85 protein-coding genes, 1 tRNA gene and 6 pseudogenes (2 of these 92 cut by a window edge) are annotated in these 115,343 nt (G+C 46.6%); 50 read left to right on the plus strand and 42 right to left on the minus strand.

Annotated features, from left to right (window positions below; all coding sequences use genetic code 11):
• The 3 genes from pal to nadA all read left to right on the plus strand — a co-directional run.
• Nucleotides 1-187, plus strand: partial view of a peptidoglycan-associated lipoprotein Pal gene (pal, locus tag MKS89_RS06310; protein WP_072961107.1) — the end only. The gene continues 356 nt to the left of window position 1, outside the view; only the last 187 of its 543 coding nucleotides appear in the window; its start codon lies beyond the left edge, outside the window; the stop codon is at nt 185-187.
• Nucleotides 188-207: 20 nt separating this feature from the next.
• On the plus strand, nt 208-990 hold the full coding sequence (gene ybgF, locus MKS89_RS06315; protein WP_072961109.1) for a tol-pal system protein YbgF: 783 nt from the start codon (nt 208-210) through the stop codon (nt 988-990).
• 203 nt (nt 991-1,193) lie between these two features.
• Entirely contained in the window at nt 1,194-2,255 is a 1,062-nt protein-coding gene (gene nadA, locus MKS89_RS06320; RefSeq protein WP_072961110.1) for a quinolinate synthase NadA, read from the plus strand.
• Between the two features lie 75 nt (nt 2,256-2,330).
• Here nadA and MKS89_RS06325 read toward each other — a convergent pair whose 3' ends face one another.
• Nucleotides 2,331-2,903 (minus strand): UPF0149 family protein, encoded by a 573-nt coding sequence (locus MKS89_RS06325; RefSeq protein ID WP_072961120.1) that lies wholly within the window; start codon nt 2,901-2,903, stop codon nt 2,331-2,333.
• A gap of 294 nt (nt 2,904-3,197) precedes the next feature.
• Here MKS89_RS06325 and MKS89_RS06330 point away from each other — a divergent pair, with 294 nt between their 5' ends.
• The 5 genes from MKS89_RS06330 to MKS89_RS06350 all read left to right on the plus strand — a co-directional run bounded on the left by MKS89_RS06330 (nt 3,198) and on the right by MKS89_RS06350 (nt 7,573).
• Entirely contained in the window at nt 3,198-3,644 is a 447-nt protein-coding gene (locus MKS89_RS06330; protein WP_072961111.1) for an L-alanine exporter AlaE, read from the plus strand.
• A gap of 155 nt (nt 3,645-3,799) precedes the next feature.
• A tRNA-Ser gene (locus MKS89_RS06335) sits at nt 3,800-3,887 on the plus strand.
• 557 nt (nt 3,888-4,444) lie between these two features.
• Nucleotides 4,445-5,440, plus strand: coding sequence for a ribonuclease T2 family protein (locus tag MKS89_RS06340; protein WP_072961112.1), 996 nt, complete (start codon nt 4,445-4,447; stop codon nt 5,438-5,440).
• Between the two features lie 292 nt (nt 5,441-5,732).
• Nucleotides 5,733-6,611 carry a HEPN domain-containing protein gene (locus tag MKS89_RS06345; RefSeq protein ID WP_072961113.1) on the plus strand — a complete coding sequence of 293 codons (879 nt, stop codon included), beginning with the start codon at nt 5,733-5,735 and terminating at the stop codon, nt 6,609-6,611.
• Between the two features lie 278 nt (nt 6,612-6,889).
• Nucleotides 6,890-7,573 carry a response regulator gene (locus MKS89_RS06350; RefSeq protein WP_072961114.1) on the plus strand — a complete coding sequence of 228 codons (684 nt, stop codon included), beginning with the start codon at nt 6,890-6,892 and terminating at the stop codon, nt 7,571-7,573.
• 546 nt (nt 7,574-8,119) lie between these two features.
• Here the strand turns inward: MKS89_RS06350 and MKS89_RS06355 are convergent.
• Nucleotides 8,120-8,487: pseudogene (locus tag MKS89_RS06355) on the minus strand (transposase); the annotation flags it as partial.
• 15 nt (nt 8,488-8,502) lie between these two features.
• Here MKS89_RS06355 and MKS89_RS06360 point away from each other — a divergent pair.
• Nucleotides 8,503-8,767, plus strand: a pseudogene (locus MKS89_RS06360) (transposase); the annotation flags it as partial.
• Here MKS89_RS06360 and MKS89_RS06365 read toward each other — a convergent pair.
• Nucleotides 8,759-9,032 (minus strand): annotated as a pseudogene (locus MKS89_RS06365) (transposase); the annotation flags it as partial. The pseudogenes MKS89_RS06360 and MKS89_RS06365 overlap by 9 nt on opposite strands.
• A gap of 75 nt (nt 9,033-9,107) precedes the next feature.
• Between MKS89_RS06365 and MKS89_RS06370 the strand changes: the two are divergent.
• The 7 genes and pseudogenes from MKS89_RS06370 to MKS89_RS06400 all read left to right on the plus strand — a co-directional run.
• Nucleotides 9,108-9,812 (plus strand): annotated as a pseudogene (locus MKS89_RS06370) (DDE-type integrase/transposase/recombinase); the annotation flags it as partial.
• A gap of 227 nt (nt 9,813-10,039) precedes the next feature.
• Nucleotides 10,040-15,049: a beta strand repeat-containing protein gene (locus tag MKS89_RS06375; protein WP_165614833.1), complete on the plus strand. Its 5,010-nt coding sequence runs from the start codon at nt 10,040-10,042 to the stop codon at nt 15,047-15,049.
• Nucleotides 15,050-15,069: 20 nt separating this feature from the next.
• Nucleotides 15,070-16,812 (plus strand): ShlB/FhaC/HecB family hemolysin secretion/activation protein, encoded by a 1,743-nt coding sequence (locus MKS89_RS06380; protein WP_077316194.1) that lies wholly within the window; start codon nt 15,070-15,072, stop codon nt 16,810-16,812.
• A 73-nt stretch (nt 16,813-16,885) separates the two neighbouring features.
• The gene (locus MKS89_RS06385) at nt 16,886-17,482 is read left to right on the plus strand and encodes an invasion associated locus B family protein (protein WP_072963309.1); all 597 of its coding nucleotides are present in this window, start codon (nt 16,886-16,888) and stop codon (nt 17,480-17,482) included.
• Between the two features lie 82 nt (nt 17,483-17,564).
• Nucleotides 17,565-17,663 (plus strand): annotated as a pseudogene (locus tag MKS89_RS06390) (transposase); the annotation flags it as partial.
• 187 nt (nt 17,664-17,850) lie between these two features.
• Nucleotides 17,851-18,369 carry a phosphoribosyltransferase gene (locus MKS89_RS06395; protein ID WP_072963306.1) on the plus strand — a complete coding sequence of 173 codons (519 nt, stop codon included), beginning with the start codon at nt 17,851-17,853 and terminating at the stop codon, nt 18,367-18,369.
• 317 nt (nt 18,370-18,686) lie between these two features.
• Complete coding sequence (locus tag MKS89_RS06400; protein WP_021020181.1) at nt 18,687-19,640, plus strand: LysR family transcriptional regulator; 954 nt, start codon at nt 18,687-18,689, stop codon at nt 19,638-19,640.
• Between the two features lie 22 nt (nt 19,641-19,662).
• On the opposite strand, the gene acuI is transcribed toward MKS89_RS06400, so the two are convergent.
• Nucleotides 19,663-20,643 carry an acrylyl-CoA reductase (NADPH) gene (acuI, locus tag MKS89_RS06405; protein WP_072963303.1) on the minus strand — a complete coding sequence of 327 codons (981 nt, stop codon included), beginning with the start codon at nt 20,641-20,643 and terminating at the stop codon, nt 19,663-19,665.
• A gap of 607 nt (nt 20,644-21,250) precedes the next feature.
• Between acuI and MKS89_RS06410 the strand changes: the two genes are divergently transcribed.
• Together MKS89_RS06410 and MKS89_RS06415 are read left to right on the plus strand one after the other, a co-directional pair.
• Nucleotides 21,251-24,265 carry an NADH-dependent flavin oxidoreductase gene (locus tag MKS89_RS06410; protein WP_072963300.1) on the plus strand — a complete coding sequence of 1,005 codons (3,015 nt, stop codon included), beginning with the start codon at nt 21,251-21,253 and terminating at the stop codon, nt 24,263-24,265.
• A 71-nt stretch (nt 24,266-24,336) separates the two neighbouring features.
• Entirely contained in the window at nt 24,337-25,290 is a 954-nt protein-coding gene (locus tag MKS89_RS06415; protein WP_072963297.1) for an FAD:protein FMN transferase, read from the plus strand.
• Nucleotides 25,291-25,320: 30 nt separating this feature from the next.
• Here the strand turns inward: MKS89_RS06415 and MKS89_RS06420 are convergent.
• Nucleotides 25,321-25,422, minus strand: a pseudogene (locus MKS89_RS06420) (transposase); the annotation flags it as partial.
• Between the two features lie 430 nt (nt 25,423-25,852).
• On the opposite strand from MKS89_RS06420, the gene MKS89_RS06425 reads away from it, so the two are divergent.
• The 3 genes from MKS89_RS06425 to MKS89_RS06435 all read left to right on the plus strand — a co-directional run bounded on the left by MKS89_RS06425 (nt 25,853) and on the right by MKS89_RS06435 (nt 30,564).
• A complete protein-coding gene (locus MKS89_RS06425) occupies nt 25,853-27,082 on the plus strand; it encodes an MFS transporter (protein ID WP_072963295.1) in 1,230 nt (409 codons plus the stop codon).
• Between the two features lie 250 nt (nt 27,083-27,332).
• Nucleotides 27,333-28,970, plus strand: coding sequence for a sensor histidine kinase (locus MKS89_RS06430; RefSeq protein ID WP_159439561.1), 1,638 nt, complete (start codon nt 27,333-27,335; stop codon nt 28,968-28,970).
• A gap of 151 nt (nt 28,971-29,121) precedes the next feature.
• Complete coding sequence (locus MKS89_RS06435) at nt 29,122-30,564, plus strand: DASS family sodium-coupled anion symporter (RefSeq protein ID WP_077316192.1); 1,443 nt, start codon at nt 29,122-29,124, stop codon at nt 30,562-30,564.
• 239 nt (nt 30,565-30,803) lie between these two features.
• On the opposite strand, the gene MKS89_RS06440 is transcribed toward MKS89_RS06435, so the two are convergent.
• Together MKS89_RS06440 and MKS89_RS06445 are read right to left on the minus strand one after the other, a co-directional pair.
• The gene (locus MKS89_RS06440; RefSeq protein WP_072963289.1) at nt 30,804-31,490 is read right to left on the minus strand and encodes a response regulator; all 687 of its coding nucleotides are present in this window, start codon (nt 31,488-31,490) and stop codon (nt 30,804-30,806) included.
• A 607-nt stretch (nt 31,491-32,097) separates the two neighbouring features.
• Nucleotides 32,098-33,156 carry a 4-oxalomesaconate tautomerase gene (locus MKS89_RS06445; RefSeq protein WP_072963287.1) on the minus strand — a complete coding sequence of 353 codons (1,059 nt, stop codon included), beginning with the start codon at nt 33,154-33,156 and terminating at the stop codon, nt 32,098-32,100.
• 421 nt (nt 33,157-33,577) lie between these two features.
• Between MKS89_RS06445 and MKS89_RS06450 the strand changes: the two genes are divergently transcribed.
• Both MKS89_RS06450 and MKS89_RS06455 read left to right on the plus strand, forming a co-directional pair.
• A complete protein-coding gene (locus MKS89_RS06450; protein WP_072963284.1) occupies nt 33,578-36,166 on the plus strand; it encodes a bifunctional aconitate hydratase 2/2-methylisocitrate dehydratase in 2,589 nt (862 codons plus the stop codon).
• Between the two features lie 787 nt (nt 36,167-36,953).
• Nucleotides 36,954-38,492, plus strand: a complete 1,539-nt coding sequence (locus tag MKS89_RS06455) for an alpha-N-arabinofuranosidase (RefSeq protein WP_072963281.1) — start codon at nt 36,954-36,956, stop codon at nt 38,490-38,492.
• Nucleotides 38,493-38,575: 83 nt separating this feature from the next.
• On the opposite strand, the gene MKS89_RS06460 is transcribed toward MKS89_RS06455, so the two are convergent.
• Nucleotides 38,576-40,669: a TonB-dependent receptor gene (locus MKS89_RS06460; protein ID WP_072963278.1), complete on the minus strand. Its 2,094-nt coding sequence runs from the start codon at nt 40,667-40,669 to the stop codon at nt 38,576-38,578.
• A gap of 196 nt (nt 40,670-40,865) precedes the next feature.
• Here MKS89_RS06460 and fes point away from each other — a divergent pair, with 196 nt between their 5' ends.
• The 3 genes from fes (at nt 40,866) to MKS89_RS06475 (ending at nt 51,011) form a co-directional block, all read left to right on the plus strand.
• Nucleotides 40,866-42,188, plus strand: coding sequence for an enterochelin esterase (gene fes / locus MKS89_RS06465; protein WP_072963276.1), 1,323 nt, complete (start codon nt 40,866-40,868; stop codon nt 42,186-42,188).
• A 29-nt stretch (nt 42,189-42,217) separates the two neighbouring features.
• Complete coding sequence (locus tag MKS89_RS06470; protein ID WP_021020197.1) at nt 42,218-42,412, plus strand: MbtH family protein; 195 nt, start codon at nt 42,218-42,220, stop codon at nt 42,410-42,412.
• 64 nt (nt 42,413-42,476) lie between these two features.
• Nucleotides 42,477-51,011, plus strand: a complete 8,535-nt coding sequence (locus MKS89_RS06475; RefSeq protein WP_072963273.1) for a non-ribosomal peptide synthetase — start codon at nt 42,477-42,479, stop codon at nt 51,009-51,011.
• A 79-nt stretch (nt 51,012-51,090) separates the two neighbouring features.
• On the opposite strand, the gene MKS89_RS06480 is transcribed toward MKS89_RS06475, so the two are convergent.
• From MKS89_RS06480 to MKS89_RS06490, 3 genes are all read right to left on the minus strand, one after another.
• A complete protein-coding gene (locus MKS89_RS06480; protein ID WP_205409092.1) occupies nt 51,091-51,828 on the minus strand; it encodes an ABC transporter ATP-binding protein in 738 nt (245 codons plus the stop codon).
• A gap of 118 nt (nt 51,829-51,946) precedes the next feature.
• Nucleotides 51,947-52,984, minus strand: a complete 1,038-nt coding sequence (gene fepG / locus MKS89_RS06485; protein WP_072963270.1) for an iron-enterobactin ABC transporter permease — start codon at nt 52,982-52,984, stop codon at nt 51,947-51,949.
• On the minus strand, nt 52,984-54,057 hold the full coding sequence (locus MKS89_RS06490; protein WP_077316190.1) for an iron chelate uptake ABC transporter family permease subunit: 1,074 nt from the start codon (nt 54,055-54,057) through the stop codon (nt 52,984-52,986). Before MKS89_RS06490 ends, fepG begins: the two co-directional genes overlap by 1 nt.
• Before the next feature lie 123 nt (nt 54,058-54,180).
• Here MKS89_RS06490 and entS point away from each other — a divergent pair, with 123 nt between their 5' ends.
• The gene (gene entS / locus MKS89_RS06495; protein ID WP_072963267.1) at nt 54,181-55,470 is read left to right on the plus strand and encodes an enterobactin transporter EntS; all 1,290 of its coding nucleotides are present in this window, start codon (nt 54,181-54,183) and stop codon (nt 55,468-55,470) included.
• Between the two features lie 137 nt (nt 55,471-55,607).
• Here the strand turns inward: entS and fepB are convergent, their stop codons facing one another.
• Complete coding sequence (gene fepB / locus MKS89_RS06500; protein WP_235862450.1) at nt 55,608-56,558, minus strand: Fe2+-enterobactin ABC transporter substrate-binding protein; 951 nt, start codon at nt 56,556-56,558, stop codon at nt 55,608-55,610.
• 341 nt (nt 56,559-56,899) lie between these two features.
• On the opposite strand from fepB, the gene MKS89_RS06505 reads away from it, so the two are divergent.
• Both MKS89_RS06505 and tnpA read left to right on the plus strand, forming a co-directional pair.
• A complete protein-coding gene (locus MKS89_RS06505) occupies nt 56,900-57,799 on the plus strand; it encodes an isochorismatase (protein WP_072963261.1) in 900 nt (299 codons plus the stop codon).
• 202 nt (nt 57,800-58,001) lie between these two features.
• Nucleotides 58,002-58,463 carry an IS200/IS605 family transposase gene (tnpA, locus tag MKS89_RS06510; RefSeq protein ID WP_252518336.1) on the plus strand — a complete coding sequence of 154 codons (462 nt, stop codon included), beginning with the start codon at nt 58,002-58,004 and terminating at the stop codon, nt 58,461-58,463.
• Between the two features lie 107 nt (nt 58,464-58,570).
• Here the strand turns inward: tnpA and MKS89_RS06515 are convergent, their stop codons facing one another.
• Both MKS89_RS06515 and MKS89_RS06520 read right to left on the minus strand, forming a co-directional pair.
• Entirely contained in the window at nt 58,571-60,250 is a 1,680-nt protein-coding gene (locus MKS89_RS06515) for a (2,3-dihydroxybenzoyl)adenylate synthase (protein WP_072957014.1), read from the minus strand.
• A 10-nt stretch (nt 60,251-60,260) separates the two neighbouring features.
• Nucleotides 60,261-61,442, minus strand: coding sequence for an isochorismate synthase (locus MKS89_RS06520; protein ID WP_072957017.1), 1,182 nt, complete (start codon nt 61,440-61,442; stop codon nt 60,261-60,263).
• 162 nt (nt 61,443-61,604) lie between these two features.
• Between MKS89_RS06520 and MKS89_RS06525 the strand changes: the two genes are divergently transcribed.
• Entirely contained in the window at nt 61,605-62,378 is a 774-nt protein-coding gene (locus tag MKS89_RS06525) for a 2,3-dihydro-2,3-dihydroxybenzoate dehydrogenase (protein ID WP_072957019.1), read from the plus strand.
• Between the two features lie 95 nt (nt 62,379-62,473).
• Here the strand turns inward: MKS89_RS06525 and MKS89_RS06530 are convergent, their stop codons facing one another.
• From MKS89_RS06530 to MKS89_RS06565, 8 genes are all read right to left on the minus strand, one after another.
• A complete protein-coding gene (locus tag MKS89_RS06530; protein ID WP_072957022.1) occupies nt 62,474-63,688 on the minus strand; it encodes an amino acid deaminase in 1,215 nt (404 codons plus the stop codon).
• Nucleotides 63,689-63,727: 39 nt separating this feature from the next.
• A complete protein-coding gene (locus tag MKS89_RS06535) occupies nt 63,728-64,480 on the minus strand; it encodes an IclR family transcriptional regulator (RefSeq protein WP_205409137.1) in 753 nt (250 codons plus the stop codon).
• A 62-nt stretch (nt 64,481-64,542) separates the two neighbouring features.
• Nucleotides 64,543-64,926 (minus strand): RidA family protein, encoded by a 384-nt coding sequence (locus MKS89_RS06540; RefSeq protein WP_072957026.1) that lies wholly within the window; start codon nt 64,924-64,926, stop codon nt 64,543-64,545.
• 22 nt (nt 64,927-64,948) lie between these two features.
• Nucleotides 64,949-65,722, minus strand: coding sequence for an amino acid ABC transporter ATP-binding protein (locus MKS89_RS06545; RefSeq protein WP_072957028.1), 774 nt, complete (start codon nt 65,720-65,722; stop codon nt 64,949-64,951).
• 24 nt (nt 65,723-65,746) lie between these two features.
• Nucleotides 65,747-66,406: an amino acid ABC transporter permease gene (locus MKS89_RS06550; protein ID WP_072957030.1), complete on the minus strand. Its 660-nt coding sequence runs from the start codon at nt 66,404-66,406 to the stop codon at nt 65,747-65,749.
• 2 nt (nt 66,407-66,408) lie between these two features.
• Complete coding sequence (locus MKS89_RS06555) at nt 66,409-67,134, minus strand: amino acid ABC transporter permease (RefSeq protein ID WP_072957033.1); 726 nt, start codon at nt 67,132-67,134, stop codon at nt 66,409-66,411.
• A 15-nt stretch (nt 67,135-67,149) separates the two neighbouring features.
• Nucleotides 67,150-68,004, minus strand: coding sequence for a transporter substrate-binding protein (locus MKS89_RS06560; protein ID WP_205409136.1), 855 nt, complete (start codon nt 68,002-68,004; stop codon nt 67,150-67,152).
• Nucleotides 68,005-68,580: 576 nt separating this feature from the next.
• On the minus strand, nt 68,581-69,609 hold the full coding sequence (locus tag MKS89_RS06565; RefSeq protein ID WP_072957035.1) for a LacI family DNA-binding transcriptional regulator: 1,029 nt from the start codon (nt 69,607-69,609) through the stop codon (nt 68,581-68,583).
• A 250-nt stretch (nt 69,610-69,859) separates the two neighbouring features.
• Between MKS89_RS06565 and MKS89_RS06570 the strand changes: the two genes are divergently transcribed.
• The 4 genes from MKS89_RS06570 to MKS89_RS06585 all read left to right on the plus strand — a co-directional run bounded on the left by MKS89_RS06570 (nt 69,860) and on the right by MKS89_RS06585 (nt 73,165).
• Nucleotides 69,860-70,303: a PTS sugar transporter subunit IIA gene (locus tag MKS89_RS06570; RefSeq protein ID WP_072957037.1), complete on the plus strand. Its 444-nt coding sequence runs from the start codon at nt 69,860-69,862 to the stop codon at nt 70,301-70,303.
• Nucleotides 70,304-70,345: 42 nt separating this feature from the next.
• Nucleotides 70,346-70,633 carry a PTS sugar transporter subunit IIB gene (locus MKS89_RS06575; RefSeq protein WP_072957040.1) on the plus strand — a complete coding sequence of 96 codons (288 nt, stop codon included), beginning with the start codon at nt 70,346-70,348 and terminating at the stop codon, nt 70,631-70,633.
• 10 nt (nt 70,634-70,643) lie between these two features.
• A complete protein-coding gene (ulaA, locus tag MKS89_RS06580) occupies nt 70,644-71,900 on the plus strand; it encodes a PTS ascorbate transporter subunit IIC (RefSeq protein ID WP_072957043.1) in 1,257 nt (418 codons plus the stop codon).
• A gap of 278 nt (nt 71,901-72,178) precedes the next feature.
• Nucleotides 72,179-73,165, plus strand: coding sequence for a trypsin-like serine peptidase (locus MKS89_RS06585; RefSeq protein WP_072957045.1), 987 nt, complete (start codon nt 72,179-72,181; stop codon nt 73,163-73,165).
• A gap of 248 nt (nt 73,166-73,413) precedes the next feature.
• Here the strand turns inward: MKS89_RS06585 and MKS89_RS06590 are convergent, their stop codons facing one another.
• The gene (locus tag MKS89_RS06590; protein WP_235862483.1) at nt 73,414-74,400 is read right to left on the minus strand and encodes a helix-turn-helix domain-containing protein; all 987 of its coding nucleotides are present in this window, start codon (nt 74,398-74,400) and stop codon (nt 73,414-73,416) included.
• A gap of 109 nt (nt 74,401-74,509) precedes the next feature.
• On the opposite strand from MKS89_RS06590, the gene MKS89_RS06595 reads away from it, so the two are divergent.
• The 4 genes from MKS89_RS06595 (at nt 74,510) to MKS89_RS06610 (ending at nt 78,967) form a co-directional block, all read left to right on the plus strand.
• Entirely contained in the window at nt 74,510-75,649 is a 1,140-nt protein-coding gene (locus MKS89_RS06595; protein ID WP_072957047.1) for an ornithine cyclodeaminase family protein, read from the plus strand.
• A gap of 78 nt (nt 75,650-75,727) precedes the next feature.
• Entirely contained in the window at nt 75,728-76,144 is a 417-nt protein-coding gene (locus MKS89_RS06600; protein WP_072957050.1) for a RidA family protein, read from the plus strand.
• A 58-nt stretch (nt 76,145-76,202) separates the two neighbouring features.
• Nucleotides 76,203-77,495 (plus strand): NAD(P)/FAD-dependent oxidoreductase, encoded by a 1,293-nt coding sequence (locus tag MKS89_RS06605; RefSeq protein WP_072957052.1) that lies wholly within the window; start codon nt 76,203-76,205, stop codon nt 77,493-77,495.
• 71 nt (nt 77,496-77,566) lie between these two features.
• A complete protein-coding gene (locus tag MKS89_RS06610) occupies nt 77,567-78,967 on the plus strand; it encodes an APC family permease (protein WP_072957054.1) in 1,401 nt (466 codons plus the stop codon).
• Nucleotides 78,968-79,100: 133 nt separating this feature from the next.
• Here MKS89_RS06610 and MKS89_RS06615 read toward each other — a convergent pair whose 3' ends face one another.
• Nucleotides 79,101-79,949 (minus strand): AraC family transcriptional regulator, encoded by an 849-nt coding sequence (locus tag MKS89_RS06615; protein WP_242656017.1) that lies wholly within the window; start codon nt 79,947-79,949, stop codon nt 79,101-79,103.
• A 61-nt stretch (nt 79,950-80,010) separates the two neighbouring features.
• Between MKS89_RS06615 and MKS89_RS06620 the strand changes: the two genes are divergently transcribed.
• From MKS89_RS06620 to MKS89_RS06640, 5 genes are all read left to right on the plus strand, one after another.
• On the plus strand, nt 80,011-81,408 hold the full coding sequence (locus MKS89_RS06620; protein ID WP_072957057.1) for an SLC13 family permease: 1,398 nt from the start codon (nt 80,011-80,013) through the stop codon (nt 81,406-81,408).
• 793 nt (nt 81,409-82,201) lie between these two features.
• The gene (locus tag MKS89_RS06625; RefSeq protein WP_072957059.1) at nt 82,202-84,403 is read left to right on the plus strand and encodes a type VI secretion system Vgr family protein; all 2,202 of its coding nucleotides are present in this window, start codon (nt 82,202-82,204) and stop codon (nt 84,401-84,403) included.
• 3 nt (nt 84,404-84,406) lie between these two features.
• Complete coding sequence (locus MKS89_RS06630) at nt 84,407-85,726, plus strand: hypothetical protein (RefSeq protein WP_072957062.1); 1,320 nt, start codon at nt 84,407-84,409, stop codon at nt 85,724-85,726.
• Nucleotides 85,727-85,741: 15 nt separating this feature from the next.
• Nucleotides 85,742-86,716 carry a PoNi-like cognate immunity protein gene (locus MKS89_RS06635; protein ID WP_072957065.1) on the plus strand — a complete coding sequence of 325 codons (975 nt, stop codon included), beginning with the start codon at nt 85,742-85,744 and terminating at the stop codon, nt 86,714-86,716.
• A 411-nt stretch (nt 86,717-87,127) separates the two neighbouring features.
• On the plus strand, nt 87,128-88,105 hold the full coding sequence (locus MKS89_RS06640) for a PoNi-like cognate immunity protein (RefSeq protein ID WP_072957067.1): 978 nt from the start codon (nt 87,128-87,130) through the stop codon (nt 88,103-88,105).
• A 129-nt stretch (nt 88,106-88,234) separates the two neighbouring features.
• Here MKS89_RS06640 and MKS89_RS06645 read toward each other — a convergent pair whose 3' ends face one another.
• Together MKS89_RS06645 and MKS89_RS06650 are read right to left on the minus strand one after the other, a co-directional pair.
• Nucleotides 88,235-88,429: a hypothetical protein gene (locus MKS89_RS06645; RefSeq protein WP_072957069.1), complete on the minus strand. Its 195-nt coding sequence runs from the start codon at nt 88,427-88,429 to the stop codon at nt 88,235-88,237.
• Nucleotides 88,430-88,848: 419 nt separating this feature from the next.
• The gene (locus MKS89_RS06650; protein ID WP_072957071.1) at nt 88,849-89,754 is read right to left on the minus strand and encodes a LysR family transcriptional regulator; all 906 of its coding nucleotides are present in this window, start codon (nt 89,752-89,754) and stop codon (nt 88,849-88,851) included.
• A gap of 88 nt (nt 89,755-89,842) precedes the next feature.
• Here MKS89_RS06650 and MKS89_RS06655 point away from each other — a divergent pair, with 88 nt between their 5' ends.
• The gene (locus tag MKS89_RS06655; RefSeq protein WP_072957073.1) at nt 89,843-90,625 is read left to right on the plus strand and encodes an NAD(P)H-dependent oxidoreductase; all 783 of its coding nucleotides are present in this window, start codon (nt 89,843-89,845) and stop codon (nt 90,623-90,625) included.
• Between the two features lie 198 nt (nt 90,626-90,823).
• On the opposite strand, the gene MKS89_RS06660 is transcribed toward MKS89_RS06655, so the two are convergent.
• The 9 genes from MKS89_RS06660 to MKS89_RS06700 all read right to left on the minus strand — a co-directional run bounded on the left by MKS89_RS06660 (nt 90,824) and on the right by MKS89_RS06700 (nt 99,547).
• Nucleotides 90,824-91,639, minus strand: coding sequence for a phosphodiesterase (locus MKS89_RS06660; RefSeq protein WP_072957075.1), 816 nt, complete (start codon nt 91,637-91,639; stop codon nt 90,824-90,826).
• On the minus strand, nt 91,633-92,718 hold the full coding sequence (locus MKS89_RS06665) for an ABC transporter ATP-binding protein (RefSeq protein WP_072957078.1): 1,086 nt from the start codon (nt 92,716-92,718) through the stop codon (nt 91,633-91,635). Before MKS89_RS06665 ends, MKS89_RS06660 begins: the two co-directional genes overlap by 7 nt.
• 27 nt (nt 92,719-92,745) lie before the next feature.
• Nucleotides 92,746-93,531: an ABC transporter permease gene (locus tag MKS89_RS06670; RefSeq protein WP_021018683.1), complete on the minus strand. Its 786-nt coding sequence runs from the start codon at nt 93,529-93,531 to the stop codon at nt 92,746-92,748.
• 3 nt (nt 93,532-93,534) lie between these two features.
• Nucleotides 93,535-94,347 carry an ABC transporter permease gene (locus MKS89_RS06675; protein ID WP_077316294.1) on the minus strand — a complete coding sequence of 271 codons (813 nt, stop codon included), beginning with the start codon at nt 94,345-94,347 and terminating at the stop codon, nt 93,535-93,537.
• Nucleotides 94,348-94,387: 40 nt separating this feature from the next.
• Nucleotides 94,388-95,392 (minus strand): ABC transporter substrate-binding protein, encoded by a 1,005-nt coding sequence (locus tag MKS89_RS06680; protein ID WP_072957081.1) that lies wholly within the window; start codon nt 95,390-95,392, stop codon nt 94,388-94,390.
• A gap of 5 nt (nt 95,393-95,397) precedes the next feature.
• Nucleotides 95,398-96,501 (minus strand): substrate-binding domain-containing protein, encoded by a 1,104-nt coding sequence (locus tag MKS89_RS06685; protein ID WP_072957084.1) that lies wholly within the window; start codon nt 96,499-96,501, stop codon nt 95,398-95,400.
• Nucleotides 96,502-96,876: 375 nt separating this feature from the next.
• Nucleotides 96,877-97,227: a bactofilin family protein gene (locus MKS89_RS06690; RefSeq protein ID WP_235862482.1), complete on the minus strand. Its 351-nt coding sequence runs from the start codon at nt 97,225-97,227 to the stop codon at nt 96,877-96,879.
• Between the two features lie 8 nt (nt 97,228-97,235).
• Nucleotides 97,236-98,189 (minus strand): M23 family metallopeptidase, encoded by a 954-nt coding sequence (locus MKS89_RS06695; RefSeq protein WP_072957090.1) that lies wholly within the window; start codon nt 98,187-98,189, stop codon nt 97,236-97,238.
• 317 nt (nt 98,190-98,506) lie between these two features.
• Nucleotides 98,507-99,547: a glycosyltransferase family 9 protein gene (locus tag MKS89_RS06700; RefSeq protein ID WP_072957092.1), complete on the minus strand. Its 1,041-nt coding sequence runs from the start codon at nt 99,545-99,547 to the stop codon at nt 98,507-98,509.
• A gap of 498 nt (nt 99,548-100,045) precedes the next feature.
• Here MKS89_RS06700 and MKS89_RS06705 point away from each other — a divergent pair, with 498 nt between their 5' ends.
• Together MKS89_RS06705 and MKS89_RS06710 are read left to right on the plus strand one after the other, a co-directional pair.
• On the plus strand, nt 100,046-100,321 hold the full coding sequence (locus tag MKS89_RS06705; RefSeq protein WP_072957095.1) for a DUF134 domain-containing protein: 276 nt from the start codon (nt 100,046-100,048) through the stop codon (nt 100,319-100,321).
• 370 nt (nt 100,322-100,691) lie between these two features.
• On the plus strand, nt 100,692-101,228 hold the full coding sequence (locus MKS89_RS06710) for a NifB/NifX family molybdenum-iron cluster-binding protein (RefSeq protein WP_072957098.1): 537 nt from the start codon (nt 100,692-100,694) through the stop codon (nt 101,226-101,228).
• Nucleotides 101,229-101,314: 86 nt separating this feature from the next.
• Here MKS89_RS06710 and MKS89_RS06715 read toward each other — a convergent pair whose 3' ends face one another.
• Both MKS89_RS06715 and MKS89_RS06720 read right to left on the minus strand, forming a co-directional pair.
• Nucleotides 101,315-103,099, minus strand: a complete 1,785-nt coding sequence (locus MKS89_RS06715; RefSeq protein WP_072957101.1) for an ABC transporter ATP-binding protein — start codon at nt 103,097-103,099, stop codon at nt 101,315-101,317.
• Nucleotides 103,096-104,835, minus strand: coding sequence for an ABC transporter ATP-binding protein (locus MKS89_RS06720; RefSeq protein WP_072957103.1), 1,740 nt, complete (start codon nt 104,833-104,835; stop codon nt 103,096-103,098). Before MKS89_RS06720 ends, MKS89_RS06715 begins: the two co-directional genes overlap by 4 nt.
• 579 nt (nt 104,836-105,414) lie before the next feature.
• Here MKS89_RS06720 and MKS89_RS06725 point away from each other — a divergent pair.
• The 3 genes from MKS89_RS06725 (at nt 105,415) to MKS89_RS06735 (ending at nt 108,583) form a co-directional block, all read left to right on the plus strand.
• Complete coding sequence (locus MKS89_RS06725; RefSeq protein WP_072957106.1) at nt 105,415-106,473, plus strand: FAD:protein FMN transferase; 1,059 nt, start codon at nt 105,415-105,417, stop codon at nt 106,471-106,473.
• 90 nt (nt 106,474-106,563) lie between these two features.
• Nucleotides 106,564-107,217 carry a potassium channel family protein gene (locus MKS89_RS06730; RefSeq protein WP_072957109.1) on the plus strand — a complete coding sequence of 218 codons (654 nt, stop codon included), beginning with the start codon at nt 106,564-106,566 and terminating at the stop codon, nt 107,215-107,217.
• 1 nt (nt 107,218) lies between these two features.
• Nucleotides 107,219-108,583, plus strand: coding sequence for a TrkH family potassium uptake protein (locus MKS89_RS06735; protein ID WP_072957112.1), 1,365 nt, complete (start codon nt 107,219-107,221; stop codon nt 108,581-108,583).
• Between the two features lie 32 nt (nt 108,584-108,615).
• Here the strand turns inward: MKS89_RS06735 and MKS89_RS06740 are convergent, their stop codons facing one another.
• A complete protein-coding gene (locus MKS89_RS06740; RefSeq protein WP_072957485.1) occupies nt 108,616-109,545 on the minus strand; it encodes a 1-aminocyclopropane-1-carboxylate deaminase/D-cysteine desulfhydrase in 930 nt (309 codons plus the stop codon).
• A gap of 408 nt (nt 109,546-109,953) precedes the next feature.
• Between MKS89_RS06740 and fabV the strand changes: the two genes are divergently transcribed.
• Nucleotides 109,954-111,156 carry an enoyl-ACP reductase FabV gene (gene fabV, locus MKS89_RS06745; RefSeq protein WP_072957114.1) on the plus strand — a complete coding sequence of 401 codons (1,203 nt, stop codon included), beginning with the start codon at nt 109,954-109,956 and terminating at the stop codon, nt 111,154-111,156.
• A gap of 122 nt (nt 111,157-111,278) precedes the next feature.
• Here the strand turns inward: fabV and MKS89_RS06750 are convergent, their stop codons facing one another.
• The 4 genes from MKS89_RS06750 to panP all read right to left on the minus strand — a co-directional run.
• Entirely contained in the window at nt 111,279-112,961 is a 1,683-nt protein-coding gene (locus tag MKS89_RS06750; RefSeq protein WP_072957116.1) for an aspartate:alanine antiporter, read from the minus strand.
• A gap of 198 nt (nt 112,962-113,159) precedes the next feature.
• Nucleotides 113,160-113,426: a GrxA family glutaredoxin gene (locus tag MKS89_RS06755; RefSeq protein ID WP_072957119.1), complete on the minus strand. Its 267-nt coding sequence runs from the start codon at nt 113,424-113,426 to the stop codon at nt 113,160-113,162.
• Between the two features lie 177 nt (nt 113,427-113,603).
• Nucleotides 113,604-114,458, minus strand: coding sequence for a MurR/RpiR family transcriptional regulator (locus MKS89_RS06760; protein ID WP_027694049.1), 855 nt, complete (start codon nt 114,456-114,458; stop codon nt 113,604-113,606).
• 325 nt (nt 114,459-114,783) lie between these two features.
• On the minus strand, nt 114,784-115,343 hold the 3' end of the coding sequence (gene panP / locus MKS89_RS06765) for a pyridoxal-dependent aspartate 1-decarboxylase PanP (protein WP_072957121.1). It continues 1,093 nt past the right edge of the window; 560 of the gene's 1,653 nt are visible here — the last part of the coding sequence; its start codon lies beyond the right edge, outside the window; the stop codon is at nt 114,784-114,786.

Here is a 115,343-nt window from a genome sequence, read left to right on the forward strand (position 1 = left end):
TGGTACGCCTGAGTACAACATTGCTCTGGGTGAACGTCGTGCAGAAGCTGTATATAAATACCTTCAGGCTCTTGGTGTACAAACCAGCCAAATGTCAATTGTTAGCTATGGTGAAGAAAAACCATTAGTGCGCGGACATAACGAAGCTGCATACGCAAAAAACCGTCGTGCAGTGATTGTTTACTAATCTGAAGAGTTTGATTAAACATGTTCGGTAACTTAAAGCGACCAATGATGCTTATGTTACTGGTCAGTACAGCAAGCCCAGTGCTTGCTGTACCCGCTCCAGTATCGGACCTAAGTGAAGGCATGGAGCAACATGCAACTTCGGGGAGCCCTGAGACAAGAGTTGACCGTCTGGAACGTCTACTTCAAAACAGTAGTCTGTTGCGGGTGCAAATGCAGCAACAGATTGATGAAATGGCGACCGAGATTCAACACCTGCGTGGCCAGGTAGAGAAGAACTCTCACGATATGGGCAAGATGCTCGATCGACAGAGAGAGTTATTTGTTGAAATCGATAATCTTAGAGAAAAGCTCAATTCAAAGCGTAGTGATGGAGCACAGTCAGGTTCAACAACCAATGATCAGTCTGCATCCACTGGCACGTACAGCGAAAATGCTGATGAGCAAACGGCTTATCAAAATGCTGTTGATTTGATCCTAAAGAAAAAAGATTATTCTGGCGCGATTAATGCCTTCACTAAATTTCAGCGTGACTTCCCCAAATCTAATTTTGCGCCCAATGCACATTATTGGTTAGGTCAACTTTACTATGCCAAACGGCAGGATGATAAAGCGGTTGAAAGTTTTAAAGCTGTTTTGGATTTCCCTAAATCAAATAAACGTGCAGACGCATTAGTCAAATTAGGTGATGTTGAGAAACGTCGCAAAAATACAAAATTAGCAAATCAGTATTATCAACAGGTGATTGATGAATATCCTGATACCGCTTCTGCTGAATCTGCAAAACGGTCTATGGCAAAATAGCATGGGATAGATGTTGATGCTTTGCTAGCGAGCACTAAGGTCGTATCTTGAATGCACACAAAAGGAGAACCGAGGTTCTCCTTTATGCTCTCTGTCTTCCCGTTATCAATTGTTCTGTCAATGAATTGTCCGGCTGGCTTTTGACACGTTGTAAAGAGCGTGTAAAATGCGCTAATCACTGGAAATTGCGTAGAGCAGAAGCAATGAGCCATATCACAGAACAGATTGAAACCGTGTACCCATTTCCACCGAAGCCGGTACCACTCTCAAAAGAACAGAAAGAATTCTATATAGATGAGATAAAGCGCCTTCTGACTGAGAAAGATGCCGTCTTGATTGCCCATTACTATACAGATCCTGAAATTCAGGCATTGGCCGAAGCAACCGGCGGATTTGTCGGTGATTCACTGGAAATGGCGAAATTCGGTAATCGACATCCAGCCAAAACACTGCTGATCGGTGGTGTTCGTTTTATGGGTGAATCAGCGAAGATCCTGACGCCAGAGAAACGCATTCTCATGCCAACGTTAGAAGCCGAATGCTCTTTAGACTTAGGCTGTCCTGTGGATGAATTCTCCGCTTTCTGTGACGCTCACCCGGATCATACCGTTGTGGTGTATGCAAATACTTCTGCAGCGGTCAAAGCCAGAGCAGATTGGGTAGTGACGTCTAGTATCGCATTAGAAATTGTTGAACATCTGGATTCGGAAGATAAGAAAATCATCTGGGGCCCCGACCGACATCTGGGTGGATACATTGCGAATAAAACCGGTGCTGATATGTTGCTTTGGCATGGTGAATGTGTTGTTCATGATGAGTTTTCAGCCGATGCGCTGAAAAAAATGAAAGCGTTATATCCGGAAGCGGCTGTTTTGGTTCACCCGGAATCACCCTCCAGTGTTGTTGAACTGGCTGATGCAGTCGGATCAACAAGCCAATTAATCAAAGCTGCGAAAGCTTTGCCGCATCCACAAATGATTGTGGCAACGGATAGAGGCATTTTCTTTAAAATGCAGCAGCTTGTACCTGAGAAAGAGCTGATTGAAGCGCCTACGGCAGGTGCTGGCGCGACATGTCGAAGTTGTGCGCATTGCCCTTGGATGGCGATGAACGGGCTCCAAGCCATCGAGAAAGCCCTCAGAGACGGGGGAGAGGAACACGAAATCTTTGTAGATGAGTCGATTCGGGTTAAGTCTCTGATCCCGTTGAACCGCATGTTGGATTTCGCTGAGCAGTTGAATGTCTCTGTCAAAGGTAATGCCTGAGTGGGATGTGTATCCGATAATAAAAAAGAAGGCGATGTTCCCATCGCCTTTTTTGATGTGCGGACGATACTCCGTTTAATCATCAGATTCAGCAATCGCCAGTGTACGCTGGCTGAGTCCGGATAGCATGACGGGCACCGCCTGATAAATCTCTTCGAACTGAGCCATTGCATCCGCACCCGCTTCATTCAATGTTACCAGTGAGGTTTCTGGGTCATAAAGCATAGTAATGGACAGTAAAACACCGCCCAGTAGGGCACCATTTTCCGTTTCAGGCGGCATCAGTGTTTCCCAGTCATCTTTGGTCAACTGCCAGCCTTGTAACATGCCTTCGCAGAAGTCCCGCGTTGCCTGATTAACAATCTCTTCATCATCCAGCAGGCAGGAAGCCGGCCACTGCCATGAACCACTGAGTAATGATTCCCGGGCTGTATTCCAGTGTTGAACCACGTGTTGGCAATACATCTCAAGATGAGAGGACTCCGCGAACGGCGCAACATCACTCCCACCCCAAAGATAGGAGAGCCATTCTTCCGGTGAAATCAGATAAGGTGCTGCAGCGAGAGCAACAATAAATCCCGTCATCTGATGTTCATTGAGCAGTTGTTCGGGCTGTTCTACCGACGCAATAATTTCAGTTAGTGTCACATTCATGCTTCATTAATCGATTGAGTGGGTGGATCATTATGGTATTTGAAATTGGAATAAGTTGCGAGACATCCAATTTGTTTCTTTAAAAACGGCTGATTTTACAGACATTTGTTTTAATTTTGTTTCTTTGTTTACAAACGGTTAACTATTAATTTTTTGTAGTTTTTTATTCTGAAATTTAATTGATTATTTAGTTTTATATTCAGTATTTATTTAAATAATTGGTGATTAATTTTATAAATATTGTGTTTTAATGCGCACAAATATCGTTGTTTATCTGAGTGGAACAAAATGAAAAATAGTGCGCCTTTTTGTGTTCGCAATGCAGCTGCCGATACATTTGCAATGGTGGTATTTTGCTTTGTGACAGGTATGGTCATTGAGGTGTTTATCTCGGGTATGACGCTGGAGCAGTCATTATCTTCGAGGCTGCTTTCGATCCCGGTCAATATTGCTATTGCTTGGCCATATGGGCTCTTCCGTGATCTTATCCTGAGATCCGGACGGCGCCTTTCTCCCAGCGGATGGATGAAAAATATTTGTGACTTGTTTGCTTATGTCGCATTTCAATCACCCGTCTATGTCGGTATCTTATGGGCCGTTGGCGCAACATATGATCAGATCGTCACAGCCGTTTCTATCAATGCGGTGATTTCTTGTGGTATGGGTGTCGTTTACGGTTACTTTCTCGATTATTGCCGACGCTGGTTCCGGGTACCCGGTTATTATCATGTTTGATTCATGCACGGTTGCTGATTGTTCAGATAATCGGCCAATCAGTTAATTAATAACCATTTGATTGTCAAAGGGCGGTTTTTACGATTTTTCTCCTTGACCTTCTTCCGAAGAATCATTAAATTAGCGCCCCGTTGAAACAATAATTTCAACGATTCGGTGAGTTGTCCGAGTGGCTGAAGGAGCACGCCTGGAAAGTGTGTATACGGCAACGTATCGAGAGTTCGAATCTCTCACTCACCGCCACATTCAAGGCCGTAGACATTCGTCTGCGGCCTTTTTCGTTGCTGAAATCTATACCGGAAAATCAATGTTGCAGCATGAGAATACATTGATGTGAAGTGCCTCGGGAAAAGGCCGAGACATGGATTCAAACTGGTGAAAAACCATAGACTTTTGCGCAGCAGTCTCCTGTTGGTTGTTGATCTGCCGAGATCAATCAACAGGAGATACACCGCGATCCCTTCAACACATACACCAGAAATCACTACATCTCTTTTTTGTGTCCGTATACCTTTCTATAACACTTGTATCTAAACCGGATAAAAGAGATGGCATCAGGTCTGAATTATCCGCTCTGGCTGGGAGCTTTAAGGGGCAGTCCTTCCAATGATTTTTACCCCATGAACTGGAAGACTAAACCGGGATTGACCCGGTTATTGCGGCATGTCCGGTGAAAAAACAGTGTCATGATTATTTCGCAAAAATAATATGACACTAAGTTTTATTTAACTTCTTTCTTATTTAATTTGATATGTTTAATATTGCGACGCTTACACATACTTATACAGGAAATTTGTTAAATGAAACTAAAAACTCTGTTGGCTGTTTTTTCTGCCCTGGCACTGTTGTTCGGTGTTGTCGGGCAGAGTTCCGCGGTGACTTTCTCTGGTACTTTTTATGCCAGCCAGTCATGTCCGGCTTATCAATCAAAAAACAAGAAAACCAATCCTGGTAACATCTATCTGGTTTCCGGGCAGTCTTACCAAATTCGTGAGGCGAATAAAAATGACGCCACCTGGTACCGGGTGGTGGTTGAAAATGCTAATCCGCAGTTGCGTTGGGTCTCTGTCAGTTGTGGTGAGGTAAAAGGTGATGATTCTTCTTCATCTGGCAGCTCGGGTTCTGGCAGCTGTTCAACGGCAGGTCAGGAAGACAGTTATGTCTTTGCTCTCAGCTGGCAGCCAGCTTTCTGTGAAACACACACGTCAAAGCCTGAATGTAAGGTCACGGATTCCAGCGCTTATCAGGCCGGAAACTTTACCCTGCATGGTTTATGGCCGAATAAAGCTTCTTGTGGCACAAGTTACGGATTCTGTGGCAGTTATTCTCACTCGGTGAGTCCTTTTTGCAGCTATGATGCGGTTCCGATGTCATCATCGACGCTGGCATTACTGGGACAATATATGCCAAGTGCAGCCTATGGTTCTTGTTTACAACGTCATGAATGGTACAAGCACGGTACCTGCCAGACGCAAAGAAACGCGGATGAATATTTTAAAACTGCGATTCGTCTGCAAAAAGAATTTAACCAGAATGTCGCTTATTTCATGCAGGAGCATCTCGGTGAATCTGTCTCCACGCAGGACTTTTTTGATGTTGTGGATCAGGCGTTTTTCGACGGAGCGTATAAACGGTTACAGATTTCATGTAAGAACAGCAAATTAGTGGATGTCTATATTAATTTGCCGAAACAACTGGATGAAAATGCTTCCCTTGAAAGCTTAATGATGGATGCTGATCCGAAGTTTTCTAACCAATGTGGCAGCAGCTTCACTGTGGATGAAATCGGCTTTTAATCATCCGTTCTGACTGATAAAAAAGAAGGCGGTTTTCCCGCCTCCTTCTTGTGATTACATTGATATAAAACCCGGTTCAATCCGGGTTTTATTTCTGAAAGTTATCTAAATCAATCAAATTGAAAGATAAAATCCCGCTGAACTCAATGTTGCAGCATGAGAATACATTGATGTGAAGTGCCTCGGGAAAAGGCCGAGACATGGATTCAAACTGGTGAAAAACCATAGACTTTTGCGCAGCAGCTCGCCACACTGTGGGCATTGTTCACTAACCGATTCAAATCATTCAGGTATGAAGACTTCATTCGACCATCTTCCCGAACGTAAACAGCACGAGCTTGCGCTGATCTCGACCATTTTGCGCGATACGCTGGAAGAATACCTCGTTGGTAAGCAGGGGAGTAAAGCCGAGTTCCGGATCCTGAAAATCATTCTGTTCGGCAGCCACGCCAAAGGCGGTTGGGTGAGCGATATTCCCAACGGCTATGTCAGTGACTACGACATTCTGGTGATCGTCAACAAACCTTCGTTGGTGGAAGAGGATCTCGTCTGGCGTAGAGCCGAAGAGCAGATCGACCGCAAAGTCAAAAGCGCACCGCTGGGGCTGATTGTGCATACTTTGGAAGAGGTCAATGAACAGCTCAGACAGGGTCACTACTTCTTTAAAGATATTCGCGAAGAGGGCATCGAAATCTTTGCTGCGACGCCTAAAGAACTGGCCGAACCGGGGGATCTGAGTGATGAAGAACGCCGTCAAATCGCACAGCAGCATTTTGAGCAATGGTTTCAAAGTGCAGGAGAGTTTTTAGAATTCTCTCAGATTGCGATAGATAAAGGTTATGTGAATAAAGCCGCTTTTGAATTACACCAAGCAGCAGAGCGATTCTTCGCTTGCACCTTACTGGTTCTGACCAACTACCTACCCAAAACCCATAATATCGAGAAACTGAAAAAATATTGCGCCGAGCAAGACCTTGCCTTCGCTGATATCTTCCCGATGGACGACAAATTCCACCGCCGCAGCTTCCGCCGCCTGCAACGTGCCTACATCGACGCCCGTTACTCGATGCATTACGAAATCACCGAAGAAGAATTGGTGTATCTGCAAGGGGAAGTGGAGAAGCTGAAAGGGCTGGTGGAGCAAGTTTGCTTGGGGCGGCTTGAGGGGTAATTCCACTTATTCAGCATGCATCGAAAATGATGTGTGCTCCCGTATTTTCCTCTTTATCTCCATCCGCTAGCCAGATTGTTTTTATAGTCGATTCCCCATTTACCGTAGGCATCACCGTGACTCTTTGCTATAAATATATGCAATGAATTTATAATGTTTATACCCACATGGTGGTGAGTTGTGAGATTCAGTTTAGAAAAAGAATTAAGTTATACGGAAGTATTCTCATAGAGTGGTTCTGTATAAGAAATGTTAGCTTTATTAGGCAGAATTAAATTATGGAAAATTTAAGTAAATTACTTGAGTCCTTTGCAAGTTTACTCTGGCCGCTGTCGTTTGTTGCGATATTGGTTTATTTTCGTTCATCTATAGCGTCGGTAATTGAGTCCGCTAAAGGGCGTAAGTTCACACTCAAAGTCGCTGGCAATGAGCTAACGATGGAACAAGTTACCGAGCAACAGAGACATATCATAACTGACTTACAAGAAAAAATTGCTTCTCTTGAGGAGGGGCTTGAACGTCTTCAGTCTGGAGCCAGCCCTGAGTCAGATGTAAGAGATGACGGTAAAATAGATGTTTCTAAATTAAAAATCTTGTGGGTCGATGATAACCCCAAAAACAATAGCTTCCTTGTAGCAAGCTTGGGAGAACTAGGAGTGGATGTTCATATTGCAAAGTCCACTACTGAGGGCATTCAACTATTTAATTCCATCAAGTATGATCGTGTGATTAGTGATATGGGGCGTCCAGAAGGTGGTCAGGCAGGAATAGATCTTACAAAATTAATTCGTGAAAGCGGTTCAGATGTTCCTGTCTACATTTACTGTGGAAAATGGGCTGCAAGTAACTTCAAAGAGAGCGCTCTTGCGGCAGGTGTAACTGGTCTCACATCTTCAGGGACATCGTTGCTTAAAATGCTTCGTCTAAATCGAGCTAACAAACAAAGTAAAACGGACGCATAAATGAGCCGTTTCTTGTGGTGGTGGCAACGAAAGGAAATTTTGGTCCTGCTGTTAAATCATGGATGCAAACCATGATGTCAAAAGCAATTGATACAAGTTGGCAAATTGAGCTTGGTGTTTTACCCTTGTTCCCATGGTCCTCCGTGGGAATACATACCGAGCCCAAAATTACCATGATTGGCAGATATCAATTCGTCCTGTTTCGTTTTCATTTCATAATGACGAGCACTGGAATAACGCCAGTGAGTCACTTTATCGACCTAGCCTATTTTAACAGGGTTTTGGTAAATCAATTCAACCTTCTAATGCATCATTTCATCACTTTGTATTCATTCAGGGTGTACGCCTTCCTGCCAAAACTGATCGCTTATTGCGGATGATGCACTGGATGATAACCGGGGGTGGTACAAGCGCTGAACTTTGCGTGCCACTTCTAAGTTAGGTATGCATTCCCACGCGGAGCGTGGGAACGAGGTGCATCGATAAATCCAATAACTACAAGGCCCAGCTCCATAAACGAAATGAAGAGTGGCACCTGTTTTCAGTCTATACTCGTGCAATTGCCCAAATATAGGCAATCATTTTTCTGGCGATGGCCGTCACAACCAGGTTGTAATGTTTGCCCTTATGTATGAGTTTTTGATATCGACGACATAAACGAAATTGAGCTCGTCATGCAATATCAATGATATGCTTGGATAAGCCTTCTTGCCTTCGTTGTAAATCAGTAGAGATATTCGCTGAATATCGATAGGAATGGGCCCCTTCAATCAGCAAGCGTCGTGCCCGAGTATTCCCGCATTTGGTTATTGCGCCGATGTGGCGCTTTCCTCCACTGGAATATTCTGGTGGAACAATCCTAAATAGCTCATTAATTTTCTTGGATGGTTAAAGCGAGTGAGATCTCCTAGTTTAAGGGATGTTTACATATGGAGTTGGCGAAACATGCCGAGCTGACTAAAGAAATAGGAATTCCTGCTATTCTTGCGATCCTCAGTGCCCATGGCAAAGAGGTACTCACGGAAATACCAACAGCTTAATTCGACAATACTTCCCTCGGAAAACAGATTTATCACTCCACTCACAAAAAAGCTCAATGATGTAGCCATTCAGTTTAATGAACATCTCAGGAAAATATTGAAATATAAAACACCATTACACGTGATTGAAAAGGGTGTTGCGATGCTCTCTTGAATCTACAGCCGCCTTTTTTAGAATGGCTAAATCTTCAACTTTTTCAGTAAGTTGACGTTTAAGCCTTGCGACCCTCGGCAGCAAGTTCTGCTTCCCTAGACGTGGTGTTGGATTTCTTCTCGGCACTGGAGCGCCAATTGTAGAGCTGTGGCTCGTAAAGATTAAGCTTACGCGATGCGGCAGCTACGCCAATCTTCTGAGCGAGCTTCAGTGCTTCGGCTCTAAATTCTTGCGTGTGGATCTTGCGGGGGTTCTTTATTGACATATTTGACTATAATGGTTTAATGATTCTGGACACTAATTAAGATGGTAAAGTACGCGCCATAGCAAGCGGTGTTCTATGACAAAGAAGCGTCATTCATTTACAGCAGAGTTTAAGCTTGAAGCTGCATGTCTGATCTTTGACCAAAGTTATTCTATAGCCGTTCCCTTGATATCGGTGAAACGGTTCTCCGATGTTGGGTTAAACAGCTTGAACAAGAGAAAACTGGCGTAACGCCAGGCAATAAAGCGCTAACGCCTGAGTAGCAAAAAGTTCAGGATCTTGAAGCCAGAATTAATCGTTTGGAACGAGAAAAAGCCATATTAAAAAAGGCTTCTGCTCTCTTAATGGCGGACGAGTTAGAACGTACGCGCTGATAGACCAATTGGGGAATCATGAAGACACTGAACTGGTCTGTGCATCATTCGATATCGCCACACCTTGTTTTTATGATTGTTTAAATCGTCGTCAATCTATTGATTTAATTAGAATAAAATTACTTAGTGAGCCGAAACGGCTGTTTCGAATTAGCCGAGGCTCAGCAGGAAGTTGCATGCTCGTTTCGATGATGATCTTGATTTATACACGCGTCGAGTGGTCAGTTGGGCAATATCGGACAATCCCGATGCTGACTTAGTTGTTAAAGCACTAGATTTAGCTTATCAGCAGCGAGGTTGTCCAAGAGATGTTATGTTCCATTCTGATCAAGGTAGTCAATATGCGAGTCGCAAGTTCAGGCAACGACTTCGGCGGTATCAGATCCAACAAAGCATGTGTCGCCGAGAATCGGCCTAACCGTGTGTTCGGTTTTAGTTGACTTCTATACACCCCACTTAGCGAGATATCCAAAAGTATCGGATCAGGTCATGAAATAGACATTAAAAAAACGGATGATACTTTTATTAATATAGCTTTAAAATCAAACAAGTCATCGAGTTTACAACGCTTATACCCAAGCTTATGTGAATTACGTTGAACAAAATGAGCCGCTCATGACAACGGAGATGAAGATGAGCCATCAGAAATATAGGGATGTTATCCCCACCAGTCTAGCCACAAGATCGGCTATTGGCACTCTTATTTTGACATTAGTCATACAACCGACATGGGCTACCGAACCGTTGCCCTCCGCTGCGTCGGTTGCCGCAGGGCAAGTCACTATCGGCACCTCGGGCAATACGATGACCATCAAACAGGGCTCGAATAAAGCTATTGTGAACTGGCAAAGTTTTTCGGTTGGCAAAGGCGCATCCGTTCACTTTGTTCAGCCGGGCCGCACCTCGGCGATTTTGAACCGAGTCACAGGGGCAACCACGTCGACTATCGCCGGTTCAATTCATGCCAATGGCCAGGTCTTTCTGATTAACCCCAACGGCATCGCCATCACCCCGAATGGGGTGATAAAAGTGGGCGGTGGATTTGTGGGTTCCACACTAAATCTTTCTGACCAAGACTTTTTGAAAGGTCATTTCAATTTCAACGGAGATGGTGCATCGGCCGGCGTTAGTAACGCTGGTATCATTACCATCGGACGAGGTGGCTATGCAGCACTCATGGGTGGCACGGTGCAAAACAGTGGTGTGATTGCGGCGCCCCTTGGCAAAATAGGTTTAGGGTCGGGTGAAGAAGCCACGCTGAACTTATCAGGCGATGGTTTTTTGCAGGTGGCACTGCCGAGCAAAACGGATGCTAACGGTCAAGACGCTCTGATCGATAATTCGGGGACCCTGTCTGCACATGGTGGGACGGTACTGATCTCAGTGGCCAGCGCCCGTGATGTGGCCCGTCATGTGGTCAATTTATCCGGTGTCGTCGAAGCCAATAGTGTCTCAGGCCATGATGGCCGTATCATCATCGGTGGCGGGCAAGGTGGTAACGTCACCGTCTCGGGTCAGGTGACGGCCACGTCTGATACCGGAAAAGGGGGCCAAATTAGCGTTACCGGTCAACACATTGCCTTGAACGGCGCGACGATCGATGCTTCCGGTGCCACCGACGGCGGTTCGGTTAAGATTGGCGGTGATTATCAGGGCAAAGGCAACACACAACGGGCGCAGACCACGACCGTGGATGCAAACAGTGTGATCCGTGCTGATGCCAGCCAAAGCGGCACGGGCGGGCAGGTGGTAGTCTGGTCGAATGATTTGACCACCTTTGATGGCTTGATCACCGCCCGTGGTGCAAATAGCGGTAAAGGCGGGTCGGCGGAAGTCTCGGGCAAAGCGACACTGGCCTACAACGGCTTTACCGATTTAAGCGGCCCGGGTGGGTTTGGTACTCTGTTGCTGGACCCTTATAACATCACCATTTCTAATGGTACAGCGTCGAATTCCAACGGCACCAGCGCCACCGGTGATGACAGTGTGATTAATGTCACCACCTTACAAAACGCCCTAGGCAGTGCCAATGTCTCGATCACCACTGGCGGTTCCGGCTCTGCAGGCTCGCAAGCTGGTGATATCACGGTGGCCAACGATGTGACCTGGAATAGCGGCTCGACCTTGGAATTGTCGGCCTATCACAATATCAATGTCAATGCGGCCCTTACTGGCGGGACTGGGTCTAAAATCGTGCTGCGTTCGGATAATTCGGGCACCGGCACCGGTACGGTGACCTTTGGTTCAGGCATCACCGCCACGGCGCCAGGTGGGGTGGGCATTTATTACAACCCAAGCAGCTACACCGCCGCCACAGATTATTCTGGCAATATGGGCTCGGATACCACGGCCACCGCGTATATGTTGGTCAATACATTGGATAATCTTCAGGCCATTAACACCAACCTTGCTGGTACTTATGCCCTGAGCAAAGACATCGATGCCAGTGCGACATCGAGTTGGAACAGCGGTGCAGGTTTTGTTCCTTTGGGGGAAATTCCTGCTTCTTCGGATTACAATTCTGCCATTATGTTTATGGGCACCTTTGATGGTCAGAGTCATGTCATTTCTAACCTTACCATCAATCGACCTTCAACGGGTGGTGTTGGTCTGTTCGGTGGTGTGGGATCAAATGGAAGAATAAGTAATGTGGGTCTAGAGGGTGGAAGTATTATCGGTGACACTGCTGTCGGCGGTCTTGTGGGATTTAATACTGGCACCATCAGTAATGCTGCTTATGCCACCGAGGCGGGGGAAGTCAAGGGGGGGCGTACTGTCGGCGGCCTTGCGGGCAGTAATATTGGGACCATCCGTAATGCTTATGCAATGGCGAAGGTGACAGGGAGTGATTATTATATCGGCGGGCTCGTGGGGTTCAATAGCGGCACCATCAATAATGCTTATGCATCGGGGGCGGTAACTGGTTATAGCTCTGTTGGTGGCCTTGTGGGATACAACTATGATGACAGCACCATCAGCAATGCTTATGCAACTGGAATGGTAAGGGGGAGTGGAAACAACGTTGGCGGCCTTGTGGGGTACAACTATGAACGTTCTACTACCATCACTTCATCCTTTTGGGATACCGATACCACAGGTCAATCCAAAGGGATTGGCACCGACAACAACCCATCATCAACGACGGTGACAGGTCTGACCACAGCCGAGGCGCGTGATAGCAGTAATTATATCGGTTGGGATTTCACTGATAGTGGTATCTGGTATCAAGTGGCGGATATGCGACCTATTTTGCGTTCGGAAGCGGCCAGCCCCAATGCAGAGGGGGTTATCACGGTCTCCAACCTACACCAACTGGCATTAATCAACACCAATCTTTCCGGCAACTATACCCTGACGCGTAATATCGATGCCAGTGCAACCAGCAGCGCTGACTGGGGGAGCGGTGGCTTCGTGCCGTTGGGTAATGATTCGACCCAATTCACTGGCACCTTTGATGGTCAAAGTCATGTAATTTCCAACCTCACCATCAATCGGCCTTCGACGGATTATGTTGGCTTTTTCGGTTCTGTTAAGTATGGCTCTAGTATCCGCAATGTCGGCCTTGAGGCCGGTAGTATTAGAGGTAAAAATAACGTTGGGGCCCTAGCGGGAGAAAATGTTGGCAATATTAATAATGTCTATTCGACTGCCAATGTTGTTGGATCGAGCTCTGTTGGCGGCCTTGTGGGGAGCAATGCTGGTAACATCAGCAATGCTTATACTACTGGAGCGGTGACAGGAAACTACGTTGGTGGTCTTGTGGGGGATGATAGCGGCAGTTTAATTTATGTCTATGCCACTGGGGTGGTGAATGGAGAAAATTCTGGCGGCCTTGTTGGGTATAGTCGGAATGTTACCTCATCCTTTTGGGATACCGAGACCACGGGCCAAACCAATTCGGCGGGCGGTGCTGGTCTGACTACGGAACAGATGAAGACATTGTCGAGTTTCAGTGATTGGGATATTGATGACCAAGGCGGTACGGGCAAGGTCTGGCGCATCTATGATGGTCATAGCACCCCCTTGCTCCGCAGCTTTATGACCGGGTTGACCATCACCGGCGGTTCGGGCAGCAAGACCTATGATGGTAGCGCCACGTCAACAGATGTCGGGACCCTGACCTACAGTGATACCAATTATAATACCTCATTGGTGAAGGGCACTGGGCAATATCAGTATAAAGCGAACAGTGCCAATGCAGGCACGTATACCGGCTCAAACCTCGAAATGACCATAAGCGGATTGTATTCTACCCAACAGGGGTATGATATCTCCACAAAATCCGGTTCGTTTAAGATCAACAAGGCGAAATTGACGGTTACAGCGACAGACGTCACCAAAACCTATGGTGACGTCGTGACCCTCAAGGACACTGACTTCAAGGTCTCGCCAGATGGTCTGAAGAACAATGAGACGATTGGCAAGGTCACCCTGCGCAGTGACAGCGCGGCCGCCACGGCCAATGCACGTGATACTGCCTACGATATTGATATTTCTGACGCATCAGGCGGCACCTTTGACGCGGACAATTATGAGATTACTTATGTCGCAGGTAAGCTGACGGTGAATAAGGCCGACTTGACGGTCACGGCCAAATCGCCAGACGACAAAACCTATGGTACTGCCGTAAACTTTGCCGGAACTGAATTCACGGTTTCGCCAGATGGTTTGAAGAACGGCGACAAGATTGACGCAGTCACCCTGCACAGTGACGGCGCGGCCGCCACGGCCAATGCAAGTGATACTGCCTATGACATTGATATCTCTAACGCATCAGGCGACAGCTTCAAAGCGGCCAATTATGACATTAAGTATGTCAAAGGGACGTTGAAAGTGAATAAGGCCGACTTGACGGTCACGGCAGACAATGGCGATATGGTTTATGGCGATAACGTGCCGAACTTGACCTATAAGGTTACGGGCTGGAAGAACGGTCAGGGTAACAGCCTGCTGTCGTCTGTGAGTGTGGCGACGGATGCAACTCGCACATCTAATGTCGGGAAGGGGTACAAAACCACGGCAAGCGACGGGACTTTGAATGGTGTCGCGAATGGCAATTACACCTTGCACTATGTGGCTGGTAAATTTGAGGTAACCCCCGCGCTACTGACGGTCACGGCCAACGATGCGTCTAAGATGTACGATGGTCAGGCGTATAGCGGTGGTAATGGCGTGACCTACCAAGGCTTGGTGAACAATGAAACCGGTTCGGTTCTCGGCGGCACACTAACCTATAGCGGCAACGCCCAAGGCGCTATCGAGGTGGGGGACTATGATATTGAGGTCTCCGGTCTCACCTCAAATAACTACGATATTACTTACAATGCCGGGCAGTTAACTGTGACGACATCCCCAACCCCAACCCCAACCCCAACCCCAACCCCAACCCCAACCCCAACCCCTCAGCCCCCCGCTGCGTCACAAATCGAGGCGGGTCGTATTGTCAACAATATGCCGATAGTGAATGACTTTGTGCCAAATGTCAGAAACCAGTCAGTGCGTTATAACACCAATACAGGGCGTACGGCGACAGCAACCAATGGTGAGCCGTCAGATGAGGTAATGAGTACTCAAGACAGTCGCTTATCTGGCTCCATGTGTTTTGTCGGCAGTGATTTCGCTATTACTTGTAGCTCGAAATAAGGGAAGATGAAGATCAATTTATGATGAAATGTAACCAGTTTACTCTGATAGCCACCGCGCTTATCTTCGTTGGAATAACAGCATGTCCCTTACCGACATGGGCAGAAACCGCCAGCCAAGTAACGAAGTCAAGTTATGCGCCTAAGGTCACCCGTGCAGCTCAAGGCGGCGTCATACTGCCAGCCACCTCAAACCTAAAAGTGCCAGAGGGCGCTGATACCATTTTCGTGACCCCTTCTGGATTACAGATTGAAGGGGATACGCTCCCTGCGTTGCGCGCAACGGTCGCTCGCATTGAGTCATCCATTAAAGGGCAACGCGTTAGCGGAAGAGCGCTATTTGAGGCTGCGCAAGCCTTAGAAGATGCGTATATCCGAGCGGGCTACCTGCTAGCACGTGTCGCGCTTCCGCCACAGACGATTGAAGATGGCAAGGTCCTGACATTAATTGTGACGCTAGGGTACGTTGAGCGCATCGATGCCTCTGCATTTTCTGGCACCACCCGCTCGCGCATCGAGGCGATACTCACGCCGTTGGTGGGTAACCATGCCTTAACCAAAGCTGAATTAGAACGTCGCTTATTGTTCGCGGGGGATATTCCCGGCGTACTTCTGCATTCCACCCTCAAGGCCGGAGAAACCCCCGGTGCCACCATCATCGTCGTGGATGGACGCGATATCCCCGTATTGCTCAGCACCCAAATCAATAACGAGCGCAGTGATGAACTCGGCAACTACAGCGCTAGCATCAATGCCAATTTTAATAACCTCTTAGGCTTGGGCGAAGTCGGGTACCTACAAGTCGGTGGCTATCCTGGTGACCATAAGAGTATCTTCGATGATGAGCCGCGTAACCGACAACTCGTGGCCGGTATCACCGTACCACTATCGTTGGATGGATGGTGGATGAATGTTGAAGCCGTTGACAGTAAAACCAACCCTACCTCTAAGTTAGATTTTCCCCTGCGCGATGAATACCAACGCATTGCCACCAAACTGGGTTACAACTGGATCCGCAGCCGTAACTTCAATACCAGCTCGGAAATCAGTTTGGACATATCGAGCGAGACACAAAAATTCGTCGTCAACCAGAGTGAAGTGGAGTGGACCAAAGACTCGCTACGTGTCTTACGTCTGAGTCAAAATGCGGATTTATACACCTCAACAGAACAGTACCTCACAGGTAACATTACCGCTTCGTTTGGGATTGATGGCCTCGGGGCGCGCCAAGGCTCGGACACGCTTCCCATGTCTCGCAGTGGCGCCAAGCCCGACTTCCGTAAACTTGCTATCAGCAGTCGCTACTCACAAGGCTTTATGCTCGACCGCTTGCAGTGGTCGGTGTTAGGTAAAGCACAAACCGCCTTTGGCAACGCCATGCCTGCAACTGAGCAGTTCGATTTAGGGGGTGCGGGTGGCCTCTCTGGCTTTGATAGTGGTGAACTCGTAGGTGATTCAGGGATCATGATACGCACCGAATTGAGTTTTTCTATCACACTGCCGCCCGTTGATACCTTTCCGTCATTAGGTTCCGCCATCGCACCTTACGTGTTTGGCGCCCTAGGCTCGGTTGCCATTGAAGAAGCAACTGCGGTAGAGCGCTCGACCATCTATGCGAATGCTCTGGGACTAGGGCTCCGCTTTGGTGTTTCTCAACGCGATACCCCATCGCAAACCACACTGGCCTTAGAGTATGGCCATGGGGAGCAAAACTCAGGGCCATCCGATGACCGTTTCAGCATTCGTTGGACCACTCAGTTCTAAGTAGGACTATCACGATTAATCCCGGCGGTATCAGCCGGCGGGATATTTTTCAACACTAAGGAATAATGACACGATGTGCCGTCACTTTTGTTTCAAGTTTTTTTCTATCACGGTAGCGCTGTTAGCGACGACTATCACCTTTGGGGCATCACTTGCACTGGCCGCTGATGCTCCCCAGCCAAGTGAACCGCGCGATACCACGGCAACATATGGCGATTGGGTACTACACTGCATACAGCGCCCTAACGCTAATAATAAAAATAGCCAAAAAAATAGGGCTAATTGTGAAATCGTCCAGTCAGCGACGGTCAAAGGCCAGTCACGCCCAGTGATGCAACTAGCTGTTGGTCAATTACCCAACCAAAAAGGTTTTACCATCACCACTGTGCTGCCAACCGATGTGTCTATTCCGGGTCAGGTTAATGTTGTAGTTAACACTGAAAAAAAAGCAGCAGACAATAAAGACGACAGCTTGGCGTTGGCGCTGACCCGCTGCCTTCCTAATGGTTGTGTCGCCGTTGCAAAACTGACGAGCGCGCTACGTACTAAGATGGGTGCTGCTAAGGTGGGTCAGCTTCAATTCATCCGAGCCAATGGGCAAAAAGTGGGATTTCCATTGTCTTGGATGGGATTTACTCAAGCAATGGCCGCATTAGAAACCAAGGATTAGAGGCGTGCATTTGTCATTGCCTCGTTTAAATGAAAATGAGTACCTTAAATGAAAATTGAAGGTACTCAAAACCGTTGATAAATTAAAAGAGATGTTTCGTATTCATTGTATGCAGTAATGGTATAGCCTGAGTGATGAAGCAATGGAAGATGCGTTATATGAAATTACTTCAATGCGTCAAATAGGCGTCAAAATCTATGATGGGAGTCATCGCTTTAGCAAAGTCTAAGTAAATATAACGAGGTAAAGCACCGGACGCATAACGGTTGTCACGGCTTTTGCTCAAAACAAAAAGCTCGCAAAAACAGCGCCAACTTACGCACCAGTGTTTGCAGCGTTATGCTGCAATCAGAAAATAGGAAATAATTATGAAATCTCCACATATCGGTGAGTTGGTCTTGAGTGAGCAACAGATTCAAGAAGGTGTTGAAATTGTTGCTGATAAGCTGAATAGTCAGTTCAGTGATGCTGTGGTGATCACAGTTGTACCTGGTGGTATTTTGTTTACGGCTGATCTAGTTCGTAAGCTGAAGTTTGATATCAAAATGGATTATATTTCTTGTCCCCATACGCCGGGAGATAGCCAAAACCAATCGGCAATCGTATTCCATGAGAATATTTCACTTCATGGTAAAGATGTCATTATGATTGACGATGCCATTGAGTCAGGTGGAACAATGAAAAGGTTGATTGCTCATATTCAAGAAAACTATGCAGTAAAGTCACTCTCAATAGCGACATTGTTCGTTAAACCACATCGTGTAGACATCCCAGTGGCGCAAAACTATGCATATGAAATGGACAATGATGATTTACTTGTAGGTTACGGTTTGCCGTGGGGAGATAAGTTAAGAAATGTCCCTTATGTGTCTAAATTGGTGAGGTAGGCGGCCAGCAGCACAACAAAGCGTTAAAGACAGATTCGCAAAGCGTGGGAACGAGGTGCAATCACTGGCTAATCAGGAAAACCCGATACGTTTTCTAGTCATAATCTGCTCCACTATCACCGGTTATCATGGAAACAGATTAACCACTTGAAGCCGGTCTCTACATCTTCGGTATCGTTAAAATAGGATGACGATTTACACCGTGCGTTTTTGGCTATCAAGAATTTTATCTGCATAAAATGTTTCCAACTTAAAAAGATATTTTCCGTAATTTATTGGTTACACTATCGATATTGTTAGATCACTTAAGATTGGATATGGAAGTAGAAGAGATTTATCGCCGAGATTTAAACTTGTTAGTGGCGTTGCGGATTCTGGTTGAGGAGCGCAGTGTCAGCCGGGCAGCGAATCGTTTAAACCTGAGTCAGTCAGCAATGAGCCGGGTTCTAGGACGATTACGTAGTTTACTATCGGATCCTCTATTCACACGCCAAGGGCAATATCTTATTCCTACTGAAAAAGCGTTATCTGTGAATCGAGCTTTAGGGGAACCGCTTGAGTCTCTTCGACAACTTTTGTCCCCAATCGATTTCGATCCTAGGTCTTGTGATCAGACATTCACGATTGCGACGACTGACTATGCAATGCAAACCATTTTACCATTTGCTTTACCGCGTATTTATCAGGAAGCACCCAATGTTGCGTTTGAGTTTTTACCTCTACAAAATGAACATTTGAAAGATCAACTCACATACGGCAGAGCAGACTTAGCGATTTGTCGCCCAATCCACTCGATTGAAGCATTACATTATGAAATATTGGGTCGTGTCGGGGTGTTGTGCTTATTATCGAAGCAGCATCCGTTGGCGAATGAACAAATGGGGATCGATGATTATTTGAGGTTTCCCCATGCGATGATTGCCATTAGTGACGGGGTTAAATCACTCATTGAACAGGCATTAGAAGATAAACCTAAACGGCGTATGGTGCTGAGGGCATATCATTTAGAAGCTGCGTTAGCGATTGTCGATATGATGCCACTCATTATCACCGTCCCTGCCGATTTGGCATACTTAGTTTCCGAGCGTTATGACCTGATCGTCAAACCTTTACCATTTCATTTTACGCCGTTTGATTATTCAATGATTTGGCACCCTCGTTGTGAACATTCTCCTGCACAGGAATGGTTGAGAAGCATCGTAAAAGAAGAATGTGGCAGGTTAATCGCCAAGCGAGTAGAGGATATGGGGTTGGATGAAGTAAGGCCCTGAGTGGGCCTTACTCAATAGGGATTTAAAGCTTTATCACCACACGACCAGTCGTCTGACCCGTGGTAATTTTCTCTGCATATTGTGGCGCTTCATTTAATGTTATTTCAGTACACGCCTGCTCAAAATAATGCGTTGGTAATAGTTGGGCAATTTTTTCCCATGCTGCAATGCGTTTTTCACGTGGGCAACTGACCGAATCAATACCTTGCAAGCGGACATTACGCAAAATAAATGGCATGACCGTTGTTGGCAGATCAAACCCGCCAGCAAGGCCACAGGCAGCGACAGCGCTGTTATAGTCCATTTGAGCTAACACTTTTGCCAACATTTTGCTGCCAACCGTATCAATAGCACCAGCCCAAACTTGCTTTTCCAGTGGACGGGCTGGTTCTTCAAATTCACGACGATCAATGACTTGACTGGCACCTAATTTTTCTAATAGTGGGCCATTTTGTTCTACACGACCCGTGACTGCCGCGACTTTGTAGTTGAGTTGAGATAACAGCGTTACCGCGACAGAGCCGACACCGCCACTTGCGCCTGTCACCAGAATCGTTCCGTCTTCAGGTTTAATGCCTGCATCAATTAAAGCCTGAACACAAAGCATTGCCGTAAAGCCAGCAGTGCCGACCATCATAGCTTGTTTTGAGTTAAAACCCTGTGGAAGAGGGACAAGCCAGTCCGCTTTCAGGCTCGCTTTTTGTGCCATGCCTCCCCAATGGTTTTCTCCGACTCCCCAACCTGTCAATACAACAGCGTCACCTTCTTGATAACGAGAGTCAGCTGAACTGAGTACTTTTCCTGCCAAATCGATTCCTGGAACCATCGGGAAATTACGGATAATTTTGCCTTTACCTGTAATAGCCAAACCATCTTTGTAGTTCAGTGACGAATAATCGACAGCGACTAACACTTCACCTTCCGGGAGATGTGATTCATCGAGTTGTTCGATAGTTGCAACGGTTCTTTTATCTTCTTGATTCAGAATTAAAGCATCAAACATAGGGTTCTCCACAAATATAGTAATGATTAATTCATCGCAGTTTAGCGCTGATACTCCTATGAATTAAGTGAAGCTTTAGCATATATGGCTATGCATAATAGTCATACTGATTGTAGGGGTTGTTGACCTTTCGTGGTTGAATTTTGTTCAATCTGAACGGGTATTGCTCGCGGCGCGGGGCATGCCGCTTAGCTATCCTAAGCAAATGACCCGCAACAAAGAGCAAGACACGTTCAGATGAACCCTCTGGGCAGCATTTGTCGCTCATTTATCCAGCGTTAGGTCATGGTTCATGTAGATCGCTACACTTCACATGACCTGCCTTGACTAAATGCACGACAAATTGCTGCAAAAACCATCACGAAAGGTCAACAGCCCCTAAGTATATAGAATGGATGTGTATTGCAGTGAATCATGCTCCTGAGGACGGCTATGCACAACAGTCATGGCATAGATGTAAATAAGTCATTTTACTCATATATTGAATTCCATGATATTAATGCGGTTATTGAACCTGAAGTTTTCATATGAAACAGGCTACGAGAACCCGAAATCCTAGGTGGTTGGCGCGTTTGATATGAGAATTCACCGATTAGAGGAACAATTTATGACTAAGTTAACCGATGACATCGTATTCCAGTCAGGAGGCAAGCTACATAACCGAATCGTAATGGCACCAATGACGATTCAATCTGCTTTTTTCGATGGTGGTGTAACGGAAGAGATGATCAATTATTACGCTGCTCGCTCGGGTGATGCTGGTGCTGTCATCGTCGAAAGTGCGTTTGTTGAAAAATATGGTCGAGCATTCCCTGGTGCACTCGGTATCGATACAGATAGCAAAATCACGGGTTTACGTAAGCTCGCTGAAGGCATTAAAGCAAAAGGCTCAAAGGCTATTTTGCAGATCTACCATGCAGGACGGATGGCGAACCCAGAGTTCAACGGCGGGCATCAACCCATCTCTGCCAGTCCGGTTGCAGCTTTGCGTGATAATGCGGAAACGCCATTGCAAATGACTCAAGAGCAAATCGAAGACATGATTGAACGCTTTGGCGATGCAGTGAATCGAGCGATTCTTGCCGGTTTTGATGGTGTCGAAATTCACGGTGCAAACACGTATCTGCTTCAGCAATTTTTCTCTCCGCATTCAAACCGCAGAACCGACAAATGGGGCGGCGATATTGAGAAACGCACCACTTTCCCGCTCGCCGTACTCGCAAAGGCAAAAGAAGTTGTTCAAGCGCACGATAAAGCTGATTTTATTATCGGTTACCGATTCTCTCCGGAAGAGATTGAACAACCGGGTATCCGCTTTGATGACACCATGTATCTGCTAGATAAGCTGGCGACATGTGGCTTGGATTATTTGCATTTCTCGATGGGGAGCTGGGCACGGAACTCGATTGTGACTCCGGAAGATCTAGAGCCGCTCATCAACAAGTACCGTCATCTACAATCTGACGCCTTAGCACAAGTGCCGGTGATTGGTGTTGGTGGTATTGCGCAGCGCAGTGATGCTGATAAAGCCATTGAACAAGGGTATGACATTGTCGCTGTGGGTAAAGGCTTCTTAGTTGAGCCAACTTGGGCTGAGAAAGCGCTTAACAGCGAGTCGTGTGCCGAGTTTGCCGATATCGCACAACAAGAAGCATTGCAAATCCCGACCCCATTATGGGAAATCATGGACTACATGATTGTCGATAGCGCAGCCGAAGCGATTAAGCACCAACGAATTAAAGAGTTGCAGAGCATTCCGATCAAGTTTAACGCCGGTGAATATACAGCGTATGGCCGTGGTCATAACGATGACTTACCTGTGACCGTCTCCTTCTCTGAAGATAAGATCCTCAATATCTTTGTTGATTCATCAAAAGAATCTGACGGAATTGCCAACCCTGCCTTTGAACGTATTCCGCAACAAATTCTAGACGGTCAAACGCTGAACATTGATGTGATTTCAGGTGCAACCGTCAGTAGCCAAGCCGTGCTTGATGGTGTTGCTAACGCAGTTGATCTCGCCGGTGGTAACTCTGAAGCGTTACGCTGTAAAGCAAGAGAAGCGGTTGAGTGGTCAACAAAAACGATTGAAGAGACCGTTGATATTGTGGTTGTTGGCGGCGGTGGTGCCGGTTTAAGTGCAACATTGACAGCCATGGATAAAGGCAAATCAGTCATTTTACTTGAAAAGTTCCCTGCGATTGGTGGTAACACCGTCCGTACGGGGGGATGGGTCAATGCAGCAGAACCTGCGTGGCAGGGTGAGTTTGCAGCGCTACCCGGTGAAAAAGAGACGTTAATGCAGCTCGCCAAGACACCTGAGTCTGAGTTTGTTGAAGAATATTTAGCAGACTTTAGAACGCTGAAATCTCAGTTAGATGGCTATTTCACCGATGTCGAGTCAGGCAAACAGTACCTCTTCGATTCAGTTGAACTGCACCGGATTCAAACCTATCTGGGCGGTAAACGTACCGACCTCAATGGTGAATCGATTTATGGTCAATATGATCTTGTGGAGACGTTAACTTCTCGTTCAATGGAGTCAATTGATTGGCTGACTGAGAAGGGTATCGACTTTGATCGTAGTGTTGTCGAAATCCCAGTCGGCGCATTATGGCGTCGGGCACATAAACCAAAACGCCAGAAAGGTGTTGAGTTTGTGGACAAGCTATCAAAACGTATTCAGGAGCAGAACGGTCGAATTATCACCGATACTCGTGCGACTGATCTGATGGTTGAAGATGGCAAGGTTGTTGGTATCAAAGCGGTACAGGCAGATGGCACAGAACTGATTCTGCATGTAAATAATGGCGTGATTATGGCTTCTGGTGGCTTCGGCGCAAATACGCAGATGATCAAGAAGTACAACACCTATTGGAAAGAAATTGCTGACGATATCAAAACAACCAACTCACCAGCACTGGTTGGTGACGGTATTGAGATTGGCGAAAAAGCAGGTGCAGAACTTGTCGGTATGGGCTTTGTTCAGTTGATGCCAATTGGTGATCCAAAATCAGGTGCATTGCTGACAGGCTTGATTGTGCCACCTGAAAACTTTGTGTTTGTGAACCAACAGGGCAAACGCTTTGTTGATGAGTGTGGAAGTCGAGATGTGTTATCTGCATCCTTCTTCGATAACGGCGGTCTCATTTATATGATTGCCGATGAGAATATTCGTCATACTGCGGCAAATACTTCAGATGAAACTATCGAGCGAGAAATCAAAGAAGGCACCATCATTAAAGCGGACACGATTGAAGAATTAGCTGAAAAAATTGGTGTGCCAGCAGAGACGTTGTCGAACACCATCGCTCAGTACAATCATTGTGTAGAGCAAGGGCATGATCCTGAGTTTAATAAGAGTGCATTTGGCCTCAAAGTAGCACAGGCTCCGTTTTATGCCACACCACGTCAACCGTCAGTCCACCACACAATGGGCGGCTTGAAGATTGATACACAGGCGCGTGTCATTGGTAAAGATGGCAATATTATCCAAGGCTTATACGCCGCCGGTGAAGTTGCAGGTGGTATCCATGCCGGTAACCGCTTAGGGGGTAACGCATTGATTGATATCTTCACATATGGTCGTATTGCGGGTGCAAATGCAGCCGATCGGGTGTAGCTGTATCTCAAGCCAATAGGTCGTACAGAGGGGAGCGTTGCTCCCCTCTTTAGTTAACACGCAATGACGATATGACAATGAATAGCTATAGCGCAAGATTTGAAATGATGGGGACCTTTATTGATTTGGTGGTCTACCATCCAAACGGTGAGCAGCTCATCAAAGACGCGTATATTCAATTAAAGGATTACGCAACTCGATTTACCGTAAATCAAGCAGACTCTGAGTTGATGCGCGTCAATCAAAATGCCGGTATTGCGCCTATTGTGGTGGCCCCGGATCTGTTCGAGCTGATCAAACTCGGTCAACACTATAGTGAAGATATGAGTACCCCCTTCAATATTGCCATTGGCCCTTTGGTCAAAACGTGGCGCATTGGGTTTCAAGAAGCGACGGTACCGCCGCCAGAGGTCATTGACGAAAAACTGGCATTAGTTGACCCAACTCAGATCATGTTGAATGAGCAAGAACACTCGGTGTTTCTGCGCCAAACAGGGATGGAAATCGATTTAGGTGCGATTGCAAAAGGCTATTTTGCTGACCAAGTGAAGCAAAGGTTGATAGACGCGGGGGTGGCGTCCGGCTTTATCAGTTTGGGTGGCAATGTGCTCACGATTGGACATTCACCAAAGAATGCGAATCGAGCTTGGAACGTGGGGATTCAGAATCCGTTGTCCAAACGAGGTGATGTGATACGGATTGTCCCGTTGCAAGGTATGTCGATGGTCACCTCTGGTATCAATGAACGTTTCTTTGAATTGAATGGCCAGCGTTATCACCACCTGTTGGATGGGAAAACAGGGATGCCGATTTCAACCGATATTGCGAGTCTGACGATTGTTTCCGAGCGTTCTGTGGATGGAGAGATTTGGAGTACCGCGGGTTTTCTTCCCTCAGCGTTGCAATCGATCCGCTATCTAAACACGATCGAAGGGATTGAGGCAGTTGTTGTTTCAATACAAGGGGAGGTGATGACGACAGATGGATTCGTCGGCCATAAACATCCGACGGACTCTGTGACATAGAGAACACGCCACGTGCCCCCATCAGTGCGGTGTGATGGCTAAATCGCTGAATCGACGAGGTCTGCCACACTTGCCTTGTTTGCTTTTCTTCCATTCTGCTACAGCCTGCTCATCAGTCCAAAAGGTCAGAGAACGACAGTCGCTCGGCATCAAAAATCAATCTTCTGTTTTTAGTCAGCACAAGGTCGAATTGTAACCATTAAAACCATATTGTTTATTTACATTTAGTTACAATTTGTAAATTGTCACAGATAAAACCTGCCTTGGAATTTAGCATCTAGAGAGTGCTTTTATTGAATTAAGACTTATGTGATGCGTTTTTATTATTGAGTAACAAATCTGAAATTATATTGTTCATCGTCATCAAATAATTCCTTTGCTTTATTGCAGAGGCGGTTTTTATTTTGTTGCCTTTAATGACGGGACTCATTACGGAGATATTAGCACCTATCATTCGATGAAAGGGTGTTTTAGAAAAACACGCTGAGTCGGATGCATAGATAAATATGAACACATAAGAATATCTTAAAAACCCAACTTAAATAATCACCATGAGAATATTATGAAAACCTCCAATGCATTCGGTGAAAAAAATATAAATAAATCCTATATTGCTGTTACTTTTGCGCTGGCTCTTTCAGGTCTATCTGAATTAGCATCAATTTATTTTGTCCAGCCGCTGCTTCCTTTCCTTTCTGATAAATATCATATTTCTGTCGACCATGTGAGTATTATCTTGTCGGTTGAAATGGCTTTGTTAGCAATCGGTCTTCTGTTTACCGGGAGCCTCTCTGACCGGTTCGGTCGGAAAAAACTAATTGTGACTTCTCTGTTTTCCGGCGCGATACTGACTTGCTGTTGCTCATTTATTACTTCCTGGAATGTTCTGGTTGCGGTCATGGGACTTCTGGGGCTGACTCTCAGTGGCATCGCTGCGGCGGCAACGGCATACATTAGTGAAGAAGTGGCTCCGGCTGTCGCTGGTATCGTCACCGGATATTTTGTGTTTGGTAACTCAATGGGTGGGATGTCAGGGCGTGTTTTTGCCAGTCAGATGATTGAACATACCACACTGCATAATATCTTTTACGGATTTTCGATCTTACTATTGTGTGTTTCTGTGCTAGTTTTGGTTATTTTACCTGAATCCAAAAACTTTAAACCGACGCCGAAACTGAATTTGAGTCGAATGATTAACGGTATGGGTGAACATTTTAAAAATAAAATGATTGCGCCTGTTTACGGTCTGGGATTTATTATTTTCGGTTCATTTGCATCACTGTATAATTACCTGACTTTCTATGTTTCTCATAAGCCTTTTAACCTGACACATGCACAGGCCGGTTTAATTTCAGTCTGTTTTATCTTAAGTGTGATCACGGCGCCTCAGGCTGGCCGTCTTGCGAATAAATTCGGTGCAACTAAAGTCTTAACCGGATTATTTTCAGTCATGATCGTAGGTATGTTGTTGGCACTGACACACACACTGACGTCGTTACTTATCGGTGTTGTGATTTTTACCGGTTGCTTCTTTGGATGCCACTCTGTATGTCTGCGTTGGGTAAACAAAAATGCGACTCATAACAGAGGTCAGGCAACGTCCCTGTATTTGTTCTGTTACTACTTGGGTGGTTCTATTCTTGGTTACTGTAACGGATATGTTTATAGCTATTTCGGATGGGCTGGTATGGCAACGTTTGTTATCGCGCTTTTGTGTGTCGGTATTTGTATTGCAGCTTATTTAAAAACTCAAATCCAGCGTAATGAGGCATTGGTCGCTGTCAGAAGCTAGTTTGGTCTGAGCTTATCCTCTTCTGGAGCGTCAGACAGGATTGAATGTCGGTAACTCAAAACGGATGAGTTACTGGCATTGTTCATTTCGGGTGCTTGGTTTCCATTTCCCTTTTTGTCGCCATCCGGTTTTACGTTGAATGACATCAACGATTGAGTTCATTAAAACTATTTTTAATTCTTCACATGAGATAGATCAGTATAATAGGGTAGCATTACGATTTAGAAAAACGTTCAGTTGGGGGGACAAAGTGGTAAGAAATATTATCTACCTTAGAAAAAGGTCGTATTACTTTAAACTGGTCGTGACCATTAATGTTCTTTGCTTTATCGGTTTAGTGCTGGTTGCCCTGAATCTCTATAACCGAAATTTCTCTGAAAATCTTCAAGAATTGAAAAACTACGGGTTATCTCAGGCAAGAGTGATTGCTCATGATCCGCTATTGTCTGAACAAGTATTTAAGAAAGACATCAAAAAATTGACCGAGATTGCTCAAAAGTATCAATGGGGAGGCGAGATTGAGTACATCTCTATCTCAAATACTCATGGCATCCGGTTATTTCATAGTAAAGGCTATGAGATCGGCCACAAAATTCATTCTAATAAAATTGATGAAATTGCGCAGGGAAAGGAAATCTCAGATGTCAGTGAAGGGTTGTACGGGCGGGTCTTGGTCAAGGCTCGGGTGCCGATTTTTTATCATGGTCGCTTTATCGGGATTGTTTCTACCGGTATCTCTTACCCTAAATTCATCGAAAAACAGAAAAAAGATCTGAATGAAATTGCAATATTATTTATTGCTGCCTGGTTCATTAATCTGGGGATTAGTTATTTATTAATCCGCAGCTTACGTTACCGGTTAAACTTAATGACGCCAGAGCAGATAGAAAAAGGCTTTGTTTATCGTCAGTATATTCTTGATTCCGTTTATGAGGGGATTGTCGCTGTAGACAAAGAAGATAATGTCGTTCTGATTAATGATGCTGCAATGGAATATTTGGACATTCTTGACGCGGACATTCGTGGGAAACCCATTTCAGATTATATCTTTAACACGGACTTTTTTAGCAGTAACTCTCTTGAAGAACTGAAAGATGAAACCATTCTTTGCAATGGTCATTCTCTGATTGCGACCCGTAAACCCATATACGATAAACAGGGTCATGAGCTCGGTTTAGTTGTGAGTTTTCGCATTAATACCATGCAAACTGAACTGGAAAATAAAATGAATCAGTATGCAAAGGATAAAGACAATCTCAGAGCGATCATTCACGAGTTCAACAACCAGATGTCTGTGATTTATGGCTTACTTGAGATGAGACGTTATGACAGTGTATTACAATACATTAATACGGAATTTTCGACCCGGCAGAATGATGTCCGTGAAATCTCAAAAATGTTACCCGTTCCCGATCTGGCGGCAATGTTCCTGAGTAAAAGAGCCCGGGCGAAAGAGCTGAACATTACGCTCGAAATCGATCCGATGAGTCGTATTGACAGTAAGCTGTTACCCATAGATATACAGGATATCACTTGTATTATTGGCAATTTAATCAGCAATGCTTTTGAAGAGATCGTGAACAGTAATGCTGAGCAACGGGTTGTCAGTTTGTATGTCTATCAGAGTGATGAGCTCATTATTGAAGTTGCAGATAGTGGAAGAGGGGTTTCCGAAGAAGACGTAGATAAAATTTTTGAGCGAGGTGTTACTTCGAAAGATGGCGATAATCACGGCATTGGTTTGCATCTGGTTAAAACGCTGGTTGAGCAGGCCGAAGGGCGAATTGTTATTGAAGAATCAGATTTTGGCGGCGCTTTATTTATTGTGTTTATTCCGTTAAAAAGTTGTTCTATATCAAAGCAATCGATACATGCTGAAGTGAATTAATTTATTGGTTAGTCACTTAATTGAATTAAAACCATTAAACCCATATTGTTAATTTTCATTTGATCATTCAAAGTTTATCATCACAGATGTGATTCTTGTTTAAATTTAGTATCGGCTCAGTTATTTATTTTAAAGCTGAGAGTGACAAACTATGACTTCGACACTGATGAGTGAAAGGCTTGTACAAGAGCCCTTTATTAACAAGAAATTGTTATCCATATTATTAGTCGTTATTGTTCCACTTCTATTTTATGCATCGCCAGCTCCGGAAGGTTTATCTGTTCAGGGATGGCATTTATTCGGGTTGTTTATCGCGACAATCCTCGGATTAATATTTAAACCTTTTCCCGCCCCTGTTATTTTACTATCCGTGATTTCGGTTATCGGACTTACCGGAGGAAATACGAAGCTGGTGTTAAGCGGATATTCGTCCACGACAACCTGGATCGTATTTTCTGCGTTAATTATGAGTAACGCAATTCTGGTTACTGGTCTGGGAAAACGGATTGGATATATTCTGATTGATAAGTTCGGCAAAACTAGTCTGAGACTGGGGTATGTTCTGGCTATGCTAGACTTCATTATTGCTCCCTGTACACCATCGATTACGGCCAGAGCCGGTGGGATAGTCTTCTCTGTTGCGAAAAGTATTTCAGCTTCTCTGAATTCCTATCCGGATTCAGGTGCCAGAAAAATTGGTTCTTATCTGATGATGAACTCGTTTTTAAATACTAAATCAACCGCTTATGTTTTCTTAACAGCGGCCGCTCCCAACCTACTGATTTTACCGTTTATTAAAGATATTCTTGGTGTTGATCTGACCTGGACGAGCTGGTTCATTGGTGCTGTTGTTCCTGGTATTGTCATGCTGCTTCTGACTCCGCTGATTATCTATCTGGTTTATCCACCGGAAGAGAAAAAAATCGATAATAAACGCATTGCTAAAGAAGGTCTGGAAGAGCTTGGTGCTTTTAGTAGAAGAGAAAAAGTGCTGGGTATTATTTTCATACTGGCTTTAGCCGGCTGGGTGATGGGCTCTATATTCCATCTGAGTGCTGCGGTTGTTGCGATAGCAGCATTTATGCTGATGCTCCTCTGTGGTGTTATGTCTTGGGATGAAGTATTACAGGCTAAAGGTGCATGGACTGTACTTGTTTGGTTTGGTGGTGTTATCGGGCTGTCTGCTTCTTTAAAAGCCGAAGGCTTCTTCTCTTGGCTTGGCTCATTGATGAATCATTTGGCCAGTGCCGATACTAACACTACGCTGGCTTTTATGATGATTGTATTGTGTAGTGTGTTGGTTCGTTATTTCATCGTTTCCGGTTCTGCATACGTTGTATCGATGATTCCCGTATTCTTTACGTTGGGGCTGATGATGGGGGTTTCTCCTGGTCAGTTGGCTATCGCATTGGCATGTTCTGCTATCTATGGTAGTGGTATTACTCACTATAGCAGTGCTGCCGGCCCCATTATCTTTAGTGAAAACTATGTACCGCTGAAGAACTGGTGGACAGTCGGGGCCGTAGTTACTTTCATTAACTATGCGATTAACATGACATTAGGTCTGTGGTGGTGGAATATACTCGGACTATAGATTTTTTATCTGAGTCACATTAAACAGTTCAGATAAATCGAAAAAGCTGCCCGGTTGATATCTCGTTTCAGATGATAAATCCCGGGCAGTTTTGTATCTGGCCGACAAAAAAGATGAACGGCTTTCGGAATGAGACTTTTTAGTCAAGCGTTGAATGGATCTGGTGCGTACTGATACAAAAGAGAAGGTATGCAGAAAGGGGCATTCCCGCCAGGCGGGAATAAGAAAGAAGGTGTGAATCAGATGACGGCTTTGCTGAAGAATCGTTGAGGTCGGCCCACTTTTCCGTGTTTGACGGTCGCTTTTAAATACCCGCTACTGACCGCGTATTCAAGGTATCTTCTGGCGGTTGTCCGGCTGACTGAGGCTTCGACACTGACCTGCACAGACGTGTAGCTCTGGTCTTTTGAAAACACAGCCAGAATTTGCTGTAAGGTAATTTCATCGATGCCTTTGGGATGTCTTATGCCTTCTTCTGAGTTATTGTGCTTGTTGTACATTTTCTTGATGAAACTTTGGTCAACCTGGCCGTCTTTATTCAGGCTGATTTCTTTATGGAATTGATAGTAGCGTCCCAGAGTTTCAGAAATCTGATCCAGTGCAAATGGTTTGATGATGTAGTCAAAAGCACCCAGACGAATGGCGTTTGTCGCAGTTTCAATATCATTTGCCGCAGTAATAAAGATGACATCAATGTTGCTATTCTGAGAGCGAAGTCTGCGGAAAAATTCAATGCCGGTTCCGTCTGGTAAGTAGTTGTCCAATATGATCAGTTTCACTGAAAAGTGGTTGAGCATCATCCTTGCATCAGCAAGTGATTTGGCTGTGCCGACAACTCTGAATGGGTATATTTGAGAAATATGGTCAGATAATAGGCCCGAAATCTCTTTAATATCTTCAACGATTAATAAATCAATTCTGTTCATAGAATAATTTAGCCTTGACTAAAATTGATGAAACTACCGGGTAATTTTCCCATTATAAGTGATGGATGTCACGGTAACACAGATGCCAAATAAAGGAAGTGAACAAAGGCAAGATAATAGTATTTTTTAAAATTAAGATCTAGTGATGTCTGATTGTGTCTTCTATCTAAAACATGAGTTGAACTCGGGGTTGATCTGAATCAATCGCGGGATAAATGTTGTTCATGAACCTGTCGTTGTAAATTAAATAATTAAAACAATTCCTTTGATGGAAATGAATACAATATTCAAATGAATTTCTATATCACGGGTCGGTGATTTTTTACGAAGTCGGTTAGATCTGTTTGAATTAAGAATAAATCACTCAAGAATCTATTAGTGAGTGAATATTGCTCTGACCGGAGAATCCTTTTCAGGATGTCTGAAAGAGCTCACAAGTATGATCTGTCGAGATTTTATGAATATATGTTTATTGTCAGTGATTTATCGGTTATTCCAGTCGTGAATCAGAGAAATATTCCTAATCTGGACAATGAGGGGAGGTGTTGCTTTGAGTAAAATCCGCCTTCTCATGAGATAAGCAGGCGGATTTTTACTTCAGATAGCATCAGAGCGAAAGGACACCATCGAGAATTTTTTTAGCGGTTCTGACCAGAGAGACGGACGACACTTTGCCATTTTCCCGAGCGATTTTCAGATCGATGAAACCTGATGGGTGCTCAATACAGCAGTCGACGAGCTCAGCATCTTGCGAAAGTAAGTCGTCGCTGACTGTTCCGCGATGGCATAGCGACATGGCAAGTGCAATACTGCCGGTGACTGCAATCGCTTTATGGCATGTTTTCGGCACATAGTAACGTGCGTTAATGGTGCCTTTATCTGTTGCTGGTTTTGAAACCAAAATTGGCTTGGGAATGACTTTGTCAGAGACGTCACCTAGTCCCATCATTTCACCGGCTTGGCGTCGTAAAGCTTCCAGTTTTTGGGTGAATTCAGTATCTGCATCCAGTTCCGCCGGCTTCTCGTGCCCGGTTTTGCCGAATTGGGCTGCATCAACAATCATGACCGGAATGGCGGCGTCAATGCAGGTTATATTGTAACTGTCAAATTGGTCCTGCACATTGCCTGTCGGGAAAAGTTTCCCCGTTTTTGCGCCTTCCACATCAAGGAAAGTCAACTCGATAGGTGCACCCGGGCTGTTGACGCCGCTGATGTAAGTATCGCCATCATAGTTTACTTTGCCGTTTGGAGTTTCAACCGTTGCGTGGATAATTTTGTTGGTATTTAAATTGCGGATACGAATGGTGGTTTTGTCACCATCGGCCTTGACTAAACCTTTTTCCAGTGCAAAGGGGCCGACACCGGAAAGGATATTTCCGCAGTTGGGGGAAAAGTCGACCTTTTTCTCAGTGATGCCGACTTGTGCAAACAGATAATCAACATCGATACCCGGTTCGGAAGATGGTCCGACAATGGCGACTTTACTGGTGAGACTGTTTCCGCCACCAATGCCTTCAATTTGCAGCTCATGGCCTGAGCCCATTACTTTTTCCAGAATTCTAGCGATTTCTTCCCGGTCTTCAGGTAAATCTGAGGCAAGAAAGTAAGGACCGCGAGAAGTGCCGCCACGCATCATAGTTAAGGGCAGTTGAGTTAGCTGAGTCATAGGATCTCTCTTGTTATCCAGTAATAAGACTGATCTTCCGATAATTGGGAAAAGATATGTGAGAGGTCTGAAGGGCGGTGGCTAAATTTAAAAAAACAGAATGGTTATAATGAACAAAATTATTAAGATCGTAGTGGATTCGTCACCATTCAGTGGCGGTTTGTCTATATATATGCTCAATTTTTTATATTCAAATCGTATCATGGTGAGTCAGTTATACACCGTGTCCAGAGAAAACACCTTTCAGGTGAATGCTAGTCATTATCATTCAATAACAGAGACTTGAAAGTAAAAATTCTTTTTTGTTCATTAAATCTATACTGTTTTTTATTTACTTTTTCATTCGGTTACACGTCATGTTCCTGAAGAGCAAAAACCATAAAATGGTCCCAATTTCTAATTCCAGAAGGGAACATGACCGATGAAGCAAATATATCAACAATATCTCGATAAATGCGAAGAACGCGCGGCTCAGGGGGTGGTGAAACCCGCTTTGACTGCTGAAGAGGTTCAGGCTTGCTTTGCCTTGTTACAGTCTGAAGCTGACAATGCATTGTCTGCGGAGATTCTTGATTTATTGAAAAATCATACACCTGCCGGTGTGGATGATGCTGCAAAAGTAAAAGCAGACATCCTCGGTCAGATTGCTCAGGGGACGCTTTCCGTTGCGGCAATTTCGCCCCGAGAGGCGACCCAAATGCTGGGTAGTATGGTGGGTGGTTATTGTGTGGATAAGCTTATTTTACTGTTGGATGATGCTCAATTGGCTGAAGAAGCAGCGAACCAGTTGAAGAATATGCTGTTAGTGTATGAAAAATCGGACGACATTATTACAAAAGCCCGTGAAGGCAATACGTATGCTAAGCAGGTTGTAGACAGTTGGGCTCAAGAAGAGTGGTTGAGTCGTCAGTCACCGGTTGCTGAGTGTCTGACCATGACGGTCTTCAAAGTCACGGGTGAGTCAACGACCGATGATTTCTCTCCGGCACCGAATGCCTGGTCAAGACCGGACATTCCACTCCATGCTCTGAGTATGTATAAAAATGCCCGCGACGGGATCCAGCCGGATCAGGATGGAGAGCGAGGACCTGTCAGTTTAATCAATGAATTAAAGCAACACGGTCATCCTATCTGTTTTGTCGGTGATGTCGTTGGCACCGGGTCTTCTCGTAAATCTGCGGCGAACTCATTAATCTGGTACATCGGTCACGACATTCCCTGCGTACCGAATAAACGCAGGGGTGGGGTTGTGTTAGGGGGTAAAATTGCGCCTATCTTCTTCAATACATTAGAAGATTCAGGAGCCATGCCGATTGAAGTTGATGTTTCAAATATCGCTATGGGCGATGTGATTGATATTTATCCATATCAGGGGCTGATTAAGCGTCATGGCAGTGATGAAGTCCTAGCTGAGTTTACGCTGAAACATGATGCGATTCTGGTGCAGGTTCGTGCCGGTGGCCGGATCCCTTACCTGATTGGTAAATCTCTGACTGAGCGCGTGCGTCAATCATTAGGTTTAACACAAGACAATCCCAAAGCAGATACCGTTGACCAACCGTTTACTCTGGCGCAAAAGATTGTGGGTAAAGCCTGTGGTGTTGCCGGGGTTCGACCGGGCACGTTCTGCACTCCGAAAGTAACGACGGTTGGTTCTCAGGATACCACCGGTGCGATGACGCGTGATGAAATTAAAGATCTGGCCTGTATGAAGTTCAGTGCTGATCTGGTGATGCAGTCATTTTGTCATACCAATGCTTATCCCCGTGTGATTGACAGTCAGCTTCATGCAACGCTACCGGAATTTTTTGAATCCCGAGGCGGAATCGCACTGAGACCCGGCGATGGTGTGATCCACTCATGGCTTAATCGGATGTTGGTTCCAGATACACTGGGTACCGGTGGTGACAGTCATACTCGTTTCCCGATGGGGATTTCATTCCCTGCCGGCTCCGGTTTGGTGGCTTATGCCGCCGCAACCGGGACGATGCCTATCGATATGCCGGAATCGGTACTGGTGAAATTCAAAGGTGAGATGAAATCAGGCATTACGCTGCGTGATTTGGTGCATGCGATTCCTTATTTTGCCAGAAAACAGGGTTTACTGACGATCGAAAAAGCAAATAAGGTCAATGTGTTCTCCGGACGTATTATTGAAATTCAGGGGTTGGAAAGCTTATCTGTTGATCAGGCGTTTGAATTAGCCGATGCAACCGCAGAGCGTTCCGCTGCGGCAACGACAATTGCGTTAGCGCCAGAGCAGGTGATTAAAAATGTGCGTTCAAATGTCACCCTACTTGAATGGATGATCGGGCAAAACTATGGCCATCGGGATACTTTGCAAAGCAGAGTCGATGCGCTGAAAACCTGGTTAGAAAAACCGACCTTGCTGGCCGCAGATCCGGATGCCGAATACGCAGCGACGCTTGAGATTGATCTGGCTGAGATTGACGAACCGATTCTCTGTTGTCCAAATGATCCGGATGATGCGCGTCAATTATCTGAAGTCGCAGGCACCAAAATTGATGAAGTGTTCATTGGCTCCTGTATGACCAATATTGGTCATTTCCGGGCCGTCGGTAAACTGCTTGATAAATTACCGGATCTGACTCATGCAACACTGTGGATAGCACCACCAACAAAAATGGATGCGGCACAACTGCGCAAAGAAGGTATTTTGAACACCTATATTCGGACCAGAGCGCGGGTTGAAGAACCCGGATGTTCTTTATGTATGGGGAATCAGGCTCAGGTCAGAGAAGGTGCAACGGCGGTTTCGACATCGACACGTAATTTCCCGAATCGACTGGGACAAGGTTCTAAAGTATTTCTGGCATCGGCTGAGCTGGCCGCAGTCACTGCTATTCTGGGCTACTTACCGAGTGTTGATGAGTACCGTTCCCGCGTGTCTGTCCTCAGCGAGAATCAAGACAGCCTGTATCAGGAACTTTTGTTTGATCAGGATGTTGCCTATCAGACTGAAAACCGGATTGCGGTTGTGTCCTGCTAGAACGCAAGGATAATCGGTTTTAGCCGCATGCCTTGATTGAAAACATTTGATTAAAAAAACAGGTCGTACCGAATGGTATGGCCTGTTTTTTTCTGATGTCTCAGCCGCACTTAAAATCTGCATGAATATCAAGTTAGGTGATGCCGAGTACGCATTTGAAATTTAAATGTTGTGACAAATGTTTTCCCCGAATGGTTGTTATTTTGTTTATTGCCAATTAGGGGTCGTAGTTATTCGAACGACGCCTCAGTAAAGCAGCTTTCACAATATTATAATAATAATGAATGATTTACTTATACCCAAGTAACCTCAAGATGCAGGATTCAGAGTGTCTTCAATCGGCGTCATTCAAGGAAAATGTCGGCAGGAATAGCCTTCCCATTTCAATGACGTATACATTAGATAAATGTTTAAGTGCGATTTTGGTGCTTGTTCTCTGTGGACAGGCACTTGCAAAGACTTAATGATTCGTGTCGTTTTCGCTGTCGTATCGTAGTTTCTAAAAGTTCGGTTATGTCATGGGCAAGGATACCTGTGGTCCCTAGTCATGAGGAAGGTATCTGAAACGACGTGGTTGGCAATACCGAGACGAATGAACAATTTATTATCGCGTTTAAAGGCTTACATTATTTTATTGATCACATTGGTTTTTACTTTCTCAAAGTTATGAACCAAGTGGCGTCCGCTTAAGTTGTTCGGTTGCAATCGAGCCTATTCATGATAAAGCCAATAGCGTTTTAACGCTCGTATTCTGGGTGTTACACAACTTAAATTAAGGAAAATATAAATGAAACAAAAGGTATTCACTTTCTCGATGCTCACCGCCTCGTTGTTTGCAAGCAATGCATTCGCGGCCAATCATCAGGTGACTATTAATGCCAATTTACAAGACCGTGGCGCTGTCATCAACAAAGACATTTATGGCCAATTTGCTGAGCATTTAGGACGAGGTATTTATGGCGGCTTGTGGGTCGGACACGATTCCGATATTCCGAATACAAAAGGTTTTCGTAACGATGTTGTTCAAGCTTTAAGAGACATCAAGGTCCCTCTGATTCGCTGGCCGGGTGGCTGTTTTGCCGATCAATATCATTGGCGAGATGGGATTGGCCCTCAAGCGGATCGCCCGATTACCATCAATTCAAACTGGGGAGGCGTTGACGAAACAAATGCAGTCGGTACTCACGAATTTTTTGATTTAGCCGATCTGATTGGTGCTGATACTTACATCAATGGCAACCTAGGCACCGGTAGCGCGCAGGAAATGGCGGATTGGATTGAATACATGACGTCCGATAAGGATTCTGCACTTGCCAATGAACGCCGTGCCAATGGCAGACGAGAACCGTGGGAAATCAAATACTTTGGCATTGGTAACGAGGCGTGGGGGTGTGGTGGTAATATGGGACCGGACCAATACGTTGACCTTTATAAACAATACATGTCTGTGATTAAAACGCCTCCGGGTAAAGAAATCTTGTTTGTGGGGAGTGGCGGTACCACGGAAGATACTCAGTGGACAGATGTCCTGAGTTCCCGGATCCACAACGACATGGATGGAATCAGTTTCCACTTCTACACACTTCCCAACGACGATTGGGATAACAAAGGTAGTGCGACTGAATTTGATAACACCATGTGGTTTAAAACGCTGGAGCGCACCTATCGCATGAAAAACTATCTGCAAAGCAATGTCGATATTCTGGATCGTAATGATCCGAGTGGCAAGTTAGGCTTTTATGTGGATGAGTGGGGTACATGGTATGACACGGAAGAAGGCCGTGAACCCGGCTTCTTATATCAGCAGAATACCTTGCGTGATGCGGTGGTTGCCGCCGTCAACCTCGATTTATTTCACCAGTATGCCAAACGTGTTCATATGACCAATATCGCGCAAATGGTCAATGTGCTGCAAGCCATGATCCTGACTGACGGCGCAGAAATGGTAAAAACACCGACGTACTATGTCTACGATATGTACAAGATATTTCAAGACGCAACGTCGATTCCATTTACGCTGGACACTACGAAGTATGCGATGGATGGTAAAGAGCTACCCGCGGTCAGTGCTTCGTTAGCACAGGGAACGGATGGCCGTATATACATGGCTTTGGTCAATTTGGATCCGGTGAACGATGCAGATATTGATTTGAATCTAAACGGAAAAATCAACACCATCTTAGCGGGACGTATTTTAACCGCTGACGCCATCAACGCTAAAAATACGTTCGATAACCCACATGCTTTAGAGCCGCAACCTTTCCAGGACTGGGCGGATAGTTTTGTACTTCCTGCTAAATCAGTGGTTGTCTTAACGCTCAAGTAGCGGTCAATCAGATTTGGTCAGACATCAAGCAAACCTAGCGCATCTCGCTAGGTTTGTTGTTATAGACGTATTGTTCTAGACGGTTAGAATTGATAGTCAGCAATGATACCGAATGTCCGTGGGGCACCGATTTCAAACAGATCGTTCTTATGTCGTAAAACATAGTTTTCGTCGGTGACGTTTTTAACGTAAGCGCGAATCGTGAAGTTATCTGCGGCATAACCGGCGTTCAGGTTGACAACGGTGTAGTCACCGGCAGAAGTGCTTTCTGTATTGGCTAAGTCAGTATAATACTCCGAAACGTAGTTCGCCCGGGCGCCGAAGAAGATGCCTGACTCAAGGTGTTGCGTGAAGCCGAGGCTCGCAGACAGATCCGGTGCATAGCTGAACTCTTTGCCGTTGAGGTTTTCTGTTGTGCCGCTGGGCCCTTGAGTGACTTCTGTTTTCAGTAAACCAACAGAAGCGAAAACATCTAAGCCAGAGTCGAACCAATAAGTCGTTTCGACTTCTGTCCCATAGGTTTTGCCTTTCGGGATATTGGCGACGTAGTTGTCTAATCGGCTACCGCTATCGCCATAAACAACCGTATGGTAGTTATCATAGTTGTTGTAGAAGAGGTTTGCGGTTACCCCCAGTTTTTTATCGAGGAAGGTGGAGCGTGAGCTCAACTCGTAAGTCCAGACTTCTTCTTGGTCAAACACAAAGAGTTCTTGTTTGTACTCGTTATAACCAATCCCACCGGCGTTGTAGCCTTTACGCGCAGTCAGTCCCAGTGTTGAGTTACCGGAAACTTCATAAGTCACGCCAATTTTAGGCAGGAAAATGTTGTTATCATCATCGGCTTTAAAATCAATCGGATACTTTTCATGATCAAAATCGCGGTCAAGATCATCCCGCTCATAACGAGCGCCAAGTAGCAGCCCCCATTTCGGCGTCAACTTGATTTTGGAGTCAAAGTAAATCGAATGGGTTTGCGTTTTATCAAAACGCGTCAGGGAGTCAGTCTGTGTGTCTTGATCTTTGAAGTAGCTGCTGAACCCGACAATCGCACTGTATTTTTCGTCTAAAGAGTTGTAAGACAGCTTGGCTTCTGCGGTGTAGTTTTTCTCGTCGATATCCCCCCACCAATCCGTTTGAGGGTAAGCGACAAACTTGGTTGAGTAGTCACGTCTTGCAAGTAGTACATCGGCTTTTAGCTCTTCATTAATCAGGTAAGCAACGTCCAGATTCACGTTCCAGCTTTTCGTTGTTTGGCGACGGGTACCTGAACCTCGAGTGTCGATGTTGTCAAACGAACCTTCTTTGGTGACCAAATTGGTATACTGACCTTCTTCATTACGGCTGGCGATCGTTAGTTTCGCCGTCAGTTTGTCGGTTCCCCATGGTTTGAACAGTAGTTTACCCCGGATATTGTGAGATTTAATTTCAGAAGGGTCCCAAGGGTAATGGTACTTATCGTTATCAGAAAATGAATATTCAATCGGCGTGTGGCCTCTGGTACCTTCAGCGGCAAGACGGAAGGCGAGTTTATCGGCGACGATTGGTGCGGAAACAACACCGGCTAAATGGTATTTATCATCTTCATTTTCGTAACCGGCGCGAACTTTGCTCTCGGTGTGAAACGTTGGATCTTTGGTTTTGATCACCACCGCACCACCGATACTGTTACGTCCCTGGTTGGTCGATTGCGGGCCCTTGTAAACTTCGACCTGTTCGGTATCCCACAAACCTGCTTTACCGAATGCTTCGCCTGTCCATGATTCAGAGACACCATCAACCGTGGTATTGACGCGAGGTGTCGCGCCGGTCATGTATGAGAGGAATCCGTCTCCGGCGCCACCGCGACCATCGACCCCACGAATATGCGGCATACCTGATGGCGCGTTCAGAACATTCGGGACGCGATCCAGTAAATCGTAATAAGTCTGGTCTTCTCCGTTATCGGCTTCTGCGGTAAAAACGGTCACCGAACTGGTATTTTCGGCCAGCGTTCCCCCCAGTTTTTCACCAAGGACAACAATCGTCTCCGGGTTTTGAACTTTGTTCTGTTGCTGTGGTTTTTCTGCATTCGCACCCGCGCTGACGCCTAAGCAAAGCAGACTAATCACTGTTGAAAGTATGCTCTTCTGATGACGAGGAACATGACCATTACCACTGTTTAAATCCATGGACTTCATTTTCTAAAATTCCTTTAAAAAATTTGAAAATTATTTGATGTCGCAACAAAAATTAGGTAAAAGTTGTTGCGGATAGTTATGGTAATGATAATTATTATTATTTACAACAATGATTGAGGCAAATTTATACCACTGGATCACTTTTTCTATAAATGTGTTTTATGAATGAGTGCGTGGTTGATGAATCGGAACTGTTATGGATTTTGAAAACACCCAAGAACAAGATAGACAAACGATGACTCGTGTTTGCCATTGTCTCACCAGAGACAGTTGCAATATCGGTGATCAAACATGGTGGCGGATCATGATTTCGCAAGGCACACCGATAGTCGCGGATGTGGCGGATGAATATGCTGATGTCATCTTTCTCTGGCGTGAATCGCCATCCCATGCAGACGCCGCAGATATTCAAGACGTGTACATTGATATTAATGGGGTCACCGATCATCACAGCTTCGCCATGGCGAAGCTCACCCGAATAGCAGACACCGATGTATGGTTTTATGTCGCATCAATTCCGCGCACCTGGCGCGGCGGATACGCGTTTATTCCGGTGACTTCGGAAGATGTACAGCCAAATTATGTGGGTCACGATAACGAGAAAAGGGAGCAGCACCGCCAATGGCTCCGGCGTGTTTTTCCGCTGAGTTGCCATGATCAACTCAATGCAAACGGGCTGAATCATTGTGGCTGGGGGCGTGACAAAACGCCGCTGCATATGCCGGATGCACCACCACAACCCCAGTGGCAATCGTTCGATCAGCGTTGCGGACAAAGCATCGTGAAGTCGACTTTCGCCATCGATTGGCACAGTGAAATATTAAACGCTAGCCGCCGGGTCTGGCTCTATTCCACCGCTTCTGCGGAGCAAGTCTTACCGGTGGTCTTTATTCTTGACGGCCGGTTTTGGTCAGAGTCTCTGCCAATCTACGACGCACTGTCATGTGCCACTGAAGACGGCGTCTTGCCAGAAGCTGTCTATGTGCTGATTGATGAAATTGATGGCTGTCAGCGGAGTGAGGATCTGAGCTGTAACGCGACGTTTTGGCTGGCGATCATTCAAGAGCTGTTTCCTTTGGTATCCGGCTATTTCACGCTCAGTGCCGATCCGCAGCGAACCGTCGTGGTCGGCCAGAGCCTGGGCGGGTTAGCGGCGATGTTTGCCGCGCTCAACTGGCCTGAGCGTTTTGGGTCGGTGGTTTGTCAGTCCGGTTCATTCTGGTGGCCGGATTTCTCGATTGTGAAACCGCCCGGGGACTATGTCCCGCCCGAATCTCCTCATTTATTGAGTGATATGAGTCGGCAGGTACATGACGGCTTAGGTCGTCATGCCTGTTTAAACATCTTCATGGAAGTCGGCAGCGGCGAAGACATCATGGTTGACCTGAGTCAGGACATGTACCACCAACTCGCGGCTCAACAACACAACATTCAATACCGGGTCTTTGATGGTGGCCACGAGCGCCTCTGTTGGCGTGGCGGCATCATCGATGGCCTGTCTTATATTTTTTCATTATAAATTTTTATCAGCACCCAACGGAGTCAGCTATGGCAGAACAATACGTGAACCCTTTTGATGATCCTGAAAATCAGTTCATCGTCCTGATCAATCATCACGGTCAATACAGCTTGTGGCCTGAGTTTAAACAGACGCCTTCGGGTTGGAAACAGACTTTTGGCCCGTCTGGTAAACAGGATTGTATCGAACACATTGAAGCAAACTGGCAAGACATCCGAGTGTAAATCGCACCGTGAAACCATAAAAATAACCAGAAAAAACAAGTTATTATTTTTAAGGAATGGACGAATGAAAGACCATCAAGTGCCGGAAGAACAGTATGCTCTGATTGGTACGCAGCAGGGGATTTGGTTTGGGCAGCAAGTGATGCCAAGACCGGAATCATTTAATGTAGCCCATTACATCGAGATTGACGGAGAGATCGATTTAGAACGTTTCACTCAGGCCGTGAACCTTGGTGTGGCAGCCGCAGACTCGTTGCATTTTGAATATCTAGACGTTGACGGAGATATCAAACAAAGGGGCTTTGCGCCGCAACACGCGCAAGATGTTTTGGAAGTGATGGACTTTTCTCAGTCGGCATTTGTGGCGGCATCTGCGTTAGCGTGGATGAAAGCCGATCTTGAGACGCCAATTGAGCTACAGGGAACTAGCCCAAGATACCGTCACTGTCTGATTGATGTCAGCGAGCCGGGGAAGCCGAAGTGGCTCTGGTATCAGCGCTATCATCACATTGATGTTGACGGATTCAGTTTTAACGCGATCACACAGTATATCGTCAGTGAATACAACCGGCTTATGCTGGGGACGGCAAAGCCAGCACCGTTTACACCGTTCAAAGCGGTGATTGCCGAGCATCAGCAATTTTATCAGTCTGAAGCATGTCAACACGCACGCAGTTTCTGGCAAAACCAAATCAGCCAACTGCCCGATATCATTTCACTCGCGACCGGCGGGCGACGGAGCTCGGCCACCGGCGTCGAAAAATTCACGATTGAACTGGCGGGAGGGGATTGGCTGCACCGGGGTGGTCATCGGGTGCTGCCTTCTGAATTTGCCATGGCGTTAGTCTTTGCCTACTTACATTTAGTGTCAGGTGCGCCAAACGTATGTGTCGGTTTCCCGTTTATGCGTCGTATGGGGAGTTCGGCAGCGAGTTCAACCGGTGCCGTGGTCAATGTGCTGCCTTTGACACTCGTCGTTGAGCCAACGATGACCATCACTGATGTGGCGAGGGCGATGAACAAAGCCATTCGTCAAGCCCGCCGCCATCAAATGTACGATGCGGAACAGATTCAGCGAGATTCCGGCAGAGTCGGGCAGGCGCTGTACGGGCCAATGCTCAATTACAAACCGTTTGAAGAAGAAATCAATCTGGCCGGGACAAAAGGCCACACACACATTCTTTCCGCTGGCCCGATTGACGACATTGAGTTCTCTCCGCAGTTCAGGCATGACCAACTGCACCTCACACTGACTGCTCATGCCGGAAAATACTCGCAACAGTCACTGGCTCTGCATGGTCAGCGTTTTGCGCATATGGTCGGGCAGATTGCCCGTAACCCGGATCGACCATTACGCGCTTTGGATATTGTCCCTACCTGTGAACAGACCGATATTGCTCGCTGGTCCACGGGAAGCGTAGCGACGGATCGTCTGCAAGCGCGCCACGTGTTAGCAGAGTTTGCGCGTCAGGTCGAACGGAAGCCTGATGCTGTGGCATTGCACTTTGCGCAGCAGCGCTGGACATTTGCCCAACTTGATCAGGCCATCGCAACACGGGCGCAGCAGATCAATGCCTTCGGGGCCGGCAAAGGCGATATTATCGGGGTTGCTTTACCACGCAGCGCTGAAACGATGATTACAATGTTGGCGGTTCTTCGGGCTGGCGCGGTCTATCTTCCTATTGATTTGGCATATCCGCAGGAACGCATCGAAACCATCTTAGCGCAGGCCCAGCCGAAAGGCGTGATTGTCGAACAGACGGCATCACTGCCGTGGCAAAGCCTGACACATTGCATCTCTCTGACGGCGCTTGCCAGCCTGAATGTCACCGAATCAGAGCATCCCGAGCTTGAGATTGCCCCTTCGGACGTGGCCTATATTGTCTTTACCTCAGGTTCGACCGGAAAACCCAAAGGTGTGATGAATACCCATGGCGCGCTGCTGAACTTATTGCATTCACACCGACAGTCTGTTTTTGCCAACGCAATTCATCGCCTTGCAGAGCAACAGCAGTGCGATGAAAGTGATGTACAAGTTCGGGCAGCGCATACCACATCGTTCTCATTTGATGCGTCTTGGGAGCAAGTCATCTGGATGCTTTGCGGGCATACCCTTTATCTGTATGACGATGAGCAGCGTAAAGATGCCTGCGAACTGACAGAAAAAGTCGCACAAGACCAGATCAATGCATTGGATCTGCCGCCTTCACTGTTGAGCCAAATGCTCGATAACGGATTAATGGCAGCCAGTCATGTGCCGACACTGGTGTTGACCGGTAGTGAAGCGGTGCCGGAACCACTCTGGTCAAGCGTCAAAGCCTACCCGGACTTGCTGGTTGAAAACTGCTATGGGCCGACAGAATTTACGGTGGATGCGGTTAGTGCATCATTGAACGTCGATGACACTCCGGTGATCGGTCAGCCCATTTTAAATACCAAAGCTTATGTGTTAGATACACAGTTGAATACCGTTGCCGTCGGTGTGGTCGGTGAGTTATATCTGGCCGGTGCCGGACTGGCAAAAGGATATCTCAATCAGCCCGGGATGACGGCAGAACGATTTGTCGCGAACCCGTTCGGCCATGGGCAAATTATGTATCGAACCGGTGATCTGGTGAAATGGCGCGACAATGGTCAGCTGGCATTTATCGGTCGGAGCGACGACCAAGTCAAAGTGCGTGGTTTCCGGATTGAACTGGGGGATGTTGAAAGTGCGATTAATGCGATTGACGGTGTCGAGACCACCGTGGTCATTGCCCAGCGTCATGGCGCGTCACACCGACTGATAGCTTACTGCACCTTGGTGAATCATGCCCGGTCTCAGTTGGATGAGCACAGCTTGTTGACTCAAATAGCTGCCACCGTGCCTGAATATATGGTGCCTGCTGCGCTGGTGATCATGGCGCAATTCCCCCTCAACGTGAATGGCAAAATTGATCGGCAAGCACTGCCTGAACCGACCATTGTGTCTGGTCATACATGGGTCGCGCCGGTCAATCATCAACAACAAGTGCTGTGTGATGCGGTGGCTGAGTTGCTCGGTGTTGATAAGGTCGGCATCACAGATGATTTCTTTGCTTTGGGAGGCGATAGTATCTCTGCCATGGGCTTGGGAACATTACTGAGAAAAGCCGGTTATGAACTGCGCCCCCGGGAGATATTCTCAGCCCGCCAGTTAGGAGGCATGGCTGAGTTGATGCAACCGCTGCGCCGTCAAGTGACGCAGAATCAGGACGGGGATATTTCACCTTTGCCGATGTGGCGTTGGTTTGAAGAACACTTTGCCGCGCAGACCCGCTATGTTCAAGGCGTGTTTGTCGAGATTGAATCCGATGTCACTCTGGCTCATCTTCAGGCCGGATTAAAACAACTGGTTGCCAATCATGCCGCGTGCCGACTGATCAAACAAGAGACGCGTTATGTGATTCAGTCGATGGCGCAGCTCAAGGTGGACACTTGGGTCGAGACGCTTGAGATTACCGATCTTGATCATGCAGATTTAGACGGCGTATTTGCCCACGCGAGTCAAATGCTCTCACCAGACAGTCAGATGCTCCGGCTGGTGCAAATGCGTGACCGTACCGGGCGTTGCGGGTTAATGCTCCTCGCACATCACCTGATCATTGATGGAGTGTCGTGGCGAATTCTATTACCGCAGCTCAACACGCTTGTCCGGGCGCAAGTGAACGGTGTCAAAGCCGGGATGACGCCGGAAGTGACAGGGCTGAACACATGGTCGCAAGCCCTCTATCAACATTTGCCGCAGATGAGTCAACAAGCACCGGATTGGATTGCGCAAGAATCCCGTCTTATTGAACCATGCAAACCACCGACGGAAAAGGGGAACGTTGTTCACCGTCGCGTATTGCTGCCGACGGTACTGACGCAAAGTATGCTCAGCCACTGCCAAGATTCACAGGCGATTGATGTCGATGAGTTGCTCATGGCTGCGGTGACTTCAGCGCTGGGGCAGTGTTATCAAAAAGACGCGATCAAGCTGTATTTGGAGTCTCATGGCCGCGAAGAGTTTGATGCATCACTGAACCTCAGCCAAACACTGGGGTGGTTCACGACCGAATTTCCGCTCGTTATCGATTTGCCCGCAGCGGGCGAAATCCCAGCTTTACTCAGACAAGTGAAACAAGCGAAGCGACGTGTCAAAGACCGGGGTTTGGGTTACATGTCTCTGCGCTATCTGGACAACCCTTATCGCGAGACGCTCACCGCATTATCTCAACAGCATTCCGCCTCGTTGTTGTTCAACTATCTGGGGCGTTTTGAGCAGACTCAGGCCATGTGGACACCCGTCAGTCGCGCAGGTCAGTTTGCTGACACCTTTGCCGTGTCACTGGAGAGCGATTATGCGCTGTTACATCCGTTAGAGCTGAATATTTTTGTCGATGAGAGTGATGACGGGGCTCAATTTGCGCTCAACTGGGCTTGGGATAACGCGCAATTCAGCCATGATGAGATTGATACCGTATGTGACTGGATCACGCAGCAACTTGAAGCCATGCTGTGTTGGATGAAGGCACAACCTGAGCCACAGGTTGCGCTGCGGGTTGCTGCTGAATATACGCAAACCGGGGTCTCGCTTGACGACGTAGCCGCGTTCGCGGATCGCTTTGGCCCGCTACGCGATATTCTGCCAGCTTTGCCATTACAAGAAGGGTTACTGTTCCAATCACAGGTAGGCGATGAGAATAGCAATTACAACTCAACCACCAGACTGACTTTCCAAGGCGAGGTCAATCCGCACCAAGTGCAGCAAGCGTTAAACGCGGTGATCACGCGTCATCCGCAACTCGGGGCTAAATTCGACAGTTCGATTTTAGGCCAGACGGTTCAGTTGATTCCTCAAACCGATGCATCCTGGTCGCTGACATGTATTGATATCCGCAGCGAGAGCGCGCAACAGCAACAGGCATACCTTGCTCACACCGAAAAGCAAACGCTCGTTCGTCAGTTCGATCTCAATCATCCGGACGAATCCTTGCTCGGTGCCACGCTCATCCACCATGGTGACGGGCAAAGCACATTGTTTGTTTCTGCGCATCACTTGGTTGTCGATGGGTGGTCAACACCGATCTTGCTGGGGGATTTTCTCACCGCATATGCACAAGGCCATCCAAGTCTGCCGCCCGTAGCGGCCAGCTATGCCGAGGTGGTCAGTCAGTTGAAACAGCGAGATAAAACACAGGCAGAAATGCAGTGGCAGCAAGTGTTGCAAGACGTTACGCCGACCATCGCATTTGAAGATGTGCCGGTTGACGATCAGGTCAAAGAACATGCACTGATCATTGATGCGGAAACAACCCGGCAACTGACTCAACGGCTGAGTGCTTATGGCCTGACGATGAACTCGCTGATGCAGGGGATTTGGTCATCTATCCTCGGCAGTATGACCGGTCGCGAAGATGTGGTGTTTGGCACGCCAATCTCGGGGCGTTTCGGACATGTGAAAGGCATTGATGAACATATCGGTTTGTTCAGTAATACCATCCCGGTACGGATGAAACTTGATGCGCAGCAGAGCTTGTTGGCGCAATTGCAAGCGCATCAGGCAACACAGATTCAACTGCTGGAACATGATGAACTGGGCTTAGGTGAAATTCAGCAGTTAGCGGGTGGCGACACCTTGTTCGATACCCTGTTGGTGGTGGAAAATTACCCGGACCATGCAACGTGGTACGACCAAGATTATCAGGGTGCAACCCTGACCCAGATTCACAATCGTGGTTATACCCATTATCCATTAACCATACTGGTTCTTCCCGGGGAGCAAATTCACGTGCTATTTGAATACCGGGATACAGTCGGTATTGCGCAACAAGTGATGCAGCGCTTTGAAAAACTACTGCAAGCCGTGATTGATACCCCTGAAATCCCCCTGACGCAACTCGATTTACGTTTGGCGGCAGAAATCACCCTCCAGAAACGTGTCAATCAGACGCAGGTCGAAGTGGGGCATCACACGCTGCGCTCACTAATGGCTGAGCAGGCGGCGCGGACACCGGAACAGATTGCGCTGATCGACAGTGACAACCGTTTGAGTTACCAAGCGATGCGTGAGCACGTGATCGCCATCGCGAATTTGCTTGTCCGGCAGCATGTTGGTGTGGGCGATGTGGTTGCGGTCGCTTTGCCAAGAAGTGTCAGGCTCAGTCTTGCTTTTAACAGTATTATTGAATGTGGCGCGGCCTACCTGCCGCTGGATGTCAGCTACCCCGATGATCGGTTGGCTTATATGGTTCATGATGCGCAGCCGAAACTGATCGTAACCACATCTGAGTATCAAGCCCGTTTTCGTGATCTTGGGCAACTGCTGATTTTAGATACGTTACCCGACCCAACACCATTGAGTGATGTCCCGGACCAACCGGTGCTGGATCCGGCGCAGGCTGCATATATCATCTATACCTCAGGCTCGACGGGAAATCCGAAAGGTGTACTGGTGTCTCACCGGGCGATCGTGAATCGTTTGCAATGGATGCAGTCTGAGTATCAGCTCAATCATCATGATGTGGTATTGCAGAAAACACCATGTAGTTTTGATGTGTCGGTGTGGGAGTTCTTCTGGCCGCTTATTCAGGGCGCGACGTTAGTGATGGCACCCCCTGAGTCACATAAAGATCCGGAGTGGTTGATGGCAGTCATTGAAGACTACCAAGTCACCACCATGCACTTTGTGCCGTCGATGCTGGCGGCCTTTATCGCCTCGGTCGAAGCCAATGCACAAAAAATGGGTACCACGCAGGGCAATACGATCCATGAGAGCAATACAATCTATGAAAGCAATACAACCCAAGTAAGCAAAGTTGCCCCGAGCTTACAGCGCGTCTTTTGCTCGGGTGAGGCACTGTCCAAAGATCTCGCCCATGTCTACGCGAAGTGGATTGATGCGCCTTTACATAATCTGTACGGCCCCACAGAAGCCGCAGTGGACGTGACATATTGTCCGGCATTCGGCGACCCCATCCACGAAAGCCTTGGTCACAGTGTGCCGATTGGTTTACCGGTATGGAATACCCAACTGTATGTGTTGGATAGTTTTCTGCGACAAACACCGGTCGGTGTGCCCGGTGAGTTATATCTCGCCGGTGATCAACTGGCGATTGGTTACTTAAACCGCAGCGCGCTGACCGCAGATCGGTTCATGGCCAACCCGTTTGCTCATGGTGAGCGAATGTATCGGACCGGAGATGTCGTGCGTTGGTTACCGTCGGGCAAAATCGAATATCTGGGCAGAAGTGATGATCAGCTCAAAATTCGGGGGCAGCGCATTGAACTGGGAGAAATCGAAGCGGCGCTGCAATCGTTGCCGGGCGTGAAGCAAGCACTGGTGTGCGCGAAAGCATTCGGTTCAGAAAGGAACATTGCCGGCGCCGATGAGCGCCAACTGGTGGGCTACGTGATTGGGAATGCTGGTCAGCAACCGGATGGTGAAACGCTGAAGGTGGCCTTATCCGCACATCTTCCGGCGCATATGGTACCGATTGCGATCATGGTGCTGGAAGCGTTTCCGCTCAGCGCGAATGGGAAGTTGGATCGCAAAGCGTTGCCGCTGCCGAGTGATATTGTCACGGGAGAGGGGCGTAGAGCGCGCCCCGGTCTGGAAGCTCAACTGGTGGCTATTTTTGCCGACGTCCTCGGGATTGATACCCTGTCGGCAGAAGATGACTTCTTTGCGTTGGGAGGGCACTCTTTGATGGCGATGAAGTTAGCGGCAGACGTCCGGCGCGTGTTGAATGTTCCAGTGTCAGTCGGGCAAATCATGGTTCATCCGACGGTCGAAAAACTGGCGCTGTTACTGCTCGATGATGAGGCTCGCAATGATCCGACGCTGGCCGGTTTTGGTGAAGTCCTCCCGATCCGGGCGGGGAATGGCCCGGCGTTATTCTGTATCAACTCCGCATCAGGGTTTGCTTGGCAATACACCGGATTACTGAAATATCTGCAAGGTAACTATCCGATTGTCGGGCTTCAGTCGCCACGGCCATCGGGTGCGATTGCTGCGGGGAGCGACATGCAAGATGCCTGTGATATCCATATGCGAGCGCTGAAAAAGATTCAGCCCCACGGGCCTTATCATTTATTGGGTTATTCATTTGGCGGCACCGTCGCACAGCGCCTCGCCGTTCAGCTTCAGCAGCAGGGTGAAACCGTGGCGTTCCTCGGGTTACTGGACACTTATCCACCTGAAGGGCAAGACTGGGACGGGCCAATGAATGAAGAAGCACAGGAGGAAATTGAAAGGGAGAAAGACCTGTTTCTGGCCGCTAATGATGTCACAGATGATGAACTTGATCAGCAAAGAGCCGCGATGTTTCAAGATATCTCTGCCAACTATGAAGATGCGGTGCGGCTGCTTTCCGGAGCGCACTCCTCGCCATATGATGGTCGGGTCGATTTATTCGTAGCGCAAAAGACATTGCCACAAGGCTATGACATCGACCACCACTGGCAGCCGTTTCTGACGCAGTTAGAGAAGCACCACTTCAACTGCTCTCACGAGGATATTCTCGCGCCTGAGCATGTCGGTGATATCGGTGAACACCTCAATACGTTGTTGTATCAGATAGAGACACTCCAGTCATAAAGCAAAGAACCGGCATGAGCCGGTTCTTTTTTGTGCTTGATAAAGGGAGGGGACGAGCCGATTTTTGCTCGGATTTTGGCTAGCGTTTCGACAAGGGTTTGGGGATGACCAATGGCGTATGGGTTAGCGGGTCATCAATCACAACGCTGTTTAACCCATAGACGTCGTGGACCAGCGTTTCGGTCATGATGTCTTTGGGTGCCCCTTGCGCGACCACTGTGCCGGATTTCATCACAATCAGATGATCAGCGTAGCGACACGCGTGGTTGAGGTCATGTAATACCGCGACTATCGTGCGACCGTCTTGTCTGTTCAGTGTGCTGAACAGCTCAAGTAACTCAATTTGATGGGCAATATCCAAGTAGGTGGTTGGCTCATCCAAGAGTAGATAAGGCGTTTGCTGGGCTAACACCATTGCAACCCAGACGCGTTGGCGTTGTCCGCCGGACAGCGATTCAACGGTCTGTTGTAGCAATCCTTCAATCTGAGTCGCCTGAATGGCATCATTGACCGCTTTTTCGTCCGCCAGTGTCCAGCGTCGCATGAAAGACTGATGTGGAAAGCGGCCCCGCGCCACAAGATCATGCACCGTGATGCCACTGGGGGCGATTGCCGATTGAGGGAGCAGGCCGAGCGCTTTCGCCAGCGCTTTGCGCGGATATTGCTCGAGGTTTTGACCATCAAAACAAATCTGTCCTTTGCTTGGCGAGAGCAGTTTGCTCAGGCCGCGGAGTAGGGTTGATTTGCCACAACCGTTCGGCCCCAGAATCACGGTGAACTGTTTATCCGGTATTTTGAGTGATAACCCTTCAGTGATCAGCGTCTCTTGATAGGCGAGCGTGATGTTTTCGGCTATCAGGCGATAGTGACTATGGCTATGGTGATTATGGCTATGGTTATCGGTCCGTGTGGTGGGCAGTACATTAGTCACAATATCAGCTTCCGGATTGTTGAATTAAAAGATAGATCAGATAGACACCGCCAATACTGATGGTCACAATGCCGACCGGTAATTGATTCGGTGCGAAGAGGTTGGCTGCGACAAAGTCTGACAAAGTCAGCAACATGGCGCCCATTAAAGCCGACGGAATGATGGCGACGCCGCCTTCCCGGGTCAGCTTTTTCGCCAATTGTGGGGCGACCAGCGCAATGAAAGAAATCGGGCCCGCAGTAGCTGTGACAGCCGCCGTTAAAATGACGCCGAATAACATCGCCAGTTGACGTGTTTTTTCACTGCTGATGCCCAGCATATTCGCACTGTCATCGCCCATTTCGAGGATATTCATCTTTCTCGCTAATATCATCGCTGCCAGTAACGCAACGCAGATGAAGGACATGGATGGCACCACCTGATCCCAGCTCACACCATTGAGCGAGCCGGCACCCCAAAGTGCTGCTGCCATCGATGTTTCTAAGCTGCTGGAAATCATCATCCAAGTATTAAATGCGCTCAGCATCGCGCTGACACCAATGCCAATAATGATCAGACGAAAGCCTTGTATACCTTGCTTAAACGCCAGCAGATACACCATACCGGCACACACAATGCCACCGACAATGGCACCGAAAGCAATCTGCAAATAGCTGCCGCCGAACAGAATGATCACCACGAGCGCGCCCGTATAAGCACCGGTGTTGAAGCCAATCACATCGGGGCTCCCCAGCGGGTTGCGGATGAGAGACTGAAACAACGCCCCGCTGACGCCCAGCGCTGCGCCAAACACTAATCCCGATGTGAGACGGGGCAGGCGCCATTCCAGCACGACCGTGGTCAGGAATTTTTCTCCTTCACCAAACAGGACTTGTGACAGTTCAGCAAAGGTTGTTTTCAATTGTCCGGTGGACAGCGCAAACACCGCGACAACAGATGTGAAACATAGCAGCGCCAAAGACCACTTCAGCGCCCGTTTAGAGAGCAGAATATTGAGCCAGCCGGTTTGGCTGCCGAGCAGAATTGTATTCGATGGTTGCATTAGAGTTTACCAAAAGAGGTGACTTGACGTGCCAGATAAATCAGCACTGGCGCACCGACAAAAGCGGTCACAATCGAGACCCGGATTTCATTGATGGCGATAACCCGGCCGACAATATCCGCACTGATGATCAGCAGGGGGCCGAGTAAAATCGCATACAGTGTGAGCCAGAGTTGGTTCGGGCCCGACAGGCGCCGGGCAATATGAGGAATCATTAAACCAATGAAACCAATGGGGCCGGCAATGGCAGTTGAACTGCCGCACAGCAGGGCAATCGAGAACAAAGCGGCAAGTTGTACTAATTTCACATTGGTGCCTAAACCTTGCGCAATGTCTTCACCGAGCGAAAGGTTATCTAATGCCGGAGAAATCACAAGTGCGACGATGATGCCAAATAACACCGGTAACACCGCCATGGACGCGAGGGACAGATCGCGGATATCCAGTGAACCGGCATCCCAAAAACGCATTTGATCAAATGCCATCGGATTCATCAGAGTGATCGACGAAGACACGCCTGCAAGTAGCGCCCCGATAGCAACCCCGGCTAATGTAATTTTGAGCGGATTGACGCGGGCTTCTTTGTACGTTCCGACAAAATAAACAAAAACACTGGTGACCAACGCCCCGAAAAACGCCAGCCAGAGATGTTCTGGCATCGTTTGGTTGCCGAGTAACACCACCCCGGCCAGCACAAAGAAACTTGCCCCGGCGTTGACTCCCAGAATCCCCGGATCGGCAAGGGGATTACGCGTGATGGATTGAATTAAGCACCCCGCGACAGCCAAAGCCGCACCGACGAGTAAGCCGATCACTGTTCTCGGGAATCGGCTCTCAACAATGATCAAACTTTCAGTCGAGTCAGTATTGGCGAGTAAAACATCCATCACCATACTGGGTGAGATACTTTTGGCACCCACAAAGATGCTCACCGTACAGATCATCAGTAGCGCGAGTAGCAGTGCGATGAGTTTGCCTGACGGGCTGGATAGTCGTGTCGAAAGCATGGCACGTTGTCTCGGGATTTTTACATCGTGACAGGATGTTTCGGGCGGTGAAAATAAGTTGGTCATAGATGCTAATAAAAACAATTATCATTTCCATTATTATAAATTAATGATTAGAATGTTCAAGCTTTAAGCGCTCGTCACGACGAGTAACGCCTTTAAATTCCTCAAATTTTGACGTAGAAGATCATGACAACGCGAAAACTGCTATTAGATTTTAGTCTGCTGAAAGAGAACCCCCATTTTAGAATGGTGTTTATTGCCAGAATGATGTCCGTACTCGCTTTAGGTATGATGACGGTCGCCGTTCCCATCCAGATTCATCAAATGACCGGTTCAACCTTACAGGTTGGCTTGATTATGGCCTTAGACGGCATCGGCATGTTTATTGGTCTGCTGTTTGGTGGGGTGCTGGCCGATAAATATGACCGGCGTCAGTTGATTTTGATTGCCCGCGCGACCTGTGGTATCGGTTTCGGGGCATTAGCGCTCAATAGCCTGTTGGCGAACGCATCATTGAGTGCGCTTTATCTCCTCTCCGTGTGGGATGGCTTTTTTGGCGCAATGGGTATGACCGCGCTGATGGCGTCGCTGCCAGTGATTGTCGGGCGAGAAAATCTACCGGCGGCAGCGGCCCTGAGTATGTTAACGGTACGCATCGGGATGGTGCTTTCGCCGGCGATTGGCGGTCTGATCATTTCATTTGGTGATGTCAGTTGGAACTATTTAGCCGCTGCGGTTGGGACATTAGGGACCCTGATCCCCTTGTTTCGACTGCCGACCATGAAACCGACGCATCAAACACCGGAGAATCCTTTACTCTCTTTGTATGAGGGAGTTCAGTTTCTGTTTTCCAATAAAGTGGTTGGCTGTGTGGTCGTATTCGGAACGTTGGAGACTTTGGCGACAGCGGTGCGGGTGATGTTCCCTGCATTGGCGTTAGAAACGTTTACCGGTGATGCAACGAATGCCGGTTTAATGTATTCAGCGATTCCCCTTGGTGCCATGATCGGTGCGTTAACGTCCGGGTGGGTGAAAACGTCACGCAAGCCCGGTATGGTGATGATTTATGCGACGATGGGTACCTTCTTATCCATTGTTTGCATGGGATTGGCAGGTAACTTCTGGTTGTTCTTAGCGATTCTGGTGGTCTATGGCTATGCAGGCTCCGTTGCTTCTCTGCTGCAATATTCCATCGTTCAGGGGCATACGCCGGATCACTTATTAGGACGTGTCAGCAGCCTGTGGACAGCGCAGGATGTGACGGGAGACTCTGTCGGGGCGCTGGGGCTTGGTGCACTTGGTAAAGTCATGGCACCGGCACTGTCGGTCTTTAGCTTTGGTGTCGGGGCAACCGCTATCGGTATGTTGATGGTGATTGCGTTTCGTGCTTTACGTCAGGCAACTTTGTTTGATCCCGCCTTAGCACCCCAACAAGAAGAAGCGGGCGGTGATTCACCACAAGCCACGACAGGCTAACGATTCCGCGCTCAGTGAATCCCGTTACCAGCATGTTCATTCTCAGTGAAGAAATCACCACGATAACCGCCTCAAATGAGGCGGTTTCTGGTTTCTGTTGGTAGATAAGGTATTGGTCGCGGATATGGGTAAGACGTTTAGCGGCTAAACGTCTTGTCCAGCGTGGCAAGCAAGTTCATCGAACTGTAGTAATCAAGTCTGAAAGAGTCGTTGCCCATCGCGAACACATGGCCTTGGCTGATGGCCGGCAGATGGGCAATGAATTTGTTATGTTTAACCTGCTTGATCAGCGAATTATCTGCGGCAAATAACAGCACCGAACGGCCGGTAATCGCATCGGCAAAGTTTTCTCCGTTGACCGGCACGATATCTTGGCGTTGGCCCATTTGATGGTTGTGCTTCAGTGCGTCAGGGAGCGGGCTCAGGGTAAAACCCAGCGCATTCAGTATTTGTCCCTGCGCTGAGTCATTGGTCCAGAAGTTGCCGCCCCGATTGTCTCCGTAATAGACCAGCGCGGAGACCGGCTGCGGAGGCAGTGAAATTCGCGCTTTCAATGCCGTCAATTCGGTATCAAATTTGGTGATGGCGGACTCGGCTTGTTTTTCTCTGTCGGTGATCGAAGCCAGCAGACGCGCTAACGTTTGCCAGCTCTTGTCATCGTAATTGATGACCAACGTCGGTGCGATGGTTGAGAACTGCCGATAGAGTTTGGCTGCAGAGTCTCCGCCGGTTGCAGACACAATAATCAGATCGGGTTTTTGTTTCGCGACTGCTTCGGCATTGGCGACGCCCTGATACAAGGGTTTGACCCCGCGTGCGTAGGCGACTTGGTTCCACTGATAAAAGAAACCGTTCTGGTCAGCCACGTGTGTGTTTGGGCGTGAGCCTCCCGAGGCAATCAGCGGCGCATCGATGGCGAGCAAGGTGCCGGTGATCGACACGCTGGTGGACACAATTCGTTTCGGTGGTTCGCTCAGCGTCACTTTTCCGTAATGGCTGGTAATGGTTTTCGGCCAGCCTTGGGAAATCGTCAGGTCTGCCTCTGAGGCGGTCTCTGCTGTATGGTCGTTGCATCCTGTAAGCAACATGGAAAATAAGATCCCCAAAAGGAGAGAAAATAAGCGAGGCATAACGAGCTCCGTGTCTGTCGAGCGCTGATCTGATTGGATGAAACCATACAGTGACAACGCGTGAGTCAATAGTTACAGGGGGAATACTTTATTGCGAATGGCTATCATTATCAATTGATTTTATGAAAGCGGCTGTTTATTATTGTGGGAATGATAATTGTTAGCATTTGTGTAATTGTCAGTGCTAATTGATATCGGTTTACTTCTGTTCGTGACTCTATGTTTCGGAATCTGTGTTTCGGAATCTGTGTTTCGCGAACGTGAGTCAGTCAGCAATTTTTTCAACAAGGATAATCGTCATGGCAATTCCCAAGATAGCCGCATACCCCATTCCCACCAGTGATTCATTCCCCGTGAACAAGGTCAATTGGCAGTTAGATGCAAAAAGAGCCGTGCTGCTGATTCACGACATGCAGGATTACTTTATTAATTTCTTCGATAAGAAAGCTGAACCGGTTCCTGCATTGATTCAACATATTCAGTCAATCAAACAGGCGGCAAGTACGGCGGGGATTCCGGTGGTGTATACGGCCCAGCCCGCGAATCAGGATCCGCAAGAGCGTGCGTTACTGACCGATTTTTGGGGAGCCGGATTAACCCAAGATACCGCAATCATCACGGATGTCGCGCCGCAAGACAACGATGTGACTTACACGAAGTGGCGCTATAGTGCATTTAAAAAGACCCCGCTGTTGGAATGGATGAACGACACGGGGCGCGACCAGTTGATCATTGTGGGTGTTTATGCCCATATCGGCGTGCTGTCTACAGCACTGGATGCCTTTATGCTCGATATTCAGCCCTTTGTGGTTGGTGATGCCGTTGCCGATTTTTCATTGGCGGATCATCAATATGCGTTGCAGTTTATTACGGGCAGAGCCGGGAGCGTCAAATCCACTCAGCGTGTGATTGAAGAAATTCAGCATAGTGTGCAATCCTTCACGCCCACGGTTCTCGACATGATTGATCTCGATACCATGCAACAAGACGTCGCGGAGATTTTAGATCTCGATGTCGAAGAGATTGATGTTGATGAAAATCTGATGCTGCTTGGTCTGGATTCGATTCGCGCCATGAGCTTGTTTGAAAAATGGCGCAAGCAAGGGGTTGATGTCACTTTCTCGGAGGTCATCCAAAAAGTGACGTTAAGAGCGTGGTGGCAAACGATGGAAGCGGCTCAAACGCGCGCAGTTGCCTGATTGCGTTTGATATCAAACGATTCATACAAAAAACCGATTTCACATGAAATCGGTTTTTTTGTATAGAGAAAACCCCCAGCTAGGCTGGGGGTTCCGTAAAGCTTACAGCTATAAGTCAGTTATATAACCCCTTTCAATTTGATAAAAACGTCTTGTGGTCTGGCAACTACAAGAGTTAATTAAGAATTGAAAGGGGGTCCCAATGGGGGACGAAAAGAGCTTAGCGCACACGCGCTGGAACTGTAAATACCACATAGTCTTTGCACCGAAATATAGAAGGCAAGTGTTCTACGGAGAAAAACGTAGAGCAATAGGTGAAATATTGAGGAAACTATGTGAATGGAAAAATGTGAACATTCTTGAAGCGGAATGTTGCGCGGATCATATCCACATGCTTTTAGAAATACCGCCCAAAATGAGTGTTTCAGGGTTTATGGGGTATTTGAAAGGTAAAAGTAGCCTAATGCTTTATGAACGATTCGGGGATTTGAAGTTTAAATATAGAAATCGAGAATTTTGGTGCCGAGGTTATTATGTAGATACGGTAGGTAAGAATACGAGCAAGATACAAAATTACATCAAGCACCAACTAGAGCAGGATAAAATGGGAGAGCAATTGTCGATTCCGTATTCAGGTAGCCCGTTTACGGGCCGCAGGGACTAGTCATATGCAAATGTCAGATCACTACGCGCCTGCTAGGGCGCTGCCAGTAGGAGAGCCTTATAGGCGCATATGAAAAACCACCGGCTATGCCGGTGGATACTTTTACATTAGCTGGCCGAGAACTGCTCTCTCAGTCGCTTCTTATTAATTTTACCGACCGGCGTTTTGGGTAAAACATCCATAAATTGGATTTGATCGGGGATTTTATATTCCGCGAGGCCTTTGCCATGCAAGAAACGCTTGAACACAATTGGTTTAATCGTTTTTGCCTGGTCGAGGTGCGTTTGATTGAGAACGATAATGGCGCAACTCCGCTCACCGAGAAACGCATCCTGAACCGCAATTAAGGCCGCATCGTGTACATCCGGGTGTTGCAGCAAAACGTTTTCGACTTCTTCGGCGGCAATTTTCTCGCCACCACGGTTGATCTGATCTTTATCGCGCCCGGTGACAATGATATTGCCATCTTGGGTTAATTTGACTAGATCACCCGTCGAATAAAATCCCTCATGATTGAACGCTCGTCGGTTATGTTCCGCGGCCCGGTAGTAACCGCGAATGGTGTAAGGGCCGCGAGTGAGTAACTGGCCTTCCTGACCGGCAGGTACCGGTTCTCCCTCTTCATTGACGACCAGCACTTCGTCATCGGGCGAAATCGGCCGCCCTTGAGTCGAAACGATAACGTCAATCGGATCATCCAATCGCGTGTAATTGACCAGACCTTCTGCCATGCCGAAGATTTGCTGCAATTGACAGTTCAATGTCTCTGGCAACTGTTGTGCCGCACTTTGGCTAAATTTAGCGCCGCCGACCTGAACCAGTTTTAAGCTGGAGATGTCCTCGCAGGCAGAAGGGGCGTATTGCATCCAGAGTAAGGCCAAAGGCGGAACCAGCGCGGATACGGTTACTTTGTGGCGTTCGATTAAGCCAAATGCCGCTTTCGGTGATGGATCTTGACCTAATATGACGCAACCTCCGGAGAAAAACACCCCCAGTGAGCCGGGGGAGCTCAATGGGAAATTATGGGCTGCCGGCAGAACACACAGGTATTTGGTTTCCGGGCCAAACCGACAGATTTCAATACTCCCGATTATGCTGTACACGTAGTCATTGTGCGTTCTTGGGATTAACTTTGGTGTGCCGGTTGTCCCGCCAGATAGCTGATAAAAAGCCACATCCGTTACCGGGCTGCCTTGTACAGAATCAGTGTGCTGGTTACTGGCGGGTCGGTCACAGGCGGGGTGGTCACTTGCATCCAAGTAGAGGGCGTCGAGCGCTTGAATCTCGGGATGAGCCGCAGTACCTGAGGTGATAGCGAGTTTTACCGAAGGGCAAGTCTCAAGCAGCTGTAAAGCCTGTTTTTGAGCATCAAAACCGGTGATCTGGTCAGAAAAAATATAGGCTTTTGCCTCAGTGTGCTGACAGAAATAGCTTAATTCCATATGACGATGGGCGGGCAGCGCGAGAACTGGTTTAATCCTTTGCATGGTTAAGGCAAAAAAGCAGAAGTAAAACTCAGCTTCATTAGCCATTTGCAGCACCACATTGTCACCTGCGTTGAGACCCAGAGAAACAAAGCCTTGTGCAAGCCGGACGATGTTTTGCCGCATTTGTTGATACGTATATTGTTGATCCTGACACACAAGGGCGATGGCATCCGGTGACTGATCTACGGTTGCCGATAAGCAATCAAATAGTGTCCGGTCTTGCCAGTATCCTTGCTTGCGGTAGTGCTGCTCATATTCCGCTGGCCAAGGGGTAAAGTCTAACGGTGTTAAAGAAGTCACGGTATGTCCCTTATGCTATCAGTCGGTCGTCAAGTTGAATGCCCGCAGCCTTTAAAATGGTGCCCATTTTCGCACCGGTTTCTTCAAGTTCACTTTGCGGAGAAGACTCGTTAACAATGCCCGCACCGGCAAAAATACACATTTCGCGTTGACTGACTTCGGCACAACGAATCGTCACCACCCACTCACCGTTACCACGTGCATCACACCAGCCAATCATGCCACTGAAATACCCGCGCTCAAACGTTTCGATCTGCTTGATGGCTTGATAAGCCGATTGTCTTGGGAAACCACAAACGGCGGGCGTTGGGTGAAGTTCTGCGGCGATTTGCAGCGCGTTCACATCCGGGTCAATCGCCTGACCTTCTAACACCGTCGACAGGTGCAGCATGGTTTCGGTCTCGATGACCGATGGCACCATCGGTGTAAAGAGATTCCGGCAGTAACGGCTCAAGACTTTCTCAACTTCTTCGACCACAAAGCTATGTTCATTTAAGTCTTTTTGGGTATCGAGTAATGAGGTATGAGAGCGTTGGTTATCTGACGCGTTGGTTGATTTGGGACGTGAGCCTGCAAGTGGGTTTGACATCACGTGTCCGCCTTTTTTGGCTAACAGTAACTCAGGGCTGGCCCCCATCAGTTTGGCATTGTCTCCGATATCCGCAGCAAATGTGTAACCGCGCGCGTTGATAGAAAGCAGATTTCTGAGTAGTGCGGTTTGACTAATGTTTTGATCGGTTGCGATGCGCACAGAGCGGGAGAGAACCACTTTAGAAAGCTCTGTGGTATTGAATAAATTCAATAAGGTAGAGACGCCTTGTTTATAGTCATTACCGGTCGGCGGAGAAATAACCGTTGCTTTGTTGGGGCTAAGGGCGTCATTTTTACTCCCTCTGGCACTACTGGAGACATACAGTTTTTGAGGAATAAAAAACTTCGTCGGCGTGTTTTCGTCAAACGGCACCGTGGCAAACAACACCGGATTATCATTGGCTGATGTTTTCGCCTGCTCAAGCATTTGATTGGCGCGTTGGGCAAGCTCGGAAAAGGGGATGGCCTGATTGAATTGTTGTTCAATACCGACACCCAGCATGGAGTTGTTTGGTGATGCAAAGAAAAAAGGCGCTGTTTCTAGTTCTTGGTTCAAGAGCTCTTGAGCCATTTTGGAGAATCCAACAACTTCGCGTTTCATAATTACCTCTTTCAAATTTGGTGACAAATATTTGCCATTTGTTTCATACACAAAACATTGGTAGGATTATAGGTGAGAACGATTATCAATTTCAAATGATAATTTATCTTGTTTATAGATTGATAATCGTCATAATCATGAATCGCAACAGGAGACGTTGAGTTGAAACAAAATAACGAAACGGTATTGCTTACCGGAGCAAGTCAGGGGATTGGATATGCAGTATTGGATCGGCTGTTGGTTGAGGGGTACAAGGTCGTTGCAACCGATCGATGCATCGACGCTCTTGAGACAAAGTTGGATGATTTTAAACAGACGTATGGTGATCAGCTCGATTATTACGCCATCGATCTGCTTGATCCCCGGTTGGCGCAGCAGGTTGCGCAGCTTTGCCGTGAATATCAGTTCGATCATTTTGTCAGTTGTGCCGGAGTATTAAGCATCGGAAATGTCCACGCCATGGCTGCTGAAGACATCAGGCAAATGTTTGACATCAATACCTTCGGTGCTTTGACCATGATTCAACAAGTCGCCGAGGGAATGAAACACCGTCAATCGGGGAGTATCGTGGTGATTGGTTCGAATTCGGCCAATACACCAAGATTGAATATTGGTGCCTATGCTGCATCAAAATCTGCTTTACATATGTTGGTGAAGTGCTGTGCACTGGAGTTGGCGGAGTACGGTATTCGTTGCAACATTGTCAGCCCGGGCTCGACCAGAACAGAGATGCAGACGCAGCTTTGGCGTGATAATTATGGTGAACAACAAGTGATTGAAGGCAATCTCGAACAATATCGTCTGGGCATTCCGTTAAGCAGGATCGCTGAACCGGCTGATATCGCAAAGAGTGTGCTTTTTCTGCTATCTGACGCGGCCCGCCAAATCACCATGCATGACCTGCGGGTCGATGGTGGCGCCACGCTGGATAACTGACCCGGTAACGAACGGAGTCATTGAGGCAAATCGAATCACCACCGCTTTTATCGGTGGTGATTGATGATGCGAGGTCGGATGGTTGCTGCCCAAGTTTAAAAATAAGTATTGTATCGGTCGATGATGTTAAAGCTCGAATCCACAACTGCGATTTCACGCCACTTATCAAAAGTTAAACAAGGGTGGGATGTCCCAAAACTAATCATATCTCCGACTTGTAAATCGATGCTAAAAGTCATGAATGCATGTTGGTCCATAATATCTTTTACAACACATGTCCCTGAATGAATGGTTAGCGGTGCTTTGTCTCCGACATGATAATAAGTCAATGGGATAGGAAGCCCGGCATCAAATGCCACATCACGTTTACCAAATCCAACAATGGCGACTCCCGGCTCCGGTATAGATAAAACGTAGGCCCAAAGCTCCATAGCAGACAGCAGCGTTGTATGACTCGCCTGACACTGTGTATTTCTCAACATAATCTGTGCTTGAGAATCTTCATATATACCCATATCGTGAATCACGTAACATCCGGGGCGAATAATCGGTACAACGTTCGGATGAAGATCCGCTTCTTTGAAAGCCTCACAAACAATGTCGTACCAAGCAGAACCGGCTCCGGTTAATATTGCGTTTTCAGAACGAATTGATGACTGGAAGCCATCAGAGTTGAAGATTTTCAGTACCCAATGAATAAAATTGCGAACTTGAGTGACTTCATCATCACCATGTATGACACCTTCATAAAATTCCACACCGGATAAGCGTAGTGACGTGCTCGTGTTGATTGCTTGAACAACGGCGTTGACTTGCTCTTCCGTCCGACACCCACAACGACCGTGGTGTGCGCCGAGCTCTACGAGGACATTGAGAGTCAGAGATTGTTCAGTAAAAAATTTATCTAACGCGAGTACGTTTTTGACTGAATCAACGACGCAATAAAATTGGATGCTGTTATTATCAAGAATATCAGCGATGATCGACATGTTTGCTTTTCCGACTAATTGGTTCGCCATTAAGATATTCTTACATCCGGCATTGTAAGCAGTTTGAGCCTGAATCGCATTCGCAACCGTCATTCCCCAAGCACCAGCCGATAATTGTGCTTTGAGAATTTGAGGGGTCATTGTCGTTTTTGCATGTGGTGCTAACCGAACGTCATATTTTTCGCTAAAATTTTTCATCCATTGGATGTTGTTTTCTATTCTATCTTTATATAAAAGCAACGCAGGTAAGCTCACATCTTCATGAAGTATGTTCGCTGCTGTGTTAATGGGGTGGCCTTTTTCCAGATATGTCGAGTTCATTTGATTCATCCTTGAGCGAATAATAACCGCTGTTGTTATTTATTCATTATTTCCATTCAGCTTTTGTGTCAGTTTGTTTGCGCAGCTTATCAGTTCAGATTTATAGGAATCGAAATTCTGTAACGCATCTTCTTTTGGAGCAATTAAACATAATGTCGCTACCGGCACACGGTTTTCATCAAATACTGGGGCAGCAAAGCATCGTGTGAACGTGTCAGAGATACTATTGAATGAAAAAAAACCTTCCTCTTTTGCCTGATTACATTCTTTGAGAAATTGTTCTTCAGGCAACCGACTTCGATCCGGAAGAATGAAGTCATCAGGGGTGATGAACGCCAAAATTTCTTCATTACTCAGATGGTTCAATAGTAATCGACCTGACGCGGTCCAAGGAATGGCGACTTTTTCACCGATATCCGCACTAATTCTGAAGGGGCGATCTCCTTCTTTCATCATTGCAACCGTGTATTTGTGGCCGTCAAGCATACATAACTGAGCTGTTTCTCGAGTCATCGTAGATAAGTGTTCTAAATAGGTTTCGGCTTCACTTGCTAGGCTGAAATTTTTTAAATAACTCGTCCCTAAAAAATGCAGTTGTCTACCCAAAAAAACACGGCCATCTTTATGAAAGTTTTCTAATACACCCATATCAAGCATAATTTTTATTAATTCATAAATAGAAGAAGTGGGTGCTTGCAACGCCTTTGCTATTTCAATTGGCCTGACCGCTTTTTCATGATTTCGAAGAAATTCCAAAATTTGAAATGCTCGCTCTATCCCTCTGGCTCTCACAAAGACCTCCAATGATTATATTCATGAGAATGAGGTATCGATTACCCCATTCATGATTTAAGCTATTTTTGCTTATATGCAACACAATCGATTTCCACTTTTGCGTCAACCATTAAACTTGATTGTACGCAGGCTCTGGCTGCCGGGAATTCACCAAAATACTCAGTAAACACACCATTGAATGGCCAAAAATCTCTGGCATCGTCAAGCCATACACCAATTCGGACGATATCTTGGACATCGTAACCAGCCTCTCTCAGAATTTTCAGCATGTTCTGAATCGCTTTATGTGATTGGTCGATAATACCACCATTGATCACTTCACCATTTTCCATGGCGACTTGTCCTGAAACATATAACCAGCCATCTGCTTCGGTAGCGCTTGCGAAAGGGAGTTGTTTGCCTGCGGCACCACGAGTATCGCAGCCGTATCGTTTAATTGTCATCGTTAAATTTCCTTAATAAGATTTAAAAGTGGGAACTTTTCAAGAATTCAGCCAATCGGCTTGATTTGGGGTGATGATAAAGTTCTTTAGGATGTCCCTGTTCCTCTATTTGTCCGTTATTCATAAAAATAACGTTATCTGATACTTCATAAGCAAACTTCATTTCGTGCGTTACAAGTACCATTGTCATGCCATCCTTCGCTAAGTCTTTCATGACATTTAAAACTTCATTGACTAGCTCAGGGTCAAGGGCAGACGTTACTTCATCAAATAACATGAGCTTTGGGCTCATCGCCACCGCTCGGGCAATGGCGACTCGCTGTTGCTGCCCACCGGATAGCTGAATGGGATAGTGGTCTTTTCGGCTTAACATTCCCACTTTATCCAGCCAATGCTCTGCGATGGCGGTCGCTTCACTTTTACTCATTTTTTTAACTTTTAAGAGTCCAAGTGTGACATTGTCTAAGGCTGTCATATGTGGAAATAAGTTGAAATGTTGAAACACCATTCCGGTATGTGAGCGTTGTTTCGCGATTTCAGACTCTGAATGACGTACTCTCTTGCTATTCGTTATGGAGTACCCCATATCTTGACCATCTAGAATAATTTGTCCTTGCTGATAATCTTCTAACAGATTAATCGTGCGTAATAACGTTGTTTTACCTGAACCACTAGAGCCGATGATCGAGACCGTCGTTCCTTTTTTGACTTCAAGGTCAACACCTTTTAAAACTTCTAAATCTCCGTATGATTTATGAACACCTCGAATACTGAGCAGCTTCTTTCTATCCGTCATAATTTATCCCTTAAATAATACGATTCAGCTAATCGTCACTTTCCGTTCGACATAGCGGCCGAGTTGCTCTATTCCGAAATTAATACAGAAGTAAATAAAACCTGCGAATAGATAGAACTCCATGTTCATAAAGTTTCTGGAAATGATTTGCTGTGTGGTCAGCATGAGTTCTAAAACACCAATAATTGACAACAGTGTTGAGGCTTTAACCATCTCAGCCGCGGTGTTAACCCAAGTCGGGAGAATTTGTCTCAATGCCTGAGGCAACAAGACATAGATAAACGTTTTTGAAAATGTTAACCCAATCGCCTTCGCTGCTTCTGTTTGTCCTATCGGAATTGCTGCGAGAGCCCCACGGACAATTTCTCCAATATGCGAACTACAAAAAATTGTTAATGCAATCACTCCTGCCTGAAATGCATCCAAATTTAAGCCAGCTGCAGAAGGGATATAAAACATGGCTAGTATTAAAACAAATACAGGTGTTCCTCGAATGATGTCGATATAAATACGAAACATGAATTTTATCGGTAAATTTCCATATTCAAGAGCAAGGCCAACGATAACACCTAGCATCGTACCGAGGATAATCGCTAATGCAGAGATACTAATCGTTATGATAACGCCGTGGTAGATAGCACTTCTTGCATTCCACAATTCCTGTAAAAAGTAGGTTATATCCATAATTAGCAATTCTCCTTACCAAGGGGGCTTGAAATTATGCTTGCAGGCGTTGAACTGTTTTTTCTGGTTTTAGAAATCATTATTTTCTTTTCTAAAATCCTGAACGCATATCCAAGTAAAAAACAGGCAATAATATAGATGCCACTCGTAACCATCCATGTTTCAATCACCCGAAAACTCTCAACATTTATCTTTCTCGCATAAAATGTTAACTCTGGTATCGAAATAGCGGCTGCAAGAGAAGTATCCTTGAATAAAGAAATAAAATTATTCGTCAGTGATGGCAATATGTTGCGCATCATGATGGGGACTAAGATCATCCGCTTTATCTGAAACGGTGTTAATCCAATAGCCAAACCTGCTTCATATAACCCTTTCGGTATCGATATTAATCCTGAGCGGAAAACCTCTGTAAGATAAGCGCCGGCATAAATAGAAAGCGTTATGATAAATGACTCTATTTTCCCGATACGTATCCCCATCTGCGGTAGCGAAAAATAGGTAAAGAGTATTAATACTAAGATCGGCGTATTACGGATGATCGTAACATAAATAGATGAAACATATTTAAAGTATCTATTTTTTGATAACATCATGAATGCGCATATGATTCCAATCACGCAGCCAATTAAAATAGAAATAAAGGCTAGACCTAGACCTAAGCCTAACCCCGATATTAATATGTCCCAATTTCGCCATACAACACTGAAATTGAAATCATAATCCATGTCTAAGCATCCGATTTATTTATATTCAACAGGGAAGCCCGTTTTCGGCATTGGCAATTTCACGCCAAACCATTTTTCAAATGATTGAGCGTAAGTGTTAAAATCAACACCTGTCATCGCTTCATGGAACACGACGTTCACAAAGTTCAGCCATTCCTGATCACCTTTCTTAACGGCACAGGAGTAACTTTGAGGCATCCAAGCATAACCAGAATCCTTATAACGGCCTGGGTTTTGTACCATATACCAACGGAGAGAAGATTGATCGGTTGCTGCTGCATCTGCTCGACCAGAGTTTAATGCTTGATACATTAATGCAACGCTTTCATATTGATCGACTTCCGCTTTAGGTAACGCGGCATGAACCATTTCTTCTGCATAAACGTTTTGTAAAACCGCGACGACGACACTATCTCCGGCATCTTTTAATGAATCATAGTCGCTATACTTACTTTTATTCATCAATAAAAGTCCGACACCTTCCCGGTAATACGGTATCGTAAAGTCAACCTGTTGAGCCCGGCTTGGGGTAACGGTCATGAACTGGCAGCTCAGATCGACTTTATTGGTCACTAAATTAGGAATACGGGCATCACCGGATTGGTCAACAAATTTAATCTTAGTTTCATCGTCAAATAATCCTTTAGCCACTAACTTTGCCATATCTATATCAAAGCCAACTAAGTTATTTTTTGTATCTTTAAAGTGCCAAGGAGCATTTGTGCTTCCGGTACCTACAACTAAATATCCACGATCTAACACCTCTTGTAGTTTATTTTCCGCATAACTCGTCGCTGAAATAAACAGAGGCAATAGCGCTAATGAACTCAAAAAATATTTACTGAATTTACTCGTCATATTCAATTTCATCACTGATTCCTTGTCGTTGTGCTTTCCATAAATTCCGGTATAGTGGAATTAATATCTTTATACTGGAATATATTTTCAGTATGCGGTGACTATAAATAACTGTCAACAGGTCAAATTTTAATCAGTGTGTAATTATTGATATTATTATCTATAGGTGATCTTTATGCTGGTTTATTTGTTCTATCTAATTTAATAGGCTAGATACATTAAATGAAATGGTTATTTATTCTGAATCCAAGTTGGTGCATTTTTTGTTTTTCTGCACAAGATTGGTGATAAATTGATTTATCTATTTCCTATTGAATATTTAACTCATTAATAAGGAAGGAAATTAAATTTATCTTCAAGGATTCTGATAAAGCCACGTTCCTCGGGCTTTGATATGTAGGGGGGACGAGCAGGCACATTTTAGTCATATGGCGCGCTCGGAACGGTATTTTGCCATTTCATTATTTGACCATTTCATTGATGAGTGCATTGGATCGGATGGTGGTCGACATCCGTTAATCGCCTTTTACATCTCACGGTTCACGGTTGAGGGGGGATAACAGAGCCTCACGCACTGTTATCCTATCATCACCTCGCGGTACTGGCTCTGCGTTTGAGTTTATATTTGAGAGGGGGTGGCGATGCCAATACGTTGTCACCTTTTATCGCGTGTATCAGCTTTTCAGCGGCTTTGATCCCCATCGCCTCATAATCAAATTCCGCACAAGTCAGGCTTGGATAGGCATGTTCTCCCATCGATGAACCTTCAAGACTCATGATCGCGACATCTTCCGGCACTTTGAGCATGCGACGATGACACTCAAATAACGCTCCAATCGCGATATCTTCATGACTGCAGACGAATGCATCTAAGGTCGCATCGCGTAAAAGCAGCTTCGCGAGCCCTTCTGCGCCTAATTGAGAAGAGGGGGCGTCCGGTGTGGTTAAAAAATGGTCGGGGGTTAAATAACTATCGATCATCGCACTTTGCCAGCCAAGGAGCTGATGTTGCAAGGTAAAATGGTCCCCTCGCGCGCCGATGAAGCCAATACGTTGAAAGCCTTGATCAATCAGATGCTTGGTACACGTTTTGCCTACGTCGAAGTAATCAAAGCCGATATTTAGGTAGTTTTCTTTTGAGCATTGTTCTGCGACTTCTAACACAATGGTATTGGTTGATTTCAGCAGTTGGTGGGTTCGTTGGGTATGCTCCTGACCGAACAGGACGACACCCGCCGGGCGACTTTCCAGAAATGTGGAGACCAGATTTTCTTCCTGAGTGATTGAATAATCACTGTAGCCAATGAGTAACTGATAGCCCGCTTTATTGAGTGTGTGTTGAAACTTCGGTAGGAAAACGGCACAAGCTTTCTCAAACAGTGACGGAATGACCAGGGCGATTGAGTGACTTTCTGCGGAGGCAAGCGTCCCCGCGGCTTTATTGGGGATATAACCAAGTTCATCAACCACTTGCTGAATTTTTTCTCTGAGATGCTCGGAGACTAAATCCGGTGTTCTTAATGCTCGTGACACCGTCATTGTGCCGACACCGGCCTTTTGGGCGACATCAGCTAATGTGACGCTACCAGTACTTCTTCGTTTACGCGGTCTGCTCATTTTTTTCAATTTTACGTGATAGGTTTACTACGCTGATATGTTACCACAGCATATTGGTGATCGGTTCGATACTAACGTATCCGTGATCTGGTTCAATGGATTCAACCTGAAGGCATGCGCAAAGTTTTACACGCATCACACAAATGATAGCGCTATCAGGTAGCGCTATCATTTGTGATCTGTTTAAGATTTTTCTAGCACATTGTTCTGTAAAGTATCATTAAATCACACGACAAAGTTGGACATAAACATGCTACGTGAACTGATAACGCCGGATGTGGTTCGTATTTATGCGGATGCGACCGACTGGAAAGATGCAATTGAAAAATCTTGTGCTGCGCTGATTGAAAACCATGCCATAGAACCCGGCTACGTTGATGCTATTTGTCGCTCACATGAATCGATCGGCCCTTATTACGTCGTCGGTCCGGGTATGGCGATGCCTCATGCTCGCCCGGAGGATGGTGTCAACCGTTTAGCACTTGCGGTGACGGTCATTCAGCAAGGTGTGAATTTTAATGCCGATGAAAATGACCCGATCAAGATGCTGGTGACATTAGCCGCGACAGATAGTAACAGCCACATTGAAGCGATTGCCCAGTTAGCTGAATTATTTATGAATGAAGCGCATGTACAACAGATTTGTGATGCGCAAAGCACAGACGATGTGCTGGCAGTGATTTACCAATATTAAATTTTGTACCCTTACATAACTGAAAATAAAAAGGTTTGAATGATGAAAATTATAGTAGTTTGCGGTAATGGTCTTGGCACCAGCCTGATGATGGAAATGAGTATTAAAGCGATTGTGAAAGAGCTCAATGTTGATGCGACTGTTGATCATGTTGATCTCGGCTCAGCAAAAGGAACCGATTGTGACATCTTCGTCGGTACGAACGATATCGCCGAGCAGCTCAATACATTGTCGGTCGAGCCACGCATTGTGGCACTGGATAACATGGTTGACAAAGTTGCGATGAAAACGCGTTTGTCTCAGGCTTTGCAAGAGCTGGGTTACCTGTAAGGAGAAAGAGATGGAGTTCTTTAATTTCTTAATGAATGATGTTCTGTCAGAGCCCTCGGTGTTGGTCGGTTTGATTGCCTTGATCGGTCTGATCGCACAGAAAAAATCGGTGACGGAATGTATCAAAGGGACCGTAAAAACAATATTGGGTTTTATTATCTTGGGGGCGGGAGCCGGTCTGGTTGTCAACTCACTCGGTGACTTTGCCACCATTTTTCAACACGCTTTTGGCATTACCGGTGTTGTTCCTAATAACGAAGCTATCGTCTCGATTGCACAGAAATCATTTGGCCGCGAAATGGCGATGATCATGTTCTTTGCGATGCTGGTGAATATTCTGATTGCGCGTTTTACACCATGGAAATTTATTTTCTTGACCGGGCATCATACCCTTTTTATGTCGATGATGGTGGCTGCGATTCTTGCTAGCAGTGGTATGAAAGGTGTTCCCCTCATTGCTTTAGGGTCGATTGTGGTAGGTTGTGTGATGGTGTTCTTCCCTGCGATTGCTCACCGCTACATGAAACAGGTGACTGGTTCTGACGATGTGGCGATTGGTCACTTTTCGACACTCTCTTATGTACTCGCTGGGTTTATCGGCAGCAAACTGGGTAATAAAGCCCACTCCACTGAAGACATGAATGTTCCCAAAAGCTTATTGTTTTTACGCGATACACCGGTTGCTATCTCGTTCACTATGGGGATCATTTTCATCATCACCTGTCTGTTCGCCGGCGGTGACTATGTCCGTGAGGTCAGTGGGGGTAAACACTGGTTCATGTTCGCTTTAATTCAGTCCATCTCTTTTGCCGGTGGAGTATATGTCATCCTGCAAGGGGTACGGATGATTATTGCTGAAATCGTCCCGGCGTTTAAAGGTATCTCCGATAAGCTGGTGCCGAATGCAAAACCCGCATTGGATTGTCCGGTCGTCTTTCCCTATGCGCCGAACGCAGTATTGGTCGGTTTCCTGTCGAGTTTTACCGCAGGTTTAGTCGGGATGCTGCTGCTTTACATGATGAATTTAACTATCATTATTCCCGGTGTGGTGCCGCACTTCTTCGTCGGGGCGGCTGCCGGAGTCTTCGGCAACGCAACCGGTGGACGACGCGGTGCTATTTTAGGCGCTTTTGCGCAAGGGCTGCTGATTACCTTCCTGCCGGTTTTCCTACTACCTGTATTGGGTGATTTAGGCTTTGCCAATACCACATTCAGTGATTCTGATTTCGGAGTAATCGGGATCCTGCTTGGATTGATTGTCCGTTAATTACTTGCCTGCAAAATCAAAATCTCGCTCGTGGGTCATGCCAGTCAGTTAACCTGACTGGCATTTGTTTTTTTGCGGGACAGATCACATCCGAATACTCGATGATGCGATGAATACTGATTTTAAGCTTTCCTGATATTCAGAATCGATATAATATACACCTAGTTGTATACATGTTGTTGTATAAATATTTGTTGTATATGCGTATCAACATGTCCAAACAGCGGCAGGATGTCAGAACGCTGTTTACGCTCTAATCTGAATCTAAAGGAATAAAAATGAAGCTTAGAATCTTATCTCTTTCAATCATCGGCTTGTGTTCACTTGGTGTTCAGGCCGACGATTTAACACAATTTACTGAAATGTCTCAAAAAGCAAATTTTATTGATGGCGTTAATGTTGTTCAGCCGCCGGAATTTACCAATGATCCGACTTTCAGTGATTCGATTGTTGACCGGGCAGACGCCATGGGAGCGATTGCTGTTGATCGGGACGGAAATCAATACACTGCTGAAATTTCAGAAGATGCATTGCGAGCATTTGAGGACGCAGTCAAGACATTTGATGAACTGGGTCTGGATGCCACGATATTTACCACACCGGAAAAAGATGCAACGATTAAACCTAAAATGACCGGAGAGGAGGAAGATATTCAGGGAGCCGTCATTGGTCATGATGATCGTACCCAGATCACGAGAACAACCACTTCACCTTACAACTATATCGGTCATATTTCAGTTGGATGTACCGGTACACTGATTGGTGATAAATATGTACTGACAGCGGGCCACTGTGTTGCAGACGGGCGTGGTAATTGGTACCGGGCGCTGGATTTTGCTGCCGGACAGAATGGTTCTGCGAAACCTTGGGGAACCACCGCGTGGAAAAATGCGGTCACCACGACAGCCTGGTTCAATGATCGTAATTCTAATTATGATTATGCATTAATCGTGTTGCAAAAAGCGCCGCACGGTGGTTACTCTGGTTGGGGAGTCTATTCCGATGGTACCCATTCGGTTACCGGATATCCGGGTGATAAAACACACTGGACCATGTGGACTGACTCCGGTGCGACCAATGCCATCTCTTCTTACCGTGTCTGTTATACATTGGATACCGCCGGTGGCCAAAGCGGTAGCGGCATCCGGGATACGCGTAACTATGTTCGCGGCATTCATACAACCGGTTCTTCTTCCCGTAACTGTGGTACTCGGCTGACCAGTTCCGTATACAATACGCTGAAACAGTGGATATCTTCTTATTAATCGTTTTTTTTCAGTGAGACTGATGATAAAAGCTCTCAGAATTCAATCTGAGAGCCTTTTTGTGTTTCAATGGGATTGTGTTTCAGTGGAATTGTTTTTCAGCGGAATTGCTTTCCAGCGGGATTGTTTCTCAGCATGATTGTTTTTTTGTGATGTTGCAGTCAGTTTGTCCGGTCAAATCAAGCTGGTGAAAGTCTCAATCGGTCGTATCACTGTGCTGTATTGGTGCAAAAATGCACAAAATGAGTTCAGTTATAACGAATCCGGTTCAGATAAGTTTCGTGTTTAACCCGCTTTTGGTAATCGAGTGGTGTGGCACTCACTAATCGTTTGAATTCTCTCAAGAAATGAGATTGATCACTGAACCCTAAGCCATAGGCTAAGTCGGAAAAAATGACCTGTTGCTGGTGGTTGATATGATACACCGCAGACTGGCAGCGGATGATCCGACTGAACGCTTTGGGCGACAGCCCCAAATCACTGAGAAACTGGCGTTGTAACGTGCGGCTGGTGTAGCCGGTCATGGCCTCTAACTGCTTGATCTGAATATTTCCTTTATGATGACAAATGTGCTCAATCGCTTGCGACGTGAGTGGTGAAAAGCGACGTCTCCTCTGACCATTCAATAAGTTATCCTTCAGAAACTGCTGCGTCAGGGTCACTTGCTGGACAAATGTTGGCGCACTAACTACTTGTTCGAACAGGGCATTGCATGTTGGCACCACATCATGCAAATGCAGTAAATGGTTGATCATCTCACTGGCTGACGCATTCAAGAAATCAGGGATGACACCCGGCACAAATCGCACCCCGAAATAACGATGTTGATGGACGAAATTAGCTCGGGTTGCTTCGAGTGTCGTCCCGCAAACATATGCGGTCGGAGAGCTGGCATCACAATCGAAGAGGATGTCGATACAGCCATCGGGGATCGCGAGTGTCAGTGATGCGGACGAGTCCGCTTCAAAACCATAGAAGTGAGAAACCTCAGGAATATCAGAGGAACAGAGCGAAAAATCCTGCGCAGCACTGAGGACAAACCAAGGTTGTTTGGCGTGGATGCCTGCCACACGTTTGACAATCGAAGCTTTTGACATAACGACACCTGCTTTCCGAGATAAACCGTTCCAAGTACGGTTAGAAAGCAAGCGAGGTGCCAGTTTGTCATTTTTATCAATATTTGAGTCATGTCGCAAAAATTCAATACGCTGCTGATCGAGCTCTCTATCATCCAAACTATCCGTTGTTCATCCGATGCGATTCGCCAGGGAAGGTCGATGATTGACATCCTCGGTGACCGGAACACGGCATACAAATTCAACCCCCTATTTTTGAGGTGATGTTATGTCAGAGAGTACCAAAATCGATTTTATTTACCTGTCGGAGCAGGACATGCTCAAAGCAGGTGTCACCGATATGCCAAGCTGCGTTGATACGATGGAAGAGATGTTTGGCCTGTTGTGGCAGGGCGACTATCGCATGGCTGGCGCAAATAATGATTCTCATGGTGCGATGGTTATTTTCCCGGAGGAATCGCCTTTTCCGACCATGCCGAAACCGACCGCAGATCGTCGCTTGATGGCGATGCCGGCTTATCTCGGCGGAAATTTCCAAACGTGTGGCGTGAAATGGTATGGCTCCAACATTGCCAACCGTGAGAAAGGTCTGCCACGTTCCATCCTGATGTTTATCCTCAACGATATTGAGACAGGGGCACCACTGGCTTATATGTCTGCGAATCTGCTATCCGCTTATCGTACCGGTGCGGTGCCGGGAGTTGGCGCGCGCCATCTGGCACGTAAAGATTCGAAAGTGATCGGTTTGCTTGGCCCCGGCGTGATGGGCAAAACAGCCGTTGCTGCATTTATTACCGCCTGTCCTCAGATTGATACCATCAAAGTGAAAGGCCGCGGACAGAGAAGTCTCGATAGCTTCCTCACTTGGGTGGCATCCACATATCCGCAAATCACCACCGTCGAGATTGTCGATTCACTGGAAGAGGTGGTGCGGGGCTCAGATATTGTGACGTACTGTAATTCGGGTGAGACCGGTGACCCAGCGTTATATCCGATCGTCAAACGCGAATGGGTCAAACCGGGTGCTTTCTTAGCGATGCCCGCCTATTGTCGTCTTGATGAGGCGATGGAACAGGATGACGTGCGCAAAGTGCTCGACAATACCGGTTTGTATCAAGCTTGGTACGAAGAAGTGCCGAAACCGGCTCACCATCATATCCCGGTGATCGGTGTGCGCTTTATGGACATGATTGCCGAAGGAAAAATCACCCTCGACCAACTTGAAGATATCGGTGAGATTGTTGCCGGTGAAGCACCCGGGCGTAACAACGATGAAGAGATCATCATCATGTCAGTCGGTGGTTTACCGGTAGAAGATGTGGCGTGGGCAACCGTCATTTACCGTAACGCACTCGCTCAGGGAATTGGCGTCAAACTGAATCTGTGGGACGAACCGGTGCTGAGCTGAGGCCTTCCTCTACCATCGTGTAGACCCTATCCATTTGTGAGTTGCGATGTATTTTATTTGTGATGTAGGAATCCCCCAATGACTCAAATTGTAAAAGTAAAAACGGGTTCAAAGTTTGAAGCACTTGGCAGCTATTCCCGCCTTGTCGCCGTGGATGACTGGATATTTGTTTCCAATACCGCCGGCCGTAATCCGGAATCTCAACAAATCTCTGATGATGTCATTGAACAGGCACAGCAGGTATTCGACAACATTGAAAAAGCACTGGCCTCTGTCGGTGCCGGGCTGGCCGATGTCGTGATGTCTCGTGTTTTTATTCAGGACCCGGCTCATGTCCCGTTGGTGATGGAATTTGTCGGCCAAAAATTCAAAGGCATTGACCCCGCAACGACGGTGACCTGTCCACCCTTGGGATCGACGATCTACCTGGTTGAGCTGGAAGTTACGGCCTATCGTGGTGCCGGTGATAGCGAGACAAACAGAATCACGATCTGATGGCGATGAATTCAATACGTCGCTGTTTGGTTGAGGATAGATTTTTAAGGATGAGAAGATGACACAGAGATTGGAACCCGTAAAGACGCAAGACCAGCACCCTGCATCAACACAAGTGGTGATTATCGGTGGGGGCATTATCGGTGTCAGTGCCGCATTGGCACTGGCTGAGCGGAACATTCCGGTGGTATTGCTGGAAAAAGGACAAATCGGTGCGGAGCAGTCATCACGTAACCTCGGTTGGATCCGCAAAACCAACCGTCATGCCGAAGATATCCCGCTGGCACAGGCCGCAGATCGGCTTTGGGCCGCAATGCCCGAACGGATCGGACGCTCGGTTGGCTATCAGCGGTCTGGCATTCTTTTTGCCGCGCGTGATGAAAAACAGATGGCCATGTACCAAGGGTGGTATCAATCGGTTCAGTCATTGCAGTTGGACTCTCAACTCCTTAGCCCACAGCAAATTGATCAACTGGCTCCCGGTGGGCGTGATAAATGGATTGGTGGGGTATATACCCCGTCCGATGGATTTGCAGAACCTGCCATTGCGACCAGTGCGATGGCTCAGCGAGCGATTGAAAAAGGGGCGGTGATGGTACAAAACTGTGCCGTCCGTACGCTCTCTACCGCAGGCGGTAAGATGAGTGGCGTTATTACCGAGCAAGGTGAAATTCGCTGTACTCAAGTGCTGCTTGCCAGTGGCGCGTGGTCGAGACGTTTCTTGGGCAATCATGGTGTGTCGTTCCCGACACTGCCGATTATCTGTTCCGTGTTGCGTACCAAAGCCACCGAAGGGCCGACGGAGATTGCGTTTGCCGCACCGGATTTTTCTTTTCGCCGACATTCCGATGGTGGGTTTGTCATCACGCAACGCGGGGCGCTGGATGCGCCGCTGACGCTGGATCATCTCTTAATCGGGATGCGTTATTTGTCGCAGTTACGTGCACAGCGCAGTTATATGCGCATGTCGCTCGGGCGCCATTTCCTCCGGGATCTGGCTTTGCCACGACGCTGGAAGGCGAACGGTGTGTCTCCGTTCGAGCGGATTCGTACCCTGAACCCGTCAGCAAATGAAGGCATTAACCAAGAAGCACTGACGAATCTTGCCAATGCTTGGCCGATGTTTGCGGGCGTTGGGATTGATGAAAGCTGGGCCGGGCTGATTGATGTCACACCGGATTCAGTTCCTGTTATCGACCACATTAGCGCGATTCCCGGTTTGACGGTCGCAACCGGCTTTTCCGGTCACGGATTTGGCACCGGCCCGGCAGCAGGACAGCTCGCCGCGGATTTGGTCTCGAATGTCACGCCGATTGTCGATCCGGCACCTTATCGATTTGAGCGGTTTTAAACATCGATCAATTTGAAACATAGATCAGTTTAAAACATTGACGTTGTTTTTATTCATGAGAGGGATTTCACATGAGCAATCACACACATGTACAAAGTATGGATACAATGGGGCTGTCGATAACACCCCGTCCACGGTTAAAAATGCGTTTGCCGACGATGATGGCAATCTGTATCGGTTTGGTCATTGTGCAAGGGTCGATGATTTCTGCAACGCAGGGCATCGGGATCGGCGGCATGTCGTTCATTGCTGCGATGATTGCAGCATTAGCGCTTGCCCAGTTCAATGCGATGAGTTTTGCCGAATTATCATTGATGTTTCCGCAAGAAGGAACGTTAGCCACCTATACGCAAAAAGCGATTGGTCATTTCCCGGCGATTGTTGCGGTGTTTGCCGGATATGTTGTGGTTGCGATTCTGGCCGTCCCTGTGGAAATGTTTCTGGTTGATGGAATGTTAGCGCAACTGTTTCCGGGAATGCTGCCGGACAAAGTGGTGCCGCTCCTGATTTTAGGGGTTCTCACGATCACCAATCTGGTAGGAGCCGATGTGTTTGCCCGCGTTCAGAATCTGCTGGCATTTGTGTTGGTCAGCGCCTTGATTTTGGTTGGCCTGACTGCGATTACCGGCTTAAGTCAGACACATCCTGATTTGGCCGGGCAAGCGGTGGACTGGAGTTTCAACGGTGTTTGGGACGGAAGTTTTATCGGTTTGATTGCTTTAGCGATGTGGATGATGGTTGGTGTTGAATTTATCTGTCCGATGATCAACGAAGTCAAACAGCCGCGGAAGAATATTCCCCGGGCTATGCATTTGTCACTGCTATTTATATTCTTGATATTTTTGGCTTTTGCTTATGGTGCCAGTCTTTATTTAAGCCAGAATGCACTCGTTGAATCGCCACTGCCGTATTTGGATTATGTCAATGCTGTTTTCGGAAAGAGTGGCTTAGTGATCGCAACCGTCATGGCTCTCGCTGCCACCTGTAGTACGATCAATACCGTACTGGCCTCAGTGCCGAAAATGTTGCACGGTATGGCAATGCAGAAGCAGGCTTTTCCGCAACTGAAAGCCGTCAACCGGTTCGATGCACCTTGGGCTGCAATTGTGATGCTCTCTGTCTGCACCGCTATCTCTTATTTTATCTTCGAGATTGATGCGTTGATTGTGCTGGTGATTGCAGCAACTACCAGTTGGCTATTGGCTTATATTGTGGCTCACATTGATGTGATCGTGTTGCGTCAACGGCTGCCAAAACAAGAGCGTCCCTACCGCACACCGTTTTATCCTTGGCCTCAGATTATCGGGATTGTCAGTATGCTGTATGTGGCACTCAACAATTCACCGGATCCGAGTATGACCCGGATGGTGTACACCATTACCGGTAGCATTCTACTCATCATCAGTTTGATCGCGGCATTTTGGGTAAAATTTTACATGAAACGCGGATTGTTCGAGCCGGATGTTGACTAAGTTGCTCTCTGGAGAAAGGCATTAATGTCACCGGAGACATCGTAAGCGTCACGATACTCGGATGAAAAACACAAGCAGCGTAACAGACTGTGGTGATTTTCATCCGAGTGTTTTTTTCAGAAGGGATAGACGCTCAGGGGAGAATCGGTGGTCGCTGATGATTTTCTTGCTGTGCATAGGTCTGTGGTGTGCATCCGAACAAGGTCTTAAAGGCACTGATAAAGCTACTTACACTTTTATAACCCAGCTCATAAGCGACGTGATTGGTATTTTCTCCCTGTCTTAACAGCTCAAGTGTGCTAATCAAACGGTGCCTGCTGCACCATTGCCGATAAGTCATCCCCGTTTCTGCTTTAAATAGTCGTTCAATGGTTCGGACACTGGCACCCACTCGTGCAGCACGCTGTTGTAGAGTGATATGGTGTAATGGCTCATTGATAATATGCGTGATCAGCCGGTTTAACCTCGGATCTTTGCCCGCAGGTAAATACACTCTGAGCTCATCCAGCGTGGCGAGCTCATCAATCAAAACTAGTCCGAGCCGTTTCATCGGCCCTTTTTGTAACGAATCGTACCCTTCAACCAGGCGTAAGATCAGCTCACGGATCAATGGGGTTATTTTCAGCATCGCGATGCCTTTTTGTTGTGCCCGAATCGGGAATGACGGGTCAACATACAAGTTGCGCATGTGGGCCACTGTTTTTGATTGAACTTGATGTACCACGCCACCGGGGATCCAAACGGCGTGTGTGGACGGCACAATCCAAATCGCCTCATCACTGGTGACTTTGACAATGCCTTGTGCGGCCCATAGCAACTGACCTCTGGGATGGGCATGGGGTGTCATTCGGGTTTCCGCCAACATACTGTGGCTGTGTGTGAGCACCGGGTGAGAAGGGTCGATGGTATAGGCAAACTGATTCGGTAGCAGTAATGTCGCTTCAGGAATATTCTTTGGCATTTTCAGATCTTTTTGCGTCACACGATATCCGCTATCTTAGGGGGCATTATTTCTGCAATCAAGATGAATCAAGGTGAATGATATGAAAAACAGTGTGTCGCTGAGGCATATTGCAGTTGCCCTCGCACTGATACTGGCTGTTTGGCTGGTTTTATTTCCGGCTGAAGGGGTTCAACCCAACGTGTCACACAGCGCAGCGGTGATACTGATTACGCTGGTGGGTTGGAGTATTGGTTTTTTCCCGCCATTTTTAACTGCCTTAATCTTCTTTGCTCTGGTGACCATCTTCCAGTTACTTGCCCCGGGGGTACTGTTTGCAGGATTTGGTTCGACCGCCGTGTGGTTAATTATTTCCGGATTTATCATTGGCTCAGCAATCAGCCTTTCCGGATTAGGCAAAAGACTGGCATCCCGGATTGCACCATACTTGGTCGGCAGCTATTTCCGTCTGATTTTCGGCTTGGTTGTGAGTGCAATGATATTGGGATTTTTGATGCCTTCGTCAGTGGGGCGCTCTGTGGTGATGATCCCAATCGGTATGGCTCTGGCGGATAAAGTTGGTTTTTCTCGCGGCAGTAACGGGCGTCTGGGGATCGCGACGTCACTGACACTGGCCTGTAATATGCCGAGCTTTGCGATTCTGCCGGCCAATATTCCTAACATGATCTTGAGTGGTGCCAGTGAGACGTTATTTCACCTGAGCTTTGGTTATACCGAATATTTGTGGTTACATTTTCCTGTTCTCGGTATCGTGAAATCGTTAATCATTGTCGCGCTGACATTAGTGATCTTTCCTGCCCACATTCGTGCTGAAGCCAGCGATGAAGCGCCGCAACAGCAAGAAGAGGTATATCAGGCGGCGTTACAAATCCGAGTCGGTATAATTTTAGGCGTGACATTATTATTGTGGATGACGGATACCATTCACGGAGTGAACCCTGCGTGGGTTGGGTTGGCTGCGGCGATTGTGTTGTTGCTTCCTCGCTGGGGTGTCGTTCCCCCCAAATCATTCAACAGCAGTATTGATTTCGGAGCGGTTGTTTTCGTTGCCGCAGCGCTTGGGCTCGGGGCGTTAGTGAATCAGTCGGGGATTGGTACAATCATGGGCGATATTTTGGGAGGCCTAATTCCCGGCAAGACCGGAGGCGATTTTCTGAACTTCATGGCGCTTTCGCTGATGTCGATGTTTACGGGCTTCGTGGCAACAGTTCCCGGTGTTCCGACCGTCCTGACCCCGATGGCCGGAGATTTAGCACAAGCCACCGGCTTTACCATTCCTCAGGTATTGATGACTCAAGTGGTCGGTTTCTCGACGGTTATTTTCCCATATCAGGTGACACCGCTGATCATTGCGATGCAGTTGTCTCATGAACCGTTGTCGAGGCTTTTGAAATTGACATTCCCTCTGGCGATTATTACGGTATTGGTGTTAATGCCGTTAGACTATTTATGGTGGAATTTGTTGGGGTGGCTGGGGTGATCTTGGGGGGCGGCAAGCGCTGCTGTATCTCTACTTTTATGTTCCCAGCCTCGGGCCCCGAAATTTGACGCACAATTTGGTTTTGCGGTTTCAGAGACATCAGTGTTCTGTGCGCCAGTTCATCTTTCAGAGATGAAAGACGAATCAGAAAATCTTTTTTTGTTTGACGGTGTCGCACGTTGTCCAGAACCGCCTTTTACGGGCGTCCTGCCCGGAAAAGCCTAATCATTCTCCCGGAATGATTTTCTTTGCTGCGTGGTTGATTTGGATTGGATAAAACATAGCAAAAGTCAATTTGGTCACAGGACTCAGGGTGAAAAATCATGGACGATTTTTCAGGATTGCTTGAGCAGGAGCGAATCAATCCGACCCGGCCAGCGTCCACGAACTAAACCGTTCTTTTGGGTACTTTTGGAACGCCAAAAGTATCTGGGGCGCTGTTGGAGATGCTATTGAAATCGACAAAATCAATCGCGCACCAAACAACAGCGCCACAATGTTCATCTCCCCAGCCTCCGGCCCCGAAATTTGCACATCTCGGTGCCCATACCCGCCGCCTAAGCATGAAAATGTTATATCCCTTCAAAAAATCGCCTTCCCAAAATCAAACTGACTTGATAATGCGTGAATCCTGACCTGCATGTTGCATATAATGGTCCGACTTGCAGATCAATTTTTATTTTATATAAATCATCTGGCTGCGGTAGCGTGGTGAATCAGGAAAGGCTTGGTTAAACATTGCCAGTCACCATGTTCCAACAATCATAAAGAAAGCAACACGAAGGGTGTTTACATGGCAACGTTAGGGTTCAGGCTCACCATCGATGGCGTCAATGACGAGACATTGGTGGTCCGTGACTATCAGGGCATCGAATCGATCTCAGACTCGGTGGATGATCAAGGTCAACCGGTTTATGGCTATCGGTATTGCATCGATATTGCCAGCCGCAACAGTGACCTGAGTTATGAGCAGATGGTCGATAGCAGTGCATTACTGGAAGTGCTGCGTAATAACGAAGTGGTACAAAAGGTTCACGGCATTATTCGTAATTTCAGCCGGGGCGATACCGGTCACCATCATACCTTTTATTCACTCACTCTGGTGCCTTCCTTAGAAAGACTGTCGCTGCGCCATAACAGCCGGATCTTCCAGCAATTGGATGTGCCGGAAATCCTCTCCGTGCTGCTTCAGGAAATGAATATCAATGATTATGCGTTTTCAGTGCGCCGCGAGTGTGCCAAACGCGAATACTGCGTTCAGTACCGCGAGACTGATTTAGAGTTCTTCCACCGTCTGGCAGCGGAAGAAGGGCTGATGTACCACTTTGAACATCAGCAAGACAAGCATGTTTTAGTCCTCACAGATAATCCCGAAGGGTTCGGCCGCCTGGCGATGCCGGTGCCGTATAATGCGCTGTCCGGTGGAGTGTTTGAGCAACCCTACGTCTCAACTTTGACCGAGCAGAAACAGATGGAAGTCAGTGACGTTCAACTGGGCGATTACAGCTTTAAAAAGCCATCCTATAATCTGGCTCAGTCAGCCACGGCGTCCGATATGAGTTATCAGCGTGGCGACTATGAGCACTTTGACCATCCGGGGCGATTTAAAGACGACACCAGCGGTCAGGCGTTTACGCAAATCCGCCTTGAAGCCCTGCGCCGACAAGCCCACACCTTCCACGGTAAAAGTAACGACGCACAGCTTCAGGCCGGTAAGCGCTTTGATTTGATGGAGCACTTGGACAGTGAGATGAATCGCAATTATCTGCTGGTTCAGGTGGCGCATCAGGGTAGCCAGCCGCAAGCGTTGGAAGAATCCGGTGGCAGCGGTGCAACCACGTACGCCAACCAGTTTACTGCGGTCCTCGGTGATCAAGTGTGGCAGATGACACTCCGCAGCAAGCCGATCCTCAAGTTCCCGACGATGGGCACGGTGGTCGGCCCTGAAGGGGAAGAGATCTACTGTGATGAGCATGGCCGGGTGAAAGTCCAATTCCCTTGGGACAGATACGGCAGCTCAAATGAGCAAAGCTCTTGCTGGCTCCGCGTGACCCAAGGTTGGGCCGGTGCACAGTATGGTATGATGGCCGTGCCGCGGGTTGGTCATGAAGTGGTGATCCACTTCCTCAATGGCGACCCGGATCAGCCGATCATTACCGGTCGGACTTACAATGCCAATAATGTTACGCCGTATCCGTTACCGGAGCACAAAACTAAAACGGTGATCCGCACCGAAACGCACCAAGGCGAAGGCTACAACGAACTGAGTTTTGAAGACCAGTCAGGCAGCGAGAAAATCTATCTGCACGCGCAAAAAGATACCGACACACTGGTTGAAAACGATGCAACCACGCATATCAAACATAACCAAAGTACCACCATCGATAATGACCGCTACAGCCATATCAAGGTCAATGATCACCACACCGTCAGCGGTGAAGCGCGCACCAAAATCGCCAAGAGCCAGACATTGATGATTGAAGGTGAATTGCATGTGAAAGCCGGTAAAGTGTGGGTCAATGAAGCGGGTACCGAAATCCATATCAAAGCCGGTGAGCAAGTCATCATCGAAGCGGGTAACGAAATCACCCTTAAAGCCGGTGGCAGCTTCGTTAAAGTCGATCCGTCCGGTGTTTCCCTCAGCGGTGCCGGAGTCAATCTCAACTCCGGTGGCAGTGCCGGCAGTGGCAGTGGGTTTGGTGGGGAATTACCATTAAATGCCAAGGCTCTTATTCAGGAAGATCAAAAACATATCATGGAGTTCTTTTATATGGATCCTGAATTACAGCCATATGCCGGTACAAAATATAAAGCTGTTCTTAGTGATGGTACTGAGTTAACAGGAGCACTTGATGAAGACGGGTATGCCAAACTTGAGAATGTACCTAACGGTGTTGCCCGCATTCATTATCTTTCCGATGAAGCCTTTGATGATATTCCCAGAGAATCGATTTCTAAGGTTGTTAATCACCTTGATAGTTTGCTGGGAGCGTAATTCATGTGGGGAAATGATGTTTATGAATGGCTTTATGACAATCTGGAAGATGCTTATACCGCAGGCGAAGACTATATCAAGCAGAAAGCTCAGGAAGCAAAAGATGCTGTTATGGGGCCGGTTCAGTGGATTTGGGAAACGCTTCAAGGAGACTTTAACGCAGATATGAGTGCCGGGCAGATTGCTGCTAACGCTGCATTAGGACTCATCCCAGTTGTTGACCAGATATTAGACTGCCGAGATTTAATCGCGAACTGTAAGAATATTAAAGAAGACTCGAGTAACAAAGGGGCATGGATTGCGCTGTGTCTGACGTTGATTGGCCTGTTCCCCTCATTGGGCTCGGCAGCAAAAGGGATTTTGAAAATATTCTTCTTGTTCCTGCGTAAAGCGGGGGGTGATGTAGCGAGAGTGATTCGTCCGGCGATGAAACCTGTCCTATCTTTTTTGGCAGATCCGAAAGTACAGAAAATACTGGGTCAGAAGCAGGCAGGTGAAGTCTTGACCAAAGTTGCTGACCAGTTGAAAGAGCTCTCTTCGATGGTGACAAAATCCAAGCTACTTGGTTTGTTCGATGAAGCAGCCGATGCTTTGAAAAGTGTTGTCAATAAAGTCAAAGCGGTTGCGCCTGCAAATGTCTGCCGGATGTTGGATGATTTTGTTGAGACGGTTGTCGAAATTCGCGGTAAAGCCGATGAAATGATAGGGGTTGTACTTGAGCCGGTACAAAAACTGCTGGATGATTTGGAAAAGCATCTGAAGTCAGAGATTGATGAGTTGAATAACAGCCATTTAGCTCCGGCAGGAGGTGTTGTTGTCCATCAGTTAGATGATAGTGTGGTGGCTATTCAGCCAAGAATTATTAAAGCCACCAATAAAGAAAAGGGAATTTTCGGTGAAATTATCAGTGATAATTTTATGGAAAATAAACAATTTGAGAATTTACTATCTGAAGATCGTCGTGTCAGGAAGATGACGGATAAGCCCCGAGGGCGAGGGATTGATGGGATTTATGTAAGAAGGGAACCACCTCCACCATTATATGTTGTTACTGAGACTAAATACCGGACAGATACTGGGAAGTATATAGATGATGATGGAGTAGCGAAGGATTCTGTTCTTTCTATGACGAAGCACTCTGGTAAGCAGATGAGTAATCGATGGGTAGAGAAACGTCTTCCTGATGAGTTAAGTGACGATGAATTATTGGAACTAGAAGCAACAGGGTATCAAAAATGGTTAATCATTGTTGATGACTCTGGTAGTGTTGTGAACGTTACGACACTCGATAACGATGCCAATTCTCTGGAACGAATCTTTTAGTATAGGAATAAATTAATGAGCGCTGATTTTTTGAGTACCAGAAGAGACCCTTTACTTGAAGAGGATATATATCTAGGTAAAAAAGAAAGTTTCCAGAAGAGGTTAACTCATGAGGGGTTGAGAAAAGTACTAACTGACCCCGAAAAAGATGATGATCATAAATGTAGTATTAGCTGGGGCTTCTTTACCGCATATTTTGAAAATACAATACTAGATTATTCTGCCGGTTTGTCATTAGAAACCGTTTTGAATGATTTTGATAAAACTCTAGAATATTATATTGGTCATAAAAAAAACCATATTAATGATGTTCTTAAATATTGGGAGCCTGACTCATTTCAATATATTTTATGGCTGTATAGCTTATCCATTCTGTTAGGAAAGCAACAATATCTGGTTCCATTAAGTCGCTGGTTGACTATATTAGGGGATGTTAAAGATGATCCTATTTTAAGTATCTTGCTGGCACGAATTGGGATTGTTGGTCTCCCTCGTCAAGAATTACTTGCTTTCCCAAAATCCTACCAATATCTCTACGATGCAATCAAAGGCGATGGTGTTTCTCCTACAAAAACAGAGCGGCAGGAAAGTATCAAGCAGTATCTCAAAGGTTGGTATAAAGGGATGAAAGACTGCTACTGGTATAACCGCCATAAAGGTAAATTCCCGACTTTCTTTGGCTACTGGGCATTTGAAGCGGGGATGGTGACATTACTCTATGGTTTGGACGATAGCAGTTACCGTCACATGCTTTACTATCCGAAAGATTTGGTTGATCATGCCAGAGCTCAGGGGTATGACCAATTATTTGCGTCAGAGCAAATGGAACAGCAGAAGCACTATATTGTTTTACCCGGAGATGAAAGTTCGATAGATGGTACTTTTTTATGTAATCTGACGAATGACCAAATTATATTAAACCGTGGTGATCGAGCTCCGGGTCCGGTAGAAGATGAAAATGGTAATTGTCTTTTCTGGGTTAGTCAGTAATCGATATGAGGCGTTTGGGGACTCTCAGACGCCTTTAATTATATTTTTGTACAACTAAATGAATTTTACAAATAAGTTATTTTTATCAATTAACATAACACTAGTGTTATTCTTATTATACCTAGTTACTGTCGCGAAAGATTTATATCCATTATATGAGTGTTTTGTATTGGATGGATATCAATATGTTGGTGAAACCTACGCAAAATATTATAGGGGATATATAGTGTTGGTTTTTGGTTCTTTATTGATACTGGTTTCCTGTATGCTATTTTCTGAGCTAGCCGAGGAAAAGCGGAGAGTAATAGATTCTGAGTATGAACATTAGCTTATGGATGTAGATGATTCAGGCAGTGTGATTAATACTACTAAGCTAGATGAGAAAGCTAACAGTATTGAAGAGGTTATTTTATGACAATGGATGCGACTGATTTTGAATTAAGCAGACGAGATCCTTTATTAAGTTGTGACGTCTATAATGAACAGAGAGAACTTTTTCAAGATGATAAGTCAAATCGATATGATAAGGTAAATGACTCGACAAATAGTATAGCGTTAAGAACTCGGGTCAGTTGGTCGTTGTCATTAGGTAAATTTGAGCGTGCAACACTTGAATACTCTGCGGGAAGTAGTCTTGAAGAGGTTGAAATTTTAATTAGAGATGCTCTTGCCGAGTTGAATAGACACAAAACGCAGTTCCCATTTAAATCATTTTCATATTGGGAACCTGATTCGTTTCAATTTTTACTTTGGTCTCTCAGTTTTGCTATATGCTCTGAAGATAAAAAATCGCTTGCCACCATTATACGTATGTTAGGTAAAAACCCACAAGATGATGACGATCCTATTCTTAGTATCCTTTTAGCTCGTTTAGGGTATATAGGTCTCCCTCGTCAAGAATTACTTGCTTTCCCAAAATCCTATCAACATCTCTACGATGCAATCAAAGGCGATGGTGTTTCTCCCACAAAAATAGAGCGGCAGGAAAGTATCAAGCAGTATCTCAAAGGTTGGTATAAAGGGATGAAAGACTGCTACTGGTATGACCGCCATAAAGGTAAATTCCCGACTTTCTTTGGTTACTGGGCATTTGAAGCAGGGATGGTGACATTACTCTATGGTTTGGACGATAGCAGTTACCGTCACATGCTCTACTATCCGAAAGATTTGGTTGATCATGCCAGAGCTCAGGGGTATGACCAATTGTTTGCGTCAGAGCAAATGGAACAGCAGAAGCACTATATTGTTTTACCCGGAGATGAAAGTTCGATAGATGGTACTTTTTTATGTAATCTGACGAATGACCAAATTATATTAAACCGTGGTGATCGAGCTCCGGGTCCGGTAGAAGATGAGAATGGTAACCGTATCTTTTGGGTGAGCCAATAGGAGGTTGTTCGAGACTATTTATTGTGGGTTTTATTCTATCAATCCAGACAGGCCACTCAAAATTGATGCCCAAATTAAATCGAGCCACAAATGTGACTCGATTATCACATCACAAACACCCATCAGGCTTTATGCAATATTTTCATCCCCGTCTTCATGATACCGACAATAGTGGGTGGTGATTAGGTTGTTGAGATAGAGTAAAACTTCACACATTTCCTGTCGGTTCTCCCGTTGCTCAGCCAGAAACATCTCTTCCAGTTGACGTAAGTATTCACGGGCTTTTTGTGACAGTTGCGGATCATAGTGGATGGTTTCGAACATAGTAAATTCCCAGGTAAAGTTACAATTTATTCCATCATCCAAAGGGACCAATCATTGGGTGGTGGACTGAGTCGGGTTTGGTCCTACCGTTACCTAGGCTACGGCCAGCCCGGAGGCTGCCCAATCAGTCCACCATAATTTTCAGGCGGCACTGATAGTCGCATAAAAACAGTTCGGAGAGAACCGTGTTTATGCACCTAAGTATTAGAAAACGGGGGACCAATCCCGTTCCGGAATGTTCCGGTACAGGGTTAGATTAATGAACGTCGGGTGTTGGAACAATAGACGCAAGTATGGAAAAAGTATGAGGTTCTTCGAGTCAGTTCACTTTTCTGCTGGAATGCCTGGCGCTCATTCTCCCATTCGTTTGTTTTGACGGATTAGATAACCCCTCTCGCTACGATATCAGCACTCACACATCAATCAGAAGATATGTGACTGGATGAAAATTGGTTTCTTAACCATTGATGTGCCGGGTCATGGTTTGAGCGCTCATGCCAAAGCATAACGAGTTCAAATGTCGGTAAATCAATCGGTGCAGCAATGACTCTCAGTTCGGGATCATTGGTGACTAGCCTTGAAGGAACCAACGCGACTAAATCTGATTGCTTTAATGCGCTGATGAGAGACTGAAAATTCGGCAACGAAAGTACCACATTTCTTCGCTGTCCCTGTTGCTTGAGAATCTCGTCGGTCACTCCCATAAAACCCCCACCATTGGGTGAAACAATCGCGTGAGAGAGTTGGCAGAAACAAGGCAAATCAAGTGTTTCTTGCAACATCGGGTGATTGCGTCTTCCGGTTAAAACATACGTTTCTTTCAGCACTGTCCGACTTTTCAGGGTGCCCAATGCATCTTCCCGCAAGTGAAAAGCAAGATCGATTTCACCACGTTCTAACTGTTGCGGCAGTCGTTCCGGAATCATATGACGGATCGATAAACGGCAATGCGATGACATCCCTAAAATACGGTTCATCATCGGCTGAATCGCGACTTGCTCTGCGTAGTCGGCAGCCGCTAATTTCCACGTTTTGTCGAATTGTTCGGGATGAAAGGTTAACGAGTGATTCAGTGCCGTTTCTATGGCAGATAACGCCTCTCGAAGCGGGAGCCGCATCTCTTCTGCAAATACGGTTGGCCGCATTCCTCTTGAGCTTGGAATGAGCAATTGATCGTTAAATAGCATTCTTAATTTACTTAAATGAACGCTGACAGATGGCTGTGATAAATTGAGTCGCTCAGCCGCACGAGTCACATTATGCTCTGCTAAAAGCACATCTAATGTTCGGAGTAAATTTAGATCGAGATTATTGAAATTAACCATTTTAATAACAGGTATTATAGAAATTAATTTTAACTATAACATGTTTCTTTCTAAGATGAATCTCCCACTTATCTAAGGAAGTTATTCGATGAACATATTGATTGTTTATGCACACCCCGAGCCCCAGTCACTGAATCATGCGTTAAAAGTTCAAATGATTGATCACTTACGTGCCGCCGGCCATTCAGTGCAAGTGTCAGACTTATATGAGATGGACTGGAAAGCTGTCCTTGATCGACACGATATGATGTCCAAAGACCCATCTGAACCATTTGACCCGTCACTTGATTCGAAACATGCCTATGAAAGTGGCACCCAATCGATTGATATTGCCAAGGAACAAGAAAAATCATTATGGGCTGACCATGTCATATTTCAGTTTCCGTTATGGTGGTTCTCCATGCCGGCGATCATGAAAGGCTGGTTTGAACGTGTCTATGCGTATGGCTTTGCTTATGGATATGGCGAGCATTCTGACACGCATTGGGGCGATCGCTACGGAGAAGGGCGCTTCTCTGGCAAGCGAGCCATGTTGGTCGTGACTGCCGGCGGTTGGGAGCCTCACTACAGTGCTCGGGGAGTCAACGGACCGATTGATGACATTTTGTTTCCGATTCATCACGGCATGTTATTTTATCCCGGTTTTCAAGTCTTACCCCCTTATGTGATGTATCGGGTCGGGAAAATGGATGAGGCTCGCTTTCAACAAACCTGTACGGAGTTATTTGCACGTTTGGATAGCTTAGAAACAACCGATCCGATTCCTTACTTCACTCAAAATGGCGGTGCCTATGATATCCCGTCCTTAACGTTGAAATCAGATATTAATCCACAATTGAGCGGATTCTCTGCCCATATGGATGAGCGTTAACTGGCCGCATTTTTTGTCTGTCGCGATACCTTTGGTTTTTTGGACTGTCATTTAAGACAAATCCCGAATCAATTCGCTTCATGATACGGCAGTCATGTGTGGTGTTCTGGTTGTTGAAATAGGACGCAGTTCTTGTTTTGGGTGGGGTGGCCGGAATGTTAGCTTCAGGCCGCCCCAACCACGAAAGGTCAACAGCCCCTAATCAATCAGACGGTGGTTGTCATCAAAGAACGGGTAAGGCCCGTCAACTGCATCGATATAACTGATATGGCTGCAAATGCCGCCGGGCTCCAGACGAAAGAGCTGAATCGCTCTTGGCTCCAGCGAGAAACAAGCCGGTGCCTGAGGATTCAAATCAAGCGTCACGGCATGACTATGTGACGGGCCGACCCAAACGGGGATCCGATGCCACGTTGCCACAATCGGGCGATGAACATGGCCGACGACAATGCCGGCAACATGCGGGTGAGACTGCAATACAGCATAGAGTTGATCGCTGTTTTGCAGATTTTGCACATCCATATGTTGTAAGCCAACCATCATCGGTGGGTGGTGCATCAAGAGTAACGCCGGATGTGGCGCGACTGCCGCGAGTTGTTCATCAAGCCATTGGAGCGATGTTTGACTCAGCATGCCATACGGTTGACCGGGGACAGATGTATCTAGCCCAATCAGTTGATAGCCGCCGAGCGGTTCACTGAAGTTACAATACTCAGGCGTGTCAAACGCGAGCCAACCCTGCAACGCATCACGCAAGTGTGTTCTGTTGTCATGGTTGCCGGGAATCACCCGGACCGATGGTTTCAGGCGTTTGAGTTCGGCAACCAGCAATTGATACTCGCTAGGGTGGCCGAAATCTGCCAAGTCACCGGTGATGACCACTCGGTCCGGCATGGGGTTGAGCTGGTTGATATGTTCGATAGCGCGACGCAGGCAGCCTAAGGTATCAACCTTTTGGTATGCCAGCTTTCCTGACTGTTTAATGTGTAAATCGGTTAACTGTGCGATTAACATTCACGATCTCCCAGAAAAACCAATCGCTGTGGCGCAATGGATAAATAAACGGGTTGGTCTGGCTGATAGTGACGTCGGGCAAAACAGTCGATCAACAATGGTTCATCAAGGCTGGCGATTTTCACCTGTACACGGGTCCGGTCACCCAAAAATGTACTGGTTTGAACTTCACCGAGGAGTGTCTCTTCGGTAGCTTCATCAAGGATTTGAATATCTTCCGGGCGGACCATCGCGGTGGCGGGGCGACCCTCATGGAGCTGAGCGCAATGTTGCTCGCTCAAACGTAATTGTTGCGCCTGTCCCAGAACGAATACATCGTGTTCACGTTTGCCGTAAAAACAGTTGATCTGACCGATAAAATCAGCCACAAAATGATTATTGGGCGTCAGATAAATCTCTTCCGCACTGCCGATTTGCGCAATTTCACCATGCTCAAGAACCGCAATCCGATCCCCCATCACCATCGCTTCTTCCTGATCATGGGTGACATAAATCGCTGTGATACCTAACCGTTTGAGCATCTGATGGATTTCACCGCGCAGTCGCTGCTTAAGGCGGGCATCTAAGGCTGACAGGGGCTCATCAAGTAATAACACTTCCGGTTGGGTAATAATCGCCCGGGCCAGCGCGACGCGTTGACGTTGCCCGCCGGAGAGTTGGTGGATAGCACGATCTGCATAGGGTTCAAGATCGAACATTGTCAGCATTTCCGCGACCTTGGCGTGTCGTTGTGCTTTGCTTTCGCCGCGCACCCGCAAACCATAGCCAATGTTTTCCCGGACATTCATATTCGGGAACAGTGCATAAGACTGAAACACCATCCCGACTTGGCGATGCTCGATGGGTTGATGTGTGACGTCACGCTCACCAAAATGGATCGTGCCGCCCTGATCGGCAAACTCTAGCCCGGCAATCAGGCGCAGGGTGGTGGTTTTGCCACAGCCGGAAGGGCCGAGCAGGACTAAAATCTCACCGGGTTCGACGTGTAAATCAAGAGGTTTGAGTGCCAATGTGCCATCAGCAAAGGTCTTCTGAACCTGATTCAGAGTAATTGCAACACTGGATTTCGCTATATTCATATGGATATCACTTTCATGCAGCATCGGTTAACGACGCTGAGTTTTTCGGTTAAACAGTTGGGCCAGAATCAGCAGCGGCAGGATCAGGCACAAAAAGATCAGGGTGTAGGCCGAGCTCACTTCAAGACGCATCGACGCATAAGCATCCGCCAACCCGACCGGCAGCGTTTTGGTGAGGGGCGTGTGCAGCATCCAGGTGAGATTAAATTCACCGACGGAGAGGGTCAGTGTCATCAGCACGCCACTGATGATGCCGGTCATACAATTTGGCACGATAATATGCATAAACCGCTGTGAGAAGCGGGCTCCCAGACTGGCTGCGCCTTCTTCCAACACGTGAAAGTTGATGCTGGTGAGAATCGCCAATACCGCTTTGACCATGAATGGCAAGGTAAAAATGACATGTCCGACTAAGATGAACAGCCAACTGGAGCGGAAGTTGTGAAAGCCGCCGTAAATCGAAATCAGCCCCAGCGCAATCGCCATGCCCGGTATGGCAATCGGTAATGTCAGGCATTCTTCGAACCACAGCGCAAAACGATTGCGGTAGCGGGCGAGATAGTAAGCACACGGTACACCGACGATCACGTTAATACAGGTGGTGGCTAACGCAATTTGTAATGTCAGCCAGACCGTATCGGCATACATCGACCAGACTTGTTCAACCCAACGCAACGTGAGCCCGCTTTTCAGGCCGACGAAATAGTTCTCGGTTAAACCCGCCATGACGGACATCACCACGGGGATAATCAAAAATGCGCACACCAACATGGTAAAGATCAGTTGTGCGTAGAAATAACGATTTTTGTCCATATGTCAGCCTCCCATGTTCAGGGATGTCGCCCCTTTCATCCGCGCCAGAGCGAGACACAGCCATGTCACCGCACCCAATATCAGACTTAATGCCGCCGCCATGGCGAAATTGGCATTCAAGGTAAACTCCGTATAAATGGTCATCGGCAGCACGTTGATGTCGGTTGCCAGTGAAAAGGCGGTGCCGAACGCGCCCATCGACGTTGCAAAACAGATTGAGCCGGAAGAAATCAGGCCGGGTGTTAAAGCAGGCAGGGTAATATCCCGCAGGATTTGCCAGCGACCGGCACCCAGTGAGCGTCCCGCTTCAACCAGATGGTGATCGAGTTTTTCGGCCGCACCCATGACGGTCAGCACCACACGCGGAATCGAGAAATAGAGATAGCCGAGAAACAGCCCTGCCATCGTATATGCAAATACCCAACGTTCGCCAACCAGTGCGAGACTCGTCTGAGCGATAATCCCTTGTCGGCCTGCCAGCATAATGACGAAAAAGCCAATCACGACCCCCGGAAAGGCCAGCGGAAAACTCAGCATGGCAATCAGGAGTGATTTCCCGCGAAACTGGTAGCGGGTTAAAAACAGCCCCGATATCGTCGCAATCACCAAACTGACTAAGGTCACAATGGCTGACAGGACAATTGTCGAGAGCAGGCTGCGATAGTACGTCGGTTGGGTAAAAATCGACCAGTAGGGCAGCCCCGTACCATCTGCCAGCGATAGCCAAACGAGCTTTCCGACGGGCAAAAGAAAAAAAGCCAGACTGATAATCAATGCCGGGAGCAGTAACATCAGCCGTGAAAAATCGTGCTTCATCATAAAATGAAGGGTGGTGTTGCCACCACCCAGCCTGTGATTATTTAACTTCATTCAGATAACGTTGTGCAAAGGCGTTCTGTGCCTGTGACATCTTGGCAAAATCGACTGCTTGTGCCCGTTGATAGTCCGCATCCGGCAGGAATTTCGCGCGAGTTGCGGCGCTCATTGCCGAAGGGATAACCGGACGAAGATAGGCATCGGCCCACAACCGTTGCCCTGCATCAGAGAGCACGAAGTCGAGCACTTTGCGACCATTCTCAGGGTGAGGTGAGTTTTTCACTTTACTCATGACGTAAGGCACAACAATGGTCCCTTCTTTCGGGATCACAAACTCAACCGGGGCCTTATCGTTATATTTGGCACGATAGGCGTTAAAGTCATAGTCAAGCAGAATCGGGATCTCGCCTGAAACCACGCGCGCGTAAGAGGTTTGTTTGGGTACAATCGGGTGGTTTTTACGCAGGGCTTGGAAATAGTGAATGGCCGGGGTGAAGTCATCCATATTGCCGCCCATGGCTTGGTTGATCGCCACGGCACTGGCATAACCGACAAACGCGCTGGTTGGGTCTAAATAACCGATCATCCCCCGGTATTCCGGTTTGAGTAAATCTTGCCATGACTGAGGCACCGGTGCGCCATCGAGGGCGGCTTTATTGACAAAAAAGCCCAAGGTGCCGGAATGAATCGCAAACCAGTAGCCTTGCGGATCTTTCAACCCTGCCGGAATTTTGTCCCAATTGTGTGGTTTATACGGTTCGACAACCCCTTTCTGAGCCGCGTGAATGCCAAAAGAGACACCGTAGTAGACTACATCTGCAACCGGGTTATCTTTTTCTGCAACGAGCTGAGACAAAGACTGTCCTGAGTTTTTGTTATCAATGGGGATATTGATACCTAATTTATCTTTAATTTGTTGTAACTGGCCACCCCAGTTAGCCCATTCCGGCGGACAGTTATAACAAATGGCATCGGCTGCTTGCGCACTACCGGTAATCAAGCCGGTTGCCATGAGTGCCAAAGTAGCAATATGTTTTAATTTCATAACAATCATCCTATTGATTGAATTGATTCAAAGTGAGGTTTAACCGGCGCAACGGTCCCTGTGAGGCTGAGCTCATAGGGCAGTTCTCGTTGGCGTGGTAAAGCGGTGTGGTGTTTCGAATTTAAAAGTAAATCAACGGCAAGATGTCCCATTTGTAGGTGGGGGACTTTCACCGTTGCCAAAGCGGGGTAGGTGATTTGTCCGAGTGACATGCCATCGAACCCGACCACGGAGGTCTCTTCCGGAACGCGTATCCCGGTGTGGCGCAGGTGACGGATGAGTTTCAGCGCAATAAGGTCATTGCTGCAAAACCAAGCACTCGGGGTGTTATTGAGCGAGGGATTATTGAACAAGGGAGTATTTGACGGAGCATTGTTTAGCGAGGCGTTGTTTGATGAATCATGGTTTAACGGATCAAGCGACTGTTCAAGGTCGGTGAACGGAGCGTCTGCCATTGGATCAATTTCCAGTAACGTCAGCAATCGGGCCTGTCTATCCTGAGCAATGCGAGCTTTGAAGCCTTCATAACGCAACTGCGCCCGGTCAGAACGATTGAACTGGCCTGCGACCATTCCGAGTTTCTGATGGCCGATCTTGAGCAAGTGATCTGCGACATCCCAGCCTGCTTGATAATTATTGACGTATACCGTGGCATCATCAGCCGTGAATTGGTTGTGAACTAAACTCAGCGGGAAGTTGAATTCTTTCAGTAGCGACAAGGCTTGATTGTTGTCGATGCTGGCGACGGTCAGAATAACACCGCTGACGCGTTGGCGAATAAAATCGACCACGGCTTGGTGTTCACGTGCTTGTTGATATTCGGTGTCGATAATAATGGTCGAGTAGCCAAAGTGACGGGCTCTTGCTTGAATCCCTGCGACGATCTCAGCGAATACCGGATTGAGTAAACTGGGGATCAGGACACCGATGGTCGGATTGTGGTTGAGTGCGACGCGAGTCGATTTCTGTTTCGGATGATAGCCGGTTAAGTGCACGACTTTCTCAATCCGCTCGCGCGTCTGATGACATATCAGCCCATTGCCATTGAAGTAACGCGATATGGTTGCTGGAGATACATTGGCAAGTGCTGCAATATCTTTAATGTTCATCGTTTTCCCTCCCAAGTACCGCAGCAAGGTTAGGAATCACAGGTGACGTATTTATGACAGAAAAACCGGTCAATGCATTATTTTGGTGGCGTGTTTTTATCTTTTCGCGGCATTTTTTCTGAAGATAGCGGATGAAACATTCTCGTTTCATTCACAAGTTGTGACAGATACAGAAAGTTATTACTGAGTTAAATATTATTTATAAATGTGATTTAAATCACGCTTTGTAAGGGTGAGGGAAGTGTTGGTTGTTGGGGGAATGATCCGCGTGCCCAACCTGACAGTCCCGCGATGGGTGACTGTCAGATCGATGTTGCGTCGGACATAGAATGAGCACCTTCAGCAATCGTTACCTAAAACAAAGAAGAGACTGGATTAGGATGATGACCCTTGTTGCGCTTTTTTGTTGTGCGGCGCTTTAGCCGGTGCGGTTAAACTTTCAGTTGTTTTGGCTTCCTGAAAATCGACGACTTGTTGCTCCGGAGCCGGTTTGGTGACGCCATTGAAGCGTCCGCCTTGTTCAATGCTGATATCGTCGGTATAGAGTGTGCCATCGACACGACCTTTACTTAAGATTTCAATGCGAGTGGCATAGCAGGTGCCGTTGAAACAACCGTTAACGATAATGTGCTCGGCATAAATTTCACCACTTGCAGAGCCCGATTCACTGATGATGAGCGTTTTATCCGTCTGGATCTGGCCTTCAATCTTGCCATCAACCTGCATATTGCTTTCTACTCTGAACTGGCCATTAATGGTGCAACCTTCAGCGATGAGAGTTGTAACTGAGCACTGACTCTTTGCTCGACGTTGTTTATCAAAGATTCCCATCTTACTCCTCCAACTTTTGTAAATATCGTATCAAAATTATTAATTCCCCAGTTCACAAAGGGTTTGGGATTTAACGAGCGGCCAACAAAACGAATTTCATAATGGAGGTGTGGCCCGGTACTCAATCCAGAATTGCCCACGTAACCAATGAGATCACCCTTGTTGACGAACTCACCCATTTTGACAGCAAATTTATTCATATGAGAATAAGAGCTGGAAAATCCGAATGAATGTCTCAATCTTAGATAATTTCCGGATCCTTTAACCAGGCTAGGGCGCACAACTTCGACCACGCCGTCGGCTGGCGCATAAATCTTGGTGCCTTTTGGCGCTGAAAAATCCTGACCGCGATGGAATTCACTTTTTCCGGTCACCGGATTAATCCGACGCCCATAACCGGAAGACATTCTGGCATTGGGAACCGGATAGCCGTTCGGGATCTGATTCAACAGCACCATACGGACAGAGGAAGTGATCGCTGCGGTATCCAAGCGGGATTCAATGGTGGCGTCGTCGGAGTCACTGACACCGAGAACTTTTTCCAAATCACCCAGACGATCCGAGACCGTCTGCATCTTTTCTTCACGATCAAGTAGCTCACTCTGTAAACCGATCTTTAGTTTTTTGAGTGAGGCGACATCTTCTGAAAGTGACATTGACTGATTTTCCAGCTCTTTTTGCTTTGATTTAGCAAAATCCACTTCGTTCATCAGGTAATAAATGATACCAGCAGTACTAATAATCGCTGCCATCAGGATATAACCCGCACTTTTAATAAATTTCTGATACCAACGGCCGACATAAAAATGATGTGTTCCGTTGATAGAAGATACTGATATAACGAGGTTTTCTTTCATACATCATCAGCATTTGCAAATACAATGTCAGGATTCTATCAGTTTTCTGTCAATGATTGAATTTTCATCAGTGATCTTGAGTGGAAAACAGCAATATTTTGTGCTTTTCGAGTAAATGGCACGCCTAGGCACCGATATGTATATGTCCTGTCGGTGCGGGTCTTATTCAAAAATAGTTGTTGAGGGGATTTCAGTGCGCTAGCTGGTGGCCACAGGTTGGATGAGATTGTTTGTAATCTGAATATCATGATCATACTGAATTTAATCTGACAATTGCCCAAAAAATAAGTGCTTATTCGGGCATTGAGATGAGTATGTTAACTGATCATCGTCGACCATAAATCTTGTAATTCTTGCTCATCAAATGCATTAACATTGTCTAACTCTTGTGAAAAGAAAGTCTTGGAGTGCGGGTTGTTGGGATGCCATCTGGTGTAAGACACCATATCGGGATGATATATTGCGAGTGTTTTTTTCTTCAACCCAGTTGCGATATGTACAGTTGCTGTATCGACAGACACGATAATATTACTCATATCAATATGTGTTGCCACATCATCGATTGAAGCACATTGTTCATCACAGAAAACATTATCGTTAAATTTTTGGCAGATACGCTTGACTAAATCAGAAGTGAGCGGTGAAGAGGATAGAAATACAGAGTATCCATTGTGTGCAAATATTGGAATAATTCTACAGATTGTTTCTTCATTCATACTCTTTGATTTATTACTGCCAAATGGATTGAAAAATACCACTTTTCTATTTTTGAATTGTGGTTCCATTCTCTCTCGGCAATGAGGTGACAGCGGGATAATATAAGAACTGTCATATTTCGTAATATTAAATGATGATAATAAGCTATTGAATCTTTCAACATAGTGACCATCATTCTTGAGACGAAGGTTATACATTTTTACATCAGGCAATATCCCTGCATTTGATTCAGCCGATATCATTCTCAAAAGAAATAGATCTTTCATTTTTACGATGTCTTGTGCATTGATAGCAATGTCGACTTTCCCTAACTCTTTGGTTAGTTTGAATATTTCAAAGTATGATGGGCGTTTTTTTAATGAATAGACTTTATCAACAAATTCCATTTTCTGATAAAAGTCATAGGTATTCTTTGAAGAAATGACTTTGATGACTGAGTTTGGAATATTTTCTTTGATGGCTTTCATTGCAAATGATGATATGACCGAGTCACCATATTTAGAGTCACTTCGAATAAATAAAAAGTTTTCAACATGATTACGATTGAAATCTTTTTTACGAATGTCAAAAATTATTTTTCCTAGCCAGAACCTAAAGTCATCTCTAAATAACTGGAACTTTGATATCAAGCCTTTACTCATTAAATATCACCATCATACAGTTTAAATTATCTTTGCTTCAAGTTTGTTCTATATCATTATTTAAATATACAACATATAGCAAGCAGATATATGTTGGTGAAGCAAGCTTCCATTTCCTACGTATATAACGCTGTAATTTTACGCAAAACACATAGCAAAATATCTCCTGATCATATCAGAATGGTCAGTTGATAGTGAAGCTATTTATGTGTCAATCTTCGGACAACGCTGTGTGATCCTGATTAGGGAAGTTTTACTCTCAGGTATCAGACTTGCGTCGCGTCATCACATTCAATCTGGCAGTCTCATGATGTATTGAATCTCTTGCCGATTGTTCGGGCATTTGGGGTAATTTTGGCCGTCAACCGATAGTCTGTATAATGGATTGGTTGAAAAAACAATTCATTAGCAACAAATCGTATGAGAAACTATCGACTTCGGCATTGTTCGATTAAGATGACGGACAATTTATTGATACATACATTGAAGGATTAATCGATGGGGCGGAATAAAATTCCTCGTGTTATTTGTGGCAAACCTGCAGATAGTTGTTTCAAACCGAACGGTATTCCGATGGGCCAACTTGAGCATCTTGATTTAGCTGCCGATGAATTTGAAGCACTGCGCTTGGTTGATTTACAAGGGATGCATCAGCAGGATGCGGCAGTTGCAATGGGAGTCTCCCGGCAAACGCTGGCAAATTTGGTCAAGGCTGCCCGTTTCAAAGTCGCGGACTGTTTAGTCAATGGTAAAGCATTGATGATGAGTCATTAAATAATCTTTCTTTCTATTTTCTGACCGCCTGCTTTTCTGACAGACAACCTGGCATGCAACATCAACAGTATGTCCGGTTATTTGTATCCGTGATGAACTTGTTTCTCTGATTTCTCGATACATCGCTCAAATCTTCCTGTCACACCATCTTGTGGTGTTATTCGACATTTTCTGAAAATTTATAATTTGCATATGCCAAAAAATAGGACTATAAATAGCATATGCCAATTAATTGAGGTGCAAATCCTCACTCTGTCGATGACAGGACAGCACTGGTGAGCACCGTTTTTATTTCGATCAAACGCTTATTTCGACCAAGCTAATTTTGTCGGTTGGGTTTGATCAACACTCAGTACAGGAGTTATTTCTGATGATTATTGCTATCCCGATGAAAGAAGACCGAATTGCCAACCATTTTACCAAAGCTGACCATTTTCTTTTTATGAATGAGTCTGGTGAGGTAGTGGGACAGAAACCCAATCCTGCGCAACATGCTGGTTGTTCAGGGAAGTCAGCATTACTTGCATTACTCCAGAGCGAGCAGGTTGAACGAGTGATTGTTCGTCATATAGGTCAGCGGATGCTGGGGCGGTTACTTGAAAACCAGTTGACTGTGTTTCAAACGCATACGGGGCGCCAGACTTTGCAGCACATTGTCCAGACCGGGGGGGAACTGGTTCCGCTCACCGATGCAGAGCAGGGGCGTCAGTCCGTGAACTATCAAACGAAGCAACAACAAGGCGGCTGTTGCGGGCATCATCAGCATGGACATCATGACCATGTTCATGCCCACGGTCAGGGACATCGTTGTTGTGAGACAGGTGAGCAGCATCGTGGGTGTGGTGCCCATGAAAACGGTGAACATCATCAACATCGATCTGGCAAAGGGCGTTGTTGTCACCATTGAATAGGTTGTCACCCCTGAAAAAGCATAATAATGAGAGCCATGTGGCTCTCATTCATGTGATGGGGTATTTGATATAGGTGACGTTGTCACTTGGCGGCTTGAGCCACGCGTTTCTCCTGCTGTTGTAATTGATACATGGCACGATATCGTCCCTGTGGTAACGCCATGAGTTGGTGATGGTCACCCTGTTCGGTTAAGTGGCCATGATCCAATACCAGAATTTGATCGGCATGGCGAATAGTGGACAAACGATGGGCAACCACAATCAGCGTGACTTGACCTTGCAGATCGTTCAGCGCCCGCTGGACAACCTGTTCGGTCTCACTATCGACATTCGCGGTGGCTTCATCCAGTAACAACACCTTGGGTGAACCTGCCAAAGCACGGGCGATAATCAGTTGTTGACGTTGCCCGGTTGAAAGCCGCAAGCCGCCCTCGCCGAGCTGTGTCTGGTAACCCTCGCTCATGGCAATAATCACATTATGCAAATGGGCTTGACGAGCAGCAAGGCGTACTGCTGCCTCGCTTAAGTTCCGTCCCATATCGATGTTATCGAATATGGTAGTGGCAAGAATAAACGGATCCTGTGGAATAAAACTGACCCCTTGACGTAAGGCATCATGACTATAGTGATCAAGGGGATGCTCATCAATACAGATCGTGCCTGACTGGGGCTGATAAAAATTGAGTAACAGACTCATTAAGGTACTTTTACCACTGCCGGTATGTCCGACGATGGCAAAGAATTGTCCGGCATTGACTTCGGCATTGATATCCTGCAGCACCGGATGCTTATTTTGATAAGCAAAATTCAAGTTTTTGATACTCAGATGTCCGGCGTCAATCCGGGAAAAGGTGCCTTTTTCGGGCTTTACCGAAGATTCTTGCAGTAGTTCATAGACTCGGTTACCCGCTACAATGGCTTGCTGGTATAACCCAAAACGTTGGGTAATTTCGATCAATGGCTCTGAAAATCGTCCCAAATAGTTGAGGTAAGCGTATAGCACCCCGATTTCCGCAACTCCCTGAACTACTTGCAGACCAAAAAACCACACCACACCACCCAGCACCATAATGCTGAGTAAGTTGATTGCCGGGCGGAGCAGCAAGGATGAAATCGTCACGGTTTTCAGGCGGGTATCGTAGTAATGCGCATTGATCTGATCAAACTGAGACAGTTTCGCCTGTTGTTGATTCGTTGCCTGAATCACGGTCATACCGCTAATGGACTCATTCATTGTTGCGTTAATGTCTGAACGTAAACGGCGGCTGTCGGTGACGTTTTTGACACTGAAACGTTGATACAAATAAATTAATCCTATCACTGTCGGCAACAGCATGAGGGCGACCAGCATCAGTTGCATGTCCAAAATCGCCATGGCAATCAAAATACCAATCAGTAGAATGATATTGGTCAGAACATTGGATAAAAACTGCACGTAAATATCTTTAATTGACTCGGTATCATTGGTAATCCGGCTGACCAGTTGCCCGGTACGGGCATAATCGAAATACGACATTGGCAAAGACAGGACATGCTTAAACACCCGTTTGCGAATATCAAGCACCGCGAACAATGCCATATCCAAAAAACGCAGTGTTTGTCGATACTTGAGGTAAGTTCCCACGATTGTTGACAGAATAAACAGACTGATAATGCCGACAATCGGCCAGAACGGATAATGATCCGGCACAATAAAGTCATCGATGAACACTTTGCTCAATAGCGGGCCTAACACCTCAAATCCCGTTGCAATCACAACCAGAATTAAGGTTTTAATCAATAAAGCTTTGTCGGCGAAAACATAACTCATCAATAGGCGTAGTGAGCCAGCGTGTTTATCATCCCGCTTGGAATTCTTGATACTCATGAGGATGTACTCTCCATCGCCTGTTCCATCTGTTGATAGTCTGCCATTCGTGAATACCAGCCATCGCCCGCAATTAATTGTTGATGTTTGCCTCTTTCAATCACTTCACCATGAGCCATGACAATAATTTCATCCGCGTGTTCCACCGCAGATAAACGGTGACTGACAATGATGAGTGTCTGAGCTTTTCGTTGCCGCAGATGTTGAATGATGATTTTTTCCGTCCGGATATCAACGGCCGAGAGCGCATCATCCAGAATGAGGAGTGGTGCATCACTGATCAATGCCCGGGCAATCGAAATTCGTTGTCGTTGTCCCCCGGATAGGGTTACGCCGCGCTCTCCGACTGCGGTCTGATAGCCATCGGGGAACTGGCGGATATCATTATCAATCGCGGCCAATTTGGCGGCTTGATAGACATGTTCATCGGTGGCTGTGGGACGTCCCATCCGGATATTTTCCATAATCGTGGTACTGAACAGAAATGCATCCTGAGGAACATAAGCATAAAGTGCCCGCAGTTGAGTCAGCGGAATCTGACGCAGTGGTGTGCCACCGATTTGTATGGCACCTTCTCCGGATTCCCAGTAGCGCATCAACAGTTGGAGGAGTGTTGATTTCCCCGCACCGGTGGCACCGACAATCCCGAATACGCAGTTTTCCTTCAAACGAAACGACACATTTTTCAGGCTTGGCTGAGGGATGTCCGGATAATGAAATGTTAAGTGGCTGACCGTTACCCGATGTCCTTTGGGGGTGAACTGGCCGTGATCTTCGATAGTATCGGGTAAAGTGAGTAACTCATCGAGACGTTCGATAGCCGCATTCCCGCGTTGCAATATATTCATTAACCAGCCAAAGGCAAACATCGGCCAGATCAACTCTGACAAATACAATGTGAAACTGGTTAATTGTCCGACAGTTAAGCGGCTTTCGTGAATTTGCCAGCCGCCGGCAAGTAAGACGGTGAGTAAAGCAGCGCCAAGGCTCAACTGAATGATAGGGTCAAACAAGGCTTCAGAACGCTGCACTTTATAGGTGCTGTTGGCAGCCTGTTCTGCAATCTGGTTAAACTGTTCGGCTTCGATTGATTCTCTGCCCATCGATTTAATCATGCGAATGCCAGTCATGGCTTGTTGGGTCTGCTCATTCAATGAGGAAAAGCGGTCAAGTGTGGTTTTGAATTGGTGATGAATCCGGCTGGACAGACGGTAAAAGCCAATCCCCATGAATGGAAAGGGGAGGATGGCTAAAGCTGCCAACTGCCAGTCGATAAAAATAAACATCATCACGAGGACCAGGATAAAAGTCAGTAACCCGTCAAAGCCTGATAAGATCCCTTCACCCGCAGCGATTTCAACTGCATCAATATCATTGGTCGCGCGCGCCATCAAATCACCGGTTGAGTGGTGATTATAGAATGCCTGTCCTTGCCGGGTCAGACGCTGATAAAACTGCTGGCGTAAGAGATTGCCCAGTTTATAGGATGTGCCGAATAACATTCGTCGCCAGCCATAACGGAGCAGGTAGACGATAATACTGGCGAGCAATAAACCGAGTAGGTCGTATTTGGCTTGTGCCATGGTACGAGTTTCGAGCAGGTGGTCGATGGTTTGACCAATAAACCATGGAATAGCCATATTGATCAGCGCGACGATGACGAGCATAAGTAACGCGAATGTGTAAGTCAGCCAATAGCGGCGAAAGAACCATCCCAAGTGTTGAAATAATTGCATGTAATTTTTATCCGGATAAGCGTGTGAGCGTTGTTTTTTCTAGGCTGCTCATATTGAGTCGATTGCATTGTCTACCGGAACATTCTTACGTAAACCAAGTCACCTTGTCTAGGGACTGTTGACCTTTCGTGATGGTTTTTGCAGCAATTTGTCGTGCATTGAGTCAAGGCAGGTCATGTGAAGTGTAGCGCTCTACATGAACCATGACCTAACGCTGGATAAATGAGCGACAAATGCTGCCCAGAGGGTTCATCTGAACGAGTCTTGCTCTTTGTTACGGGTCATTTGCTTAGGATAGCTAAGCGGCATGCCCCGCGCCGCGATCAATACCCGTTCAGATTGAACAAAATTCAACCACGGAAGGTCAACCGCCCCTAGTCAGGCGTCCTGAACTTGCTTTTATGTGGTCGCATGGTTGGCATGATTGCGGTTGTTACGCGACTCAAAATTCCTTGGTCCTGAGCGTGCTTTGGTTGTGAAGTCGATGTTTTTTGGGTGTATCCCCGATACTTTGGGTATAGTAATCTTTTCTGCCTACCGTTAAACTTTGTCCAATTTTTTTATCAATCAGGTTGCTTTATGTTTACCCAAAGAATGTTGTTGAACCGTTTTCGTTGTGTTGTTGCACTGGTGTGCCTTGTCATGGTGACGGCCTGTAGTCGGACACCGGAGTTACAAAAGTTGGAAGGTTATGCGCAGGGAACAACCTATCATATCAGTTGGTGGTCTGAGTCGGGTGTTTCGAGCGATGAGATTCGTCCGCTGTTTGATCAGCAATTGGCAGGGATTGATAAAGAGTTATCGACTTATCGGAATGATTCTTATATTTCAAAATTTAATCAGAGTACCTCAACTCAGTGGCAACCGGCCTCAGATGATTTTTTACGACTCCTGAGTATTGCGCGGCAGATCAATCAGAAAACCCAAGGTTGTTATGATCCGACTATCGGGCCGCTATTCAATTTGTGGGGATTCAAAAAGCATGATTTCAAAGTGCCGGATAGTCAGCAAATCGCAGCTGTGAAAGCAGATATTGGGTTGGACAAAATTCAGGTTGATGAACAGGGCAAACGCATTCGTAAAACTTTGCCACAGGTGCGGATCGATTTTTCTTCGATGGGAGAAGGCTATACGATTGGGAAGCTCAGTGCGATTCTGGAATCTCACGGGGTTGTCAATTATTTGGTTGAGTTTGGCGGGGATATGAAAATCAAAGGCCACAAACCCGATGGTTCGAAGTGGCGCATTGCCATTGAACGCCCAGTTCATAAAGATGATGATATTCAGCCTTATAAAATAGTGACCATTCAGGACGAACAAGGAGTGACGCTCGATACATCAGGGACTTATCGCCGTTCTTTTGATGCCGATGGTCAGTCATACTCTCATATTCTTGATCCGCGCACCGGGGCTTCTGTGACGCATGATTTGGTGTCTGCTTCGGTATTCGGCCAGACCCCCGCAGAAAGTGACGCATGGGCCACGGCAATGTTATGTCTTGGGCCGAAAGCGGGGTATCAGGTCGCGCAGCGGGAAAATCTAGAGGTGTTCTTTATTCGTGCAGAACAAGGAAAATTTATTGATCAGCAGAGTTCGGCTCTCGAACATTCCAAACGAGTGATGTTCAATCAGGAATAATCCTGAGGATCATCTGCGAAAGAGCATATCGGTTAACACTTGCGATGCGTAATGGCAAATACAGGGCAACCTGAGGAAAAGGTAAAAAGTATGGCACATTTTACGGTGATTGGTTTAGGGCGATTTGGCGTGGCAACAAGTCTGGAGTTGATTAATCTCGGGCATACCGTAACCGGCGTCGATCGAAATCCGAAAATCGCTGAGTTGTATGTCGAAGAACTGACGCAATCAATCATTTGTGATGTGACCGATGAACACGCACTCAGAGAACTGGAACTGGCAGCGAGTAGTGCCGTGCTTGTTGCAATTGGTGAAGATCTGGAATCGAGTCTGCTGTGTATTCTGGCGTTAAAGAATCTGGGTGTAAAAGAGATTTGGGTGAAAGCCAGCTCTAGAGCCCATCATACCATTGTGTCAAAGCTCGGTGTGGCGAGGATTATTCATCCTGAAGAAGAGATGGGAGTGCGAATCGCACAAGCTCTGAATTATCCGATGGTGAGTAATTATCTGGCGATCGGCAATGGCTTATATGTGGTCGATATTGAGGTGAAGTCGGGACTGCATCACCAGCCGATTTCGAATTTGCTGGATAAAGCGCAAGGCAAGGTCGAAGCGATTTTGGTGAAACGCGGGCGGGAAACATTTACCCAGTTGACGCATGATTTTCTCTTACAGGAAAATGATACATGTTTGTTGTGCGGAAGCCGAGAAGCGTTAGAGCAGATTGCACCAAGGTTGGTGTGATATGGCATTATGGCAGCCCTCGACATCCCCGATAGTCAGAAGACCGAAAACAAGGCGAAAGATTGCAGCTGCGCCACCGATTGTCTTATGTGCCAGTTTTCTGTTGTTGATTTTATTGGGGACATGTTTACTGAAACTGCCGTTAGCGACAGTGACGCCAATCAGTTGGGCGCACAGCTTGTTTACGGCCACTTCGGCAGTGACTGTGACCGGACTCTCCGTTGTTGATACAGGAACCGAGTTTACCGGTTTCGGTCAGGTGATTATCGCTATATTGATTCAGTTCGGTGGGTTAGGACTGATGACCTTTGCGGTTGTGACGTTAATCGCATTGGGCGGTAAAATTAATTTCTTGCAGCGAACGGTGATCCGAGAAGCGTTCAATCAAACCGATGCGCCGACATTAGTTTCTACCGCCAAATCCGTTTTATATTTTTCTTTAATCGTCGAATCGCTCGGCATGGTTATTTTGTCGCTTCACTGGTTGCCGGAGCTGGGGTGGAAAACCAGTTTATTTCATGGTTTCTTTTATACCATCAGTGCGTTTAACAATGCCGGGTTTGCGCTGGATAGCCGTAATCTGATGCCGTATGTCTCGGATCCGGTCGTCAATCTGACGATTACCGGGTTGTTTATTATCGGGGGATTGGGATTTTCCGTCTGGCTGGATTTGATCCGTAATCGCCGCTGGGGGTCGTTGACCCCATACAGCAAATTAATGATCTCCGGGACGATTATCATTAACGCGGTGGCCGTGATTCTGATCTATTGTATTGAATACGATAATCCCCATACGCTGGCACCTTTGAGCCAAGCAGGGAAGTGGATGGCCTCATGGTTTCAGGCGGTGACACCGAGAACCGCCGGGTTCAATACACTGCCAATCGATCAACTTAAAGATGCCACCACATCCGTGATACTGGTGCTGATGTTTATCGGCGGCGGCTCAATGAGTACCGCCAGTGGCATTAAAGTGGTGACATTTATTGTGCTGATTCTGGCAACATATGGTTATTTGCGACGAGATTCAGCCATTCGGGTATTTAAACGAGAAATTCCCAAAGAAACGATCAATAAAGCATTGGCACTGACCGTTATTTCCATTGGTGTGAGCTGGATGGCTATTTTCGGTTTGTTGCTGAGTGAACATGCCCCGATGATTGATATTATTTTTGAAGCAATTTCGGCATTGGGAACGGTCGGACTTTCCAGAGGATTGACAGCGTCGCTGTCTGGTACCGGAGAGGTGATTATCATGTTAATGATGTTTATCGGCCGGTTGGGACCGCTCACGATCGCGTATTTTCTTGCCAGTCCCAGAACGCACCGTCTACGTTATCCGGAAACGAAACTGGTTATTGGGTAGCGGATAGGCAATCTGATGTGTTCGTTGATGTATCAACCATCATGTCTGCCTGAAGGAAGATCCGCGTATTTACGTTGATATCTGGCCTGCATACTGACATTGCCCAGTAAACCGCCTTGATGAATGTAGATCAGCGGTGTGTCAGGGTGTTTGGTTAACCAGCTTTGCAGGCAGCGCCACATCAGTGGGTCATAGAGTAAATCAAATTCGACACGGGTCTCGCGACAGAGATTCAGCCAGATCATGTAGTCTTCACGATACAACTTGCCGAAATGATGTTTTTGCGGCAGAGATAAAACTGTCGGGTAGCTGGTGGCTGCCAGCATATCCCACTGTTGCTTCAGGTAAGACTCACCACCGACACAGGCGCAGGTCAGCACTTCAATCTGATGCGCTGTCAGCTGCTGATGCAAATAGAGTGCTGTAGTGCCGGTGCCAGCGGGCAATGCGACGACAGGGCGTTCAATCCGGTGTTTATGGCACCAGGCGATGATTTCATCCCCGAGAGTCGCAATCCCCGGTTGAGCGGTATCACTCCGTCCGCCTTCGGGCAAAACCAGACAACGCTCATCAGGGCGACGAACGTGTTGAATATAATCATAAGGATGCATCGCTGAGGTTGGATGTTGTCCCGTGGGATAGATTGTTGCACCGAGTGCCAACGCTGCTTGGTAATTTCCCTGTGGATGTTCGGCTAACCACTGAGGAATATGATCAACGTAATATTCCAACTGCCAGCCTCTGAGTTGTGCCAGCGCGGCAAATGAGTAAAGAGAATTGGCTTGCGGAGAACCATAACTGATTAACGTGGTGATTTGAGGCAGAGCAGCATCAAGCAAAGTCATCAGTTTGCGGGCTTTGTTCCCTGAAAACTGAGGATGGAGTAAATCATCTCGTTTGAGATAGAAGTGCCTGCCGTCAAAGGTATGCTCGGTCATCGGGCTATGGGTCAATATATTCATGCCGGCAAGCATAGCTTGAGTTGTTCGCCACCACAAGGCGTACTCAAGGCAAAAAGCCAGACAAAAAAAAGCCAGTACAATCTGTACTGGCTGCTATAAATAGGAGTTAACAAGAAAAAGCAGTATTGACAAAAAAATCATTCAACGTTTCTGTCAATCTTGTTAAATCAGACTGGTGATGTCACAGATAGTTCCTCATATTTTTATTTTTTTGTTTGAATTCGCAGCATGAGTGAGGTGCTGTTAAATGAAATTCATATGTTTTTCAATGGAATAAATCTACTTTTAGCGTTGAAATCGGTAAAAAGAGATCCAACCACTCACTTTTTGAGGGGAAATATTAAGAAATAGGGTGAGATTTCGAGGCGAAACTTTTATTCTTACGGGGTTTTTTAAAGGAAGTTGAATATGATCATCAAACCTAAAATTCGTGGATTTATTTGTACGACAACACATCCAGTCGGATGTGAAGCGAATGTCAGAGAGCAGATCGCTTATACCCAATCACAAGGAAGCGTAGATAACGCGCCTAAGCGCGTACTGGTTGTCGGGTCTTCCAGTGGCTATGGACTTTCATCACGTATTGCTGCGGCATTTGGTGGTGGTGCGGCAACAATCGGCGTTTTCTTCGAAAAGCCGGGAACCGAGAAGAAACCGGGTACCGCAGGATTTTACAACGCTGCTGCGTTTGACAAATGTGCGCATGAAGCGGGTCTTTATGCGAAAAGCATTAATGGCGATGCGTTTTCTCATGAAGCAAAACAGAAAGCGATTGAGCTGATTCAGCAAGACTTGGGGCAGATTGATCTGGTTGTCTACTCTTTGGCATCCCCGGTCAGAAAAATGCCTGATAGTGGCGAATTGGTTCGCTCAGCGCTGAAACCCATTGGTGAAACTTACACATCAACTGCTGTGGATACCAACCGGGATGTCATTATTGAGGCCAGTATTGAACCTGCAACTGAGCAGGAAATTGAAGACACTGTGACCGTCATGGGCGGACAAGACTGGGAACTCTGGATCAATGCATTGAACGAAGCTGGTGTGCTTGCAGACGGTTGTAAAACCGTTGCATATAGCTATATCGGTACCGAGCTGACTTGGCCGATCTATTGGGACGGTGCGCTGGGTCGTGCGAAGATGGACTTAGATCGTGCTGCAACAGCGCTGAACCAGCAACTGAGTGCCAAACAGGGCTCGGCAAATGTTGCTGTCTTGAAATCCGTTGTCACGCAGGCCAGTTCTGCAATTCCGGTCATGCCGCTTTACATCTCGATGGTGTTTAAAAAGATGCGTGAAGAAGGCGTTCATGAAGGATGTATGGGGCAGATCTATCGTCTGTTCAGTGAGCGACTGTATCGCGCTGACGGTCAGGCACCGGCTGTGGATGACCACAATCGTCTGCGTCTTGATGACTGGGAGCTGAGAGAAGACATTCAGCAACATTGTCGTGATTTGTGGCCACAAATCACAACAGAAAATATCAAACAACTGACAGATTATGAAGCATACAAAGAAGAGTTTTTGAAACTGTTTGGTTTTGGTATTGATGGCGTAGATTATGATGCGGATGTGAATCCGGCCGTTGAGTTTGACGTGATTGATATTTAATCTGTTTTCGATGAAACACGAAAAAGCGCCATGATGGCGCTTTTTTTGATCCGGAATGACCGTGGTGTGGTGATCAATGATGCAGTGTTGAGCCGCATCGGAACAGGCGTTAACCTGATTGATTAACTTAATAGAATGATGACAGTGCCGGTCAGTGTCATCAGAATATTGGCAATGGTATAGGTGCCCGCATATCCGAGCGCAGGGATGGTTGATTTCGCATAGTCATTGACGATATCCATTGCCGGCGCGCAGGTTCTTGCACCAATAATGGCACCAAACAGCAACGCACGGTTCATTTTCAGGACATAAGCACCAATGAGGTAAGCGAAAAATACCGGGACAACACTGACCAGAAACGCCAGACCAATCACTTTGATACCGATTTCTGACAGGTGCTCAAACATACTGCCGCCGGCACTCAGCCCGATACCAACCATAAAGATCATCAGCCCGAGATCTTTGGTCATATTCAGTGCACCTTGCGGGACATAACCAAAGGTTGGGTGATTGGCCCGTAAAAAGCCGAGCGTAATCCCAGAAAGTAATAGCCCGACAGCATTCCCTAAACCAAAAGAGACTTGACCGAAGGTCATGGTAATCAGGCCGAGTGTAATGCCAAAAATGAAAAATGCACAAAAAGCCAGCAAGTCTGCCATTTGGCTGTGAATCGAAATGAAACCGATTTTATCCGCGAGCCCTTGTACCCGACTTTTTTCACCACTGACCTGAAGGAGATCGCCTTTGGTGAGCACAATATCTGAGTCCATTGGCATTTCAATCTGTGCCCGAACCACACGATTGAGAAAACAGCCATACTCAGAAAGGTTCAAGTCAGACAGCCGTTTTCCGACCATGCTGTCACTTTTGACCACGATTTCTTCTTCTGAAATGCGCAGATCAAGCAAGTTGCGGTCAAAAACTTCTTTACCGTTTCTGAAACTGGCATCCAGCCTGGCGTGACTGTCAGGGAAACCCACCAGCGCGATTTCGTCGCCTTCTTGCAAAATCGCGTCACCATCCGGATGGGCCAAAATGCCATTTCGTCGGATTCGCTCAATGTAACAGCCAGTTTGACGATAGATTCCCAGTTCACGAAGATTCCGACCATCAATCCAGTTCGTCAGTTCTTTTCCCACCCGATATGCGCGAATAATGGGTAAGTAGACTTTTCGTTGTCCGTTATGACCTAAACCGCGCTCCCGAGCGATTTGTCGGGCTGAATCTGAGAGATTTTGTTTTTGTAGTCTCGGCAGAAGCTTTGCGAACATAATCATACTGATGAGACCGATAAGATAAGCAATCGCATAGCCGACAGAGACATTCTCCAGAACGCGGGACATATCCATGTTTTGGGGAATTTCTGCCAGTCCGGAGCTTAAGGCATCTTGAGCGCCGACGAGAATCGGTGTGGAGGTGAGCGCGCCCGCCATCATCCCCGCAGACAGACCGTAATCCAGATGTAGGGCCTTGCCTCCGAAATAAGTGATTAGGTTGGCAATGATCAGGACCGTCAGACTTAAGATCAGATAGTGTTTCCCATCTCGGAAAAAGATCCCAAAAAAATTGGGACCCGCTTCGATACCGACACAGTAAATAAATAGCATGAAACCGATGGTAAGTGCTTCTGAGTTCAGAGAAAAACCCAGATGGCCCATGAGGAGCGAGGTCACGAGAACTCCGATGGAGTTGCCGACCTGTAGGCTACCGAAACGAATTTTCCCCAGCGCCAGACCGCTCGCCAGAACAACAAAAATAAGCAGAATAGGATTTTCTTTTAATAGCAGAACAACGTTTATATTCACAACTCGACTCAGGGATGTGGAAGAAAGATGGCGGACAAATTGTATCTGAAATATAAGAAAAAATAAGGGTATTTTTCAGGCTTTTTGGCACAAAGAAGAATTTTCATCTTCGTGAGGGGACGAGGGGAGAGAATCAATACGTCGGAGTGTCAGAAAAGTAAAACCTGCCAGATAATTGGCAGGTCAGCCAGGTCGTGATTATGCGTCAAACAGACCTAAATTTTCTTTAGCATAAGCTTCGAATTCAGTACAGCCACCAATATGAGTCTGGTCGATGAAGATTTGCGGTACGGTTTCAACGGGCTTACCTACGGTTTTTTCCAAATCAGCTTTACTGATGCCTTCTGCTTGGATATCAACGTAGCGGAAATTAAAATTGTCACGTTTTTCTTTCAACGTTTCTGCATGTTCTTTTGCCCGAACACAGAATGGGCAGCCGGGACGACCAAAGATCACTACAAACATAACTTTCTCCTTCATGTGTTGTTGGCGTAACTATGCCTGAAGTCACTTCGGAAATAAAGTTAGATCTACCTCTTGTTTTAATAGATTAAAACGATGTAATCGATGACCTACCACTGAAAAAATATGGGCCACAAATGGCCCATATGAGATGAAAATTTAAGGATATGATGTTCAGTGTCAGAACTGAGGCAATTTATCGTAGCGGGAATCTTTCAAGACATCTTTCACTCGTTTGAGGTTTTCCCGAAATCCTGAACCGCGACGTAATGTAAACCCGGTTGCAAGCACGTCAATGACCGTCATCTGAACCACTCTGCTTGCCATCGGCATATAGACATCAGTATCTTCCGGGACGTCAAGACAGATGGAGAGTGAACTGACCTGATCGAGCGGTGAGTCTTTGGCAGTGATGGCGATGACGGTTGCACCATTCTGTTTGGCGAGATGTGCGATCTCAACCTGACTCTTCGTCCGGCCAGTATGAGAGATCAGTACAACAACATCATTATCGGTGCAATTGATACAACTCATTCGCTGCATGACAATATCTTCAAAACAAGAGATCGGAATATTAAAACGAATAAACTTATTCTGCGCGTCACGTGCGACTGCGGAAGATGCCCCTAAGCCAAAAAATGAGATTCTCTTGGCTTGTGTCAGCAAATCAACGGCACGGTTAATTTGTGCGGCATCGATGCTGTTTTTGGCAACATCAAGGCAAGCCATGGTGGATTCAAAAATCTTATGCGTGTATGCATCGGGGCCATCATCTTCTTCGACATTACGGTTCACATACGGTGTTCCGTTTGCCAGACTTTGGGCAAGATGAAGCTTAAAGTCAGGAAAGCCTTTGGTATCTAAACGACGACAGAAACGGTTGACCGTAGGCTCACTCACATCAGCCATTTTGGCAAGGGTCGCAATACTGGAATGGATTGCAGTTTGCGGTGATGCCATGATGACTTCTGCGACTTTGCGTTCAGACTTGCTAAAATTTTCCAGATTTTTTTGAATTTTTTCTAATGTATTCATAGTGTTCACACGGGGAAAGAACATTTCAGGAATTCGACCTGATCACTGGCGATATCGAATCATGATACCCAAAGCATTCAACATTCATCACGAAGTGGGCATGGGAAATGAGTATAAACGTATGAGCCGGTAATTCTGTAACATTTCGGGTTATCAGATGATAAGAATATGACAGGCCTCAAACTAAATTTCATATGATCCCCTAATTTTACCGCTAAATCCGACAAAACAGTATTTCTCCAAGACAAAATGATTCATTTCTTACATCAGTCAGAAATAAAATTTCAGCAGATGTGATCGAGTGACCGAAAACAGAAGATGCATATTATATGTTGCTTGACAGAATGCTTTCTGCTGAGCGTTGGATTTGACGCAGTAATGTCGGGGCGAGTGTGGCAATATGCCGCTGTTCTTCTAAAACTGCATGTAAGATATCTTTTGTAGTTAACGGGTTGGCAAGCACGACACGGAAAACAATGGTATTGAGGTACTGCCAACGTTTTGGTGTCAGTTGCGTTCGGGAAACAAATGACTTTCCGGATTCTCTTTGCTTTTTCTGAATAAATTTTGTCAGTTCGTTCAATTGTTGATTGAGTTGGGCGAGCGTATCACCAGAGCTGTGTTGCAAGGCGAGACGTGCTTGTTGAGGAACATAACGATAAGTCAGTAAACACAGCTCAGGCTCTGAAACGAGTTCGAAGTCATCCTGCTGACCAATGAGATCGGCAAAATAAGCCGCTTTTTGAATACTTTCATTGATCAGCAATTCATAACCCGCACGACTGATGATATGCATACATGCATAAACCAACATTGCCATGCCGGAGCGGGAGCCTTCGAGTGTCCGGCTACCTAAATCTTTCGAGCCTTCGCGAAGAATATATT

This window comes from Vibrio gazogenes, from assembly GCF_023920225.1.
Classification (GTDB): domain Bacteria; phylum Pseudomonadota; class Gammaproteobacteria; order Enterobacterales; family Vibrionaceae; genus Vibrio; species Vibrio gazogenes.

Excerpts from the sequence above, each read along its gene's own strand:
- MKS89_RS06645 (WP_072957069.1), bottom strand. The coding sequence starts at position 88,429 with ATGTTCGAAACCATCCACTATGATCCGCAACTGTCACAAAAAGCCCGT.
- acuI (WP_072963303.1), bottom strand. The coding sequence starts at position 20,643 with ATGTTTGATGCTTTAATTCTGAATCAAGAAGATAAAAGAACCGTTGCA.
- MKS89_RS06695 (WP_072957090.1), bottom strand. The coding sequence starts at position 98,189 with ATGAAAGAAAACCTCGTTATATCAGTATCTTCTATCAACGGAACACAT.
- MKS89_RS06595 (WP_072957047.1), top strand. The coding sequence starts at position 74,510 with ATGTCAGAGAGTACCAAAATCGATTTTATTTACCTGTCGGAGCAGGAC.
- MKS89_RS06670 (WP_021018683.1), bottom strand. The coding sequence starts at position 93,531 with ATGGACAAAAATCGTTATTTCTACGCACAACTGATCTTTACCATGTTG.
- MKS89_RS06730 (WP_072957109.1), top strand. The coding sequence starts at position 106,564 with ATGGCACATTTTACGGTGATTGGTTTAGGGCGATTTGGCGTGGCAACA.
- MKS89_RS06690 (WP_235862482.1), bottom strand. The coding sequence starts at position 97,227 with ATGCAGGTTGATGGCAAGATTGAAGGCCAGATCCAGACGGATAAAACG.
- MKS89_RS06490 (WP_077316190.1), bottom strand. The coding sequence starts at position 54,057 with ATGACCAACTTATTTTCACCGCCCGAAACATCCTGTCACGATGTAAAA.
- MKS89_RS06760 (WP_027694049.1), bottom strand. The coding sequence starts at position 114,458 with ATGAATACATTAGAAAAAATTCAAAAAAATCTGGAAAATTTTAGCAAG.
- MKS89_RS06715 (WP_072957101.1), bottom strand. The coding sequence starts at position 103,099 with ATGAGTATCAAGAATTCCAAGCGGGATGATAAACACGCTGGCTCACTA.
- fabV (WP_072957114.1), top strand. The coding sequence starts at position 109,954 with ATGATCATCAAACCTAAAATTCGTGGATTTATTTGTACGACAACACAT.
- MKS89_RS06380 (WP_077316194.1), top strand. The coding sequence starts at position 15,070 with ATGATGAAATGTAACCAGTTTACTCTGATAGCCACCGCGCTTATCTTC.
- MKS89_RS06610 (WP_072957054.1), top strand. The coding sequence starts at position 77,567 with ATGAGCAATCACACACATGTACAAAGTATGGATACAATGGGGCTGTCG.
- MKS89_RS06450 (WP_072963284.1), top strand. The coding sequence starts at position 33,578 with ATGAAGCAAATATATCAACAATATCTCGATAAATGCGAAGAACGCGCG.
- MKS89_RS06375 (WP_165614833.1), top strand. The coding sequence starts at position 10,040 with ATGAGCCATCAGAAATATAGGGATGTTATCCCCACCAGTCTAGCCACA.
- MKS89_RS06655 (WP_072957073.1), top strand. The coding sequence starts at position 89,843 with ATGAACATATTGATTGTTTATGCACACCCCGAGCCCCAGTCACTGAAT.
- MKS89_RS06395 (WP_072963306.1), top strand. The coding sequence starts at position 17,851 with ATGAAATCTCCACATATCGGTGAGTTGGTCTTGAGTGAGCAACAGATT.
- MKS89_RS06630 (WP_072957062.1), top strand. The coding sequence starts at position 84,407 with ATGTGGGGAAATGATGTTTATGAATGGCTTTATGACAATCTGGAAGAT.
- MKS89_RS06600 (WP_072957050.1), top strand. The coding sequence starts at position 75,728 with ATGACTCAAATTGTAAAAGTAAAAACGGGTTCAAAGTTTGAAGCACTT.
- MKS89_RS06505 (WP_072963261.1), top strand. The coding sequence starts at position 56,900 with ATGGCAATTCCCAAGATAGCCGCATACCCCATTCCCACCAGTGATTCA.
- MKS89_RS06725 (WP_072957106.1), top strand. The coding sequence starts at position 105,415 with ATGTTTACCCAAAGAATGTTGTTGAACCGTTTTCGTTGTGTTGTTGCA.
- MKS89_RS06705 (WP_072957095.1), top strand. The coding sequence starts at position 100,046 with ATGGGGCGGAATAAAATTCCTCGTGTTATTTGTGGCAAACCTGCAGAT.
- MKS89_RS06560 (WP_205409136.1), bottom strand. The coding sequence starts at position 68,004 with ATGAAATTGAATATGACGAGTAAATTCAGTAAATATTTTTTGAGTTCA.
- ybgF (WP_072961109.1), top strand. The coding sequence starts at position 208 with ATGTTCGGTAACTTAAAGCGACCAATGATGCTTATGTTACTGGTCAGT.
- MKS89_RS06425 (WP_072963295.1), top strand. The coding sequence starts at position 25,853 with ATGAAAACCTCCAATGCATTCGGTGAAAAAAATATAAATAAATCCTAT.
- MKS89_RS06555 (WP_072957033.1), bottom strand. The coding sequence starts at position 67,134 with ATGGATTATGATTTCAATTTCAGTGTTGTATGGCGAAATTGGGACATA.
- MKS89_RS06650 (WP_072957071.1), bottom strand. The coding sequence starts at position 89,754 with ATGGTTAATTTCAATAATCTCGATCTAAATTTACTCCGAACATTAGAT.
- tnpA (WP_252518336.1), top strand. The coding sequence starts at position 58,002 with ATGGGGGACGAAAAGAGCTTAGCGCACACGCGCTGGAACTGTAAATAC.
- MKS89_RS06330 (WP_072961111.1), top strand. The coding sequence starts at position 3,198 with ATGAAAAATAGTGCGCCTTTTTGTGTTCGCAATGCAGCTGCCGATACA.
- MKS89_RS06435 (WP_077316192.1), top strand. The coding sequence starts at position 29,122 with ATGACTTCGACACTGATGAGTGAAAGGCTTGTACAAGAGCCCTTTATT.
- entS (WP_072963267.1), top strand. The coding sequence starts at position 54,181 with ATGACAACGCGAAAACTGCTATTAGATTTTAGTCTGCTGAAAGAGAAC.
- MKS89_RS06640 (WP_072957067.1), top strand. The coding sequence starts at position 87,128 with ATGACAATGGATGCGACTGATTTTGAATTAAGCAGACGAGATCCTTTA.
- fepB (WP_235862450.1), bottom strand. The coding sequence starts at position 56,558 with ATGTTGCTTACAGGATGCAACGACCATACAGCAGAGACCGCCTCAGAG.
- MKS89_RS06665 (WP_072957078.1), bottom strand. The coding sequence starts at position 92,718 with ATGAATATAGCGAAATCCAGTGTTGCAATTACTCTGAATCAGGTTCAG.
- MKS89_RS06675 (WP_077316294.1), bottom strand. The coding sequence starts at position 94,347 with ATGAAGCACGATTTTTCACGGCTGATGTTACTGCTCCCGGCATTGATT.
- MKS89_RS06735 (WP_072957112.1), top strand. The coding sequence starts at position 107,219 with ATGGCATTATGGCAGCCCTCGACATCCCCGATAGTCAGAAGACCGAAA.
- MKS89_RS06400 (WP_021020181.1), top strand. The coding sequence starts at position 18,687 with ATGGAAGTAGAAGAGATTTATCGCCGAGATTTAAACTTGTTAGTGGCG.
- MKS89_RS06755 (WP_072957119.1), bottom strand. The coding sequence starts at position 113,426 with ATGTTTGTAGTGATCTTTGGTCGTCCCGGCTGCCCATTCTGTGTTCGG.
- MKS89_RS06550 (WP_072957030.1), bottom strand. The coding sequence starts at position 66,406 with ATGGATATAACCTACTTTTTACAGGAATTGTGGAATGCAAGAAGTGCT.
- MKS89_RS06700 (WP_072957092.1), bottom strand. The coding sequence starts at position 99,547 with ATGAGTAAAGGCTTGATATCAAAGTTCCAGTTATTTAGAGATGACTTT.
- MKS89_RS06620 (WP_072957057.1), top strand. The coding sequence starts at position 80,011 with ATGAAAAACAGTGTGTCGCTGAGGCATATTGCAGTTGCCCTCGCACTG.
- MKS89_RS06460 (WP_072963278.1), bottom strand. The coding sequence starts at position 40,669 with ATGAAGTCCATGGATTTAAACAGTGGTAATGGTCATGTTCCTCGTCAT.
- MKS89_RS06660 (WP_072957075.1), bottom strand. The coding sequence starts at position 91,639 with ATGTTAATCGCACAGTTAACCGATTTACACATTAAACAGTCAGGAAAG.
- MKS89_RS06605 (WP_072957052.1), top strand. The coding sequence starts at position 76,203 with ATGACACAGAGATTGGAACCCGTAAAGACGCAAGACCAGCACCCTGCA.
- MKS89_RS06585 (WP_072957045.1), top strand. The coding sequence starts at position 72,179 with ATGAAGCTTAGAATCTTATCTCTTTCAATCATCGGCTTGTGTTCACTT.
- MKS89_RS06575 (WP_072957040.1), top strand. The coding sequence starts at position 70,346 with ATGAAAATTATAGTAGTTTGCGGTAATGGTCTTGGCACCAGCCTGATG.
- MKS89_RS06710 (WP_072957098.1), top strand. The coding sequence starts at position 100,692 with ATGATTATTGCTATCCCGATGAAAGAAGACCGAATTGCCAACCATTTT.
- MKS89_RS06685 (WP_072957084.1), bottom strand. The coding sequence starts at position 96,501 with ATGAACATTAAAGATATTGCAGCACTTGCCAATGTATCTCCAGCAACC.
- ulaA (WP_072957043.1), top strand. The coding sequence starts at position 70,644 with ATGGAGTTCTTTAATTTCTTAATGAATGATGTTCTGTCAGAGCCCTCG.
- MKS89_RS06520 (WP_072957017.1), bottom strand. The coding sequence starts at position 61,442 with ATGAAACGCGAAGTTGTTGGATTCTCCAAAATGGCTCAAGAGCTCTTG.
- MKS89_RS06475 (WP_072963273.1), top strand. The coding sequence starts at position 42,477 with ATGAAAGACCATCAAGTGCCGGAAGAACAGTATGCTCTGATTGGTACG.
- fepG (WP_072963270.1), bottom strand. The coding sequence starts at position 52,984 with ATGCAACCATCGAATACAATTCTGCTCGGCAGCCAAACCGGCTGGCTC.
- MKS89_RS06445 (WP_072963287.1), bottom strand. The coding sequence starts at position 33,156 with ATGACTCAGCTAACTCAACTGCCCTTAACTATGATGCGTGGCGGCACT.
- MKS89_RS06565 (WP_072957035.1), bottom strand. The coding sequence starts at position 69,609 with ATGAGCAGACCGCGTAAACGAAGAAGTACTGGTAGCGTCACATTAGCT.
- MKS89_RS06545 (WP_072957028.1), bottom strand. The coding sequence starts at position 65,722 with ATGACGGATAGAAAGAAGCTGCTCAGTATTCGAGGTGTTCATAAATCA.
- MKS89_RS06530 (WP_072957022.1), bottom strand. The coding sequence starts at position 63,688 with ATGAACTCGACATATCTGGAAAAAGGCCACCCCATTAACACAGCAGCG.
- nadA (WP_072961110.1), top strand. The coding sequence starts at position 1,194 with ATGAGCCATATCACAGAACAGATTGAAACCGTGTACCCATTTCCACCG.
- fes (WP_072963276.1), top strand. The coding sequence starts at position 40,866 with ATGGATTTTGAAAACACCCAAGAACAAGATAGACAAACGATGACTCGT.
- MKS89_RS06350 (WP_072961114.1), top strand. The coding sequence starts at position 6,890 with ATGGAAAATTTAAGTAAATTACTTGAGTCCTTTGCAAGTTTACTCTGG.
- MKS89_RS06625 (WP_072957059.1), top strand. The coding sequence starts at position 82,202 with ATGGCAACGTTAGGGTTCAGGCTCACCATCGATGGCGTCAATGACGAG.
- MKS89_RS06470 (WP_021020197.1), top strand. The coding sequence starts at position 42,218 with ATGGCAGAACAATACGTGAACCCTTTTGATGATCCTGAAAATCAGTTC.
- MKS89_RS06385 (WP_072963309.1), top strand. The coding sequence starts at position 16,886 with ATGTGCCGTCACTTTTGTTTCAAGTTTTTTTCTATCACGGTAGCGCTG.
- MKS89_RS06570 (WP_072957037.1), top strand. The coding sequence starts at position 69,860 with ATGCTACGTGAACTGATAACGCCGGATGTGGTTCGTATTTATGCGGAT.
- MKS89_RS06720 (WP_072957103.1), bottom strand. The coding sequence starts at position 104,835 with ATGCAATTATTTCAACACTTGGGATGGTTCTTTCGCCGCTATTGGCTG.
- MKS89_RS06635 (WP_072957065.1), top strand. The coding sequence starts at position 85,742 with ATGAGCGCTGATTTTTTGAGTACCAGAAGAGACCCTTTACTTGAAGAG.
- MKS89_RS06440 (WP_072963289.1), bottom strand. The coding sequence starts at position 31,490 with ATGAACAGAATTGATTTATTAATCGTTGAAGATATTAAAGAGATTTCG.
- MKS89_RS06540 (WP_072957026.1), bottom strand. The coding sequence starts at position 64,926 with ATGACAATTAAACGATACGGCTGCGATACTCGTGGTGCCGCAGGCAAA.
- MKS89_RS06340 (WP_072961112.1), top strand. The coding sequence starts at position 4,445 with ATGAAACTAAAAACTCTGTTGGCTGTTTTTTCTGCCCTGGCACTGTTG.
- MKS89_RS06680 (WP_072957081.1), bottom strand. The coding sequence starts at position 95,392 with ATGAAATTAAAACATATTGCTACTTTGGCACTCATGGCAACCGGCTTG.
- MKS89_RS06345 (WP_072961113.1), top strand. The coding sequence starts at position 5,733 with ATGAAGACTTCATTCGACCATCTTCCCGAACGTAAACAGCACGAGCTT.
- MKS89_RS06455 (WP_072963281.1), top strand. The coding sequence starts at position 36,954 with ATGAAACAAAAGGTATTCACTTTCTCGATGCTCACCGCCTCGTTGTTT.
- MKS89_RS06415 (WP_072963297.1), top strand. The coding sequence starts at position 24,337 with ATGACAATGAATAGCTATAGCGCAAGATTTGAAATGATGGGGACCTTT.
- MKS89_RS06410 (WP_072963300.1), top strand. The coding sequence starts at position 21,251 with ATGACTAAGTTAACCGATGACATCGTATTCCAGTCAGGAGGCAAGCTA.
- MKS89_RS06740 (WP_072957485.1), bottom strand. The coding sequence starts at position 109,545 with ATGAATATATTGACCCATAGCCCGATGACCGAGCATACCTTTGACGGC.